At 45.7% G+C, this 115343-nt stretch carries 115 protein-coding genes, 1 riboswitch and 1 other annotated feature (2 of these 117 only partly in view); of the genes, 22 read left to right on the top strand and 93 right to left on the bottom strand.

Annotated features, from left to right (window positions below):
• The 6 genes from ACSFXN_RS07435 to ACSFXN_RS07460 all read right to left on the bottom strand — a co-directional run.
• On the bottom strand, positions 1 to 15 hold the 5' portion of the coding sequence (locus ACSFXN_RS07435; protein ID WP_437149536.1) for an NtaA/DmoA family FMN-dependent monooxygenase. It extends 1116 nt beyond the left edge of the window; 15 of the gene's 1131 nt are visible here — the first part of the coding sequence; it begins with the start codon at positions 13 to 15; its stop codon lies beyond the left edge, outside the window.
• Between the two features lie 119 nt (positions 16 to 134).
• Positions 135 to 635, bottom strand: a complete 501-nt coding sequence (locus tag ACSFXN_RS07440; RefSeq protein ID WP_437149537.1) for a flavin reductase family protein — start codon at positions 633 to 635, stop codon at positions 135 to 137.
• Between the two features lie 72 nt (positions 636 to 707).
• Positions 708 to 2018, bottom strand: a complete 1311-nt coding sequence (locus ACSFXN_RS07445; protein WP_437149538.1) for an NtaA/DmoA family FMN-dependent monooxygenase — start codon at positions 2016 to 2018, stop codon at positions 708 to 710.
• Positions 2019 to 2381: 363 nt separating this feature from the next.
• A complete protein-coding gene (locus ACSFXN_RS07450) occupies positions 2382 to 2807 on the bottom strand; it encodes a MarR family winged helix-turn-helix transcriptional regulator (RefSeq protein ID WP_437149539.1) in 426 nt (141 codons plus the stop codon).
• Between the two features lie 245 nt (positions 2808 to 3052).
• Positions 3053 to 4030 (bottom strand): zinc-binding dehydrogenase, encoded by a 978-nt coding sequence (locus ACSFXN_RS07455; protein WP_437149540.1) that lies wholly within the window; start codon positions 4028 to 4030, stop codon positions 3053 to 3055.
• Between the two features lie 841 nt (positions 4031 to 4871).
• Positions 4872 to 5456 carry a TetR/AcrR family transcriptional regulator gene (locus ACSFXN_RS07460; protein ID WP_437149541.1) on the bottom strand — a complete coding sequence of 195 codons (585 nt, stop codon included), beginning with the start codon at positions 5454 to 5456 and terminating at the stop codon, positions 4872 to 4874.
• 294 nt (positions 5457 to 5750) lie between these two features.
• On the opposite strand from ACSFXN_RS07460, the gene ACSFXN_RS07465 reads away from it, so the two are divergent.
• Positions 5751 to 6431, top strand: a complete 681-nt coding sequence (locus ACSFXN_RS07465) for an NAD(P)H-dependent oxidoreductase (RefSeq protein ID WP_437149542.1) — start codon at positions 5751 to 5753, stop codon at positions 6429 to 6431.
• Positions 6432 to 6671: 240 nt separating this feature from the next.
• Here the strand turns inward: ACSFXN_RS07465 and ACSFXN_RS07470 are convergent, their stop codons facing one another.
• The 5 genes from ACSFXN_RS07470 to ACSFXN_RS07490 form a co-directional block, all read right to left on the bottom strand.
• Positions 6672 to 7577 carry a DMT family transporter gene (locus ACSFXN_RS07470; RefSeq protein ID WP_437149543.1) on the bottom strand — a complete coding sequence of 302 codons (906 nt, stop codon included), beginning with the start codon at positions 7575 to 7577 and terminating at the stop codon, positions 6672 to 6674.
• Positions 7578 to 7656: 79 nt separating this feature from the next.
• Positions 7657 to 8367 carry an NAD(P)H-dependent oxidoreductase gene (locus ACSFXN_RS07475; protein WP_437149544.1) on the bottom strand — a complete coding sequence of 237 codons (711 nt, stop codon included), beginning with the start codon at positions 8365 to 8367 and terminating at the stop codon, positions 7657 to 7659.
• 48 nt (positions 8368 to 8415) lie between these two features.
• Entirely contained in the window at positions 8416 to 8973 is a 558-nt protein-coding gene (locus ACSFXN_RS07480; RefSeq protein WP_437149545.1) for a helix-turn-helix domain-containing protein, read from the bottom strand.
• Positions 8974 to 9999: 1026 nt separating this feature from the next.
• A complete protein-coding gene (locus ACSFXN_RS07485) occupies positions 10000 to 11508 on the bottom strand; it encodes a DUF1846 domain-containing protein (protein ID WP_437149546.1) in 1509 nt (502 codons plus the stop codon).
• A 196-nt stretch (positions 11509 to 11704) separates the two neighbouring features.
• Entirely contained in the window at positions 11705 to 12025 is a 321-nt protein-coding gene (locus ACSFXN_RS07490) for a hypothetical protein (protein WP_437149547.1), read from the bottom strand.
• Between the two features lie 779 nt (positions 12026 to 12804).
• On the opposite strand from ACSFXN_RS07490, the gene ACSFXN_RS07495 reads away from it, so the two are divergent.
• A complete protein-coding gene (locus ACSFXN_RS07495) occupies positions 12805 to 14562 on the top strand; it encodes a CocE/NonD family hydrolase (RefSeq protein WP_437149548.1) in 1758 nt (585 codons plus the stop codon).
• Between the two features lie 349 nt (positions 14563 to 14911).
• Here ACSFXN_RS07495 and ACSFXN_RS07500 read toward each other — a convergent pair whose 3' ends face one another.
• The 3 genes from ACSFXN_RS07500 to ACSFXN_RS07510 form a co-directional block, all read right to left on the bottom strand.
• A complete protein-coding gene (locus tag ACSFXN_RS07500; RefSeq protein WP_437149549.1) occupies positions 14912 to 15193 on the bottom strand; it encodes a hypothetical protein in 282 nt (93 codons plus the stop codon).
• Between the two features lie 513 nt (positions 15194 to 15706).
• On the bottom strand, positions 15707 to 16012 hold the full coding sequence (locus tag ACSFXN_RS07505; RefSeq protein WP_437149550.1) for a monooxygenase: 306 nt from the start codon (positions 16010 to 16012) through the stop codon (positions 15707 to 15709).
• Positions 16013 to 16028: 16 nt separating this feature from the next.
• Complete coding sequence (locus tag ACSFXN_RS07510) at positions 16029 to 16940, bottom strand: DsbA family protein (protein WP_300993368.1); 912 nt, start codon at positions 16938 to 16940, stop codon at positions 16029 to 16031.
• A gap of 196 nt (positions 16941 to 17136) precedes the next feature.
• Here ACSFXN_RS07510 and ACSFXN_RS07515 point away from each other — a divergent pair, with 196 nt between their 5' ends.
• Positions 17137 to 17727: a TetR/AcrR family transcriptional regulator gene (locus ACSFXN_RS07515; protein ID WP_437149551.1), complete on the top strand. Its 591-nt coding sequence runs from the start codon at positions 17137 to 17139 to the stop codon at positions 17725 to 17727.
• A 250-nt stretch (positions 17728 to 17977) separates the two neighbouring features.
• Here the strand turns inward: ACSFXN_RS07515 and dpaL are convergent, their stop codons facing one another.
• Together dpaL and ACSFXN_RS07525 are read right to left on the bottom strand one after the other, a co-directional pair.
• Positions 17978 to 19216, bottom strand: a complete 1239-nt coding sequence (gene dpaL, locus ACSFXN_RS07520) for a diaminopropionate ammonia-lyase (protein ID WP_437149552.1) — start codon at positions 19214 to 19216, stop codon at positions 17978 to 17980.
• 133 nt (positions 19217 to 19349) lie between these two features.
• The gene (locus ACSFXN_RS07525) at positions 19350 to 20057 is read right to left on the bottom strand and encodes an SDR family oxidoreductase (RefSeq protein WP_437149553.1); all 708 of its coding nucleotides are present in this window, start codon (positions 20055 to 20057) and stop codon (positions 19350 to 19352) included.
• A 480-nt stretch (positions 20058 to 20537) separates the two neighbouring features.
• Between ACSFXN_RS07525 and ACSFXN_RS07530 the strand changes: the two genes are divergently transcribed.
• Positions 20538 to 21197, top strand: a complete 660-nt coding sequence (locus ACSFXN_RS07530; RefSeq protein WP_437149554.1) for an O-methyltransferase — start codon at positions 20538 to 20540, stop codon at positions 21195 to 21197.
• Positions 21198 to 21363: 166 nt separating this feature from the next.
• On the opposite strand, the gene ACSFXN_RS07535 is transcribed toward ACSFXN_RS07530, so the two are convergent.
• Positions 21364 to 22071, bottom strand: a complete 708-nt coding sequence (locus ACSFXN_RS07535; RefSeq protein ID WP_437149555.1) for a class I SAM-dependent methyltransferase — start codon at positions 22069 to 22071, stop codon at positions 21364 to 21366.
• A gap of 159 nt (positions 22072 to 22230) precedes the next feature.
• Between ACSFXN_RS07535 and ACSFXN_RS07540 the strand changes: the two genes are divergently transcribed.
• Together ACSFXN_RS07540 and ACSFXN_RS07545 are read left to right on the top strand one after the other, a co-directional pair.
• Positions 22231 to 22548 (top strand): ArsR/SmtB family transcription factor, encoded by a 318-nt coding sequence (locus tag ACSFXN_RS07540; protein WP_437149556.1) that lies wholly within the window; start codon positions 22231 to 22233, stop codon positions 22546 to 22548.
• 59 nt (positions 22549 to 22607) lie between these two features.
• Positions 22608 to 23906 (top strand): NAD(P)-binding domain-containing protein, encoded by a 1299-nt coding sequence (locus ACSFXN_RS07545; RefSeq protein WP_437149557.1) that lies wholly within the window; start codon positions 22608 to 22610, stop codon positions 23904 to 23906.
• A gap of 119 nt (positions 23907 to 24025) precedes the next feature.
• Here ACSFXN_RS07545 and ACSFXN_RS07550 read toward each other — a convergent pair whose 3' ends face one another.
• The 5 genes from ACSFXN_RS07550 to ACSFXN_RS07570 all read right to left on the bottom strand — a co-directional run bounded on the left by ACSFXN_RS07550 (position 24026) and on the right by ACSFXN_RS07570 (position 30370).
• On the bottom strand, positions 24026 to 24289 hold the full coding sequence (locus ACSFXN_RS07550; protein ID WP_437149558.1) for a hypothetical protein: 264 nt from the start codon (positions 24287 to 24289) through the stop codon (positions 24026 to 24028).
• A gap of 103 nt (positions 24290 to 24392) precedes the next feature.
• Positions 24393 to 24944, bottom strand: a complete 552-nt coding sequence (locus tag ACSFXN_RS07555) for a hypothetical protein (RefSeq protein WP_437149559.1) — start codon at positions 24942 to 24944, stop codon at positions 24393 to 24395.
• A gap of 499 nt (positions 24945 to 25443) precedes the next feature.
• Positions 25444 to 27873, bottom strand: a complete 2430-nt coding sequence (parC, locus tag ACSFXN_RS07560) for a DNA topoisomerase IV subunit A (RefSeq protein ID WP_437149560.1) — start codon at positions 27871 to 27873, stop codon at positions 25444 to 25446.
• The gene (gene parE / locus ACSFXN_RS07565) at positions 27870 to 29840 is read right to left on the bottom strand and encodes a DNA topoisomerase IV subunit B (protein WP_437149561.1); all 1971 of its coding nucleotides are present in this window, start codon (positions 29838 to 29840) and stop codon (positions 27870 to 27872) included. The genes parC and parE overlap by 4 nt, the downstream gene beginning before the upstream one ends.
• Before the next feature lie 122 nt (positions 29841 to 29962).
• Entirely contained in the window at positions 29963 to 30370 is a 408-nt protein-coding gene (locus tag ACSFXN_RS07570; RefSeq protein WP_437149562.1) for a CoA-binding protein, read from the bottom strand.
• Between the two features lie 134 nt (positions 30371 to 30504).
• Between ACSFXN_RS07570 and plsY the strand changes: the two genes are divergently transcribed.
• From plsY to ACSFXN_RS07585, 3 genes are all read left to right on the top strand, one after another.
• Entirely contained in the window at positions 30505 to 31095 is a 591-nt protein-coding gene (gene plsY / locus ACSFXN_RS07575; protein ID WP_437149563.1) for a glycerol-3-phosphate 1-O-acyltransferase PlsY, read from the top strand.
• A 25-nt stretch (positions 31096 to 31120) separates the two neighbouring features.
• Positions 31121 to 31420 carry a HesB/YadR/YfhF family protein gene (locus ACSFXN_RS07580; RefSeq protein WP_437149564.1) on the top strand — a complete coding sequence of 100 codons (300 nt, stop codon included), beginning with the start codon at positions 31121 to 31123 and terminating at the stop codon, positions 31418 to 31420.
• Between the two features lie 228 nt (positions 31421 to 31648).
• Entirely contained in the window at positions 31649 to 32044 is a 396-nt protein-coding gene (locus tag ACSFXN_RS07585) for a hypothetical protein (protein ID WP_437149565.1), read from the top strand.
• 103 nt (positions 32045 to 32147) lie between these two features.
• Here ACSFXN_RS07585 and ACSFXN_RS07590 read toward each other — a convergent pair whose 3' ends face one another.
• From ACSFXN_RS07590 to ACSFXN_RS07605, 4 genes are all read right to left on the bottom strand, one after another.
• Entirely contained in the window at positions 32148 to 32444 is a 297-nt protein-coding gene (locus tag ACSFXN_RS07590) for a hypothetical protein (RefSeq protein WP_301856330.1), read from the bottom strand.
• The gene (locus ACSFXN_RS07595; protein WP_301856331.1) at positions 32428 to 32868 is read right to left on the bottom strand and encodes an acyl-CoA thioesterase; all 441 of its coding nucleotides are present in this window, start codon (positions 32866 to 32868) and stop codon (positions 32428 to 32430) included. Before ACSFXN_RS07595 ends, ACSFXN_RS07590 begins: the two co-directional genes overlap by 17 nt.
• Before the next feature lie 273 nt (positions 32869 to 33141).
• Positions 33142 to 35853, bottom strand: coding sequence for an aconitate hydratase AcnA (acnA, locus tag ACSFXN_RS07600; RefSeq protein ID WP_437149566.1), 2712 nt, complete (start codon positions 35851 to 35853; stop codon positions 33142 to 33144).
• 126 nt (positions 35854 to 35979) lie between these two features.
• A complete protein-coding gene (locus tag ACSFXN_RS07605; protein ID WP_437149567.1) occupies positions 35980 to 36486 on the bottom strand; it encodes a DinB family protein in 507 nt (168 codons plus the stop codon).
• Positions 36487 to 36711: 225 nt separating this feature from the next.
• Here ACSFXN_RS07605 and ACSFXN_RS07610 point away from each other — a divergent pair, with 225 nt between their 5' ends.
• From ACSFXN_RS07610 to ACSFXN_RS07620, 3 genes are all read left to right on the top strand, one after another.
• A complete protein-coding gene (locus ACSFXN_RS07610; protein ID WP_437149568.1) occupies positions 36712 to 37566 on the top strand; it encodes a site-specific integrase in 855 nt (284 codons plus the stop codon).
• Between the two features lie 291 nt (positions 37567 to 37857).
• Entirely contained in the window at positions 37858 to 38400 is a 543-nt protein-coding gene (locus tag ACSFXN_RS07615; RefSeq protein WP_437149569.1) for a cysteine hydrolase family protein, read from the top strand.
• Between the two features lie 89 nt (positions 38401 to 38489).
• Positions 38490 to 38756 (top strand): GlsB/YeaQ/YmgE family stress response membrane protein, encoded by a 267-nt coding sequence (locus ACSFXN_RS07620; protein WP_437149570.1) that lies wholly within the window; start codon positions 38490 to 38492, stop codon positions 38754 to 38756.
• Between the two features lie 38 nt (positions 38757 to 38794).
• On the opposite strand, the gene ACSFXN_RS07625 is transcribed toward ACSFXN_RS07620, so the two are convergent.
• Complete coding sequence (locus tag ACSFXN_RS07625; protein WP_437149571.1) at positions 38795 to 39442, bottom strand: lytic transglycosylase domain-containing protein; 648 nt, start codon at positions 39440 to 39442, stop codon at positions 38795 to 38797.
• Between the two features lie 160 nt (positions 39443 to 39602).
• Between ACSFXN_RS07625 and mscL the strand changes: the two genes are divergently transcribed.
• Positions 39603 to 39992 (top strand): large conductance mechanosensitive channel protein MscL, encoded by a 390-nt coding sequence (gene mscL / locus ACSFXN_RS07630; protein WP_437149572.1) that lies wholly within the window; start codon positions 39603 to 39605, stop codon positions 39990 to 39992.
• Positions 39993 to 40387: 395 nt separating this feature from the next.
• Here mscL and ACSFXN_RS07635 read toward each other — a convergent pair whose 3' ends face one another.
• The 4 genes from ACSFXN_RS07635 to ACSFXN_RS07650 all read right to left on the bottom strand — a co-directional run bounded on the left by ACSFXN_RS07635 (position 40388) and on the right by ACSFXN_RS07650 (position 41693).
• Positions 40388 to 40948: an SCO family protein gene (locus ACSFXN_RS07635; protein ID WP_437149573.1), complete on the bottom strand. Its 561-nt coding sequence runs from the start codon at positions 40946 to 40948 to the stop codon at positions 40388 to 40390.
• A 95-nt stretch (positions 40949 to 41043) separates the two neighbouring features.
• Entirely contained in the window at positions 41044 to 41172 is a 129-nt protein-coding gene (locus tag ACSFXN_RS07640) for a YvrJ family protein (RefSeq protein ID WP_300992801.1), read from the bottom strand.
• Positions 41173 to 41238: 66 nt separating this feature from the next.
• Entirely contained in the window at positions 41239 to 41454 is a 216-nt protein-coding gene (locus ACSFXN_RS07645) for a DUF2922 domain-containing protein (RefSeq protein ID WP_300992799.1), read from the bottom strand.
• A gap of 20 nt (positions 41455 to 41474) precedes the next feature.
• Positions 41475 to 41693 (bottom strand): DUF1659 domain-containing protein, encoded by a 219-nt coding sequence (locus ACSFXN_RS07650; protein ID WP_437149574.1) that lies wholly within the window; start codon positions 41691 to 41693, stop codon positions 41475 to 41477.
• Positions 41694 to 41814: 121 nt separating this feature from the next.
• Here ACSFXN_RS07650 and ACSFXN_RS07655 point away from each other — a divergent pair, with 121 nt between their 5' ends.
• Positions 41815 to 42249: a DUF2621 family protein gene (locus ACSFXN_RS07655; RefSeq protein ID WP_300993363.1), complete on the top strand. Its 435-nt coding sequence runs from the start codon at positions 41815 to 41817 to the stop codon at positions 42247 to 42249.
• A gap of 128 nt (positions 42250 to 42377) precedes the next feature.
• Here the strand turns inward: ACSFXN_RS07655 and ACSFXN_RS07660 are convergent, their stop codons facing one another.
• The 7 genes from ACSFXN_RS07660 to ACSFXN_RS07690 form a co-directional block, all read right to left on the bottom strand.
• The gene (locus ACSFXN_RS07660; RefSeq protein ID WP_300992795.1) at positions 42378 to 42887 is read right to left on the bottom strand and encodes a CcdC family protein; all 510 of its coding nucleotides are present in this window, start codon (positions 42885 to 42887) and stop codon (positions 42378 to 42380) included.
• 120 nt (positions 42888 to 43007) lie between these two features.
• Entirely contained in the window at positions 43008 to 43718 is a 711-nt protein-coding gene (locus ACSFXN_RS07665) for a cytochrome c biogenesis CcdA family protein (protein WP_300992794.1), read from the bottom strand.
• Between the two features lie 540 nt (positions 43719 to 44258).
• Positions 44259 to 45539 carry a DinB/UmuC family translesion DNA polymerase gene (locus ACSFXN_RS07670; protein WP_437149575.1) on the bottom strand — a complete coding sequence of 427 codons (1281 nt, stop codon included), beginning with the start codon at positions 45537 to 45539 and terminating at the stop codon, positions 44259 to 44261.
• A gap of 479 nt (positions 45540 to 46018) precedes the next feature.
• The gene (gene argH / locus ACSFXN_RS07675) at positions 46019 to 47392 is read right to left on the bottom strand and encodes an argininosuccinate lyase (protein ID WP_437149576.1); all 1374 of its coding nucleotides are present in this window, start codon (positions 47390 to 47392) and stop codon (positions 46019 to 46021) included.
• A complete protein-coding gene (locus ACSFXN_RS07680) occupies positions 47389 to 48624 on the bottom strand; it encodes an argininosuccinate synthase (RefSeq protein ID WP_437149908.1) in 1236 nt (411 codons plus the stop codon). Before ACSFXN_RS07680 ends, argH begins: the two co-directional genes overlap by 4 nt.
• 126 nt (positions 48625 to 48750) lie before the next feature.
• A complete protein-coding gene (locus ACSFXN_RS07685; protein ID WP_437149577.1) occupies positions 48751 to 49323 on the bottom strand; it encodes a DUF3221 domain-containing protein in 573 nt (190 codons plus the stop codon).
• 117 nt (positions 49324 to 49440) lie between these two features.
• On the bottom strand, positions 49441 to 50388 hold the full coding sequence (locus tag ACSFXN_RS07690) for an MBL fold metallo-hydrolase (RefSeq protein WP_437149578.1): 948 nt from the start codon (positions 50386 to 50388) through the stop codon (positions 49441 to 49443).
• Positions 50389 to 50509: 121 nt separating this feature from the next.
• Positions 50510 to 50717: a binding site (T-box leader), on the top strand.
• Positions 50718 to 50887: 170 nt separating this feature from the next.
• Here ACSFXN_RS07690 and proC point away from each other — a divergent pair.
• Both proC and namA read left to right on the top strand, forming a co-directional pair.
• Positions 50888 to 52024 carry a pyrroline-5-carboxylate reductase gene (gene proC, locus ACSFXN_RS07695; protein ID WP_437149579.1) on the top strand — a complete coding sequence of 379 codons (1137 nt, stop codon included), beginning with the start codon at positions 50888 to 50890 and terminating at the stop codon, positions 52022 to 52024.
• Between the two features lie 54 nt (positions 52025 to 52078).
• Positions 52079 to 53095, top strand: a complete 1017-nt coding sequence (namA, locus tag ACSFXN_RS07700) for an NADPH dehydrogenase NamA (RefSeq protein ID WP_437149580.1) — start codon at positions 52079 to 52081, stop codon at positions 53093 to 53095.
• Between the two features lie 723 nt (positions 53096 to 53818).
• Here namA and rnz read toward each other — a convergent pair.
• The 5 genes from rnz to mce form a co-directional block, all read right to left on the bottom strand.
• The gene (gene rnz / locus ACSFXN_RS07705; RefSeq protein WP_437149581.1) at positions 53819 to 54778 is read right to left on the bottom strand and encodes a ribonuclease Z; all 960 of its coding nucleotides are present in this window, start codon (positions 54776 to 54778) and stop codon (positions 53819 to 53821) included.
• A gap of 7 nt (positions 54779 to 54785) precedes the next feature.
• On the bottom strand, positions 54786 to 56027 hold the full coding sequence (locus ACSFXN_RS07710; RefSeq protein ID WP_437149582.1) for a DNA polymerase IV: 1242 nt from the start codon (positions 56025 to 56027) through the stop codon (positions 54786 to 54788).
• A 348-nt stretch (positions 56028 to 56375) separates the two neighbouring features.
• Positions 56376 to 57491 (bottom strand): M20/M25/M40 family metallo-hydrolase, encoded by a 1116-nt coding sequence (locus tag ACSFXN_RS07715; RefSeq protein ID WP_437149909.1) that lies wholly within the window; start codon positions 57489 to 57491, stop codon positions 56376 to 56378.
• A gap of 15 nt (positions 57492 to 57506) precedes the next feature.
• Positions 57507 to 59048 (bottom strand): acyl-CoA carboxylase subunit beta, encoded by a 1542-nt coding sequence (locus ACSFXN_RS07720; RefSeq protein ID WP_437149583.1) that lies wholly within the window; start codon positions 59046 to 59048, stop codon positions 57507 to 57509.
• A 15-nt stretch (positions 59049 to 59063) separates the two neighbouring features.
• Positions 59064 to 59462 (bottom strand): methylmalonyl-CoA epimerase, encoded by a 399-nt coding sequence (gene mce, locus ACSFXN_RS07725; protein WP_300992771.1) that lies wholly within the window; start codon positions 59460 to 59462, stop codon positions 59064 to 59066.
• A 167-nt stretch (positions 59463 to 59629) separates the two neighbouring features.
• Between mce and prli42 the strand changes: the two genes are divergently transcribed.
• Positions 59630 to 59725 (top strand): stressosome-associated protein Prli42, encoded by a 96-nt coding sequence (gene prli42 / locus ACSFXN_RS07730; protein ID WP_437149584.1) that lies wholly within the window; start codon positions 59630 to 59632, stop codon positions 59723 to 59725.
• 34 nt (positions 59726 to 59759) lie between these two features.
• On the opposite strand, the gene ACSFXN_RS07735 is transcribed toward prli42, so the two are convergent.
• The 13 genes from ACSFXN_RS07735 to ACSFXN_RS07795 form a co-directional block, all read right to left on the bottom strand.
• Positions 59760 to 60746 carry an aromatic acid exporter family protein gene (locus tag ACSFXN_RS07735; RefSeq protein WP_437149585.1) on the bottom strand — a complete coding sequence of 329 codons (987 nt, stop codon included), beginning with the start codon at positions 60744 to 60746 and terminating at the stop codon, positions 59760 to 59762.
• 56 nt (positions 60747 to 60802) lie between these two features.
• The gene (locus ACSFXN_RS07740) at positions 60803 to 61243 is read right to left on the bottom strand and encodes a BrxA/BrxB family bacilliredoxin (RefSeq protein WP_437149586.1); all 441 of its coding nucleotides are present in this window, start codon (positions 61241 to 61243) and stop codon (positions 60803 to 60805) included.
• A 188-nt stretch (positions 61244 to 61431) separates the two neighbouring features.
• Positions 61432 to 62499: a methylmalonyl Co-A mutase-associated GTPase MeaB gene (meaB, locus tag ACSFXN_RS07745; protein WP_437149587.1), complete on the bottom strand. Its 1068-nt coding sequence runs from the start codon at positions 62497 to 62499 to the stop codon at positions 61432 to 61434.
• Entirely contained in the window at positions 62499 to 64646 is a 2148-nt protein-coding gene (scpA, locus tag ACSFXN_RS07750) for a methylmalonyl-CoA mutase (protein ID WP_437149588.1), read from the bottom strand. Before scpA ends, meaB begins: the two co-directional genes overlap by 1 nt.
• 1 nt (position 64647) lies before the next feature.
• On the bottom strand, positions 64648 to 66342 hold the full coding sequence (locus ACSFXN_RS07755; RefSeq protein ID WP_437149589.1) for a methylmalonyl-CoA mutase family protein: 1695 nt from the start codon (positions 66340 to 66342) through the stop codon (positions 64648 to 64650).
• 99 nt (positions 66343 to 66441) lie between these two features.
• Complete coding sequence (locus tag ACSFXN_RS07760; protein WP_437149590.1) at positions 66442 to 67788, bottom strand: dihydrolipoamide acetyltransferase family protein; 1347 nt, start codon at positions 67786 to 67788, stop codon at positions 66442 to 66444.
• Positions 67789 to 68359: 571 nt separating this feature from the next.
• Entirely contained in the window at positions 68360 to 69343 is a 984-nt protein-coding gene (locus tag ACSFXN_RS07765) for an alpha-ketoacid dehydrogenase subunit beta (protein ID WP_300992756.1), read from the bottom strand.
• Positions 69343 to 70344 carry a thiamine pyrophosphate-dependent dehydrogenase E1 component subunit alpha gene (locus tag ACSFXN_RS07770; RefSeq protein ID WP_301856350.1) on the bottom strand — a complete coding sequence of 334 codons (1002 nt, stop codon included), beginning with the start codon at positions 70342 to 70344 and terminating at the stop codon, positions 69343 to 69345. The genes ACSFXN_RS07765 and ACSFXN_RS07770 overlap by 1 nt, the downstream gene beginning before the upstream one ends.
• A gap of 13 nt (positions 70345 to 70357) precedes the next feature.
• Complete coding sequence (lpdA, locus tag ACSFXN_RS07775) at positions 70358 to 71785, bottom strand: dihydrolipoyl dehydrogenase (RefSeq protein ID WP_437149591.1); 1428 nt, start codon at positions 71783 to 71785, stop codon at positions 70358 to 70360.
• A 22-nt stretch (positions 71786 to 71807) separates the two neighbouring features.
• Complete coding sequence (buk, locus tag ACSFXN_RS07780; RefSeq protein ID WP_437149592.1) at positions 71808 to 72896, bottom strand: butyrate kinase; 1089 nt, start codon at positions 72894 to 72896, stop codon at positions 71808 to 71810.
• 548 nt (positions 72897 to 73444) lie between these two features.
• Positions 73445 to 74548, bottom strand: a complete 1104-nt coding sequence (locus ACSFXN_RS07785) for a Leu/Phe/Val dehydrogenase (protein ID WP_300992748.1) — start codon at positions 74546 to 74548, stop codon at positions 73445 to 73447.
• A 19-nt stretch (positions 74549 to 74567) separates the two neighbouring features.
• On the bottom strand, positions 74568 to 75476 hold the full coding sequence (gene yqiS / locus ACSFXN_RS07790) for a phosphate butyryltransferase (RefSeq protein WP_437149593.1): 909 nt from the start codon (positions 75474 to 75476) through the stop codon (positions 74568 to 74570).
• Between the two features lie 132 nt (positions 75477 to 75608).
• On the bottom strand, positions 75609 to 77654 hold the full coding sequence (locus ACSFXN_RS07795; RefSeq protein WP_437149594.1) for a sigma 54-interacting transcriptional regulator: 2046 nt from the start codon (positions 77652 to 77654) through the stop codon (positions 75609 to 75611).
• A 124-nt stretch (positions 77655 to 77778) separates the two neighbouring features.
• Here ACSFXN_RS07795 and ACSFXN_RS07800 point away from each other — a divergent pair, with 124 nt between their 5' ends.
• Entirely contained in the window at positions 77779 to 78012 is a 234-nt protein-coding gene (locus ACSFXN_RS07800; RefSeq protein WP_300992743.1) for a DUF2627 domain-containing protein, read from the top strand.
• 33 nt (positions 78013 to 78045) lie between these two features.
• Here the strand turns inward: ACSFXN_RS07800 and ACSFXN_RS07805 are convergent, their stop codons facing one another.
• From ACSFXN_RS07805 to ACSFXN_RS07900, 20 genes are all read right to left on the bottom strand, one after another.
• A complete protein-coding gene (locus tag ACSFXN_RS07805) occupies positions 78046 to 78780 on the bottom strand; it encodes a glycerophosphodiester phosphodiesterase (RefSeq protein WP_437149595.1) in 735 nt (244 codons plus the stop codon).
• 111 nt (positions 78781 to 78891) lie between these two features.
• The gene (locus ACSFXN_RS07810) at positions 78892 to 79359 is read right to left on the bottom strand and encodes a cupredoxin domain-containing protein (protein WP_437149596.1); all 468 of its coding nucleotides are present in this window, start codon (positions 79357 to 79359) and stop codon (positions 78892 to 78894) included.
• 140 nt (positions 79360 to 79499) lie between these two features.
• Positions 79500 to 80258, bottom strand: a complete 759-nt coding sequence (gene spo0A, locus ACSFXN_RS07815; protein ID WP_437149597.1) for a sporulation transcription factor Spo0A — start codon at positions 80256 to 80258, stop codon at positions 79500 to 79502.
• Positions 80259 to 80293: 35 nt separating this feature from the next.
• Complete coding sequence (gene recN, locus ACSFXN_RS07820; protein ID WP_437149598.1) at positions 80294 to 81991, bottom strand: DNA repair protein RecN; 1698 nt, start codon at positions 81989 to 81991, stop codon at positions 80294 to 80296.
• A gap of 16 nt (positions 81992 to 82007) precedes the next feature.
• Complete coding sequence (ahrC, locus tag ACSFXN_RS07825) at positions 82008 to 82457, bottom strand: transcriptional regulator AhrC/ArgR (RefSeq protein WP_036809248.1); 450 nt, start codon at positions 82455 to 82457, stop codon at positions 82008 to 82010.
• A gap of 207 nt (positions 82458 to 82664) precedes the next feature.
• Positions 82665 to 83486 (bottom strand): TlyA family RNA methyltransferase, encoded by an 822-nt coding sequence (locus ACSFXN_RS07830; protein WP_437149910.1) that lies wholly within the window; start codon positions 83484 to 83486, stop codon positions 82665 to 82667.
• Positions 83486 to 85387, bottom strand: coding sequence for a 1-deoxy-D-xylulose-5-phosphate synthase (gene dxs, locus ACSFXN_RS07835; protein ID WP_437149599.1), 1902 nt, complete (start codon positions 85385 to 85387; stop codon positions 83486 to 83488). Before dxs ends, ACSFXN_RS07830 begins: the two co-directional genes overlap by 1 nt.
• Positions 85388 to 85478: 91 nt before the next feature.
• Entirely contained in the window at positions 85479 to 86357 is an 879-nt protein-coding gene (locus ACSFXN_RS07840) for a polyprenyl synthetase family protein (RefSeq protein ID WP_437149600.1), read from the bottom strand.
• Positions 86354 to 86590: an exodeoxyribonuclease VII small subunit gene (gene xseB / locus ACSFXN_RS07845; protein ID WP_300992730.1), complete on the bottom strand. Its 237-nt coding sequence runs from the start codon at positions 86588 to 86590 to the stop codon at positions 86354 to 86356. The genes ACSFXN_RS07840 and xseB overlap by 4 nt, the downstream gene beginning before the upstream one ends.
• 1 nt (position 86591) lies before the next feature.
• Complete coding sequence (xseA, locus tag ACSFXN_RS07850) at positions 86592 to 87944, bottom strand: exodeoxyribonuclease VII large subunit (RefSeq protein ID WP_437149911.1); 1353 nt, start codon at positions 87942 to 87944, stop codon at positions 86592 to 86594.
• Between the two features lie 70 nt (positions 87945 to 88014).
• A complete protein-coding gene (gene folD / locus ACSFXN_RS07855; protein WP_437149601.1) occupies positions 88015 to 88890 on the bottom strand; it encodes a bifunctional methylenetetrahydrofolate dehydrogenase/methenyltetrahydrofolate cyclohydrolase FolD in 876 nt (291 codons plus the stop codon).
• Positions 88891 to 88905: 15 nt separating this feature from the next.
• A complete protein-coding gene (gene nusB, locus ACSFXN_RS07860) occupies positions 88906 to 89295 on the bottom strand; it encodes a transcription antitermination factor NusB (protein WP_437149602.1) in 390 nt (129 codons plus the stop codon).
• A gap of 199 nt (positions 89296 to 89494) precedes the next feature.
• The gene (locus tag ACSFXN_RS07865; protein WP_300992721.1) at positions 89495 to 89893 is read right to left on the bottom strand and encodes an Asp23/Gls24 family envelope stress response protein; all 399 of its coding nucleotides are present in this window, start codon (positions 89891 to 89893) and stop codon (positions 89495 to 89497) included.
• 15 nt (positions 89894 to 89908) lie between these two features.
• On the bottom strand, positions 89909 to 91258 hold the full coding sequence (gene accC / locus ACSFXN_RS07870) for an acetyl-CoA carboxylase biotin carboxylase subunit (RefSeq protein WP_437149603.1): 1350 nt from the start codon (positions 91256 to 91258) through the stop codon (positions 89909 to 89911).
• A 13-nt stretch (positions 91259 to 91271) separates the two neighbouring features.
• On the bottom strand, positions 91272 to 91766 hold the full coding sequence (gene accB, locus ACSFXN_RS07875; RefSeq protein ID WP_437149604.1) for an acetyl-CoA carboxylase biotin carboxyl carrier protein: 495 nt from the start codon (positions 91764 to 91766) through the stop codon (positions 91272 to 91274).
• A gap of 246 nt (positions 91767 to 92012) precedes the next feature.
• Entirely contained in the window at positions 92013 to 92573 is a 561-nt protein-coding gene (gene efp / locus ACSFXN_RS07880) for an elongation factor P (protein ID WP_437149605.1), read from the bottom strand.
• Positions 92574 to 92590: 17 nt separating this feature from the next.
• Complete coding sequence (locus ACSFXN_RS07885) at positions 92591 to 93658, bottom strand: M24 family metallopeptidase (RefSeq protein ID WP_437149606.1); 1068 nt, start codon at positions 93656 to 93658, stop codon at positions 92591 to 92593.
• Positions 93655 to 94095, bottom strand: a complete 441-nt coding sequence (aroQ, locus tag ACSFXN_RS07890; protein ID WP_437149607.1) for a type II 3-dehydroquinate dehydratase — start codon at positions 94093 to 94095, stop codon at positions 93655 to 93657. Before aroQ ends, ACSFXN_RS07885 begins: the two co-directional genes overlap by 4 nt.
• Before the next feature lie 403 nt (positions 94096 to 94498).
• A complete protein-coding gene (locus ACSFXN_RS07895) occupies positions 94499 to 97060 on the bottom strand; it encodes a vitamin B12-dependent ribonucleotide reductase (RefSeq protein WP_437149608.1) in 2562 nt (853 codons plus the stop codon).
• Positions 97061 to 97247: 187 nt separating this feature from the next.
• The gene (locus tag ACSFXN_RS07900; RefSeq protein ID WP_437149912.1) at positions 97248 to 98027 is read right to left on the bottom strand and encodes a lipoate--protein ligase family protein; all 780 of its coding nucleotides are present in this window, start codon (positions 98025 to 98027) and stop codon (positions 97248 to 97250) included.
• Between the two features lie 159 nt (positions 98028 to 98186).
• Between ACSFXN_RS07900 and ACSFXN_RS07905 the strand changes: the two genes are divergently transcribed.
• On the top strand, positions 98187 to 98570 hold the full coding sequence (locus ACSFXN_RS07905) for a rhodanese-like domain-containing protein (protein ID WP_300992707.1): 384 nt from the start codon (positions 98187 to 98189) through the stop codon (positions 98568 to 98570).
• A 79-nt stretch (positions 98571 to 98649) separates the two neighbouring features.
• Positions 98650 to 99921 carry an AAA family ATPase gene (locus ACSFXN_RS07910; RefSeq protein WP_437149609.1) on the top strand — a complete coding sequence of 424 codons (1272 nt, stop codon included), beginning with the start codon at positions 98650 to 98652 and terminating at the stop codon, positions 99919 to 99921.
• Positions 99922 to 99989: 68 nt separating this feature from the next.
• On the opposite strand, the gene gcvPB is transcribed toward ACSFXN_RS07910, so the two are convergent.
• The 10 genes from gcvPB to comGA form a co-directional block, all read right to left on the bottom strand.
• Positions 99990 to 101453, bottom strand: coding sequence for an aminomethyl-transferring glycine dehydrogenase subunit GcvPB (gene gcvPB, locus ACSFXN_RS07915; protein ID WP_437149610.1), 1464 nt, complete (start codon positions 101451 to 101453; stop codon positions 99990 to 99992).
• Positions 101446 to 102813, bottom strand: a complete 1368-nt coding sequence (gene gcvPA / locus ACSFXN_RS07920; RefSeq protein WP_437149611.1) for an aminomethyl-transferring glycine dehydrogenase subunit GcvPA — start codon at positions 102811 to 102813, stop codon at positions 101446 to 101448. Before gcvPA ends, gcvPB begins: the two co-directional genes overlap by 8 nt.
• 27 nt (positions 102814 to 102840) lie before the next feature.
• Positions 102841 to 103953 (bottom strand): glycine cleavage system aminomethyltransferase GcvT, encoded by a 1113-nt coding sequence (gcvT, locus tag ACSFXN_RS07925; protein WP_437149612.1) that lies wholly within the window; start codon positions 103951 to 103953, stop codon positions 102841 to 102843.
• Between the two features lie 143 nt (positions 103954 to 104096).
• A riboswitch (glycine riboswitch) is annotated at positions 104097 to 104189 on the bottom strand.
• Between the two features lie 138 nt (positions 104190 to 104327).
• Positions 104328 to 104843, bottom strand: a complete 516-nt coding sequence (locus tag ACSFXN_RS07930) for a shikimate kinase (RefSeq protein ID WP_437149613.1) — start codon at positions 104841 to 104843, stop codon at positions 104328 to 104330.
• A 206-nt stretch (positions 104844 to 105049) separates the two neighbouring features.
• Entirely contained in the window at positions 105050 to 105487 is a 438-nt protein-coding gene (gene comGF, locus ACSFXN_RS07935) for a competence type IV pilus minor pilin ComGF (protein WP_437149614.1), read from the bottom strand.
• Positions 105475 to 105804 (bottom strand): hypothetical protein, encoded by a 330-nt coding sequence (locus ACSFXN_RS07940; RefSeq protein ID WP_437149615.1) that lies wholly within the window; start codon positions 105802 to 105804, stop codon positions 105475 to 105477. The genes comGF and ACSFXN_RS07940 overlap by 13 nt, the downstream gene beginning before the upstream one ends.
• A complete protein-coding gene (gene comGD / locus ACSFXN_RS07945; RefSeq protein WP_437149913.1) occupies positions 105764 to 106204 on the bottom strand; it encodes a competence type IV pilus minor pilin ComGD in 441 nt (146 codons plus the stop codon). The genes ACSFXN_RS07940 and comGD overlap by 41 nt, the downstream gene beginning before the upstream one ends.
• Entirely contained in the window at positions 106189 to 106503 is a 315-nt protein-coding gene (gene comGC, locus ACSFXN_RS07950; protein ID WP_300992690.1) for a competence type IV pilus major pilin ComGC, read from the bottom strand. The genes comGD and comGC overlap by 16 nt, the downstream gene beginning before the upstream one ends.
• Positions 106504 to 106514: 11 nt before the next feature.
• Positions 106515 to 107558, bottom strand: coding sequence for a competence type IV pilus assembly protein ComGB (gene comGB / locus ACSFXN_RS07955; protein WP_437149616.1), 1044 nt, complete (start codon positions 107556 to 107558; stop codon positions 106515 to 106517).
• Positions 107512 to 108555, bottom strand: coding sequence for a competence type IV pilus ATPase ComGA (gene comGA / locus ACSFXN_RS07960; RefSeq protein ID WP_437149617.1), 1044 nt, complete (start codon positions 108553 to 108555; stop codon positions 107512 to 107514). The genes comGB and comGA overlap by 47 nt, the downstream gene beginning before the upstream one ends.
• Positions 108556 to 108858: 303 nt before the next feature.
• On the opposite strand from comGA, the gene ACSFXN_RS07965 reads away from it, so the two are divergent.
• Positions 108859 to 109101, top strand: coding sequence for a DUF2626 domain-containing protein (locus ACSFXN_RS07965; protein ID WP_300992684.1), 243 nt, complete (start codon positions 108859 to 108861; stop codon positions 109099 to 109101).
• A 569-nt stretch (positions 109102 to 109670) separates the two neighbouring features.
• Here the strand turns inward: ACSFXN_RS07965 and ACSFXN_RS07970 are convergent.
• On the bottom strand, positions 109671 to 110309 hold the full coding sequence (locus ACSFXN_RS07970) for an MBL fold metallo-hydrolase (RefSeq protein WP_437149618.1): 639 nt from the start codon (positions 110307 to 110309) through the stop codon (positions 109671 to 109673).
• 140 nt (positions 110310 to 110449) lie between these two features.
• On the opposite strand from ACSFXN_RS07970, the gene ACSFXN_RS07975 reads away from it, so the two are divergent.
• Positions 110450 to 110629, top strand: a complete 180-nt coding sequence (locus ACSFXN_RS07975; protein WP_300992679.1) for a DUF2759 domain-containing protein — start codon at positions 110450 to 110452, stop codon at positions 110627 to 110629.
• Between the two features lie 225 nt (positions 110630 to 110854).
• Here ACSFXN_RS07975 and ACSFXN_RS07980 read toward each other — a convergent pair whose 3' ends face one another.
• The 6 genes from ACSFXN_RS07980 to pstB form a co-directional block, all read right to left on the bottom strand.
• Positions 110855 to 112807, bottom strand: coding sequence for an LTA synthase family protein (locus ACSFXN_RS07980; RefSeq protein ID WP_437149619.1), 1953 nt, complete (start codon positions 112805 to 112807; stop codon positions 110855 to 110857).
• A 163-nt stretch (positions 112808 to 112970) separates the two neighbouring features.
• A complete protein-coding gene (locus ACSFXN_RS07985) occupies positions 112971 to 113156 on the bottom strand; it encodes a YqgQ family protein (protein WP_300992673.1) in 186 nt (61 codons plus the stop codon).
• Positions 113153 to 113728, bottom strand: coding sequence for a 5-formyltetrahydrofolate cyclo-ligase (locus ACSFXN_RS07990; RefSeq protein WP_437149620.1), 576 nt, complete (start codon positions 113726 to 113728; stop codon positions 113153 to 113155). The genes ACSFXN_RS07985 and ACSFXN_RS07990 overlap by 4 nt, the downstream gene beginning before the upstream one ends.
• Before the next feature lie 465 nt (positions 113729 to 114193).
• Positions 114194 to 114343 carry a 50S ribosomal protein L33 gene (rpmG, locus tag ACSFXN_RS07995; RefSeq protein ID WP_036809376.1) on the bottom strand — a complete coding sequence of 50 codons (150 nt, stop codon included), beginning with the start codon at positions 114341 to 114343 and terminating at the stop codon, positions 114194 to 114196.
• Between the two features lie 163 nt (positions 114344 to 114506).
• Positions 114507 to 115166 (bottom strand): phosphate signaling complex protein PhoU, encoded by a 660-nt coding sequence (phoU, locus tag ACSFXN_RS08000; protein WP_437149621.1) that lies wholly within the window; start codon positions 115164 to 115166, stop codon positions 114507 to 114509.
• 17 nt (positions 115167 to 115183) lie between these two features.
• Positions 115184 to 115343 carry the final stretch of a phosphate ABC transporter ATP-binding protein PstB gene (pstB, locus tag ACSFXN_RS08005; protein ID WP_437149622.1) on the bottom strand. It continues 656 nt past the right edge of the window, so 160 of the gene's 816 nt are visible here — the last part of the coding sequence; its start codon lies beyond the right edge, outside the window — the gene reads right to left on this strand; its stop codon occupies positions 115184 to 115186.

Genomic DNA, 115343 nt, shown 5'->3' on the forward strand with positions numbered 1-115343 from the left:
TTTTCTATTATTCATTTAGTTAACCCTCTTTTATAGTTGGAATGTTTTATAACTGTTATTCTTTCGTTCAAACCCTGTTAACAAATTGAGGAATCCTAGACTCAATTTTCATTTATAACACCTCTGTTGTTAGGTCACACACGCTCATAAAACGCTGATGGAATCGACCCGATATGCCTGCGATGATAGAGTAAGGGATCCTTTTTATCCGTACGTATATTTGTAACGGCTCCGATTAAGATGGTATGATCCCCTGCTTCCACCGTTTGAAATGTTTCACATTCCAAGACAGCGAAAGCACCTTCAAGAACAGGCAGCTGATTATCCGAGAAACCCCATTTAATCTGGCTAAAACGGTCTGCATCTTTGCTTGAAAACAGCTTAACTAACTCCTGCTGATCATCTGCCAATAGATGGACGATGAACTTTCCGCTTTTTGTAAACGCATCAATTGATGAAGCTTTATGATCAATGGACCAAAGAATCATAAGTGGATCCAGCGATACAGAGGCAAATGAATTCACCGTTATTCCGACTGGTTCCCCTTCACGATTGGTCGTCGTGACCACAGTAACACCTGTGGGATAATTCCCCATTGCTTCTTTGAACAACCGTTGATTATCTTCCTTCAACATAACAAATTCTCCTTTTTCTACGCCAATTACTTTTTCTACATAAATCCGTTTTAGTTAACTTATCTGCTTCTGTTACAGGGGTCCGTATTGGTAGGGAACACCCATATGCTCCCGCAGCGTAGCCCCTTCATAATCTTCATGATACAGCCCGCGTTCCTGTAAAATCGGAACCACCAAATTAACAAAATCCTCGACCCCATCAGCTGCTATATCTGGTACCACAGAGAACCCATCAACTGCCTCTGCCAGAAACCATTCTTCCATAAAGTCTGCCACCTGCGTTGGCGTGCCCGCAACGACAGGATGATAATTGATCACTCCGTGGGCCAGGATATCCCGAATAGAAAGTCCTTTTAAAGCCAACTCCAAGGCCCGGGGAGAACGTGGATCCTGAGGACTAGGATAAGCTCGTTTCAGCATCTCCGTTGGAATCGGCTGGTTGATATCCATCGCATCCACCGATAAGGCCAATCCAATCATAGCCCCTAGATAGCGAACTCGATCCGGAATCTCGTCAGGAGAAAGATCCATTAACTGTCTTCGCCGGTCAAGTGCTTCTTCTTCGGTTGAGCCTAATGAAAAAATAAAACCTGCAATCAGCTTAATGTCGTCAGGATTTCTCCCGAAACGAACAGCGCTTTGTCGAATGGCTTGTCTTTGTTCGCGGGCAGATTCGATATCATAAGGATTGGCATAGACACCAGAAGCATAACTCCCTGCCAGCTCCAGCCCTTCATACCCGCCTCCAGCCTGGAAGATCACCGGCTGTCCTTGTTCAGAAGGCGGGATCGCCAATGGTCCGCGTGAACCAAGATACTGCCCTTGAAGATTGATCGGCTGAATTTTGTCCATGTCGGCAAACTGTCCACCTTCTACATCCAATGTCCAGGCATCTTCTTCCCAGCTTCCCCACAACGCTTGAACAATTTGGATGGATTCATGCGCCATGGCATACCGATCCTTGCGGCTTAAAGGCTTCGCGCCGAAATTCATTATCGCAGCCGGATTGGAGGTCGTCACTGCGTTCCAGCCGACCCGTCCGTGGCTGATGACGTCCAACGCCTTGAACTGGCGCGCCAAGTTATAAGGATAATTGAACGTCGTGGACAAGGTCGCGACAAGACCGATCCGTTCCGTTTCCGTGGCAACAGCCATCAGCGCTAACATGGGATCCATAGTGAACGTTGGGCTCTGCCGAGTCAGATCATCACTTAATACCGGAGTATCCGCTATAAAAATCATCTGAAATTTTCCTTTTTCAGCCATTTTAGCCATCTCGACATAACTATCTGTGTTCGTGAAGGTTGCCGGATCAGTTCCAGGCATCCGCCAAGCGCTGGATTCAACTCCGTATCCCGTAACCATCATTAGTGCAAGTTGCATTTTCTTTTCTGTTTTCATTTTTCCCATCCTATCTTCTTTTAATAATTGGATGAATCTAGTTTCTGTTTAGCTACTGAACCTGCTGGTGATTTTTAGCCGCACACCCGTGTCCCATGATCTTTGATGTGATGAAAGGGCCGATCTTTTCTCCGGATATGGAAGGCCAAGATTTCCTCGAAAAGCATCAGATTCATACTCTTTTCGGACTATTCCTTTCTCCTGCAGAATAGGAATGGCCAAGTCACTAAGGAATTATAGAAACGAATAATTTCCCTTTATTCGCAAACTGATTTTAATTAGCTTACTAAGCATATAGTCGTGAACCGTTTTAATTAGCTTACTAATTATATAGCAGGAGAGTATTTAAAATAGATTACTCTCCATTTGCTTCATGATGCGTCTTAACAGCATGCGCTCTTCCGGTAAAATTGAATGGAGTAATTTTTCTTGTTGCCGTCTCCATTTGATTTTAACCGGTTTTTCCAACTCTTTTCCCTTATCGGTTAGGAAAATCCGCATCACCCTGGCATCTTTCTGATCACGTTTCCGGTAAATGAATCCGTTTTGCTCCAGTGATTTAACCATATTTGTCACCGTGGGGGGTTCACAATTTAAATGCTCAACTAACTGCATTTGTGTCACCCCATCGCCTGACCATAAGCGAAAAAGTAAATTATCTTGACCTACGTAAAGGTTAAGTTCTCTTAGACTCTCGCTGTAGTCACGACGCATTCGAGATGAAATTTTATCCAACAGCTCACGAATTTCACAATCAACCTTCTCTTCCATATGGCATCCCCTCAAAAAGTTTTAATGTACTTAGCTGGCTAAATATATCATGATGAAATTCAAGTGTCCATTTATTACTCTGCTCTTACGGCACACAAATTCCACTGCAGCCTAACTATGACATTGAATCAACATATGATTTATACAACATGCTCAGTAATAAAAAAGGGTTCTAAAGACGCGAATAGAGCATCTTTAGAGCCCTTCAGTTAACGTGTAAATATTCTATTTACGAAAAGTGATGATTAGGTTCCTCGTACAACAACTAATCCTGGTTGTGGGTCACGAAGAGAGGCCAGGGCATTCACAGCACCATCAAAATCATGGACAGTAGTGCGGAGGGGAGATATTTTCCCTTCTTCCAGCAAGTTATTTAAAACCGCAATACTATCCGTACGCTCTTTTCTTGTACGAACTGAGTGGAGTCCCCCGGTTACAGAATACCCCTTCCATAAGATATGCCCTGGATCCGGGACTCCCCATGTTCCGCTAGCAAAACCAATCAACACCACTCGTCCGCCTATAGTAATACTGTTGACAGCGTTGGCATAGGCATCCCCACCAACCGTATCATAAATGACGTTTACTCCTTGACCATCGGTAAATTCAGCAATGGCTTCTTCGAATGCCTGTTCTTTGGGATTAAAGGTATAGTCAGCTCCTTGGTTGCGGCAGAACTCCTCATTTTCCTTATTTCGCGCTGTGGCAATTACAGTTGCTCCAAGTGCTTTGCCTAATTGTATGGCCGCTGCACCTGTTCGGCCGGATCCCCCTAATACAAGTAACGTTTCACCTGCTTTTAGTGCTGCACGGTCAACCAGACCGACATAAGCAAGATGGAATGAGCCTAAAAAGCCAGCAGCTTTATCATCTGGAAGCATAGCCGGCGCCAGTACTGCGCTGTCCGCTGGACTTAGGCAATATTCTGCCAATCCCCCCAAACCAATATCGAAACGTGTGTTTCCCATGACGCGATCTCCTTCTTTAAACGGATATCCGGGGCCGGCTTTATCAACAATCCCTACCATCTCTTGACCAAACGAGATGGGGAGTAAGTTTGAAACCAAATAAGTTCCTTCTAACATCATTTTTTCGGGGAGGGCCACTACAGTAGCCAGAACTTTTATTCTGGCTTCATTTTCTTGCGGCTCTGGCAAGGGAAGTTCTATTTTTTTCACAACATCTTCAGCTTTTCCTAATTGAGGCGCTTTCCAACTAAACACATATATCTCTCCCTAGTTACTTCATATTTTAATAACCCTTTTGACAAGTGTACAGCTTACCATCATTAGGAGTTCAAATCATGTTTCACGATTGGGTGCGTTAATTAAAGGAGAAAGGACCTAATACATTTCATATGATTATCTATTTATGGTTCTAAAAAATCTGGTTCTCAAACAACTCCATAAAAGAGCGACCACTAGTGATCGCTCTTCTACTTTGTTATTCATTTAAATCTCAACATCCAAGTTTGAATGACATTATTTACTGTTTCAGGATATATTTTAGCCACACGTCTTATAAACCACTTCGCAGCATCTTCTACTGACTTTTCCAGAATTTAAACGGCCTGCAAGTTCTTCTCTGGGTCTTTCAATTTCCTCAGTTCGAGTTACTCCAAAATAAATGTGTTCAATGTTAGGAACGCCCTTTTTGCAGGTGTACGGACCTAGCATGGCATCTAGTTAAGCACCTTCTTGTTCTTTTACTAGCTTCTGATGATATGTTAACTTGGTGTGTATGGCCCATACAAGCTCGTTCAGCGAATAATGTTGTTTGACAGAAGCGTTTCCCCATTACGGAGGAACGTCTTTTTTTACTAAGAGGCTAAAGGATGATTATTGCTTTTATGATTGAAAAAAATTGTACTTAATTCAAATATTTTTAATGAATGAACTTAAATATAAAGGGGAATAGTTTGCCAATCCATCTAAAACTTCGATTCCTTAGTGTCCAGGAAATTGAACTTTCAGGTTGAAATTTGCTTCTCGTACAAAACACGGTTTGGCGGCTGGCCCCCTAAATAAGATAAATGGATATGGTGAAAAAATACATGGTCAATAATCACCCTTTAAGATTATTTAGTTCCGTCACGATAAAGGGTAAGGCTTTTTTTATATATTGCTCTGCTGAAAGAGAACTATTATGTTGCCAATCTATAGATGCTCCGTAAATTCCCCAACTCAACACAGCGGCACCAATTTTTGAGGCTTCTGAATCCAGCTTGGACTGCTGCTTTACAAGGAGAGAGTAAACTAATTCTTCCAGTTCTTTTTTTACTTTTTGTTCAATGATTGAATAAAAGGATTCATAACTCCTTCTGCATTGTGAACTTAATTCTTCGCTTCTTTCTGTATGGAACTTAGTTAATGTCAGAAAAACCTTTACAATGGTCTCTTCATTCAACCTATCGTATTGACTCAAGCTTTTAATAATCCTTTCTTCTATATCTTCTGTGATGGCCGCATCCATCACGTCGTACTTATCTTGAAAATGAGAATAAAAAGTGGCGCGATTAACGGTTGCTTCCTCCGCAATATCATTTATTGTAATGTCTTTGAACTCCTTCTTTTTAATTATTTTCATAAAAGCATCCATTAACAATTTTCTGGTCCGTGTAATGCGTGGATCTACTTTCAACGCTTCCATATTTCTCGCTCCCTTTCCTATACATAGACAACAATTTAACGTGTTTGTTGTTTAAGCGATAAAACACCAAACCTGACGATTGATACTAAATGAACTTTCCTATAGTATCAAGTGTACAACATCTGTTGTTTAAGCGAAAGATGTTATATTTTACGTTTTTACTGTTTGACAACTGGATGAATAGGTCAAGCGCTTCAAAAATAAGAAAAACAGCATCGCACTATTTTTTCTTATTAATGGAAAGGCCAGTAAAGGCTAGCTTGCCTAAATACAACTAAGAGGAAGTGTTTGAACATGACACAAACAGCAGTAAAAGGACAAGAAATTCTGGATGCGTTTCATTTTAGACGTGCGATAAAAACCTTTGATCCAACAAAAAAAATCCCAGAGGAAGACTTTGATGTCATCTTAGAAGCAGCCCGACTTTCACCAAGCTCAGGTGGCTATGAGCCTTGGAAATTCCTCATTATTCAAAATCCGGAATTCAGAGAAAAGCTAAAAGAAATTTCTCCTGGCGCACAAGGCACTCTTCCCACTGCAAGCCATTTCGTGATCATTCTGGCAAGAACCATCAAGGATACAAAGTACGACTCAGAATATCTAAAAAACCAATGGCTTAACGTTGTAGGATACCCTGCTGAAATGTATGATCAAATTAAAGACGCGTATAAAGACTTCCAGGAAAATCAACAAAATACACTAGTAAATGAGCGGACCATGTTGGATTGGGCTGGAAAGTCAACCTATATTCCCTTTGCCAATATGATGACTGTAGCAGCGTTACTCGGAATTGACTCTTGCCCAATCGAAGGGTTTTATCGTGATAAGGTACAACAGCTTCTTGAGGAAGAAAACTTACTGGAGGATGGTCATTTGGCTGTATCGACTATGGTTGCGTTTGGCTACCGAGCAGATGAGCCTCAATTCCCTCGAGGAAGAAAAGACATGAAGGATCTTGTGCAGTGGATTAAGTAACGATTTCAGACGGGAAAAAGTTTTAAACATAACAGCTGTCATTTTTTAATGCGCATTCGGACTGTTGTACAGCTTGAAGCTTCTTATCTGTTTGGGTCCAAACTGGATGATCCTTGGACATTCATTAAGAACTGTAGGTATCATTCTATAGTTCTTTTCTTATGGACTGAGGGCATTAACCATTTCCGTGAACGCCATGATATGTAAACTAATTTATATTAGTAATTGACGAGCTTTATATCATTGCGATAAATTCCGTCCACTGTTTCGCCTATCACTCGTTCGCTTTGATTGACTGCGCTTCTTTTGGCTGCTCGATAAGACAACACTGAGTAAAATAAGAGCTGCCCCGATATAGCCTTTGCCGTGTAATATTTCTTGTGCAAATACATAACCAAATAAAGCTGCGAAAACCGGCTCTAACGAAAACATCAGTCCTGTACGTGTCGGTGACGTGTATTTTTGGGCGATGATTTGAAGGATAAATCCGATGGCACTGCAAAAAACGCTTAAGGCAAGAATCGCAAGCCAGCTAGTTGTGGTACTGGGCCAAGCAGGCACTTCGAAAATAAGTGAAAAGAGGAATCCATATAAGCCGGTGAAGCCTAGCTGGGCAATCCCTAAATTTAACGGATTCACCTTCTTGGCTGCCGAACTTACCACTACAATATGCACAGCATAGAAAAGCGCAGCCCCCATACAGAATAAGTCGCCCCTATTAAACACCAAAGGCAGTTGAATCGTCAGAAAGCCGATTCCTGTAATGGCAAGAATCACACTCAACACGACTTTCCATTCGACTTTTTTTCGCAATACGAAAGCAGTAATCAGCGGAACAAATACCACGGTCAAGCTGACCAAAAAACCTGCGTTGGAAGTGGTGGTCGTGTTCAATCCAAACGTAATTAACACAAAAACAATAAATAAAATAAACCCTAGAATTGCCGCATACTTTAAGGTGAGTCGATCAATTTTCCTGAACCGCCGAAAAAAGAGGCCCGCCGCCAGAACAAATGCCAATCCGAATCGAAGCGCTATTACATTGAATTCCCCAAGTGAATCAATTCCTATTTTCATAAACAAATAAGACGATCCCCATCCGATTGTCACCAGTAACATCAGTAAATCTGCCTGGAAAGGCTTCATGCGTCTCCTCCTTCACTGTGCCTTCTTCTAATCTATAAAAATAAAGTATACTTTTATCGCTAAAGTGAAGAGCGATTGCTTATTGATATTCTTTCTTCAATTGATGATTCTCATCGTAATGGGCTTTTGGGTGATAAGAAATGATGGGTTGTTCAACTAGAGTATGAAGCCGCTTTTTGTACGCCTCCAAATACATTTTCCGTTCATCTGCGTCATGTGACGGTGTCCATGAGATGAATGGTTCGACTGGCTGCATGCCCGAAAAGTAGAGCATGCCATGATTGATATGGTAGAGGATTTTTTCATGAATATCGCCATCCATCCCGTTTGGCATGTACGCACCTTTGGGCGTTCCAGTCGTCACAGAAAGCATGGCTTTCCTGCCTTTTAAGCCTCCCGAATCGTACCTGTTTTCTCTGGTGTAGATAAAGCCAGAAGCATACACCCGGTCAAACCATCCTTTTAAGATGGCTGGCATGGAGTACCACCAAATGGGAAACTGAAAAATAACAAAATCTGCCCACAATAGTTTTTCTTGTTCATCTTCAATATCGCGTGAAAAACTTTTGGTATTGACCGCATGTTTCTGTTCAACGGCATACTTTAAAAAGTTTTCGTCCTGCCGCTGCTGAAAATCACAGCTGTCTGCGACCGCCTTGAAATTCATGTCATATAAATCCGATACTATTACGCGATGACCCAAGTTAGTTAATTCTGAAACTGCCAAGTCCTTTAACGCTCCATTGAACGATTGCGGTTCAGGATGGGCATACACAATCAGTACGTTCATCTTTTCATCTCCTCACGTATAAATCACTTATGTTTAGCCCGCGTCTTTTCAGACTTCATTTTCAGGATAGAACATCAGCATAAAAAAGCCGATCGGTTCCGCTGTTTCATTTTTATAGCTGTGCGGAACGGTACCGGAAAATTGAAGCGCATCCCCTGCTTTTAATGTATAACGCTGACCTTGAAGATCCATGGTCAATTCTCCATTTTTCATGATGATGTATTCCTCCCCCAAATGGGTTTTGGCCTGATGGAAACAGCCTGGCTCCAGTTCCGTCATGTAGATTTCGAATTTCTTATCCGGATGAAAAGGGAAAAAAGGATAAACCCGATAATTGCCTTCATTGTCCATGATGGGCTCAATATCAGCCAGACTAATTTGGTTGACTTGAGGTTCACTTTCCGTCATGAAGGAAGTGAAGGAAACTTGAAGGCCGTTTGCGATTTTCCATAAAGTCGCCACCGTCGGATTGGATTTCCCTTTCTCAATTTGGGCCAGCATGGCTTTACTGACCCCTGTTGCTTCAGAAACCTGATCGAGTGTAAGGTTCCTTCGTTTCCGTAGATTGGCCAAGTTTTTCGAAATAATCCCTTGAATATTTTCCATTGCTTGCCTCCTGTTAACTTTATTGACAAACAATATAACATACATTTAAACGTTTTAACAGACGAAGGGTTTTGATTAATCCTTAGATGGCATTTCTCTAATCAGTATGTTGAGTGTTCGTAGAAAAAACCGTTCGTAAACGTTGCAAATCATTTTACGAACGTTCGCCGGGTTGCAGGGACGTTGACGGATCCCTCGATCACTCATACTTCCAGCCAACCTTTCTCTCTCCCATTCCGCATGTCCAAGACTTCTTGTAGATTAATTTACTAAAGCAGCCACGGGACTGGTCCCACGGCTGCTTTGTTATGGCTGTAGTTTTAGTCGGATTAAAATTTCTTCCAATAAAGACTCATACATCTCCACTGGTTTCGCCCCTTCTTTACGGGTGTTGGTGATGACCGTTTCAAACAGTAGATTTTTCACAGGCGCACTTGCAGATTCCAGAATAGCTGTTTCGGTTAGTCCTTCCGTATCCCGGAGAGAAGCGACCATCCCCAAAGTTTGCAGCGAGTTCTGCAGGAAAAGCGAGAGCGTCTGGGAAAGTGATGGAATTGAGTATCTTTTTCAGCAGCAATTTGAAGTTTTTAAAGGAGACATAACATTTCTTGTAAAAATAACGATTATACTTACAAAAAAGGAACTCACAGAATGTTAATTTACACCACTCAACGATAAAATATCACTCCTGATTTTATTCTTTGAAGTTAATTCTTTTAATATCTAATACGGTAGGGAAAGTATACTCAGCACAATAATATAAAGTACATTACTTACCTGACAAAATAGGGAACGCAGCTCCTTCCTCAAAGTTAAGGAATTTGGAAGCCATTCCCGTGCTTAACCACCAGCATGCTAAAACTTGTCCTTGATAGATTCCAACAGATATTCCGGCAATTAATCCATTAATCAAAAAGGAGTAGTCTTCTCATTAGTTGACTACTCCTTTTTGGTAAACTCTATAAACGAAAAAACATCTGCCTTAGGCTTCCATGTAAGAAGAAAAAGGCAGGCGTTTTTCAAAACTTAATTGTAATACAGGTTCTCAGTCGGATATACCGGATCATTGGTGATGTCGATTCCAAGCTTCTTAAAGGTCTGTTCGTTTTCCCTATTCAATATAACCGTGGAATGCGCTTGTGTATCTCTTAAATTTGGCAGTTGCTTATAAGCCAGCTCAGAAGTAGGGTTGGTGACCGCACTGATTGCCAGAGCAATCAGCACTTCATTGGCGCTTAATGTTGGGACTCGGCTGTTCAAATCATCGGTTTTCAACTGTTGAATCGTCTGCAGAATCATCGGTGACAACAAATCAATTTCATCGGCAATATTGGTCAATTTCTTCAAGCCATTCAGAATCGAGGCTGCCGAAGCATCCATCAAAGTTGTCGTTCGACCGGTGATCATCTCACCATTTGGCAGTTCTATCGCAATTACGGCTTGTAAATTCGTGCTGCCAATTTGCTCTTGGATTGCTTTCGCATAATTACGGGCTGGCAATACAGGTGCTCGATCCTCTTTCTTTAAGTCAGTCTCTTCCAGAATCACTTGCATGTGGCGTACACTATCTTCATCAGCAAGCCCTTTTTTATAGTCGTTCTCTACGACGAAACTGCGCCGAATGATTTCCTGCTTTGCGGCTTCCTGCACGACCATATCGTCGGTGATGCCCGATTTCAGACGATTAACACCCATATCAGTCGGTGAGCTGTAAACAGACTCTTTACCGGTAATCCTTTCAATAATCCGTTTGATGACAGGAAACGTCTCAATATCACGATTGTAATTGATCGCTACTTCCCCGTATGCTTCATAATGATAATTGTCAATCATATTTACGTCTTTCAAATCGACGGTAGCCGCTTCATAAGCGATGTTTACCGGGTGCTTTAACGGCAAGTTCCAAACCGGAAAAGTTTCAAACTTGGCATAGCCGACTTTATTCCCCAGTTTATTCTCATGGTACATTTGGTTAAGGCAGGTGGCAAGCTTTCCACTGGCCGGACCGGGTGCCGTTACTACCACAATTGGCTTTGTCGTTTTAATATAAGGATTCGTCGCAAATCCCTCTTCCCCAAGGACCGCGTCCACATTTGTAGGGTAACCTTTGATTTCACTGTGGGTACAGACGCTAATTCCGCTTCTCTCAAGCTTTGTCATAAATACTTTGGCTGTTGGTTGTCCTTGATAACGAGTGATCAAGACACTGTTGACAGAAATGCCATATGCCCGATATTCATCGATTAAGCGCAAGACATCTTGGTCATAAGTGATGCCGTAATCTTCACGGACTTTGTTCCGTTCGATGTCTCCAGCGTACACACAGATGATGATTTCCGCATTTTCTTTCAGCGTATGCAATAGTTTGATTTTGGCATCTTCATCAAATCCAGGCAAGACACGCTTAGCGTGTTTGTCGCCTATCAATTTTCCGCCAAATTCCAAATAAAGTTTATCATACTGCTGTACCCGATCTAGGATGTAGGCAGATTGTTCTTGTAAATATTTCTCCAAATCAAATCCAATTTTCTTCATTTATTTTCCGTCCCGCCTTCTATACTTCAAGCTTTCTCTTAAAGCGATAGATAAAAACGCCTTAAAAGAAAAGACTAACTAAAATGCATCTTTTATCATTATAAAGCTTTGAAAAAAAAAGACAAAGGAAACCTGGCCCAATCATTTCAATGATTGGGTTATTCTAATAAATGCAGTGGCCATATCGTGAATGCATTCAACCAAAATCATTCAGCCATCCGAATCCGCCATGTTTAACTTTATAATCTGGATTCATTAAAGATAATTTCAATTCCCAATGCTCCAACCTATCAATCATTTCTTCCATTCCTATCTTCAGATCTTCTTTACTATCTGAATTGTTAGGAGGAGCGTTCATTTCATTTGGAAGCCTGATTTTAATTGGCGGGAATCCACCGTCTTTGAATAACTGCACACCAGCTGGAGTTTTACCCAAAAACTGTCCTTCAGTTGATACAGCACAAATTTCCACACGATCAAGATACTCTTGCGCCACTAGAATAATATGGTCATACATCTGCCTCGTGGACCACACATCTTCTTTCGAGTTATGCCGAAACTATTCCGGAGAGTATTTGCTAAACTTATTAAAACTAAATATTCAAAATTTAATATTTTGATGATTGTATCACAGTTAATGAGGAGTCTTCATTAGATCTTATTGCATTAGCATAAAGCGTTCGCAAAAGCACACGTATATAGACAAAAGAGAAAAAGCAGTGCCGATCAGCACTGCTCTCCCCCTTTTTATATTTTGCTATTAGAATTACTGCTACTTCTGATAAGCCGTCATATGTAAACTTCTCTGTATGTTATTCACTTTATTTACGCAACCTTTTCCATTTATCCCGGTTTAACATTCATATAGCTATGAATGTAATTTTGTGTGTGTAACAAAAATAACGGATCAATTTTATCACTTCAGAGAAGGCAAAGTCTAAAACTAAAATAGAGGATTTAGTTTTCTGAATAGTCATAAAATGAAATTGACATAAACTTTTGCGAAGGGTATTCTGTTCATAAATAGATTTTATCTGATTTTTCAGTCTAATGGAACCGGTTTTTTAGTTATAGTTAGTAAAATCTCTAGATTGAAAGATAGTATTTACAAATAAAAGGAGGGATGTAAATAAGATTAAATATAGAAACATGCAACAATTTAACAGGCCCTTGTTTCACTCTTTATTGATCTGAGCCGGATTAGAATTGGTAACTTCAAATGTCATTAGAATAGTTGAATTTTCGGGTAATCTTTTTCACGTACTGGTTCATTTGAAAAATAGAGGGGGATTTTATATGAGGTATATTTATGAAACAGATATTAAGGTGCCAATGAGGGATGGTATCAAGTTGGCCACCAACATTTGGCGGCCTGAAGGTGATAAACCTGCTCCAACTTTACTGGTTCGAAATCCGTATGGAATGAATAATCTTCCATCAGACGGTACAATTCCTAATCTATTGGAACTTTTGGAAGCCGGATACGCAATTGTATATCAAGATTGCCGGGGTTCATTCAATTCTGAAGGTGATTATGTAGACATGGCCAATGAACCAGAAGATGGTGTAGACACGCTGGATTGGCTTTCGAACCAACCGTGGTGCGACGGTAATATCGGTACTTATGGACCGTCTTATTTAGGCTTTGTGCAATGGGCTAGTGTGACTAACGGAGGGAATAACCTTAAAGCAATAGCACCGTCTGTGACTAGTTCTGATTATTATAAAGCTCCTTGGTACTCGGATGGGGGTGCATTTTCCCTTCATACTTCATTCTTTTGGATAACGTCAATGGGACTTAGCGGCGCGATGCGTAAGTTAACTACTTTGAAGGATCCGAATCTTATAAGTGAAATCTATGGAGACCTTCAAGAGCTAACCGATATAATGGATGATCCCACGCCACATCTATCCAAGATGCCTCTTAATGAGCAAGAACAATTGAAAAAACATTCACCTTTGTGGTCAGAATGGCTTGAACATCCATCTCATGACGAATACTGGACAGGTATGGCTACGATAGACAAGATTGAAGAAGTGAAAGTACCTGCTCTAAACATTGGTGGCTGGTACGATATTTTAGTGAATGCCACGCTTGCAAGTTATACGGCAATGAAACAGAGAGATGGTAGTGAGGCTGCTCGTAAAGAACAGCTTCTTATTATTGGCCCTTGGGATCATGGATCGTATCAGGGAATTTATCCTGATAGACAGTTTGGTATTGCAGCAAGCATTCAAGCTGTAGACACTACAACCTTGCATCGTAAATTCTTTGATCGTTGGTTACGAGGAGAAAAGGAAGCTTTGGAAGGAATGGCTCCAGTCCGGATTTTCGTGATGGGCATCGATCAATGGAGAGATGAACAAGATTGGCCGTTACCGGACACTCAATATACTGATTATTTTCTTGCCAGCTCTGGACAGGCGAATACTTCAGAAGGAGACGGTATACTGAGGAGTGATTCTCCACAAGCTGAACAAAAGGATACGTATACTTATGACCCGCTCGACCCGGTCCCAACGCTCGGTGGTCGGACGCTGATGCCGGTTCAAGCAAATTCCACAGGGCCAGTTGACCAAAGTCCACTCAAAGCACGCGAGGATGTGCTTTTCTATTCTACTCCGGTTCTGGAAAAATCGATCGAAGTTACTGGGCATGTATCGCTTAATCTTTATGCATCATCTTCAGCACTAGATACTGACTTTACGGGTAAACTTGTAGATGTTTTTCCAGACGGACGATCAATCATTCTTACGGAAGGTATTCTGCGTGCTCGTTATCGAAAATCCCTGTCTGAACCAGAATTGCTAGAACCAGATGAAATTTATGAGCTGACATTGGATTTAGGAGCAACTTCTAATGTATTTCTTCCAGGTCACCGTATTATGCTCGAAGTCTCTAGCAGCAACTTTCCAAGATATGATCGAAACACAAATACTGGTGATGTTATAGCGATGGATATGGAAGATCAGATGGTGACAGCCGTTAACTCTATTTATCATGGAAGTTCTCACCCTAGTCGACTTGTTCTTCCTATTATCAATCGCAATTAGCTATTAGGGGGTTAGAAGTGGAAGGGCAGAGAGTCCAATATAGGGAGAAGTTCTTCTCTTGTATAAGTTTTATTGTTTCACATTCCAAGAAAGTTGGATAAAAGAAAATAACCCACTAATTTTGATTAGAATAATCGGCATTGAAAGGAAGACTAAGGGCTGGAAATTCAGCTGTTGGCCTTCCTTTTTTATAAATTCCACTATTCCTTTCAACGCGTTTGCAAAAGTACAATTTTACAGTCAAAAGGGAGAAAAGAAGTGCGTGAATCACCCTCCTTTCTCCCTCTGGATTTTAGTAGCTTCCGATAACAGTATGATATGTAAACTAGTTAACCATGAAATATAGAGTCTATATTAAAAAATACAATAAGACGGACCCGAGAAAATTAGGCAAAGCTATCAGTAAGACAGTATTTGATAAGTTGAGTGTTTCATCTAATTTTATAATAGCCAAATTTCCGATAGCAGGAGCATTAGAGCTAATGAAACCTGTTTTCAAAAAGCCCCCGATTAAGATGCCTGCGAGTCCTATTATTCCAGTCACATTCATAGCAAGTTCGATATTATTTTGCATAACGAAAAAAATTACTATAAAAATGAAAATTAATAACACCAAAGATAATCTTTTCATAATATCCTCCTCTTCTTATAATTTCTACAAATGTTCTTATATTCCGAGAAAATTTACTGACCAATAGTTCTGTTTTATGATCTAGCTTATAAAATTTTTTAAAAGCAGGAATTTTGTCTAATAGATTTCACAATAACTCTCGTTATTAATATACCAAATAAATACATTTGGTTCCGCTTATCTTTTTAAGTATTCTGATATTTATTTAAACTTATTAACTTTATTGAATTGAATTACTCCTTCTCAAGCGTTCGTAAAAGTACACCTTAACGAACACGCCAAAACCATATAAAAGCCCAAAATAAAAACGTTCGTAAAGGTCCTAAAACACTTTACGAACGTTCGCTATTTCACTTGTACTTTTACGAACAAATGAGTTCTTAAATTCCGCCGCTTTCTCTTTTTGCTTACTGGCAATCCTGCTTTCATGTAACTTCTGTCAGTACATAGATTTCAGTTTATATCATCCGTGTTTCTTATTGCTTATTTACAAAAGATATTTTACATTCGCTATTATTTCACTGGACCGCTATTGATCTCAGTAAGTGACGAGTTCACCGCAAAGATTTTGGCGTTTACATCCGTTATGCCAAAACCGGAGAGTCTCTTCGTATGCATTTCCACGTATTTTTCCGCCGCTTCTTTTGTTTCGAAAAGGTAGATTCCTCCGGCTTCCTTTGTTTCGGGGCTTTCTGTCCAGATTTTCCAGATGAAGCCTTCTTCTTCGTTGATGCTTTTCGCTAAATCGGAAAACCCAACTGCCATTTCATCTCCGGAAGGTCCATCCATTTTGAAATCCACTTGTGCGATAAAGGCCATGTTCTTTTCCTCCTCGTTATTTGACCGTTGTAAAATAAGATTCTCCCAGGATTTCCTTCGCTTCATAGCGGCCTGGTGAAAGTTCTTTTTCAATAAAAGCATTGATGCCGGTTGGGTCCACATCGTACATGACTTCAATTTCTTTGGAAAACAGCAGTTCTTCTTTTTCAAGCAAGCGCGAAAGCGACGGCTGCTGCTTGGCTTGCAGTTCTTCCTGGTTCAGGACCTGTTTCAAGCCATCGACATAAGATTCAAAAGGACGGCCTCCGACAAGTTTCACGCCTTTGTTTTCTTCGTTGACCATGATAATCGTCGGGAAACCTCTGGCACCTATGCTTCTCGCCAGGCTGAAATCTTCATTTAATAATTGTTGGCCGCGTGGCTGCTCCGCTTCCGCTATAATGGCTTCTCCGTCAAGCCCCATCTTGTTGACGATGTCAATCATGACCGCTTGATCTGAAATGTTTTGATTGAAAGCGAAAAGGGCTTCTCGTGCACGGCGCAGGTACTCGTTGGCTTTTGCCTCATCATGTTTTTCCTGGATCACTTTGAACACGCGGGAAGGCGGATACGATGACTGGACGGGGTTATCAATCATCAAAGACCCGTCAATCGGCATTCTTGAGTGTTCCCCGACTTCTCTCCAATGGCCCGCAACGTCGGCTGGCTTGTAGATTCCATTTGCCGGGTCAATCGGTCCGTCATGCCATTTTTCCAGCAATCCGCCCATTACCGTTTGGAACTTGAAATGGTCGCCGTATTGCTCGGTGAAACGGCGAAGCACCGGTTCGATGGCCCAGCAATGCGAACAGATCGGATCCGTTACATAATACAAGGTAATCGATTTTTTTGGCTGATTCAAATCAATGATCTCCATTTCTTCTTCTCCAGCCACTCCGCATACACCTGTTTCTAAATCACACATCATGTTGTTATTGTTTTTCAATTCTTTTCCCTCATTTCTATTTTTTTAAATAAAGATCGTATTTTCTAAGAGGCTCTGTTTTATTTGCCTTACAAATCCATCTTAAGCCATAATGGATTTAACCCATACCAATAGATAGGCAGATTTGTCGCTTATGCAACACATATGAGAAACTGTATGAAAAGTAGGTGAAGAAAACATGACGCAATCAAAAACAGATCCACGGGTTTTGCGCACGCGCAGAGTCATCATGGATTCGTTCATTGACCTCTCAGGAGAAAGGGAATTCAAAGACATCACCGTAAAGGATATTACCTCCAAGGCGATGATTAACCGTGCGACTTTCTATTATCATTTTGAAGATATCTACGATTTACTGGAGAAGGCTTTATTGGAAGTATGGTCCGTCAATTTGGGTGCTGAGTATTACCAGAACAACGCCTTGAATACAGAAGCACTGGTCCACGTTTTCAAAGCCATCACCAATTTCCAATTGTCCTTATCCACCCGCTGCCATAGAGGCTACGAAGATACGATTGCCCGGATCATCCGGGAGCAGCTGGAAAATATTTTCTATAAGATGCTGGTGAAACAGCGGCCGACTGAAGACGAGCAAGCGCTTAAAGTGGCGGCGGTGATGTTGAGCTGGGGAATTTACGGCGCTTCGGTGGAATGGAAAAGAAATTCAAAGAACGTTGCGCCGGAAGAATTCATCAAATCCGCGATTCCTTTTATCCTGTCCGGCATCGATGCCCGACTCACGAATGAACAGCTGGGTGTTGAGAATTAATTAGTAGCCACTTCATAGATCTGCATTTCTTCTAACCGTCTAATGGGTATCATCCTGAAAACCAGACTAAATAAAACACTTTTCGCTGTGAATCAGGCATGGTAATGCCAAGATGTCAGCGAAAGGTGTTTTTCATTGGGCGAAAAGACCAGTTATCCGATTTGCGCTTGTAATAACCACAATCAAACTGTTCTAAAATGATGAAGGAAAACTTCTAATGGAAGGATACGATTATTTATTCGTCCGACTACTACACAGTCGGATAGGCACCGTCCCAGACCACTTTCCTATAATGGCCCGGATCCGTGTCACCTTCTGTGCTGATGATCAGAACTTTAGAATCCTGGTTTAAATTCAATTCTTTTTTCATTCTACTAAGGTTTTCATTTTCAGCCAGTTGACTAAGCAATCCCATCCCGACTGCGCCGGATTCGCCTGAGATAATGCGAGGGTCAGAGCTTATTGGGTTTGCGAGAATCCGCATGCCCCGTGCTGCCACATAATCAGGACACGAAACAAAGATCTCCGCAAAATCTTTTAAAATGCCCCATGAAGCTATACTGGGTTCACCGCAAGCCAATCCGGCCATGATTGTATCCAAAGCTCCGGTCACTGCATGCGGTTTTCCATCTCCAATCCTTATCGATTTGTATAAGCAAGCTGCTTTTTCCGGTTCGATAATCACTGTAACCGGCCGTTCATCGCCATACTTTTCCACCAGGCAGCCGAGCATGCTGCCGGCGAAAGAACCGACGCCTGCTTGCAAAAACACATGCGTCGGCCGGTCAACGCCGGTTTCAGCCATCTGTTCCAACGCTTCATCCATGATTGTTCCATACCCTTGCATGATCCAAATCGGAATTTCCTCATAGCCATCCCAAGCCGTGTCCTGCACCAACACCCAGCCATTTTCTTCAGCCATCCGGTTGGCCAGCTTAACGGTGTCGTCATAATTCAACTCGGTTATGAAGGCTTCCGCGCCTTCTTTCCGTATATTGTCCAATCTTATTGGCGAAGATCCTTTCGGCATGCAGACAACTGATTTTTGCCCGAGCTGGCTTGCGGCCCAAGCGATGCCTCTTCCGTGATTGCCATCAGTCGCTGTTACAAAAGTGAGGGCTCCAAGCCGCTCCTTCACTTCGTGGCTTCTTAGTTTTTGAAAAGATACTTCTGAAATATCGGCGTTCAATTTTTCTGCCAGGTATTTGCCAAGCGCATAGGAACCGCCCAGCACTTTAAAAGCGTTAAGGCCAAAACGGTGAGATTCATCTTTTACCCAGATGTTGCGGACCTTTAAATGCTTGGACAAGCCGGTCAAACTGTGAAGGGGCGTTACTTTATACTCGGGAAAGCTCTTATGGAAATTCCTGGCCTGTTCAACGGCCTTCCTGTTCATAAAGCCTGCACTCGCATTTTCATCGTTAGATTTTCGCCTGCTTTTATTCGCTAGATATTGAATCTCCCCTTCATTATCTGTAGCATTCATCATTTTTCTCCTCCTATTTTATTGGAGATTTCTGCCGTCCATCTGATGGTTACTTGCTAGACCGCAGCCTACGCCAAGCACTGCATGGGCTCCAGCTGGCAAGCAGCCCTTTTAAAATATGCCACCTACTTGTTGGTTACCAATCGATTTGTCTGCCATTTCGAAAGAACCCCCCATTGGGACCATCCGAGCCGATCGTCGCTAGCCAATGGATGGACGCGGCTGCCTGCTTTGGGGTTCTCGGAGCCGAAGGTCCACCCATATCTGTACTTACCCATCCTGGACAGGCTGCATTTACCTTGATGTCTCCTTTGATTTCTGCAGCGGCCAATTGCGTCAACCCGTTTAAAGCAAGTTTGGAGAGTTTGTAGGCGCCTACTCCCGGAACAGCCATTTCTCGCAGTTCTCCATAGCCCGAAGAAATATTGATGATTCTCCCATAGCCCTGCTTTTCCATCAGCGGAAGAAAAGAATGCATCACATAGTATGCCCCGAAAAAGTTCGTCGCCATCGTTTTTTCCAGAATGCCAGGGTCCATGGTCAACAACTTTTCATGCTCATCCAAATACACGCCCGCATTGTTGATTAATACATCCAATCTGCCATATTGCTCATTTATCGCATTCGCCGCTTGGCGTATGCTTTCCTTGTCTTCGACATCCATTACCGCGAATGAAACATCCAGTTTTGACTCCTGAAGTATTTGAGCGGCTTTCTGGCCTTTTTCAGCATCCCGGCTGGTCAAAATGACTTTGAAGCCGTTCACCGCCAATTGTTTCACCAGCTCATAGCCGATTCCCCGATTCGCGCCTGTGACAAGAGCGACTTGTTTACTGTGTGACATTTGCTCTCTCCTCCCGCTGTTTATTCCGTGGGTTTCTTATCTACTGTTCCGGAGCTGCCAACATCCGATTGATTGTTTTTTCTTTATTCCTCCAAACAAGCTTTTATAAACCCAGGAATACCTTAGGTTAGATGGGCGGCCACATTTATAAACTATTTTAAAACCACCATCCCGTAAACAGAAAAAGACCACAAAAAATGAGGCGAGAGAAACAAACTTCAACCCGCCTTCTTCTCTATCCGCTCAATTGTTAGAACCAGCTGTTGCATCACCATAATTTTTGGAGCTGAGCCAGTGCTGTTTTATTATCAGAAAAATTAATATATAGTTGATGACATAGTAGCTGTATCGGATTTGTTTTGCAGCAGCTCTTTCTTTTATCCTCATACTGCTTGATTTATGATAGGAGGCAAAAAAACAGACAGCCGTTCAGCTACTTTCCGTTTTGGAGTGGTTAAGTCTAAAAATCAGGAGGCCTATATGAAAGAAGAAATTTGGAACGATGTAGATGATTATTTCGCTGAGAAGCTCCACAACACAGACCCTGTGATGGAAGCGGTGCACCAAAACAACTTTGACGCCGGCTTGCCGGGAATCGATGTGTCACCGAATCAAGGCAAGTTTTTGAAACTGATGGTAAAACTGGCTAACGCCAAAAATGTCCTGGAAATCGGTACACTTGGCGGCTATAGCAGCATCTGGATGGGACGCGCACTTCCTGATGACGGACGCCTGGTGACGCTTGAATACAAAAATGCCCATGCTATTGTGGCGCGAGAAAATATCGAAAACGCCGGATTGTCCGGTAAAATCGAAGTGATTGAAGGTGCGGCTATCGACACTTTGCCGATGCTCAAATCAAAAGGCTGGACGCATTTCGATTTGATTTTCATCGATGCCGACAAACCGAGCTATCCTCATTACTTTAAATGGGCTTTGGAGTATTCCCGGCCTGGCACAGTCATCATTGCCGATAATGTCGTCCGCGGCGGCCGCGTTCTGGATCCGGAAGATCCAAACGGCAAAGCGATGCGCGACTTCATGGACTTGATGTCTGATGACACGCTGATTGACGGCACGGTTATGCAGACGGTCGGCAGCAAAGGTTATGACGGATTTGCGATCGGAATTGTGAAATAAGCTGGTATTTAAGGCGTTCACTAAGAGATGTTGCCTCTTGGTGAACGCCTTTTTAATTTAAACCAGGCAAAAAAGTGAAATACTGTCCGTTGATCCTCAAATACTGTCCGGTAACCACTAAATACTGTCCGCTATCCAAGAAATACTGTCCGGAGGCCTTCTCACATCATTTCACAGCTGCTTGGATGATCAAGAAATTCGGTTTCTTCATTAGCCGTCCGTAACTTTCAGGGGCCCGTTCTTTGAATTTTAGCGTCGGCTTCGGTTCGATGATTTCCTGGATTGCAAAGTGTTCCAGTGTTTGATTCAGAACATAGTTAAGCGGCCGGCGGTAAAAGAGAACTTCATAAGACTTCCCCGATTTCTCCCAGTGATCGGTGAGCAGTTCGGTTGAAAAATAATCGGCTTCCGCCAGCAATTCGATATCCGTAAACGGATGATGGACCGAAAACAGCAGCCGGCCTCCCGGCTTCAGGATCCGTTTGAATTCCTGAAACGTTTTGCTCCAGTCCTCCAGGTAATGAAGCGTCAACGAACTGACCACCCAATCTAAAGAACCGTCTTCAAACGGCAAAGCCGCTGCCAGGTCTGCGCATAACACGTCCGCCTTGGCCCCCATCCGTTTCTTGGCCGCATGGACCATTTCCGGGCTCAGATCAATAGCGGTGACTTTCGCGCCGCGTTTTACCAATTGCTCGGTATACCAGCCGGCAGCGCAGCCGGCATCCAAAACGCTGAAGCCCTTCATATCCATTGGCAATTGCGCCATCATTGCCGGCCGCTCGTATTCGCTGTTGTATAGACCCGTTTGGTCCGCTTCATTGGCATAATAACCGGCCAGCTGGTTATACACTTCTCTGACTTTGTCTTTCATATTCCGCCTCCTGGGTTTTGAATGGTTTCTTCTTACCTTATCCTTTCTTTTCCGGTGATTCAATGTGTTGGTTCAATTTTCTGAAAACGATTGCTTTTTTATTTTTACTGGTATATGATTAAATCAAATAAATTTGATTAATAGAAAGCAGGGATAGGTATGGGTTCTGGCATTGAACAGATCGCTTCCACTCAGGACTTTGATCTCTACGCACAGAAATTCAAGGCATTGGCGGATCCGAAACGGCTGGAGCTGCTCAATCTGATTTGCCGGAGAGGTTCTGTCTGCGTCTGTGACTTGGTCGAAGAAATGGACATCCCGCAATCAAAACTTTCCTACCACTTGAAGATTTTGCTGAATGCGGAACTGCTGCATAAGGAAACCCGCGGAACGTGGAGTTATTACTCTTTGAACAGCCAGGAAATGGACCGGCTCTTGTCAAACGAAATTTGCCGCGTCATCCATCCATCTTGTTAACCGGGATGGCTTTTCTTTAAGGTAATAAATCAAATAAATTTGATGAAGGAGTGAGTGTTATGGAAACCACACAATTACCAGTCGCTATTATCGGCGGAGGTCCGGTTGGGCTGGCCGCTGCTGCCCAGTTGGTGAAACGGGGGCAATCGTTTCTATTGCTTGAATCAGGAGCGCAGCTCGGCACCAACTTCCTGGATTACGGCCATGTCCGCTTGTTTTCGGCTTGGCAATACAATATCGATGAAACGGCAAAAGAATTGTTGGAAAAACATGGCGTTCCGATACCTGATCCCGACCGGTTGCCTTATGGGCGGGATATTGCAGAGCAGTACTTGCAGCCGCTTGGCCAATTGCCGGAGCTCAAGCCGTTTATCCACTTGAACTGCCAAGTGCTCCACATCAGCCGCAAAGGCCTCGATAAAGTCAAAACGGAAGGACGCGACGAGCGCCCATTTGAACTGGTGGTACAGGAAGACGGCACGCGCCGCACTATCCAAGCGAGAGCAGTGATCGATGCGACCGGCACTTGGCAGCAGCCGAATCCGCTCGTTTCAGGCGGCATGCCTGAAATCGCCAACCCGCATATCCATTACGGCATTCCGGATATTCTCGGTGCCGACCGCCAGCGTTTTGAACACAAACGCATTGCCGTTGTGGGAAGCGGGCATTCGGCTTTAAATTCTATTCTCGACTTGGTGGCGCTTAAAAACGATGCTCCAGCTACCGCGATTTCCTGGATTCTCCGCCGCCCAAATGCTGCAAGTGCACTCGGCGGTGGAAGCGACGACCAGCTGCCGGAACGCGGAGCGCTTGGCAGCCGCGTGGGCAGCGTCATGGCAAGCGGAGCCATCAATACCCGGACGGCTACAACAATCGCTTCTTTGGAGTCGAATGAGGACGGCACCATCACGTTGATCACCAATCAAAACGGCAGCTTCGTGGAACTCGGCCCATTTGATGAAATCATTGCGAACACTGGCTCCAAACCGGATTTCTCTTTCCTTCGTGAAATCCGCTACAGTTTCGATCCGGCACTTGAAAGCGTGCCGGCTCTTGCTGCGCTGATCGACCCGAATGTCCATAGCTGCGGAACCGTCCGGCCGCACGGCGAACAGGAACTGCGTCAGCCGGAAAAAGATTTCTACATCGTCGGCGTGAAAAGCTATGGCCGCGCTCCGACATTCTTGATGGCGACCGGCTACGAACAAGTCCGCTCGGTTGCCGCGCATTTAAGCGGCGATACGGAAGCCGCAAAACGGGTGGAATTGAAGCTGCCGGAGACCGGCGTCTGCTCAAGCCGCCCGATTCCGGTGCAGGTTCTTACGCCTGTCGGGTCCGAGTCAGCGTGTTGCGGCTGAGTTGAAGTTTATCAGGCGCCTCAATTTCCTAATTCGACAAAACATAAAAAAACGCGATTCCATTTGGAAAAGCGTTTTTTGTTTATTCATCTGAATGTCATGGCATGCTCCCCATATTATTACCCCAGTGAAACGATCAGCAACGGAAGAAAAATCAATAAGCCGGCTACGAGCCAGACACTTATTTGTGGATCAAGCCGCTTATCCAGAAATTCGAACCGTCCCTCGATAGCTTTATTCAATGAACTGACAGCAGCCGAGATCAGCATGAAAAGAAGAAATGCCAGCCATCTATTGGATTCCAGCATCGGGTCGATCACACGAAAATATACACCAAAGGCAATCAAAACCATTAAAAAGCCGAGCAATGTCGATCTTCTCATGCCACACCCTCCCTTTCACCGTTCAAACCTTTTGATAAAGCTAACTAGCTGTTGCCTGGTAATACGGCAAGATGTGATGAAAGTTTCAAAAACAGTTAACTCTTTATACGTTTTTCCAGACAGCCTTATATTTCTTTTGATATTTGCTGTCTTCTTCCAGCCCGATCAAGTCCAGCGCGATTTGCTTGATTTTCATTTCCTTCGTTTCATCAAACAACTTTCTCAGGCCTTGAATAATATCAAAGCGGATCAGCGTATGGTTTTTTTCGGCTGTGCAATTTTTAAAGCGGTCAGCCAAATGGTCCACAACCAGCCCCTGCTGTTCATCCCCGGCTAACCCCACTCGCCAAACGGCTTGCAGCGTATGCCTCGCTGTGACGAACTTAGAATCTTTCGTCACTTCCCACAGCGCCGGAAAGTCTTCCAATATCCTGTTCTCCGGATCACTGATGGCTAATTGCGAAAGAAATTGGGCCGCCCGTGATCTTGTATGATTGTTTGGATCAGTCAGGCCTTTCAATAATCCGTCCCAAATTTCATAGGACCAGTCGACTTCTTTTTCGGTAATCGCCATTATGCTGGTGTATGATTCGTATTGAATTTCCTTATCAGGCGATTCCAATCCATCAAAATATCGTTGAATTTGTTCTTCCATTTTATCCGCTCCTATCGGTTGTTGAACATAGTCCTTGCTGGGTTGACTGCAGTTTGTTGCCGTCAATCGCAACTTGTTGAATCCATTATAACAAAAGGCTAAACTCCTCTTTAGTTTACATAATAAAAATATTTATTACATAAGTGAATACTTATGTAATGTCAAAAGCTCCTGTGGCGGATTTTTTAATGGAGTGAAATTTAGTTTACATAATTTATTTATTTATCTCATAAGCAGATACTTATGTCTTTTTAGTATACGCTGGAATCAAAAAACCCCTCCCTTTCAGAAAGCGCATTGTACAGCGGCAAATCCCGAAGTGTGGCATAGCTTCCCTCTTTCAACTCCAGCAGTTCCAGCGGCCTCTCCCGCTTCTTGCAAGAGCGTTCTAAAACGGCTGTTCAATTTTCACCCAATAAAAAAGACTGCAGACCGCTCGATTTTTTCGAGTTTGTCTGCAGTCCGGGTTCCTCCTTTTCAGGAGACGCCTTCGTCTTTATTATTCTTTTTTCTCTAATCGGTAAACGGTGACCGGTGTGCCATCCGTTCCTTCATCGAGAACGAATGATCCGTTCGAATAACGGTCAACCGGTTTCAGGGTGTTGACAGCTAGCGTCAACCGAACGCCTTTTGCCGTTTCAATCAGTATTTCTTCTTCTCTGCCTGTCGTACTGACAACCGCCACTACACGGTGAGGATTTGCTTTTAATTCGCGCAGCATCACAACGCCGCGTTTTGCCCGGCTGCCTGTTTCGAATTCCTGCAGCTTCATTTTCTTGGCGGCTCCGCGCTGCGTCACCAAAATCAGATCCTGCTTTTCTTCCAAATCAATCATGATGGCCGAGACGGCAAAGTCCCCGTCTTTCAAATTCACGCCTTTAACGCCCGCTGTACGCAAACCGGTAATCGGCACTTCTTCCATCGGGAAGCGCACTGCGTGTGCTTGGTTGGTGGCAATGAACAATTCGGTTTCTTTGGTCACGAGCCCTGCAAAAATCAGCGAATCGCCATTTTTCAAATTCATGGTCTTGATGGTCTTCGAGTAGCGCTGTATATGATAATCCTTCAAGGCGGACCGTTTCACCAGACCGTGTTTGGAAACTGTCAAAATGCTGGCATCCGCATCGAAATTCTCAAATGGATAAACGGCCAAAATCGACTCGTTCGGTTCCAGCTGCACGATGCTCGACAAATGCTGGCCCAGGTCTTTCCATTTGATGTCCGGCAATTCGTTAACGGGCTGATACACGAAGTTCCCGTTCGTCGTGAACATCAGAATCGTGTTCTGGGTATTCAAGTTTCCTTCAAACAGCAAATGATCCGTATCTTTCATCGCAAAGTCCTGGCCATTTGATGCTGCATGCGACCGCGTGCTGGTGCGTTTCACATAACCTTCTTTAGTAACCGTGACTACGACTTCCTCGCTCGGAATCATGACTTCACGGGTAATGGTGATTTCCTGGATTTTTTCCTCGATGGCAGAACGGCGCGGCTCGGCAAATTGTTTGCGTACGGCAGCCAGCTCTTTCTTGATGACATTTTTCAGTTTGGTGGCACTGGTTAAAATGCCGGTCAATTCGTCGATCAATTTTTTCAAGGTCGCCGCTTCATTTCTCAAATCGGTGATGTCGGTATTCGTCAATCGATATAATTGCAAAGAAACAATCGCTTCTGCTTGTGCTTCCGAAAAAGCGAAAGCGGTGATCAAGTTGTTTTTCGCATCCCGTTTGTCTTTAGACGCCCGGATGGTTTTGATCACTTCATCGAGGATCGACAGAGCTTTCATCAAGCCATCCACAATGTGCATGCGGTCATTGGCTTTTTGCAAATCATACTCCGACCGCTTCGTGATGATTTCCTTGCGGTGGGTGATGTAGGCATCGAGCAGAGATGGCAGCGTCATCATGGTTGGACGGCGTTTGTAGATCGCGACCATATTAAAGTTATAGCTCACTTGAAGATCCGTGTTTTTGAATAAATAATTTAAAATGCCGTTGGCGTCCACATCTTTTTTCAGTTCAATGACAATGCGCAGACCGGTTCTGTCTGATTCATCGCGCACTTCCGAGATGCCTTCCAATTTGCGGTCAAAACGGTGGTCGTCGATTTTCTTGATCATCGTCGCTTTATTGACTTCAAACGGAATTTCCGTGATGACGATTTGCTCTTTTCCGCCTTTGAGCGGCTCCACTGCAGCTTTGGAGCGGACCACAATTTTCCCTTTGCCGGTTTCGTAGGCTTTTTTGATGCCGTCGACGCCTTGGATGATGCCGCCCGTCGGAAAATCCGGACCTTTGATGACCGTCATCAATTCGTCCACTGTCGCTTCCGGCTTATCCATGCGCATCAGTACCGCGTCGAGCACTTCATGCAAAGCGTGCGGCGGAATATCCGTCGCATAACCGGCAGAAATCCCGGTAGAGCCGTTGACCAATAAATTCGGGAATCCCGCTGGCAGTACCGTCGGCTCCATATCGGAATCGTCAAAGTTTGGAATGAATTCCACTGTCCGTTTGTCGATGTCGCGCAGCAATTCTCCGGAAATCGCGGACAAGCGCGCTTCCGTATATCGCATTGCAGCCGGCGAGTCACCGTCCATCGATCCGTTATTGCCGTGCATTTCCACCAGCATATGGCGGATTTTCCAGTCCTGGCTCAACCGCACCATCGCTTCATAGACGGAACTGTCCCCGTGCGGGTGATAGTTGCCGATAACGTTACCGACGGTTTTGGCCGATTTCCGGAACGCTTTGTCGTTCGTATTGCCTTCTTTATACATTGCGTACAAAATCCGGCGCTGAACGGGCTTCAGCCCGTCGCGCGCGTCCGGAAGGGCCCGGTCCTGGATGATGTACTTACTGTAACGCCCAAACCGATCGCCGATGACTTCTTCTAAGGGCAGATCTTGAAAACGTTCGGTTTGTGTCATACAACTTCCTCCTCAGCATGAATCAAATCATTGTCTAAAATATTGCCGTCTTCTTCCATTCCGAAGTCGACGTTGTTTTCAATCCATTTGCGGCGCGGTTCCACTTTATCGCCCATCAATGTCGTGATTCGGCGTTCAGCGCGGGCGCCGTCTTCTATCGTCACGCGGATCAACGTGCGGGTTTCCGGATTCATGGTCGTTTCCCATAGCTGATCGGCGTTCATTTCCCCGAGTCCTTTATAGCGCTGCAAAATATAGCCTTTGCCGACTTTTTTCGTCGATGCTTCCAGGTCTGCTTCGGTCCAGGCATAGTCGATGACTTCTTTCTTGCCAACGCCTTTTGACACTTTATACAGCGGCGGAAGGGCGATAAACACTTTGCCGCCTTCGATCAGCGGTTTCATGTAACGGTAAAAGAACGTCAGCAGCAGCACTTGAATATGCGCGCCGTCCGTATCAGCATCGGTCATGATGATGATTTTGTTATAGGCAATGTCGTCAATGGAAAAATCAGACGAGACGCCGCCGCCGATTGCGTGGATGATTGTCGAGATTTCCTCATTTTTCATGATGTCTTCCAGCTTCGCTTTTTCGGTATTGACGACTTTCCCGCGGAGCGGCAAAATCGCCTGGAATGTCCGGTCGCGGCCTTGCTTCGCCGAACCGCCGGCTGAGTCTCCCTCGACCAGGTACAATTCGTTTTTCGAAGCGTTCCGGGACTGTGCGGGCGTCAATTTGCCGGACAACAAGACGTCGGATTTTTTGCGTTTCTTGCCATTCCGTGCATCTTCCCGGGCTTTCCGGGCGGCCAAGCGTGCCTGGGACGCGCGGATCGCTTTGCGGACAAGCGATGCGCTGAGGTCCGCATTTTCTTCCATAAAGTACATCAATTGCTGGGAAACGATCGAATCGACGATGCTTCTCGCTTCACTGGTGCCCAGCTTGCTTTTCGTCTGGCCTTCAAACTGCAACAGCCCTTCCGGAATCCGGACCGAGATGATCGCAGCCAATCCTTCGCGGATATCAGAGCCTTCCAGGTTTTTGTCTTTGTCTTTCAATAAATTGATTTTTCGTGCGTAATCGTTGAAGACGCGCGTCATGGCAGCTTTTGCGCCGGTTTCATGCGTCCCGCCGTCACGGGTGCGGACGTTATTGACGAACGACAAAATCGTCTCGGAATAGCCGTCATTGAATTGGAACGCGAATTCCACTTCCATTTCGTCTTGCTGGCCTTCGATATAGGCCACCGGATGCAAGACATCTTTTTCTTCGTTCAAATAAGCGGCAAACGCTTCAATGCCCGTTTCAAAAAAGAACGTTTCTTCCGTATCGGTCCGTTTGTCGATCAATTCGATTTTCAAGCCTTTTAACAGGAATGCGGACTCCCGCAACCGTTCGCTGAGCGTCTCGTAATTGTATTTGGTGGTCGAGAAAATCGTCTCATCCGGCAGGAACTGGATGATGGTGCCGCTTTCTTTTGTCGAGCCGATTTCTTCCAGTGTCGTAACCGGCTTGCCGCCATTTTCAAAGCGCTGGCGGTACTTTTTGCCGTCGCGGAAAATGGTCACTTCCAGGAATTTCGACAAGGCGTTGACCACAGAAGCGCCGACTCCGTGAAGCCCGCCGCTGGTCTTGTAGCCGCCTTGGCCGAACTTGCCGCCGGCATGAAGCACCGTCAAGATGACTTCAGGCGTCGGTTTGCCGCTGCGGTGCATTCCTGTAGGCATGCCGCGGCCGTAATCCCGCACGCTTATGCTGTTGTTTTCATGGATTGTGACCGTAATCCGGTCCCCGAATCCGGCGAGCGCTTCATCGACGGAGTTATCGACAATTTCATACACCAAGTGGTGAAGCCCTCTGGTATCTGTTGAGCCAATATACATACCCGGGCGTTTTCTAACGGCATCTAGGCCTTCGAGTACTTGGATCGCTTCTTCGTTGTATGCCGTGCTTTTTGTTTTAGCCATTAAGTTCCCTCCAACAAACATCTGTTCGTACTTTCTTCTTCTTTTAATCGTATCGGTAACGGGCCAATCTGTCAATAATCATAGAAAAAGAGCGCTGGGCGCCCTTTATACCGCAATCGGTCTTATTTGAGGATGGCGTGTTCCACTTTGATGCAGCGGTCCATGATGACCGTGTATCCTGCTTCGCTCAAGTCCTTAAACACATTTTCATCCACGACATTCAATTGCGTCCAGAATACCGGACAATCGAGTTGAATGAATTCTTTCGCCAGTTCCGGCAGAAATTCGCTGCGTCTGAAGACATTGACGATATCGACGGGATGCGGGATGTCAGTCAGTGATGCATAGCTCTTCTCGCCTAATACTTCATCAGCTGCAGGGTTTACGGGGATAATGCGGTAGCCGGCTTTTTGCATGGCTTCAGATACCATATAGGAAGTCCGGTTCGGATTGGGGCTTAACCCCACGACTGCGATTGTTTTTGCAGAATCAAGGATTTTTTTAATTTCTTCACGGCTTGGATTGTTCACGGGAATCACCTGTCCTTTTTATTCTATCATACATGATTTCCTTTCGGATGGTGAACAAACAGACACATATTGTCCAAAGAACTCGCTTCGTGTTAAACTGATAACATAAATAGAATGGTTCAAAGGAGTTCAAAATGGATACATTTCTTCCAGTACTTTTAGCTTATTTGCTTGGCTCAATTCCTTCCGCTTTGTGGATCGGGAAAATCTTTTACAAAACGGACATCCGGACAAAAGGAAGCGGCAACCTGGGCGCCACCAACACGTTCCGGACATTGGGCGCCAAAGCCGGAATCGTCGTAACCGTACTGGATATATTGAAAGGAACAGCCGCGACATTGATTCCGCTTTATATGGAGACCAATATCCATCCCTTGGTTTTCGGTGTCATTGCCGTAGTCGGCCACATGTTCCCGGTTTTCGCGAAATTCAAAGGCGGCAAAGCGGTGGCCACGTCCGGCGGCATTCTGCTCGGTTATCAATGGCCCCTCTTTCTAGTGGCGGTGGCGGTGCTTCTCATCACGTTGAAAATCACCAAGATGGTGTCGCTTTCTTCCATCATTTTAGCAGTGGTCGCTGTTATTTATACCACAATATATGCCATTTATACAGGAGATTATCTGTTCCTGGCGGTCATTGTCATTTTGGCGACATTCATCATTTACCGCCACCGCGCCAACATTTCGCGGATCAAAGCAGGCACGGAACCAAAAATCAAATGGTAATGTTCAAAGAAAGGGCGTGCATGGAGTGAAGATCAAAATCAGTCAAGATGCATTCAAGTGGTTTCAAGAAGAAATGGAAGTCACTGCTGGAGAAGCGGTCCGTTTTTACGTTCGCTACGGCGGCTCAAGCCAGCTTCAGCCGGGGTTCTCTCTCGGCGTCACGAAAGACGAGCCAGCAGAAGCGGCAGCCGCAGTTGAACAAGATGAAGTCACTTATTATGTCGAGCAAAGTGATGCCTGGTTTTTTGATGGCCACGATTTGCATGTCACGGTGAACGATGATTTGCAGGAACTGGATTATTCCTACGAGAAAGAAAGTGCCTGAAAACCTGGCAGCTTCATACCAAGATCGGCCTGCACTGCTTCGGCAGTGTTTTTTTGTCCAGTCAATGCCTCAATCCATTAAAGAGTGCCAGGAAAACGCGGATACTTACCGGGAGAAGCTTGCACGGCCCCTGTCAGCCAAGCTTGGCTTTATCACCGTTCCGCCCGTTAATGACAGCTACATGAATAGGCGAAACTCATAAACTTTTTTTGAAAGAAGGTAGTCTGTATGCGGATTCCTCAAAAAGAATTCACGGATGAATTGAAAAGGCAGATTGAATACACCGAAACGGAGTTGCAGCTTTATCTCGAAAAATGGCTTCTCCGCTACCAGCCGGCCTTCTTGCAGAACTATATGGTGCTCGACGGCGGAGTTGACAAAGAAGGCACCGATCCCTTTCAGCCGGATTACCGTTCTTCTCTTGTCATCAGCATCAGTGATGAAAACGAAGAGTTGATCGATTTGCAAACCATCCCGATCTGGACGTGTGAACGCTATTTTTTCGGTTTTCCAGTTGCCCAAAACTTCCCGCTCAGCCAAGGCATAGGAGAGCTGCTGGATGAATCATTGGAAGACATCCAAGCGGAATTGCAGGAGTATATTGAGAATTTCCTTGAATCGTGAGGCAATTGATTGCCGGCACATCTTTCCTTATCCAGCTTCACAGAAAAAACTGCCGGCAAGAATGAATCCGCCGGCAGTTTTTTTATTGAAAGGGTCTTTATGGTCACTGGAAGCGGTTCAATTGCTCCATCATGCCTTCAGCAGATAAAATCCGGCGCTGATGGTCGCCAAACAGGTCAAAATGAGGATAGTCGCCGCGCAAGTCCATCCACTCGGCCTTCAATCCGTACTGCTTCCCCCACTGCTCCAACTTTTCCAAATCGCTGCAGCCCACTTTCGTGACCGTCGAACAGCCTGGAAAGCGGTCGTCAATCCAGTAATGCGTGAGAAACGCGATATTTCCGGCTTCCACATTCTGCTTCCAGCGGTTTAGCTCTTCCCGCTTAATTCCGAATGCCATCTGGAGCCTGCTTTTTGATTTCTTCGTACTTATTATGCCATTCCGGGTAGATTTTCTGCAGCGAAACCGGGCGGAACGACTCTTTTTTGACCACGACGTGTTCAGAAGTTGCCGTCGCAGCGATCGTCCCATCTTCATGGAGGATTTCATAGCCATAGGTGGTGCGGAGACGGCCATGGTCTTCCACCCAGGTGCGGACGGTCGCTTTCTGGCCATAGCGGAGCGCCGCTTTGTACTGGATTGAAATATCGGTCACAGGTGACAGATATCCTTCACTTTCCATTCCGGCGTAGGTAAACCCCAGATCTTCGATTAATTTGGTGCGGCCGATTTCCAGCCAGATAATGTAATTAGCGTGGTACACCACGCCCATTTGGTCTGTTTCCGCATAGCGGATCTCAATTTCTTTGTCGCTTATGTGCATTTTCTCTTTCACCTCTACTGTCAGTATACAGAAATTCTATGTATAAATAAAAAATAAGGCTGCCCAGAGGCAGCCTTATTTAAGTGTAAGGGATTGGTGATTTGTTCAGACCGAACATGCTGATTCAAGGCACGTTTGGTCTTGTTGCTGTTGTTGTCTAGCTGCAGCGCCCAGCCTCTCGAGTCGCTTCGGTCTTGCCGATAATGGCATAGAACGCCATTACCTTCAAGCCCTCCAGCGCTTGTCGAGGCTTTATGAGCGCTTTCGCTTTTCTTATGCTTCTACTAATTTCTTTCTTAGTACCATTTGCAGGATACCACCATGGCGGTAGTAGTCCACTTCCACTTCAGAGTCAAAACGCACAAGCGCATTGAATTCTGTTACTTTTCCGTCTTCAGCAGTGGCTGTAACTGTCAGAACGTCACGTGGTTTCACGTCGTCTGTCAAGTTCACGGAAATGGTTTCGCGTCCAGTAAGGCCCAGTGAGTCGGCGTTTTGTCCGTTAACGAATTGCAACGGAAGAACACCCATCATCACAAGGTTCGAACGGTGGATACGCTCATAGCTTTCAGCGATAACTGTCTTGATGCCAAGCAGGAATGTACCTTTGGCAGCCCAGTCACGTGAAGAGCCCATGCCGTAGTCTTTACCCGCAAGAACCACAAGGCCGGTTCCGCGGTCTTGATACTTCATGGCCGCATCGTAGATCGGCAGGATTTCACCAGTCGGCCAGTAAGTTGTGAAACCGCCTGTTGTGCCTGGTGCCACTTGGTTACGGATACGGATGTTCGCGAACGTTCCGCGCATCATCACTTCATGGTTGCCTCGGCGAGATCCGTAAGAGTTGAAGTTACGAGGCTCTACGCCTTTTTCGCGCAAGTATTTCCCTGCTGGAGTATCTTTGCCGATGGCGCCAGCTGGTGAAATGTGGTCAGTTGTGATTGAGTCTGCGAATTTCGCGACGACACGCAAGTTATCCAAAGTTTGAATTGGTTGCGGCTCTACGGATAAACCTTGGAAGAATGGCGGGTTCTGAATATACGTCGATTCTTCATCGAACGCATATAAGGAATCGTCATTTGTTTCAATCGCATTCCATGTTTGGTTTTCGTCAAACACGCGTGCATATTCTTTGCGGAACAATTCAGGCGTCACTGTGCTCTTCACAACTTCGTTGACTTCTTCAGTTGTTGGCCAGATATCGCTTAAGTAGACATTATTGCCTTCTTTGTCTTGTCCGATCGGATCGTTTTGCAGGTCGATATCAACCGTTCCTGCTAGTGCATAAGCAACAACCAACGGCGGTGAAGCCAAGTAGTTGGCTTTTACAAGCGGGTGGATACGCCCTTCAAAGTTACGGTTACCGGAAAGTACAGAAGTCACCAATAAATCGTTGTCTAAAATCGCATCTTCGATTTCAGGAAGCATTGGGCCTGAGTTACCGATACATGTTGTACAGCCGTAGCCAACCAAGTTGAAACGGATTTGCTCCAAGTATTCAAGAAGTCCGCTCTGCTGCAGGTAGCCAGTAACAACTTTCGAACCTGGTGCCAAAGAAGTTTTAACGTAAGCTGGTGGCATTAGACCTTTTTCAGCCGCTTTTTTCGCAACAAGGCCAGCTCCAAGCATAACGTATGGGTTGGAAGTATTTGTACATGAAGTGATCGCTGCGATGCCGATTGCACCGGTCTTCATGACAGCAGTTGAACCGTCTTTAAAGTTGACAGTCGCTGTTTTGTTGATTTCTTCTTCACTTAGCGCGAAACCGTGTGGGCCTTCAGGCGCCGTAACCGCTTTGTTGAATTCTGTTTTCATTTCAGACAACGGAATCAAATCCTGCGGACGCTTTGGACCGGACAAGTTTGGTTCGATTGTAGAAAGGTCAAGTTCAATTGTGTCTGTGTAAATAGGATCTTTATCAGCATCAAAGAACATGTCGTTCGCTTGCAAATAAGCTTTTACGATTTCGATGTGGTCGTCTTCACGGCCAGTCAGGCGAAGGTAATCCAACGCTTCTTCGTCAACCGGGAAGAATCCGCAAGTCGCGCCGTATTCAGGTGCCATGTTGGCGATCGTTGAACGGTCTGCAAGCGGCAATGTTGTAACGCCCGCTCCGTAGAATTCAACAAATTTGCCGACAACGCCTTTTTGGCGGAGCACTTGAGTGATTTTAAGTGCCAAGTCAGTTGCAGTAGCACCGTTTGGCAATGCATTTGTCAATCTTACGCCGATAACTTCTGGAATCGGGAAGAATGAAGGCTGTCCAAGCATGCCCGCTTCCGCTTCGATGCCGCCGACGCCCCATCCAAGCACACCAAGACCGTTGATCATCGTCGTATGAGAATCCGTACCGACAAGTGTATCCGGGTAAGCTTCGAATGTGCCATCTTCATTTGCGATTGCATGGACAACGCTTGCCAAGTACTCAAGGTTGACTTGGTGCACAATTCCCGTTTCCGGTGGAACTGCACGGTAGTTGTCGTATGCTTTTTGTGCCCAGTTTAGGAACTGGTAGCGCTCAGCGTTGCGCTCGAATTCAAGTTTCGTGTTGATTTTCAGAGATTCGTTTGAACCGTAGCTGTCTACTTGGACCGAGTGGTCAACAACCAGGTCAACTGGCACATCCGGATTGATCTTATTTGGATCTCCGCCAAGTTCAGACATTGCTGAACGAAGGGATGCCAAGTCAACGACTACCGGTACACCCGTGAAATCCTGAAGGATAACGCGTGACGGTTTGAATGGAACTTCCGCATCTTTGTTGGCATTTTTGCCCCATTTTGCTAATTCTTCAACGTGTTCGTCTTTGATGACGTATCCGTCGTGCTGACGCAATACGGATTCCAATAGTACTTTAATCGAGTAAGGAAGTCGTGATACTTTCGCGATTCCTGCTTCTTCTAATGCTGCTAAACGATAATAGTTATACGTTTTGCCGTTTAGCTCAAAAGAAGTACGGCTGTTGTGCAAACTGCTTTTTGCCATGATCATGTTCCTCCTTTAAATCTTCTGAAAAGGCTGAGTTAGCGTCTTTTCTCCTCTTCCATCATACCCAAAATAGAAGCATAAGTAAATTACATTAAAATTATGGATTGTAATAAGTTTTTTGAATCACTCAACTTTTGCAGTTTCCAGTTTTTCCAATGTCCTTTTTAGCTGTTTCAAATGCCTTTTTTCGTGAAGGCCGATAAATGGAAACCATTGAATCAGAGGCACTTTGCCAAAAACGGGATGGGGCATCGATTTTCCTTCTAATGCTTCTGCTGCCGCTCCGTCATAAACTTTGTGAAGCAAAGCCCGTGAAGCTTCCAGCCGCTTCTTCATGTCTTCAAGTGGAATAAATTCAGCAGAGGGCACGACATAATGCGGCGCCTCCACTTTCACCACACGGCTGACGGTCAATTGAATCGGCTTCTTGACTGCCTTTTCATATTTTCCGCTGGCCAATTGTTTGGCAAGACTTCTGGCAATCATGGTTTCCATCAGCTGGAGATGATCGAGGATCTGCATCGGTGACCACTCATCTGCAGAGGGCTTCCTATTGAGCGTTTCATCATTCACCCCTTCCACGGCTTTCAGTACAGCGTTTCTGATTTTTGCATTTTCGTCTTTGAACATAGCTATCCCCCATTTTTACGGCCTTCTATAGTATGGCATACCCTTAAACTATTCAAATAAAGCTTTCTTGGCTAGTAATTTTTTGATCGAAGGACGAGCGGGTCTTTTTGGACTCAATCCCGCATCCTTACAGCATTTCTGTTGGTTAAAATAAGAGAAGATACGTTCTATTTTCCTTGATTAATGGTATAATTAAGGATAAATATGGAGGAGGGGAACTGCTTTATGCCTTATGGTTATGAAAAGTATCGATTAAAAAATGGCATCAGCCCGAATACGGTTGTCCATGAAGTGCAATTGATCCGTTCACTCTTCGCATTCTTGCGGAAAACGTATAAAAAACAAGTGGAACCCCATGAAATCCGGCCCATCGACATCCAGAAATTCCTGCAGGAGGAGTATGCGACGGGCATTAAAGACAGCACATTAAACCGTAAATTGATCTACATTCGCCAATGGTTTGATTATATGTGGCGGATCGGCAAGATTCCGGTCGATTTTATGCCGAAGTTCAAATTCAACCAAAAACTCGATTTGACTCCGTCGGACATCCATGTGGACTATGAAGATCTGCTGGCTAAAAAAATGTCGGTCCTGGAATCCGATCAATTGTCGTTGAATGCAAAAATTCTTTTTCTGTTGTATATGCGCGGACTCAGGCTGCGGGATATGGCAGCCATTGAAGTGGAAGATTTCGCGGATCACGGAGAGGTGCTGGAACTGACCGTCGAAAAGAAAGATGGCTATGCCGTCCATATCGAATTTACGGGGAAAGAAATTCAAGTGATGCTTGAAGGCATTGAACGGGCGGTTTTCCGCAATACCCCTTACCTGCTTTCTTCAAAAGTGAAAGATGAATACACGATGTTCAAAATGGGGTCGCTTTCTGATTACACCGATTCGTTATCGGCTTTTCTTGGCACGCCGATCCGCTCGGGAGACCTCCGTTTCGCTTATGTTCATCATCTGTATGCAGTGGAACATAAAAACGTAGAAGAGATTCAGCAGATCATGGGCGTTTCGCTCGATTCCGCTTCCCGTATGCTGAAAGATTCCTTGACGCGCCTAAAGCGCCATTAATTTTGCCCATTAAAATAACCTGCTCCCTGTTTTACTCAGGAGCAGGTTATTTTAAATGATGGATCACATGAACACTTCAAAGTCGAGTGCGAAATTAAATAGGATGACTGTATGAAGAATGACAAACCACATTGCCTGACGATTCAACTTTTTTGTGTTTTCGAATACCATATCCATCATCTCCTTTTGAAGATTATACTGAATATTGTTTCTATTCGCAATACACATTAAAGCTTTTTTTCAGAATTTTTTTATGGTTAGATAAAAAGGAAAAGACAAGGAGGATGAATCATGAAAAAGGCATTATTGGTAGTGGATTACACCGTGGATTTTGTGGCAGACGATGGCGCGTTGACGTGCGGAGAGCCCGGACAGGCCATTGAAGAAAAAATCTGTTCATTGACCGAAGAATTTGTTCAAAACAAAGAATTCGTGGTGATGCCGGTCGACTTGCATGAACTGGAAAACAGCTTTCATCCGGAAGCGCAACTGTTCCCTCCCCATAATATCAGAGGCACGGCGGGAAGAAATTTATACGGCCGTTTGGCAGCTGTCTATAGCGCCAATGAAGACAGCATCGTCTGGATGGATAAGACCCGTTACAGTGCGTTTGCCGGCACCAATCTGGAGATTCTGCTGCGTGAACGGGACATAGAAGAAGTGCATATTGCCGGGGTGTGCACGGATATTTGCGTGCTTCACACAGCGGTCGATGCCTACAACAAAGGCTTTAAAGTTGTCGTCTACCAAGACGCTGTCGCAAGCTTCGACCCAGCTGGCCATGACTGGGCATTGCGCCATTTCAAAAACACCTTGGGAGCCACTGTAAAATAATTTTTTTCAACTTCATGTTTCAAAAGTCATGATTAAGGCTATATCTTAAGTGTAGCACTTATTCATAACGAAAAAGGAGTTGGACAAAAATGAGTTTCATTTTATTCTTGATTATGGGTGGTATCATCGGCTGGCTTGCAGGTCTAATTCTTGGTAAAGACATTCCTGGCGGCATTATCGGTAACATTATCGCAGGTATCGTTGGCGCATGGCTAGGTAGCTTGCTGCTTGGCGACTGGGGTCCATCAATTTGGGGCGTATACTTAATCCCAGCATTGATCGGTGCTTTAGTACTAGTGTTTATTTTAAGCCTTATTCTTGGATCTATGCGTAAAGGCAGAACAAGAAGAACTTAATAAAATATTAAAACCGGATCCTTAGGGATCCGGTTTTTTTATTGTCCTTGAAACTGCTCTTCATAAAGATGGTAATAATGCAAAATGTCTTCCACGTATTTATCGCTGTGGTTATACTGAAAAATCGCTCTTTCGAGATCTCCGTCTGCTGCCCCGTTCTTTGACAAATAATTGGCGGCGCTATACAAGGCATCGGAGAGATTAAAGGGATCTGCGACGCCGTCGCCATTTCCGTCCACTCCGTATCCGCCGTATTTGGCAATGACTTCCGGGTCTGTTTTCTCGCTTTCTGGAATTTGTCCCTGTCCTTTTCCTGAGCAGGTCGGATGGGTCCAGCCGACAAACGTGCAAGGCATAAATTGAAGATGCCCTTCTGCCCCTACCGGCGACAGCAACGGATCCATCGTCGAAAACTTCGTTTCAATGCGGTGATGTGCTGCAAGCAAGGTCCACGGGATGCCGTACTCACTTGCGGCTTCCTGGTAAAGCGGAATATTTTCTTCCGGCAATTCAATTTCAAATAATTGTTGCGGCGTTTCTTTTAACGTATTCACTACTGTAATGGGGTTGAACAAATAAAACACCACGATGAAAAGCGTGGTCAGCACTACTGCAGCGGGAAACAATACAATCAAAAACCATATTTTCAAACGGTTGAGCCGTTTGCTTTTGTTCTTTTTCTTCATTTTTCCCACACCTAATCGCTCATTTCCCCTAGTTTACCATATCTTTTTGTAGATTTCTGTATACTGCTAAGAAGGAAACGGCTATAATTTACTTTTTCACGTGAGTGGGCATTTGATTTTGCCTTGCTTTTTGTAGACGTAAATAAAGGAGTTGGCGATTATGTGGGAAGATTTTAAGAAATTTGCTTTAAAGGGGAATGTGTTGGACTTGGCCATTGCAGTGGTGATCGGGACAGCATTCGGGAAAATTGTCACTTCCCTTGTGGAAGACATCATCATGCCGGCTGTCGGAATTTTGCTGGGCGGTTTCAGTGTGGAGGATTGGACCTATAGTTTCCAAGGGGCGGAATTGCGGTATGGTGTGTTCGCCCAATCAGTCATCGACTTTTTCATCATCGCTTTTTCTATCTTTTTAGTGATTCGCGTGTTTACGAAAGTAAAACGCAATAAAGATGTGCCAGCTGAAGAAGAGCTTCCGGTTTTGGATAAAAAAGAAGAGTTGCTTGTCGAAATCCGTGATTTGTTGGCAAAAGAAAAAACCGGTCAATGACCGGTTTTTTAGCATGTTGAGAAACTCTCGATAGCCTTCTTCATTTCGCTACAGGTGGGACGCTTTCCGCGGACATGGCTTCAGCCGCTTCCTTCGCTTTGCTCAGTCCAGGGTCTTCAGCTCATGTTATTTCCGCAGGAGTCGCCCACCTTCCGCTACATTCAGTTTCCTTTTAACTCCTTTAGAGACTCTCTAAAAGTGTGACTGTTTGAGTAAGCTCTCTTTTATTGCTTCCTGCTCTCCAGATATGGAGCCAAAAAGCGGAGACGCCTGCGGGAAAGCGAGACAGCCGAGACCCTGCAGGAGCGCAGCGACGAAGCGGCTTGGCGCTCGCCCGCGGCAAGCGCAGCTGGTTGGCGGAATATCGATTAAGTAGGATGACACCAATACAAGTTTTATTTTTCTATTAATGCCTTCAGATCTTTGGTGATTTCTTCTACTGGCACATCGGTAAAACCATCGTAGTTATTGGCGATGGCACCTTCTGAATCCATCAAATAAAACGAAGTTCCATGAATCACTTGATTGCTGTTCGGATCGTCTTTGACTAAAGTTTTGAAATTGTCTACGGCAAAATCCGAAATTTCCTGCTCGCTGTATCCAGTCAGCAAATGCCATTTCGATTCATCCGGAACTGAAAAGTTCTTGAGATACTGTTCCATTTTCTCTGGTGTGTCTTCTTTCGGATCAACGCTGAAAGCGATGATTTTGTAATCCTCGATGCCTTGCTTCACCAATTCTTCCTGGATGCCCGCCATATTGAACGTCATCGGTGGACATACAGTTTCGCAATTCGTAAAGACAAACGTGGCGAGCCAAGGTGTGCCTTTTAAGCTTTCAAGAGAAACGGTCTCTCCTCTATGATCAGTGTATGAAAAGTCGTCGATTTGTTCGCTGCCGCAAGCTGAAAGAAGTAAAATCAGTCCCATGAAGAAGGCGGCTTTCATGTATCTCATGCTGTATTCCTCCATTCGTCCATAACATCAATCTTAGCGAAAGCTTGTCACCAATACAACTGTTGTCCACCCCGCTTTGTCACAAATCTGTGAAGTCAGGAAATCTTTAATGTGATCAATGCATCGTGTATGGCCACAAGCTTTGCTTCCACCCGGTGCATCAAGTAAAATGACACAAAGATCGGAAAGCCCACTTCCTGGATCAAGCGCATCCACTCATCCATTTTTTCCACCTCGCTTCTATTTAAAAAGGCCCTCCTGCTTAAGGAGAGCCCATTTGCCGTATTTCTTTACACTTGGTAATCCACTACATTGCGCTCCACAATGCGCGCGGCTTTCGCTGTGGCAAATGCTGATCCTTCCACTTCAAAGATATTGTGCGTGATGATGGTCTGCATGCCCGTCTGCAATTCCAGCGGTGTGAGGTTTTCGCGCGGTTCTTCAACCGACAAGGTCACTTCTTTTCCCGCCGTCGTTTCAAAGACCAGTTCCAATGTTTTTGCCATTCCTTATTCCTCCTTTTTCATTATGCGTAGATGTTCAACCCGGATTGCTTTTCAAGGAACAATAATTCCTTGGTCCCAAAATCCGATAAAACGATTGCCACCGCGTAGATGCCGTCTGCTGCGGCCGTTTCCCTTACATTGTGATACGCTTTTACTTTTTTCTTCGTCTTGCCTTTGTCATCCAGTCCGTTGTTGAACGTGCACCGGATGTTCGCGTTCTTGAATTCGCTTGCTGCCATGTTGCTCACCTCCTTTCATTCGCTATATAGACACAAATGAAAAAAGAAGATACTTTTTTAATGAACTTTTACGAAAATCCTTCTATAATAGATGAAGGTAAGAATAAACGAGGTGAACAAAGTGGCACTTGAAGGCTGGTTTTTATGGTTTATCCTGTTTTGGGTCGTAGTCTTAGTTGGCTTGTTTGCAATAGGCGGCTTTTTCATGTTCCGGAAATTTCTCAAGTCGATGCCAAAAAAAGACGGATTGTCTGATTTGAACTGGGAAGAATACTATGTAGATAAAACCATCCATTTATGGGGAACAGAAGAAAAAGCGATGCTGAATGAATTGGTGCAGCCGGTTCCGGATTTGTTCCGTCCCGTAGCCAAGCAAAAAATCGCCGGGAAAATTGGCCAGATTTTGTTGGAAGAAAAAGCGAAGAAGATGAAGCTTGAACACATCATTCGAGGGTATATCGAGGCAACTCCAAAACGTGACCATAAATTTCTGCGCAAAAAACTGGCGGAAATGCAGATTGACGTCAATCCTTACGAGCAATATTTCGAGAAATAAAAAAGCGCAGTCCTTGAGGGGAATCTGCGCTCCAGACTGCAGGCATCCTCGGCAACACCGCGGTGCCTGCAGTTTTTTCTTTTGAATAAGCTAAGGTTGATAAGAACGCAAATTAAAAGCGCAGTTCCTTAATGAGGAACTGCGCTTTCTATTTTTTCTTGAAGCTTTTTGTATTGCAGGAACATCGCCAAGCGCCACGGAACAATCATTCCGAAGGCAAGGATCCAGAACATGCCGCCCAGTTCGCCGATGTCAATCGTTGAACTCAAAACGACTTTTCCAATCAGGCGGATCAGCAATAACCCAAGCAGGATAAAGACAAATGCTTTCGATTGCTTCAAGTAGATGTCCCCATCCCGGATTTCGAATTTTGATGTCCAGATCAGTACCGTCGAAAATAACATGCCGACTGCTAAAGCTTCCAGAATTTGCATGGGTGCGACACGGAAAAACGGAAAAACGAACATCAAAGCACCGGTAGACATAAACAAAGGCGGCAAAATGATTTTTTTCGCTGAGGCTGGTTTTTTAGCGGATTTGGTCCGTACCACCATAGCCATAATCCCCATACCGAGCGCTCCGACAGTTGTTACCGAAAGCATTAGCCAAGAAGGAATCGTCTCCAATATTTCAAACATATTTTTTCACCTCAAAGCGCTTTATTTTCCGGCCTCTTTCTTCTATTATTGCATTTTCATTTTCATGGTTCAACTAACGCTCGGGAGGATAGACCTCCACTGAGTGAAATTTTCCCTCAATCAAAACCCTTGGAAATCGCCGAACAACGGGCTCAGGATTTGGATAATATACGTCATCCCGTCAAAGAACAGCAAGATTCCCACAGCTATCATAACATAGCCGCCGACCGTCATGATCTTCTGGCTGTTTCTGCGAAGCCAGCCGGTTTGGGCCACGAAGAATGACAAGACAAAGAATGGAATGGCAAAACCGAGAATATAAGCCACCATATACCAGATGCCGGATCCCGGGTTTGTGGCTGCCAGCGCATAAATGGCGGCTGTGATTGGACCCGTACACGGTGTCCACCCCGCCGCAAAAGCAATCCCGATGACAAATGTCCCAAGAAAGCCGGAAGGCCGGTTTTTAAACGAAAGTTTTCGGTCCTGCATCAAGAACTTCGGTGTAAATACTCCGATAATCATCAACCCGAACAGGACGATAAAAATCGCACCCAATTGACGAATCAAATCATCATAACGGATAAACCATTCATAAAAGAATGAAGTGCTGAAACCGAGAGCAATAAAGATGGTTGAGAATCCTAATAAGAAAAATAATGTATGGTACATGCCTCTTCGGCGCATGACCTTTTTATCATTTTTGAGTTCATCAATCGACATTCCAGTAATGTACGATAAAAAAGCCGGGTACAGCGGCAATGTACAAGGCGAAATAAAACTCAGAAATCCCGCACCAAACGCGAGAAACAAATTTATATCAGCGGCCACAATTGTCACCCTTTCACTATGCTCTACCTATCTTACCAAATTTATTCTCACATAACCGCCCCTTTGCCTGTGACATCTTTGTGGACAATGTAAAAATAGAATTTCTCGTTTAGCACCGATGACTGCCTGGCCTTTCAACGGCCTTGGCGTTTTTGCTCCCTTCTTTTTTTCTGCATTTTTTCTCTTTGCTGGTTCTTTCTTGTTGCTTGTTTTGAATTTTCACAGAATTACCTTATGTAGTTTTCTACATATATTATTGAAATACACTTTTTATTAAATTATTTTTGAAAGAATAGAGTCCGATTTAATCTCCTGTTTTTTGCTTTCTTATTTCCTGTCTTTTTTTTGTTTTTGATTTTTCCGGATTTCACCTTATGTAGTTTTTTACATGTATTGCCTTGAAAGGCACTTTGTTTAAAAGGAATCGCCTCCCCTCCAAGCCTGCTTGAATTGCCCCTTCTGTTTCCATATCAGTTGCAAAAGCGGCGAGTTGCCGCTGAGAGCTAGGTTTTCAATTGGGCTTTTATGGTTCACGGGCCATCAGTCTTCCGGTTCCTCAATGCTGCCATCCGCTTTATGGCCGCCGATTAAATTCGCCCGTTCCAGCGCCGTGCCGGCTTCTGTATAGGAAACGGCGCGCAGTACCGCAGTCGGACCATATTTTGCCCGCAACTGGTCCATCGCTTCCCCTAATTTCCGGTTCTGCCATTTCCGCTGTTCAAACAAACTCAATTGCATCGATGTTTCATCTTCCAGCTTCGTCAGCGTGATGGCAAGCCTTCTGGCCGGCCGCCCATCATAGAACTCCGACAGCAGCGCTTTGCACACGGCATAGATTTTCAATGTATCGTTTGTCGCTTCATCGATGGTCCGCGAGCGATGAAACCCTCCGCCGAACGCTTTTTTGCTGTAGCCGACCGACAGCGAAACCGTGCGCCCCGCTTTTCCAGCTGTGCGTGCACGCCTGGCGACATCTTCCGTCATTTCCAGCAGTACCGCCGAAATATCCTTGGTCGTCGTGTAATCCCGGTAAAGGATCTGCCCTTTGCCGTAACTGACTTGCCCTTCCACAAGCGGCGCACCGAGTTCCGACAAATCGATGCCCCAAGCATGGTGGTAAAGCTGATTGCCGAGAATGCCGAAACTTTCTTCCAGCTGCACAAGTTCGCAATGCGCCAAGTCGCCGACTGAAAAAATCCCCATGCCGTTCAAAGTGGCCTCCAGCCGTGAACCGATGCCCCACATTTTGCTGAGCGGCGTGACCGGCCATAATTTCTTCGGCACATCTTCATATGTCCATTTTGCAAACCCTGCCTTCTTCGCTTCCAAATCGAGTGCCAGTTTTGCCAGCAGCATATTCGGACCCATGCCGATGGCGGAAGGCAGGCAAAATTGCCGGATGATGTCGTCTTGAATGCGCCCAATAAGTTCTTCGGGTGCCCCCCATAATTTCCCGGTGCCGCTCAAGTCGACAAAACTTTCATCGACGCTATAGACATGGATGGCTTCAGCCGGTACGTATTCCTTCAACAATCGCGTAATTTCCATCGATACTTTCAGAAAGAAGCCCATTTTCGGTTCAATTTTCTGGATCCGTGGATCATCTGGAATCTCAAACAGCCGGGTGCCAGTCCTGACCCCGAAATCCTTTTTCAGCACCGGTGATGCCGCCAGCACTACGCTGCCGCGCCGCTCCTGATTGCCGATGACGGCAATGCAAGCCGTCAGCGGATCGAGGCCAAGGTCGATTGCAGCACAACTGGCATAGAAACTGCGCATGTCAAGGCAGATGATAGGCCGTGCTTCCAATTCCTCATACATGACTTTCCACCTCCTTTTTTCTTCTTTTATAAGCATATACGAACACTCGTTCTTAATCAATAACCGTTTTCTGTTGCCATTAAACCATTGCCAAATATTTCGGCGGTTGCCCTGCTAGGTGAAAAGAAAGTATTCTGGCTGGAAAGGAAAGTATTTGTGCTCGGAAGGAAAGTATTTGCATCCGCAAGGAAAGTATTTCGGTGGAAACCAGGCTTAACTATCAACTCAGCTTAAAATTCAGCATAAAAAAACTGATTTCCTCATAGCCAGGCAGGAAATCAGCTTTATCCAAAAAATCGGCAATTGAAATGAAGGAAACCTTAGCTCTATCAGAAAAGATTTCTTAGGCTTAGGCATCTGCCTTTTGCCAAGCACAAAAATTGCCATAGTAAAAGCCGATTTTCCTTTGGGGAGAGGAAAATCGGCTTTCAGCGGCCAGATGCGGGTACCAAGCGCAACTGGCTTATATGATTGGACTTTTACCCGATGAGTTGCTTGGCAAGTCCCAGTTGATGCTGTACTTGATCAAATCCAGTGCCCCCGAGCGAGTTTCTGCGCATTACCGCAGTTTTCGGCTTCAAGGTCTCGTAGATGTCTTCGCCAATCAAGGGACTGGCATCCTGCAAATCGGACAGCGGCAAGTCTTTCAAGAAATAACCGCGCTGGATGCAAGTGAACACCAGTTTTCCGGTCACGTCATGCGCTTCACGGAATGGCATGCCTTTTGCTGCCAAGTAATCGGCGAGTTCTGTAGCATTCGAAAAGTCCGAATGCACAGCTTTTTCCATAGAATCAGTGCGGACTGTCATCGTACGGACCATGCCTTCAAAAATCGGCAAGGATCCCATCAATGTATGAACTGTATCAAACATGCCTTCTTTGTCTTCTTGCATATCTTTATTGTAGGCAAGCGGCAGACCTTTCAGCGTGGTGAGCAATCCGAAAAGGTTGCCATAGACGCGGCCGGTCTTGCCGCGGATCAATTCGGCCATATCCGGGTTTTTCTTTTGCGGCATAATACTCGAGCCGGTTGAGAATGCATCGTCGAGTTCGATAAAGCGGAATTCTTCACTTGACCAAAGAATGATTTCTTCAGCAAAACGTGACATATGCATCATCAGCATTGAAGCGTTGCTAAGAAATTCAACGATAAAGTCGCGGTCACTGACGGCGTCCAGGCTGTTTTGGTAAACGCCGGAAAAGCCGAGGAAGCTGGCGGACAACTCACGGTCAATCGGGAAAGTCGTTCCGGACATCGCCCCGGCACCAAGCGGCGACAAGTCGATGCGTTTCAGCGATTCCGACAACCGTTCTTTATCACGCTCAAGCATCCAGAAATACGTCAATAAATGATGGCCGAATGAAATCGGCTGTGCGCGCTGCAAATGGGTATAGCCTGGCACCACGGTTTCTATATGGGCTTCCGCCTGTTCGACAATGGCCGACTGGAACGCAGTGACTGCTTCTATTATTTCTTTGACCCGGTTTTTTAAATAAAGATGCATATCGGTTGCCACTTGGTCATTGCGGCTTCTCGCTGTATGGAGTTTGCCGCCGACCGGGCCGATTTCATCGATTAAATGCTTTTCCAAGTTTAAGTGGATGTCTTCGTTCGAAACGCTGAATTCCAAATCGCCGGCTTGCGCTTTTTCTTTCAGCGTTTGGAGCCCCGATAAGATAAGAGCTGTGTCTTCTTCTGAAAGAATCTGGCAAGCTCCCAGCATTTTGACATGTGCTGTGCTGCCTTCCAGATCTTCCAGGACCAGTTTCTGGTCGAAAGAAATGGAAGCTCCAAACTCATCGACCCACTGTTCGGCCGATTTCTGAAAACGGCCGCCCCACAGTTTGGTCATGATTGAACGCCTACTTTCACGTTTTCAGGAACAACGACTTCTTTTTTGTTGACCATTGAGTTGACGACTGTTGGAAGGCCCCATAACTCGATAAAGCCGACAGCCGATGCATGGTTGAAAGTGTCATCTGTAGAATAAGTCGCCAATTGCTCGTTATATAGAGAGTTTGGTGATTTACGCCCTTCGATGATGGCATGCCCTTTGAACAATTTAACGCGCACTGTGCCGTTGACATAAACTTGCGTTTCTTTCAGGAACGCTTGCAATGCTACACGAAGCGGCGAGAACCAAAGGCCTTCATAAATCAATTCCGTCAATTTCTTTTCAATGACCGGTTTGAAATGCGCCATTTCCTTAACAAGTGTAATGTCTTCCAGCTCTTTGTGAGCTGCAATTAACGTCATGGCAGCTGGAGCTTCATAGATTTCACGGGATTTGATGCCGACCAAACGATTTTCCACGTGGTCGATTCTTCCGACGCCGTGTTTTCCGGCAATTTCATTCAATTCCAAAATCAATTTGGCAAATGTATAAGATACGCCGTTTAATTGCGTCGGGACGCCATTCACAAATTCGATTTCAACGATATCCGGAGTATTTGGTGTATTCTCTAAAGGCGTCGTAATGTCGTAAGCTTCTTCCGGCGGCGCTGCCCATGGATCTTCCAGAACGCCACATTCGTTGGCGCGGCCCCAAAGGTTTTGGTCGATAGAGAACGGGCTGTCCAGATTAACCGGAATCGGAACATTGTTTTCTTTTGCATAAGCAATTTCTTCATCACGCGACCAAGCCCATGCACGGACCGGCGCTACGACTTCAAGGTCAGGGTTCAATGATTTAATCGAAACTTCAAAACGCACTTGGTCGTTGCCTTTTCCTGTACAGCCGTGAGCAACCGCTGTAGAACCTGTTTCTTCAGCAATCTCAACCAGTTTTTTGGAAATAAGCGGACGGGACAATGCCGATACAAGCGGATATTTGCCTTCATATAATGTATGTGCTTGAAGCGATACTAATGCGTATTCATTGGCAAACTCTTCTCTTGCGTCGATCATGTAGCTTTCCACCGCTCCAACTTGAAGCGCTTTTTGTTTAATGAAGTCTAAATCTTTTCCTTCTCCGATATCCAGGCATACAGCGACGACGTCGTAGCCTTGTCCTTTCAGCCACGGAATGGCCACCGATGTATCTAATCCACCTGAGTATGCAAGAACGATTTTTTTATTCAATATGAAAACCTCCAATGTATTTTTATGCAGTTATGTGCTGTCAATATACACATAATAACACGGGATATTTATAAGTGCAAGTGAATTAATTTACAAATTTACAAAAAGAAAAAGCAGCAGCCGCTGCTTTCACTCTCCACCTACTGTATATTCATGTGTATCTAAATTGACACGCACTTCAGTCATTTCCCCATCAATCATGTTATTGAATAAAAATCCGATTTCATTGTCCCGGACAATCGGCTGGCCAAGAATGACCAAACTCGACAATTGCTCGCCTTCGATGTAAGCAAGAAGCGCTTCGGATTGCTCAGCTGATTCTTTGTCATTTAAAATCGACACGGTTTGCGCGTCGGCTTCCATCGGGAAAGTTTCTTTTACCGGCCCTGTATAATCCACGCTGACTTTCATGCCGGTACGGATATCCCCAACCGCGCCGTCTGAGGTATCAGTGCCGTTTTTAAAGGACACTTTGGCATCTTTTGGAATTGTGAAATAAATATTGTTAACGAGGATCTGGTTCGCTGTCACTTGCGTGATGAACCCTTCTTCCGACAGTTCTTGCTGTTCTCCGGCTGCTGCGTCTTGCTCTTCAACTGCTGCATCCTGCTTTTTCGGTTCTTCCACAGGCTCAGCTGCTTGATCATTGGAACACGCTGCTAAAAACAGCAGGCTTGCCATCAATAGACTCAATTTCTTCAAAATAACCCATTCCTTTTCGGTTTAATCATCGTGGCGCCATTCATTTTTTTGAAAAGTCCAACAGGTTTATTTTAACCGCTGGCTGCCTTCGGTGCAATAAAAAACCGGCTGCCGCCATTAAGCTTTTAAGTAATGGAAAACACCTTCGCCGTCCATGCGTTCCGTAATCAATCCGTCTTCCAGCAAGTAATCGATTTGGCCGATTGTTTCTGACAAGGTCAGCCCCAGCTCTTTTTCATAGGCATACGGAAACAATTCTTTCGTCAAGCTGTATACGGTCTTCTCTTTATTTTCCAGCATATCCAGCACTTTCAATGCACGCTGATGCTGCTTTTCAAGCCTTACAGCAACCAGTTCATGAACATTCCGAACTTCTTCCCCGTGGCCGCTATAGACGACTCCAATCGGCATTTTCAATAACCGCTCAAGTGATGCATTATATTGAAGCAATGATTTCGGCCGGCCGTCTTCCCGGTGGAGCGGCGGCTCGATCAAAGGATTCGAGGACACTTTTGCGATGACATGATCTCCTCCGATCATTTCCCCGCTTTCCGGATTCCAATAAGATAAATGGCTTTGGGCATGGCCAAGTGTTTCGAGCGCGTGCCAGCCTGGATGCCCCGGCAATGCGTCGCCTTCATTGATTGCCATATCGAGAGGCCGGTTGCCCATCAGGTTCAATGGCCGTTTCATTTTTTTGACCCAGAACCACAGTTCTTCCGGCACACCTTCTTCTTTCAGGCGGTCCAGATAAAAGGCATCATGGTAGTCAAGGAATGCCTGGTCGCGCCGCAGCCATAAGTCGTTGTACGGATGTCCGAACAATTTAGCATTGTCAAAACCATCCACCCAGCCGGCATGATCCGGATGGTGATGCGTCAGCACTACTTGCTCCACATCTTTCGGCTCCACATTCGCAGCCTTTAAACCGGCTTTTAGCGCCAGCCAGGCTTCCGGTGTTTTTGGTCCGGCATCAATCAATGTCAGCATATCGCCTTTAAGTAAGTATGAATTAACGTCGCCGACTGCAAAAGGCGTCGGAATAATAATTTTATGTAAACTCATTTTCCCATCTCCCTTAGAAACTGAATAGCTATTCATATATCATACCGATAAAAGCTGATTTCGTCACGCGGCAAAGACCATTTGACAAACAATTGGAACTACCTCTATAATTCAGATACATATACGAGCGAAGAAAAAGACCAGTACAGAAGGTGATGGTGCCAAGAGAGTGCGCTCCAGCTGAAACGCGCATCCCCTCTCCCTTCTCGAACCTGCTTTTGAGCTGCCTGTGAAAACAAGGCCGTCTATCCGCGTTAAGGATCTCGAGAAGTGCCGCCAGTCGGCAAATTTAGGTGGTACCGCGGAAACCAAGCGTTTTCGTCCTTGCAAAAGCAGGGACGAATGCGCTTTTTTTGTGGAAAAGCGAAAGCGGCCGTTAAGATTCGACCGGCATAAGACGATCCGGCGAAGCGGCGTGTTTTCAGCCGCACAGTCTCGAAAAGTGGAAGTGCCTGCCCAGCTCTGACAGGCATAAGACAGACCAGCGAAGTGGCGCTTTTTGCCACACAGCTGGGTTGGCTTATGTCCCGAAGAGCTAGGCACTGAACTAGACACCGGAGTGGCTTATGACCCGAGAATCTGGCCGCTGCAGCTGGACAATGAAAAGCGCAGCGCCTATATAGCCCCGACAAGCGCTGGAGGGGTTTTTGGGAATGGCGGTCTTTGCCATTATCGGGAAGTCCGAAGCGACCTCGAGGGGCTGGGCGCCGGAGCTGGACAATGTGAAAAGCGGAAGCGGCCGCTCAGCTCCGACAGGTCTACCTCTTCGAAAAACTCGGCGCTGGTATCCAAAACCAAGTTAGTTTACATAGAAGAAAAGGAAGTGGAAAGCATGAATATCGTATGTATCGGAGCAGGTTCCATGGCAGAATCCATGATCCATGGCTGGATCAATAAACACATATTGAAACCAAGCGATATTTCCGTGATGAATAAATCCGATATCGATCGCCTGGAGTTTTTGCGTGATGAGTACGGAGTCAAGATTGTCCAGAAAGAAAAGACAGATTTAAAAAACGCTGATTTCGCTTTGCTCGCCATGAAACCGAAAGATGTGAAAGCTGCACTTTGCGGAATTCAAGACGACTTGTCTCCAGACACGGTCATTTTATCGGTCGTGGCGGGGGTCCCTATCCGTACCATCCAGAAATACGTCGGCAATCTGCCTATTGCCCGCGCGATGCCGAACACATCCGCTAAAATCGGTAAATCGGCAACGGGCGTAGCATGGAGCGACCAAGTGACGCTTGAGCAGCAATATGAGTTAAGAGATTTGCTGTCGTCAATTGGCGGCGTTACTGTCGTAGAAGAGCCGCAGCTGGATGCAGTCACTGCTGTCGCAGGCAGCGGGCCGGCTTTCATCTACTATTTCGCAGAAGCGATGACCGAAGCAGGTGTGGCCAACGGATTGTCGCTTGAGGATTCGAAAAAACTGGTCCGCCAGACGTTTTCCGGAGCCTCTGAAATGCTGCAGCATGCCGAATTCGCCGAACTGCGAAAAAAAGTGACAAGCCCGAACGGCACAACTGCAGCCGGTATTGCTTCATTGGAAGAAAACAATTTTAAAGAAATTATCGGGGAATGCATTAACCAAGCAGCCAGCCGTTCGCAAGCCCTTGGAAGAGAATTTGAATAAGACCTTCTGATATAATAAGCTACAAATCGCGAAGATTCGGGAGGGAACTTGTTTATGGCTAAATTGTTTGAACCCATTACCTTCAAAAATACAACATTCAAAAACCGCATCGTCATGGCACCTATGTGCATGTACCAAAGCGATCAAGAAGACGGAAAAGTGACCGACTGGCACCGTGTGCACTATCCGACACGCGCGGTCGGCCAAGTGGGCCTGATTATTGTGGAAGCGACGGCTGTACAGCCCCAAGGCCGCATTTCCACGAGAGATTTAGGGATTTGGGAAGACGGCCATATCGAAGGCCTCGCTGAAATTGTCCGGATGATAAAACAGCACAGCGCCAAAACTGGCATCCAGCTGGCACATGCCGGCCGTAAAGCGAATTTGGAAGTGCCGATCCAGGCCCCCAGTGCCATTGCCTTTAATGAAAAATACCAGACACCCCAGGCGATGACGCTTGAAGAAATCGAAGAAACGGTACAGGCATTTAAAGACGGCGCAATGCGTGCGAAAAAAGCCGGTTTTGACTTGATTGAATTGCATGCTGCCCATGGCTATTTAATCAACCAATTCCTATCCCCCTTGACCAATAAACGCAGTGATGACTACGGCGGCTCTTCAGAAAACCGTTATCGCATCCTGCGCCGAGTCATTGATGCCGTCAATGAAGTATGGGATGGGCCGTTGTTTGTCCGCATTTCAGCCAAAGACTATGCAGAAGGCGGCATGACGCCGGACCAATACGTGGAAATGGCGCAATGGATGAAACAGCAAGGCGTAGATTTAATTGATGTCAGCTCCGGAGCTGTGGTTCCGGCAACGATTCCCTCATATCCGGGCTATCAGGTGCCGTTTTCAGAAACCATCAAACATGGAACACCCATCGCAACAGGCGCTGTCGGTTTAATCACACACGCACTCCATGCGGAAGAAATTTTACAAAATGAACGGGCAGATATGATTTTCTTAGCCCGTGAATTGCTGCGCGACCCTTACTGGGCCTATACGGCAGCGAAAGAGCTGGGCGTTGGCATTGAAGCACCCGTGCCATATGAGCGCGGCTGGATATAAGGCAGTTGCAAAATGCTCGAAATTTAGTATACTGAAAGTAACGTAAAAAAACCGAATGCCGGAGCATTCGGCCAGCTGCGTGCCGCACCAAGGGCGGTTGGCTGGAATTCTTGGCTTTGAAAACAACCGTCATTCCTCTACCACAAGGGACGGTTGTTTTCTTTGTTTATAGCCAAGTTCCCGCCTGCAACTGTACTATTATAGTACCATAAACAGAACGTGCGTTCTATTAATTATATATTTTCTTTTATTTTCCTTTTTTCTTTTAGAAAAGTTTAATACATGATGCGTAATCCGGGTACAGCAGGAATGGAAAACGGCTTGCCCTCTTTAGATGTTTGAAAATCTTTTCAAATTTAGTATACTGAAATTAACGCAAAAAAAAACCGAATGCCGAAGCACTCGGCCAGCTGCATGCCGCGCGTGAGCGGTTGGCTGGAAAACTAGGCTTTGAAAATAACCGTCATTCCTCTACCACAAGGGACGGTTATTTTTTTTCGTTCATGGCCAAAATCATGTAAACGACCAAAGTCACTGCACTGATCGTTACCCCGATGCTCGTGAAGACGAGAGCAAAGGATTCTGAAAGAGTCATGTCACCACCCCCTTTCTGCGGGAATGGCCAAACCGTCCTCATGCAGCTGTATCTTTATTTTATCATAAAAAGAACATATGTTCTATTATTTCCTCAATAAACTTGAAAAATACAAAAAAAGCCATCGCTTAGCGACGGCTTTCTATTTTCTTCCTTACTTCTTGGTTATGCTGATGCCATTCGTATTCTGCGAAATCCCGTGCGATAAAAACATTCGGGTGTATGCCGCGGACCTGCTCAGTCAGTATTTTGTCATCATCCGGCAGGAACCTCGAGCTGATATGATTGGCGATCAACGCTTTCGCTCCAGCGAGGCTGGCCGTTTTGGCAGCATCGTAAATGGTGGAGTGGCCATAACCTCTTGCCATCTTTTTCGTCTCCGCATCAAATGTCGCTTCGTGCACCACAATATCTGCATCTCGGCTTAACTCAATGGCCGCTTTGCAGAAACGGGTATCGCCGAGAATGGAGACAACAAATCCGGGATGTGCAGGTTCTGTCACATCGATGCTTTTGACGATTTGCCCATTTTCCAGAACCACGTCCTCTCCTGCTTTCAGCTTTGCAAGCAACGGGCCTTTAGGGACTCCGTATTCCGTAGCTTTTTCGATATTCAATTTTGGCTGCAGCGGTTTTTGGGCAATCCGGAATCCATATGAAGGGATGACGTGGTCAAGAAGCGCCGCTTTCACCACCATCGTTTCATCTTCAAAAATAATGCCATCCAGTTCTTCATGAAAAATGATCTTATATGTCAAATGCGTCCGGCTGAGGCGCAGGAACGTTTCTACAAGTTCCTTAATGCCTGTCGGACCGTATATGTCAAGCGGTTCTTCTCCACCTTGAAAGGAACGCGAGCCCAGCAGACCCGGCAAGCCGAAAATATGGTCTCCATGTAAATGGGTAATAAAGACTTTTTCAATTTTACGCGGTTTTAAAGTCGTATGTAACATTTGATGCTGTGTCGCTTCCCCGCAGTCAAACAGCCAAAAAGTTCCGCGTTCCTCAAGCAATTTTAGAGCGAGAGAACTGGAATTCCGGTGCTTTGACGGCATACCCGCTCCTGTTCCGAGAAATAATAGCTGCATAAACTCCCTACTTTCTGTCGTGATCATGGTCATCCAAAAAATCTTTGCTGAAACTGGTTTCTGATTCAGAAGTCGTTTTTTGGGAGCGCGTCCCCCGAATGATGACGCTTTTGCCGAATTTCGTTTCAAGTTTGGACATCAGATTCAGAATTGGTTCTTCTTTAGCGTGCTCCTGGAAATTAAAGATGGACAGCTGTTCCGTCATCTCGCCTTTCTTAGCCACATTCGATACCGTTACGCCGACAAGGCGGAGAGGCTCTCCATTCCAATGCTTTGTGAACAATTGCCATGCATTTCGGAAGATGTCGTCGCGTTTCCATACGGTGTTTCTCAGCGTAATGCTGCGGGTGCGGTTTTGCCACTCCGAGCTTCGGGTCTGAATGCTGACAGTAGGACCCGCCAGCTCTTTCGCTTCGAGCCGGTTGGCCACTTTTTCACTCAGTTTCCGGAAAATCGCCTTTAAGTTTTCTTCATCGGTTTCATCCACCGGCAATGTTGTCGAAGTCCCGACGCTTTTCGTATCGTAAATCGAATCGGGATCCACGATCCGGTCATCAATGCCGTTTGCCCGGTTCTGAAGGCGCAAGCCATTCTTGCCCATCTTTTCTTTGATGAGGCCGGTATTGGCTGCCGCTAAATCTCCGATCGTGGCAATCGACAGACGCTTTAGTTTTTCTGCAGTGCTTTCTCCGATGCCATGCATTTCGATAACCGGCAGCGGCCAGAGCTTTTCCTGGATGTCGCGCTTCCGCAAAATCGTGATGCCCATCGGCTTTTTCATATCGGAGGCTGTTTTTGCCAAAAATTTATTCGGTGCAATGCCAAGTGAACAAGGCAGATCAAGTTCTGATTTCATGCGCTGCTGGATTTCTTCCGCCAGCTCCAGCGCATGCCGATCTTTAGCCAGTTCCGTCACATCAACGTAGCCTTCATCGATCGATACCGGTTCCACAAGGTCCGTATAAGAACGCAGAATGTCGAACATCGCTTTTGAGGCAGCCCGGTAGCGCTCGAAATTCGGCGGCAAAAGAATCAATTCCGGATATTTCCGTTTGGCTTCATGCACTTGCATCGTCGTATAAATGCCATGTGCCCGCGCCTCATAAGAACAAGTCACAATAATGCCGCGCCGCTCTTTCGGATTGCCGGCAATTGCGATCGCTTTGCCTTTCAAAGTCGGGTCATGCGACTGCTCCACCGAAGCATAAAAACTATTCATATCAATGTGGAAAATCACTCGGCCTGCCATCTGGATCGCTTCACTTTCTTTTTCTTTCAGTTTACCATACGAAAAGCGTGGCTGCCTCCCAGGAACATGCTGGATATGTGGTGCTGCTCTTCTCTTTTTCTTACAAAACCGGCTTGTTCTTCCGCAATTTTTGAAATACGACCAGCAACGCTGAAAATACGACCAGTTGTTGCAGAAATACGACTCACAAGAGACAAAATATGACCAGCAAAAGAGAAAATACGATTCCGGCCGAAAAATCCGAATAGAAACCGGCCGAAATCTTCCTCATTTTTATTGCCTTTAAACAGAAAAAAACTGCAGGCACTATCGGAAAAACCGACTATGCCTGCAGTCTTTTCTTTTATATTAAACAGCTGACTCTTTCACAATTTCAACCAGCATTTCGGTCAATTTCTCCAATTCCTCGATTGGCATGCGTTCTTTTTTCGTGTGGATATCTTCATAGCCGACACTTAAATTGACGGTCGGAATGCCAAAGCCATTGAAGATATTGGCGTCGCTTCCGCCTCCGCTTGTTAAGACAGGCGCAACAAGGCCGATATTGGCTGCCGCTTGCTTGGCAATTTTCACAACTTTTTCATTTTCATTGAAATGGAAACCTGGATACATCAGCTTCACTTCAGTTACGGCATTGCCGCCCATGCGTTCCGCGACTTCTTCAAATACCGTTTCCATATGCGCTGTTTGAGAAGCCAATTTATCTTCCTGGATAGACCGGGCTTCCGATAAGATGTGGACTTCGTCGCACACAATATTGGTCGCCTGGCCCCCTTCAAAACGGCCGATATTGGCTGTCGTTTCTTTATCAATGCGTCCCAGCGACATTTTCGCAATGGCTTTGGCCGCAATCGTGATCGCTGAAACGCCTTTTTCAGGAGCTACTCCGGCATGGGCTGTCTTGCCATAAATCGTCGTCCATAACTTCGCCTGGTAAGGAGCAGTCGTGACGATTCCGCCCACTTTGCCATCGCTGTCTACGGCATAGCCGTATTCCGCGAACAATAAAGAAGCATCCAGTTCTTTAGCTCCAGCTAAGCCGCTTTCTTCTCCGGCTGTAATCACCAATTGGATATCGCCATGCTCAATTTCCTGTTCCTGAACCGAACGGACCATCTCGAACAAAGCGGCAATTCCCGCCTTGTCGTCCGCCCCCAAGATGGTAGTGCCGTCTGAATACACATAGCCGTCCCGGATTTCGGGCTTAACGCCTTTTCCAGGGGTTACCGTGTCCATGTGCACAGTAAAATAAATCGGTGAAGCTGCAATTGCGGCTCCCCGCAATGTGGCAATCAAGTTATTGGCACCATGGCCGTTACGGAAAGAGGAATTGTCTTCTCTCACATAAAAGCCGAGGTCTTCCAATTTCTGTTTCAGCACTTCGGCAATTTTCGCTTCGTTTTTCGTTTCTGAATCGATTTGCACCAATTCAAGAAACTCATTCAATAATCGGTCTTTCTTCATCATTCGTACCTCTCTTTATAAAGGCATATTGCCATGTTTTTTAGCTGGGCGCGTCTCTTTTTTATGGCGCATCATTTCCAAGGCCTGAATCAGTTTAATGCGTGTTTCCCGCGGATCGATAACGTCATCCACCATTCCGCGTGCCGCTGCCACATAAGGGTTGGCGAATTTCTCGCGATATTCCTCAATTTTTGCCGCCCGCGTTTCTTCCGGGTTGTCACTTGCGTCAATTTCACGCGCAAAGATGATATTAGCTGCTCCTTGTGGACCCATAACGGCGATTTCAGCATTTGGCCATGAAAACACCAGATCTGCGCCAATCGATTTGGAATTGAGCGCCACATAGGCACCGCCGTATGCTTTGCGCAATATCACTGTCATTTTCGGCACCGTCGCTTCTGAATAAGCATACAGGATTTTTGCGCCATGCCGGATGATTCCGCCATGTTCTTGTTTGATGCCAGGGAAAAAGCCGGTGACATCTTCAAAGGTGATTAATGGGATGTTAAAGGAATCGCAGAAACGGATAAAGCGGGCTGCTTTATCGGAAGAGTCGATATCGAGTCCGCCAGCCATCACTTTTGGCTGGTTGCAGACAAGGCCGACCGTTTCACCTTTGATGCGCGCCAAGCCAATGACAATATTGCGGGCAAATTCCGGCTGGACTTCCATGAAACTGCCATCATCGACCACTTGATTGACAACAGCCCGGACATCGTACGGGCGAATCGCTTCGTACGGCACGACGTCTGCCAAGTCCGGACGGTAATCGTCTGCTGCATCCGCTTCAAGGCGTGGCGGCATTTCCTGGTTGTTCTGTGGCAGATAACTGATCAATTTTCGCACCATCTGCAGCACTTCTTGTTCGGAATCCGAGCGGAAATGCGCATTTCCGCTGATTGCTGTATGTACTTTCGAGCCGCCAAGGTCTTCAGAAGAAATCTTCTCTCCTGTCACTGTTTCAATGACTTTCGGTCCGGTGATGAACATCTGGCTTGTTTTATCGACCATGAACACAAAATCGGTAATGGCCGGTGAATAAACGGCGCCTCCTGCTGATGGCCCCATGATCACGGAAATCTGCGGAATCACGCCTGAATATATGGAGTTCCGGTAGAAAATATGGCCATAGCCATCAAGCGACAAAACGCCTTCCTGGATGCGGGCGCCGCCTGAATCGTTCAAGCCGATAAAAGGCGCCCCGTTCTTTGCTGCCAAATCCATGACATTGGCGATTTTTTTGGCATGCATTTCACCCAGCGCCCCGCCAAAAACAGTGAAATCCTGTGAAAACAGATAAATCGGACGGCCACCCACTTTTCCGTACCCTGTGACTACCCCTTCACCAGGTCCGTTTGCCATTCCAAAATCCGTCGTCCGGTGTTCCACGAAAGAGCTCAGTTCCACAAAAGAACCTTCGTCCACTAACAGCTCGATGCGTTCGCGGGCAGTCAGTTTGCCTTTTTCATGCTGTTTTCTGATGCGTTCTTCCCCGCCGCCGAGTTCAATTTCGCGTCTGCGGTCATATAACTCATTGATTCTTTCGTAAATATCCATTTCTCCACTCCTCAATCATTGCTTTTCGCAAAGCTCGTATAATACCCCATTTGAAGATTTAGGATGCAAAAAGGCAACCATTGCGCCGCCAGCTCCCGGATTTGCATGCTCGCTCAATAATTTGACACCGTTTTCACGCAGTTCGGCCATGCGCTGTTCAATATCCTCCACGCCAAAAGCGATGTGGTGAATGCCTTCTCCGCGTTTTTCGATAAACTTGGCCACTGCACTTGTGTCATCCAACGGTTCAAGCAATTCCAATTTGATGTTGCCGGCATCAATAAATGCTACCCGCACTTTCTGGGACTCTACGTCTTCAATTTTCAGCAACGGGCAGCCAAGTGTATCGGTGTAATAAGGCAGTACCTCATTCAAATTCCGGACTGCAATTCCAATATGGTCGACTTTTTTCATTCTTTTCACTTCCTTTTATAAGTTCTCTTTTATTGTACCCATTAGACTGTAAAAACTCTAGTTCTACTTGAATATTTGGAAAACGATGGGACACGGGACTTCAAATTCCCTTCTGTTTATGTTATTATCTCATTATGTCCAATTGAAAATAAAGGAGTCGTATATCCATGAGTAATAGTGCATTCCGTAAAGTTGTCGTTTATGCCATGGTCGGCATCATGCTTTTGTCCAGTTTAATGATGGGACTCAGCTTCGTTATCTAATAAAAAGAATAAAACATAGAAAAGACAGCGGAAATCAATTGATTTCCGCTGTCTTTTTGTTGGTGAATCCTTTATAGGAAGACTTGATCTCCAAATAATCTTCCATTTCCTGAATGACTTGATAAAGTGCTGCCATGGCCAAAAACTTTTCATGGGTATTCGGCAAGGGCATCGTGGCAAAGTCGTCTTTGACCGCTTGCAATTTGCTGATGTAACGGTATGCCGTATTGCCCGAATGGACATGGAGCGCCAAATCTTCCAGAAAATCCGCCACTAAATGGGAATGGCCGACAATTACGGGTAGCGCCGTAATTTGAGGCAGAATGCGTTCGATGATTTCCAGCTGCTGCTCTCTCATATCGAAATAATGGTAATACTTGTTTTCAAGCCGGGTGACATGGTTTTCAACGTCCTGATACGCCAGCGCCTTCGCTTTTTTCAGCAGTTCGGCGCTTTCGGTCAATTCTTTCCCCGTCCAAGCTGAATCGCCTTGCCGCAGAAAGATTACAATTTCCTGGAAAATAGACGAATACAGCGATTCAATTTCGTAGCGGTACGCGTTCAATTTCCGTTCGATGCTCGGCATATACATATTGACCGCTAATGCAGTACCGAAGCCGACAGCCATCAACGACAATTCATTCAGAAAAAGATCCAGCGTCAAGTTTTTGGAGTCATAGATATGCAGCAAAATGACCGAACTGGACACAAATCCGTCTGAAAATCTTAAAGAAACCAGGACCGGAATGAAAAGCAAGATCATGATGCCAATAACGGCCGGGTGATAGGCTATGCCTTCAAGAAACACAAAGGCATAGCCGATCCCGATCAAACTGGCAACCAACCGGGAGAATGCGGCGCGGATCGATTTCTTTTTTGTCGGCTGAATGCATAAAATCGTCAAGATGCCGGCCGAGACATAATAATCCAATTGAAAAAATTGCGCCAAAGAAATTGCAATTGCCACACCTGCTGCTGTTTTCATTGTCCGGTAGCCGATTGAAAATCTTTTCAGTTTCATATTCTGCTCCTTTTTTTACAACATAAAAAAATGCCCCTTTTTGAGGGGCATTCAGCTTAAATCTCTTTGCAATGCTCTTCAAACAATTCCTGGATATGCGTAATTACAGACATCGGGTCATGGCCTTCGATTTCGTGTCTGCCAATTTCATCAACCATTTTCCCGTCTTTCAAAAGAACGAATGACGGAGAAGAAGGAAGATGGTCTTCACCAAAAATTTCGCGTGCTTGCGCAGTCGCTTCTTTGTCCTGCCCTGCGAATACAGTCAAAAAACGGTCCGGGCGTTTGTCGTAATGGACAGAATGCAATGCTGCCGGACGGGCGATGCCGCCTGCACAACCGCAAACCGAGTTGACCATAACCAGGCTGGTGCCGGGCTGGGCAAAAACTTCAGTGACTTCTTCAGGTGTTTTGAGTTCAGTATATCCTGCATCAACCATTTCCTTGCGGGCTTGGTTTGCGATATCATTCATAAGAAAATTAAAATCCATTGCCATTTCTACCACTCCTTATCGATTCCTTCATTTGTCCCACTTTAACGGTCAGTAAGATTCCCTCTTCTTCAAGCGGGAAGCCACTGTCCGTAAAAGTCCGGTTGGTTCAGCTAACAACTATCGGGGCATTATCCCCAATGGTTGTAGTTTCTCTTTATCATATCAGGAGTTGAAAAGACTTGCAAAAAAGCTTACTCGAATAAATCCGAAATCGCCTGCGATACAGTCAAGTCGTCCTGCAGTACTTTCTGTTCCAGCATCTTCACTTTTTCCCGACGGGCCTGGTCATCAAAAAAGCGGCTCAGCAATTCATCGGTGATCATCGAACGGAACCAGTCTTTGGTTTGGTTCTGGCGGCGGATTTTCCAATAGCCGCTTTTCTTGACGGTGTCTTCAAAGTCCTTCACCATTGCCCAGATTTCCGAAATGCCCGTATGTTCAAGCGATGAAGCAGGCAATGCTTGTGTTTTCCAGCCTTCTGTGGCTTGCTGAAGAAAATGCAGGATCTGCTTGTATTCCCGCACCGTCTTTTTGGCCAAATCGGTGTTATGGATGTCCGCTTTATGGACGACAATGGCATCCGCCAGTTCCAGTATCCCTTTTTTCATGCCTTGCAGTTCATCTCCGGCTCCTGTAAGAACAAGCAGCAAGAACAGGTCGACCATGCCGCGCACCAATGTTTCACTTTGGCCGACTCCGACCGTTTCCACAAGGATGACGTCGTAGCCCGCCGCTTCACAAAGCAGCATCGTTTCACGTGTTTTCTTGTGGACGCCGCCAAGCGTACCCGCAGTCGGCGACGGCCGGATAAAGGCTTTCGGATTGCGGGCCAGGCTTTCCATGCGGGTTTTGTCGCCCAGGATGCTGCCGCCTGTGATCGATGAACTTGGATCGATTGCCAGCACGGCCACCCGGTGGCCAAGATCCGTGAGCATTTCACCGAAAGTCTCGATAAACGTGCTTTTCCCAGCGCCCGGAACTCCGGTAATGCCAATCCGGATGGAGTTCCCGGTAAAAGGAAGCAAACGGTTCAACAGTTCCTGCCCATGCTGTTTATGGTCCGGGTTCGAACTTTCAAGTAACGTAATCGCTTTTCCTAAATGCAGACGCGAACCACTCCGGACCCCTTCAGCTAATTCTTCATAGTCAAAAGCTTTAGTCTGCGGTTTTCTGAATTTTTTCCTCGGCGCCGCTTGCATACCGTCATGGGCTGCTTTCACGCCTTCCATCACCCGACGTGATTCCATTTCGCGGTCCATCAGTCAGCCACTTCCTCATATCCGAGGCGTGCATATATCTCTTCGATGACTTTTTGCGCCGCTACCGGGATGACGGTTCCCGGGCCAAAAATAGCGCTGGCTCCGTTATTTCTCAGGAATTCATAATCCTGTGCCGGTATCACGCCGCCGACGACGATCAATATGTCTTCCCGCCCGATTTTCTTCAGCTCTGCCCATAGGTCCGGCACGAGCGTCATATGTCCGGCTGCCAATGAGCTGACACCGATGACATGAACATCATTTTCCACCGCTTGCTGCGCTGTCTCGGCAGGCGTCTGGAACAAAGGACCGATATCCACATCAAAGCCCAGGTCGGCGAACGCCGTCGCAATGACTTTGGCTCCGCGGTCATGGCCGTCCTGCCCCATTTTCGCAATCAGGATGCGCGGTCGGCGCCCTTCATTTTCAATAAAATCTTCCGTCATTTCTTTTACAATTTCAATTTCCTGCTGATTTGAGAAATTGGCGCTGTAGATTCCACTTACGGAACGGATCACCGCTTTATGCCGGCCGGAAGCTTCTTCAATCGCATCGGAAATTTCACCAAGCGTCGCCCGGAAGCGCGCTGCCTCAACGGCACATTCCAGAATGTTGTCATCGCCGGTTTTCGCGGCAGCCGTCAGTTTCGCGAGTGCTTGCTGCACTTTGTCATTGTCGCGAGACGCTTTCATGCGTTCGATGCGCTCAATTTGTGTTTTGCGGACCAAGGTATTGTCGATATTCAAAATGTCAATCGGATCTTCTTCATCAAGGCGGTACCGGTTGACGCCGATAATGACTTCTTCGTTCGAATCGATTTGCGCTTGTTTTTTAGCCGCAGCTTCTTCAATGCGCATTTTAGGAAGGCCTGTCTCGATTGCTTTCGCCATGCCGCCGAGCTCTTCCACTTCTTCAATCAATTGCCATGCTTTCTCCGTCAATTCGCTGGTCAGCGATTCCACATAATACGAGCCGCCCCATGGATCAATGACTTTGGTCATTCCCGTTTCTTCCTGCAGGAACAATTGCGTATTGCGGGCAATCCGCGCCGAAAAATCAGTTGGCAAGGCAATCGCTTCATCCAATGCGTTGGTATGAAGCGATTGCGTATGGCCCATTGCAGCCGCATTTGCTTCGATTAAAGTGCGTGTGACGTTATTAAATGGATCTTGTTCAGTCAAGCTCCAGCCGGACGTCTGCGAATGCGTGCGGAGAGCCAAGGATTTATCGTTTTTCGGATCAAATGATTTCATCATTTTCGCCCAGATTTCCCGCGCAGCCCGCATTTTCGCGATTTCCATAAAGTAATTCATGCCGATGCCCCAGAAAAACGACAGCCGCGGTGCAAAGGAATCGATATCAATGCCAGCTGCAAGGCCTGTACGGACATATTCCAGTCCATCCGCCAACGTATAAGCGAGTTCAATATCAGCTGTAGCTCCCGCTTCTTGGATATGGTAACCCGATATGGAAATCGAGTTGAATTTCGGCATTTTTGTCGACGTGAATTTGAAAATATCCGCAATGATCTGCATCGACATCGCCGGCGGATAGATATACGTATTTCTCACCATATATTCTTTTAAGATGTCGTTTTGAATCGTGCCTGCCAATTGCTCCGGCGAAACGCCTTGTTCTTCTGCCGCCACGATAAAGAACGCCATGATTGGTACGACCGCGCCGTTCATCGTCATGGAAACCGACATTTGGTCAAGCGGGATGCCATTAAAAAGAATCTTCATGTCCTCGACGCTGTCAATCGCCACTCCCGCTTTTCCGACATCTCCTGTGACACGCGGATGATCGGAATCATATCCCCGGTGGGTAGCCAAGTCAAAAGCGACCGACAAGCCTTTTTGGCCCATTGCCAGGTTCCGGCGGTAAAATGCATTGCTTTCTTCCGCTGTAGAGAAACCGGCATATTGGCGGACCGTCCATGGGCGCGATACGTACATCGTCGGATACGGGCCACGGATATTCGGAGCGAAACCTGGATAACTTTCCTGCTCGGATGCAATATCTTGTTCCGAATAAGCCGGCTTTACCGCAATGCCTTCATTTGTTTCGAAAACCTCTTCGTGGATTGCACCGTTCTGCTTGATCTTCAATTGCTCTAAATCCACTTTCGTGAAATCAGGCTTGCCCATATCAGATGGCCTCCTTTCCAAGACTCAGAATTTTCTCGAGTTTTGAGATGATGTGCTTTCCGGCAAAAATGGCATCTGCCACACCGTTTGGTGCCCACCGGTTCATTTCGTCTTTACTGTATCTGCCAGCAACATCTATTACGGCTGTGGTCTTCAATTCCAGGATCACTTCATCCAGTTTTTCTTTCGGCCCGCATAATACGGCATAATCAATCGCATGGTCAGCCAAGTATTGGTTAACGTCTTGTGCAGACGTTAAAGCCGGGCTAAGCAAAGGCTCGATGCCGCCAACCGCCAAAAAGCCTTGGACAAAATCCGATTGGCTTTTCACCGTTTTCAACGGCCCCAGATGTAATACCGCTGTTTTCAATGTCTTTATTTTGCTTTGGGCTCTTAACTTTTCAAAAGGAGCGGCCAAACGTTTAGCCGTCATGTAGACGAGGTGGCTGTCATCCACTTTGCCTTCTTTTATAGACTCTTGTGGATTAGCGTAAATATTGGTGCCAATCAAAGAATGCTCGCGTGTCGCGACTTTTTCTTTCCGTTCTACCCATTTCGCTTGAATGTCATCCGCCAGCCAGCCGGATTTAATAACTTCCGAATAGCCTCCAGCTTCTTCAATCTCCAAAAAGTAACTCCATGCGGCATCCACAAATTCTTTTGTTAAAGTTTCGATAAAATAAGAACCTGCTGCAGCATCAAGTACGTGTGATACATGCGTTTCTTCTTTAATCACCAATTGGACATTGCGGGCAATCCGGCTGCTTTGTTCATCCGGAACGGTTAAAAAATCATGGGGATGCACCGTATGGGCGTTGGTTCCGCCAAGCACTGCTGAAAAAGTGGCGTTGCCTGCCCGCAGTAAATTGACGTAAGGGTCTAATTTCGAATAAGATCGAACCGAAGTTTCAGTGAAAACAGGAAGGATGGGCGCCGTTTCACCGTAGGCTGAACAAAAAGCGTTCCAAAGCACGCGGAATGCACGAAGTTTTGCGATTTCCTGGAAGAACTGTGTATCCACTGCAAAACGGACCCAAATATCAGCCGCTTTTGTTTGGAATTCATGCTTGCTGAATGTTTCAGCTAAAATACTTAATGCCACTCCAAGCTCATGGACAATGGTGCCGCCCGCATTGTGGACCGGAATCGTATCGACCAATTGAGTCCGGACGTTTTGGGGTGCAGCTGCTGGAGCTTCCGAGTAAATGACGCCTTGGACATGCGCAAGCTGTTCTTCTTCAATAAAGTCAAAAACCCGAAGAATGCCATTGTCATCAGAACTCAACCGGAAATATAAAGGATAGTGGACAATCAATTCCGCCAGGCTTTTCAACTCTTCATCGGACCAAGACAAATTCTGATTGCTGGTATAGACAACCATTTCATTGCCGCGCTTTAAATCTTTTTTCATGGCGGCCAAGTAGCCGGCTGCTGTTTCAGCATGGGTTTCTTGCGCCACAAACCATCCTGGAAGCCTTTTGCCATTTTGGACGGCTATGGTCTGCGAACGGACAAATGAGTCTAACCGCTCTAGCATTTCTTTCGTATACAGGGGTTCTAGTGTAAGTCCTTCAATTGTAGGCGTTTTGAGCGTTTTTTCGAATGGCTTGCCTTTTAAAGTTTTTTCAGCCGCTTCCCGCCAATCTTCGTATGTACGTTCGGAAAAATTTGTCTGTTTCATCGATTCGATTGTCAAACTATTCCCTCCTCAAAGGATATCTCTCTTCATTTTACCCGAGTAGCCACAGACATTAAAGCAAAAAAAGCTTGAAGTCCAAAGACTTCAAGCTTTTGATCAGTAAACAGACGTATTGTCTTTGTTCATGTTCTCAAGAATCGCTTTGACGCGACCAAGGAATTGGCCACAGACAAGTCCATCGAGCACACGGTGGTCGAGCGATAAGCACAAGTTGACCATATCGCGTGCTGCAATCATGCCGTTGCCCATAATCACTGGGCGCTTGACGATCGACTCGACTTGCAGGATGGCCGCTTGCGGATGGTTGATGATGCCCATCGACTGGATAGAGCCGAACGACCCTGTGTTGTTGACAGTGAACGTTCCGCCTTGCATATCAGCAGAACCCAATTTGCCGTTGCGCGCTTTCAATGCCAGATCGTTGATGTCTCTGCCAATGCCTTTAACCGACTTCTCATCCGAGTTCCGGATGACCGGAACGAATAACGCATTGTCGGAAGCGACCGCAATGGAAATGTTGATATCTTTTTTCTGGATGATTTTGTCTCCCGCCCACATCGAGTTCATCATCGGGAATTCTTTCAAGGCTTGGGAAACAGCTTTCACGAAGAACGCGAAATACGTGATATTGAATCCTTCTTTTTTCTTGAACTCGCCTTTAATGGAATCGCGGTACGAAACCAGATCCGTCACGTCCACTTCAATCATCATCCAGGCGTGCGGTGCTTCATGCTTGCTCTTCAGCATATTAGCCGCAATTGCCCGGCGCACGCCGGTAACCGGAATTTCGATATCTCCCGGTGCACTTTCAATCGGTGCCGATTTCGCTGCCGGTTGTACTGGCTGAGACGGTTGCGCTTGAACTTGAGTTTGAGGTGCTGCCGGTGTCTGCTGTGGCGCCGCCGCTTTTGCATCTTCCGCTTTCGGGATGTTGCCGCCTTCAATTAAAGCCAGCAAATCTTTGCGGGTGATGCGGCCTTCATTGCCCGTGCCTTGGACTTGAGTCAAGTCGATGTCATTGTCTTGCGCAAGACGCAAAACGGCCGGTGAATAACGGGCTTTTGAACCTTCCGGGCGAACAGGCTGCGAAGAACCTTTTTCACCTTTCAGTCCTTTGGTCACTTCCGTATCTTCTGCCGGCATGATGTTTTCTTTTCCAGCTTCTGTCGGTTCGTTGTCTTCAGCCGGAGCCGAATCGCCGCCTTCAGTTTCAATGGTGCAGACGATTTCCCCCACAGCCAATGTATCGCCTTCTGCAGCAATCAGTTCCTTGATCGTTCCTGTAAATGAAGATGGAACTTCAGCCGTCACTTTGTCCGTATTGACTTCTGCCAACGGATCATATTTATTGACGTGGTCACCGGGCTGAACCAGCCATTTTTCAATGGTTCCTTCAGTTACACTTTCACCTAGCTGAGGCATTTTAATATTTTCAATAGCCAAAGGGATTCCTCCTTAACTGCTTTTACTTACGTTTGAGACTCTTGGATTAATGGTGTGCGTTCTTTCCTGTATAGATGGAACTAATATATTCCAGCTTTCGATATTCCGCAAAACAGTACGCTTGCCGCGGGCAAGACATTAGCCGAAGACTGCAAGGCTAAGTCTTTGCGACGAAGTGCGCAGCACTGCAGGAGCAGTACGGTTTTCTCCGCTGTTTGCTCCATATCTAAGTGAACAACCAATAAAAAGCTATCTTAATGATTTTCTCTTTTCTAGAAAGCTCCCCCAACGAAGGCGCGTCCACGGGCTAGGGGGAGCAATAAGACGGATGGCCTTCTCGGCTCATTGGCGACGAGCTTGCGCAGGAGCACAAGTTTTTGCCTTGCCCAAAGCGCTCGAAGCGATATTAAAAGAATATTTTTGCTATACAGGCGCCCCGCTTTTCACATTGTCCAGCTGCAGCGACCAGGTTCTCGGGTCATAAGCTAACCCAGCTGTGCGGCAAAAAGCGCCACTTCGCTGGTCTGTCTTATGCCTGTCGAACCTTAACGGTCACTTCCGCTTTTCTAGATTAAAATTCCGCCAAATCGCGCATGGCTTTTTCGACTTTGTCCGGATTGATCATGAAGTATTTTTCCATGGTCGGCGCATAGGCCATTGCCGGAACGTCCGGGCCAGCCAGGCGGCGGATCGGAGCATCTAAGTCAAACAGGCAGTTTTCAGCGATGATTGCCGCTACTTCCCCTATGATGCTTCCTTCTTTATTGTCCTCGGTAACCAGAAGAACTTTGCCGGTTTTTTTGGCCGCTTCTATGATTCCTTCTTTATCTAATGGATAGATGGTGCGAAGATCCAGGATATGGGCCGAGATGCCGTCTTCTGCCAGGCGTTCTGCCGCTTGAAGAGCGAAATGCACAGCAAGGCCGTATGTGATAACGGTGATGTCGTCTCCTTCGCGTTTCACGTCTGCTTTGCCGATTTCGATCGTGTAATCTTCTTCCGGCACTTCTCCTTTGATCAAGCGGTAAGCGCGTTTATGTTCGAAAAACATTACCGGATCTTCATCGCGGATGGCCGCTTTCAAAAGCCCTTTTGCGTCATATGGAGTTGACGGGATGACGATTTTAAGACCCGGCTGGTTAGCGAAGACCGCTTCCACGGATTGCGAATGGTACAAGGCACCATGGACGCCGCCGCCAAACGGAGCGCGGAATACGATTGGGCAAGACCAGTCGTTGTTCGACCGGTAACGGATGCGCGAAGCTTCCGAAATGATCTGGTTGACTGCCGGCATGATAAAATCGGCAAACTGGAATTCAGCAATCGGGCGAAGCCCGTACATCGCGGCCCCGATGCCGACACCTGCGATTGCAGATTCTGCAAGTGGTGTATCAATCACGCGGTCTTCACCAAATTGATCGTAAAGGCCTTGCGTCGCTTTAAACACGCCGCCTTTTTTCCCGACATCTTCACCGAGAACAAAAACGTTTTCGTCACGCTCCATTTCTTCTTTCATTGCAAGCGTGATGGCATCAATATAATTCATAACTGCCATTATTCGTTTCCTCCTTCAGCATAGACGTATTTCAGTGCATGTTCAGGTTCTGCATAAGCTGCATTTTCTGCATAATCTGTCGCTTCATTGACAATTGCCATGATGCGGTCATTGATTTCTTTTTCCAATTGATCGTCCATGATATTGTGTTCTTTCAAATAAGCGCCGAATGTCAGAATCGGATCTTTTTCTTTTTGGGCAGCCAGTTCATCCGCTGAGCGGTACTGGCGGTGGTCGTCGTCGGATGAGTGAGCCGTCATTCGTTCGGAAACTGTTTCAATCAAGCTCGGGCCTTCTCCGCGGCGTGCGCGGTCTGCCGCTTCTTTCACATGTTTGTAGACTTCAATCGGGTCGTTGCCGTCAATCGTCACACCCGGCATGCCGTAGCTTGCGGCACGGTCCGAAACGTTTTTGCTCGCTACTTGGCGTTCAAAAGGAACAGAAATTGCGTATTTATTGTTTTCCACCATCGTGATGACCGGCAGCTTATGGACGCCAGCGAAATTCAGGCCTTCGTGGAAATCACCTTGGTTGGACGAACCTTCGCCAAGTGTGTTGAAGGTAATAAAGTCTTGTTTTTTCATTTTTCCGGCAAGCGCTACGCCGACTGCATGAGGCAATTGAGTCGTTACCGGAGAAGAACCGGTCAAGATGCGGTTTTTCTTCTGGCCAAAATGTCCAGGCATCTGACGGCCGCCGGAGTTCGGATCTTCCGCTTTGGCAAAAGCCGACAGCATTAAATCTTTCGGCGTCATGCCGAAGTGTAGGACCACACCAAGGTCACGGTAATAAGGTGCAATATAATCTTTTGTATTATCGAGTGCAAAGGCAGCTCCGACTTGAGCTGCTTCTTGTCCTTGACAAGAAATGACAAACGGAATTTTTCCAGAACGGTTTAATAGCCACATGCGTTCATCGACGCGGCGGGCCGTTAACATCGTTTCATACATTTTCAGTAAATCATCATTGGATAAACCAACTTCTTCGTGTTTTGCAGCCATTGAAATTCCTCCTTTAACTATGAATCGCTTTGCCGTCAACCGCCAACGCCGCTTCGCCCATCACTTCTGAAAGTGTCGGGTGCGGATGGATCGTATCGGCGATTTCCCACGGAGTAGCGTCTAAAACCATGGCAAGCCCCGCTTCTGAAATCATATCAGTCACGTGCGGGCCAATCATATGGACTCCGAGAATATCATTTGTTTCTGTATCAGCGACAATTTTCACAAAGCCGTCAGATTCTCCGTAAACAAGTGCTTTGCCGATTGCTTTGAAAGAGAACTTGCCGACTTTGACGTCGAAGCCTTTGTCTTTTGCCTGCTGTTCGGTGATGCCGACGCTTGCCGCTTCCGGACTGGAATAAATGCAGCGCGACACCAAGTCATAATTTATGGCGTGCGGATTATTGCCTTTGATATGCTCAACGGCTGTAATTCCTTCATGGGAAGCGACGTGCGCCAATTGCAGCCCGCCGATCACATCGCCAATCGCATAAATATGGGATTCTTTCGTCTGGAATGAATTTTTCACTTGAATAAATCCTTTATCGACAATGATGTCCGTATTTTCCAAGCCGATGTTTTCAATATTAGCCTGGCGCCCAACCGAAACCAGCATTTTCTCAGCGCTGAAAGTTTCAGTGCCTTCTTTGAGTTCCGCCTGGATGGTCACGCCATTGTCGCCAGTTTCGAGTGTGTCCGACAAAACTTTTGCGCTTACGGCGAATTTAATGCCTTTTTTCGTCAGCAATTTCTGCATTTCTTTTGAAACGTCTTTGTCTTCAGTCGGAATGATGCGATCTGCATATTCAATCACGGTCACATCTACCCCGAAATCATTGAGCATGGATGCCCATTCAATTCCGATGACGCCACCGCCGACAATTAAAATCGACTTTGGAAGTTCTTCCATTTGTAGCGCTTCGTCTGAACTCATGACCAAATTGCCGTCAATTGTCAAACCTGGCAACGTTCGCGGACGTGAACCTGTAGCGATAATGACGTTATGCGGAATCAGCATTTCGTTTTCTTCCCCGTTGGTCATTTCCACAGATACCGTTCCGGCATTTGGCGAAAAAATGGAAGGGCCAAGAATGCGGCCGATTCCGTCATAAACATCAATCTTGCCTTTTTTCATCAACCCTTGGACACCAGCGTGCAATTGATCCACAATGCTTTGTTTCCGCTGCTGCACACGTGAGAAATCCAAAGAAACTTCTCCTGTATTGACTCCGAAATCAGCTGCATGATTTTTAGTGGTTGAGTATACTTCCGCGCTGCGCAGCAATGCTTTGCTTGGAATGCAGCCTTTGTGGAGACAAGTGCCTCCGAGTTTGCCTTTTTCGACGATAGCTGTTTTTAAACCGAGTTGAGCAGAACGGATTGCGGCCACATAGCCGCCCGTTCCGCCTCCGATAATGACTACATCATAATTTTGTGCCATAAATGAAGACGACCTCCTTTAATCATTTCCCTGCTGAATAGGTCTTCGCTTGCTCTTCTTTATTCAATACCCGGACGGCTCCTTCTGCCAAAGCCTGCAGCTCGTTTTCCCCTGGCATAACGGCCACATCCGCAATCCAGTTGACGCGGTCTGTGATCGCTTTGACAAAGTCTTTGCCGTAAGCTAAGCCGCCAGTCAAAATGATGGCATCGACTTTTCCTTTTAATACGGTACTGGCCGAACCAATTTCACGTGCCACTTGATAAGCCATTGCATCATAAATGCTTTCAGCTTCCAAATCGCCTTTTTGGATCCGCTTTTCCACTTTAACCGCATCGTTTGTTCCTAAATACCCGACCAATCCGCCTTGCCCCACGAGCATCTTCATAATTTCATGGCGATAATATTGCCCCGAAAAACATAATTCAACCAAATCTCCGGCTGGTACAGTGCCGGCCCGTTCAGGACTGAATGGCCCGTCTCCATGCAGGCCATTATTGACCTCCACCACTCGGCCATTCAAATGCACACCTACTGTAATACCGCCACCCATATGCGTCACAATCAAGCGCATGTCTTCATACGTCCGCCCCAATTCTTTGGCATACCGGCGCGCTACAGCTTTTTGGTTCAATGCATGGAAAATCGATTTGCGTTCAATCAGCGAAAAACCGGAAATTCGGGCGATCGGATCAAGTTCATCCACTACAACGGGATCGACGATAAACGACGGAATGTTCAAGGCTTCTGCAATTTCGTAAGCAAGTATGCCGCCTAAATTAGAAGCATGCTGCCCTAAAATCCCTTTTCTTAAATCCTCGAGCATCGCCTGGTCCACAGCATATGTACCGCCTTCAATCGGACGCAGCAGCCCGCCTCTTCCACATACGGCAGAAAGATTTGAAACATTCATGCCTTCTTCATCCAGCGCCTCCAGAATCGTCTGTTTGCGGAAGCTGTATTGGTCGATGATGGAAGAAAATCCGGCTAACGATTCCGATGAATGGCGGATGGTCTTTTCCATAATCAGGATATCGTTGTCAAAAACGCCAATTTTAGTCGAAGTTGAACCTGGGTTGATGACCAAAATGCGATGCAGCTGTTCTTGCACAGCGATCCCTCCGTTCTTTCTAAAGTCCATTTAAGGTTTTCTATAGTGCCTATTTTATTTACGTTTGCGCTTGTAGAGGCTTTACGGGCGCTTGCGCTTTTCAGTGTCCAGCTGCAGCGCCTAGTCCCTCGGGGTCTTAAGTCAGCGCACCTGTACGGCAAAAACACGCCGTTTCGGTGATCTGCCTTAAGCCTGTCGGGACTGGACAGGCGCTTCCGCTTTTCTCATTGTCCAGCTGCAGCGACCAGATTCTCGGGTCATAAGCCACTCCAGCTGTGCGGCTGAAAACATGCCGCTTCGCCGGATCGTCTTATGTCTGTCGAATCTTAACGGCCGCTTCCGCTTTTCTCATTGTCCAGCTTCTGCGCCCAGCCCCTCGAGGTCGCTTCGGACTTCCCGATAATGGCAAAGTACGCCATTCCCGGAAACCCCTCCAGCGCTTGTCGGGGCTTTACGGGCGCACCAGCTTTTCTTACTAGCGGCAAAAAGCGCCGCTTCGCCTCTTTGTCTGTTGACTGTCGAAGCTAACCGGCTCTTTCCATATTTCTTTAGAATCTTCTGCTTAAGATATTGTGCTCGTTGCGCATGAACTGGCTGCGTGATTTGCTTACGCGTTCAATGCGTTCTTCAGCCATGCGGTCTGCTGCCTGGTAGCTAGGAATGCCGTCCCGCTTGGAAATTGCGAAGATTTTCGAAATGCTGTCATAGATTGTTTCAACGCGTTTCATCGCGCGTTCGTTATTGTAGCCGTACAATTCATCTGCCACGTTGATAACGCCGCCTGAGTTAATGACAAAATCCGGCGCATAGACGATGCCGCGAGCTTCAAGTTCATCACCATGGCGTTCTTCTTTTAATTGGTTGTTTGCTGAACCGGCTACCGCTTTTACTTTCAATTGTGGAATCGTGTCATCGTTGATGATGGCACCCATCGCACATGGAGCAAAAATATCGGCTTCTTGTGAATAAATCTCATTCGGTTCAACAGCTGTCGCTCCGAAGTCATTTACTGCGCGCTGTACTGCTTCTTGGTTAATATCAGAGACGATCAATTTAGCGCCTTCTTCGTGAAGGTGTTTGCATAATGTATAAGCCACGTTTCCTACGCCTTGGACAGCAATTGTTTTTCCTTCAAGTGAATCGTCGCCGAACGCTTCTAGTGCAGCGGCTTTCATGCCGATGTATACGCCGTAAGCTGTTACAGGAGAAGGGTTGCCTGAAGAACCGAACGCTGGGGAGATGCCTGTGACAAAGTCAGTTTCTTCATGGATCAAGTCCATATCGGCAACAGTCGTCCCTACATCTTCCGCTGTGATATAACGGCCGTTCAAGCCCTGGATAAAGCGGCCGAATGCACGGAACATTTCTTCGTTTTTGTCTTTTAGCGGATCACCGATAATAACAGTCTTGCCGCCGCCAAGGTTAAGCCCAGCTGCTGCGTTTTTATAAGTCATTCCGCGGCCAAGGCGGATTGCATCTTCGATTGCTTCTTCTTCCGTCGCATAATTCCACATGCGAGTACCGCCAAGTGCCGGTCCAAGAGTTGTGTCGTGAATGCAAATAATTGCTTTAAGCCCTGAAGTTTTATCTTGGCAAAATACCAATTGCTCATAATCGTGCTGTTCCATTTTTTCAAAAATACCCATTGTCATTTCCTCCTAGTATGTTCCGTTAAATGTTGGACGAGCGAAGTGCGAGTGCCAGTGAATTCAATTTGCTTTCAGCGCTGTCTGCACGGGATGTCAATACAATCGGCGCTTTTGCACCGGCTATGATGCCTCCCACTTTCGCTTTTGAAAAATACACTAATGATTTGTACAGGATGTTGCCAGCTTCGATATTGGGCACCAGCAAAATATCCGCCTTGCCTGCGGTTTCGCCCGTAATGCCTTTATGCTTTGCAGCAGTCGGGGAAATGGCATTGTCGAGCGCAAGCGGCCCATCGATGATGCAATCGGTAATTTGGCCGCGCTTGTTCATCGCCGTTAAAGCAGCGGCGTCCAGCGTCGCTTGCATTGCTGGATTTATGACTTCAACTGCGGCCAGTGGTGCCACAATGGGCAATTGGACGCCAGTAGAGCGGGCGATTTGAACGGCATTTTGTATAATTTGTGCTTTTTGCTGCAAATCAGGATCGATGTTCATCCCGGCATCCGTAATGAAAATCAGGCGGTCAAAGCCTTCAATTTCAAAAGCTGCCACGTGGGATAATACATTGCCGGTCCGCAAGCCAAAATCTGGATTTAACACCGCTTTTAATAGTACGGCTGTCGGTATATGGCCTTTCATCAAAACACTGGAGTCGTTCATATAAACCGATTTGACCGCTTCTTTGGCTGCCTGGGCAGCCCCTTTGACATGAAAGATTAATAATTTCGGATGATTAATGAGATTCGGAAAGCTTGTGCTGATCATTTGTTTCAGCTTCGCTTCATCGTCATATAGCCTGAAACTGGCCAAATTCCGCTCGATTGCCAAACTGACGGCTTCAAGCACTTCTAAATCGGCTGCGGCAGCTACAGCAACGGCATTGTCTGCTTCAATAGAAATTTCATCCATTAGTTCAGCTAAAGTGGCCATTATTGTCACCCCATTCCCTTTTAATTAAAACAGATAAACCCGCAATATATAAGGCTTGTAAGCGCTTTATTGATGTTTCCGGCCGAAATACTTTGCAAATTCTTGCAAAACCCTGCAAGAATTTGCAAAACCCTATGAAAGGCCATACTTTTCTAATTTGTAATAAAGCGTCCGGAGTGAAATTTCTAGTTGTTTTGCGGTTTTGGATTTATTGCCTTTAAATTGTGTCAGTGCATGGTGAAGAATCTTGCGCTCAATTGTATCCAGCTGCTCCTGCAGCGGCACTGATGACTCAAAAGTGACTTCCTGCTTGGCTTCTGCCGCTTTGATCATATTTAACGGAATATGTTCTTCGGTCAGGACTTTATCATTCATTTGCATGAAAATCATTGCCCGGCTCAAGACATTTTCAAGTTCCCGGACATTGCCGGGCCAATCGTAGACCCGCAATAATTGCAAGGCTTTGTCGGTCACCGTTTCTATATTCCGGCCGTATTCCTGATTCAATTTCAATAATAAGCGGTCGACGATTCTTGGAATGTCCTGCTTTCGCTTGCGTAGCGGCGGGATAAGAATCGGCATCCGGTTCAGCCGGTAATACAAATCTTCCCGGAAGCTCCCTTCAAGCAATGCTTTTTCCATATTGGCATTGGTGGAAGCAATAACACGCACATTGATGGGTATCGGAGTCGATCCGCCGATCCGCAGGGTTTCATGTTCTTGAAGGACACGCAGCAGTTTGCTTTGGATCATCGGAGACAGCTCGCCGATTTCATCCAGGAAAATGCTTCCGTTGTTCGCTTCTTCAAACAAACCCCTTTTTTCACCGCTTTTGATGCCTGGCAATGCCCCTTCTTCGTAGCCGAACAGCTCGCTGTCGAGCAATTCCTCAGTCAGCGCGGCACAGTTCACCCGCACGAATTTATTGTATTTCCGAACGCTGGCGCTATGGATGGCATGGGCAAAAAGTTCTTTCCCTGTCCCTGATTCCCCGCGCAGCAAAACCGTCACGAGCGTCTGAGCGGCCAGTTTCGCCTGTTGCAGGCTGAGCTGCATTTCCGAGCTCAAGCCGATAATGTCATCAAAAGTATATTTCGATTCCAAGGTCCGGATAATGCTCCGGGCACGGTCCAATTCTTTCATCAATGAACGGATTTCCGTGGTGTCATGGATGACTCCGACACTGCCTTTTAATTTATTGTCGACAATGATCGGCGCAACATTGACGATGACTTCACGGCTTGCCGGCCCTACTTTCAAGTTTACGCCCCGGTAGGGCTTGCGCGTTTGAAGAGCCTTCAAGTGCATGCTTTCCCCTTCGGAAATATCCGCTGAAGCCGGCATGCCAATGACGTCTTCCATTTGAAGGCCGGTAATCCGTGTGTAAGCGGGATTCACCAAAAGCCCGTTGCCCTTTTCATCAACCACCGAAATGGCATCGTCGCTCGATTGGATAATCGCCTGTAGCATGGTCTGCACTTCTTTCAAATCGGTGATTTGCTCGGCAAGCGATACCACTTCCGTGATGTCTTTAAAAACGGCAAATGCGCCGATCGTTTCACCGTGCTCATCAACCATCGGAAAACGGGACGTAACTATTTTCGAGCCATTCGGCAAAATCAATTCCTGATTCAATTCCGTTCTGCCGGTTTCATAAATGCGCGGCAATTCACTGGCAGTGATATATTCATGGATCGGCCTGCCGATGGTCGTCTCCGCTTCAACTTCCAGCATCCGGGCGGCGCTTTTATTGATGAAGTTGATATGCCCTTTCTGGTTGATGCCAACCATGCCTTCTTCCACCGAATTAAAAATGATGTTCTGCTTATGGCTTTCTTCCCTCAACAAAGAAATGAAATGTTGTTTCTCCGTCATTAATCTGACCAGGACATTAGCGATGCTGCCTGGGATAATGACGGTTTTTTTCGGAAAATGAATCGGGAGCTCCTGCTGCACTCTTTCGCTGCCTGACACATTGACCACCATATCCACTTTGTCTTTATTAAATTCTTTGAAGTCCGGAGAAACCGGGATGCCAAACTTTTTTGCTTTCTGAACCGCCGGAGCCTCCAAATTAATATCCGCAACCCCATAGACGTTCAAGTATTCGGATTCCATCAGCATTTGCAGAATAACGGAACCGCCGGCTCCGCCGCCTATAATCAGTACATTTTGCAATTCGCTTCATACCTTTCGAAAATTATGTGCAAATTTTTGCAGTTGTCTTCACTAGCGTACCTGAGGATAAGATTCTTGACAACTATAAATGAATTAGAAACAATAGAGATGAAGGAGTGGAAGCATGGGACGTTTAATCGCATTTATCATTTTGCTGATCCCTGGTATCATGGCTGCGTACGGCATTAAATTGATGCGCGATACCTTATTCAATAAATTATTGGAGCCTTATCCGGCTTTATGGATTCAATTCACTTTAGGGACCATTTTCGTGGTGTTAGGCATCGGATTTTTCGCTGGATTCCTGTTGAACCGGGACCGCAAAAAAGGAACGGTTTCAAAGCGATTCCAAAAATAAAGAGAAGTTTAATCGCGGCATAAAAAATTGCGTCTACCTGTCAGAAGGTAGACGCAATTTTTTTGTGATCCGCTCTGGATAATCGGTGATGATTCCTTTTAATTCAGGGGCTATTTTTTTCATAGCGGCTTCCGAACCGATAATGTTATAAATCCGGATATTTTTTTTCATCTCTTGAAGCGCTTCAAGAAATGACAAGGAATACAATCGCCGATGAAGATGGATGCTGTCAATCCATTTCATTTTCCGGATGGCTTCCAGCGGAATGCTTTTTTTGATAATCAACGCCATTTCCCTGGTCGGCATAAGCTGCTTCATTTCTTTCAGCAAATGGGGATTAAAAGAAGATACATGGAAATTTTCTAACCCTTCCAGCATGGAAGCTAAAATTTTGGGTCCTTCCGGATGTGCGCTGAATGAATTTTTCATTTCAATATTCAAAGGCACCTGTTTTTCTTTTGCCCATTGAAATACTTCGTAAGCCAGCGGGATTTGAGCATCTGAAAAACGCCGCGACCATCGTTTCCCGATCTTCAACTCTTTCAGTTCTTCATATAAAATGTTTTCGATTTTATACTTTTTGCCACCGAGCCGCTTTAAATTGTCATCATGAAAAACCACCACGACACCATCTTTGGTGATTTGCACATCCAATTCAATGCCCACATTAAATTCGCAGGCTTTGTAAAAAGCATTCCACGTATTTTCAAGGGCATACTTAGAAGCTCCCCGGTGAGCGTATACTGTCACTTCCTGCAATTTTCTCATCTTCTTTCCTTTATAAAGATGCAGTTCAGTTGTCATAATTCAGTGAAACCCAAATTTTTTATAAAATAAAAAAAGCCAGGCAGCAATACACCCGGCCCTCTATTCAATTGATTAGTCAAAAAACACATTATGCTCGACCGTATCCTCGTTTGTCCAAGTTACGACAGTCCCAGGAGCCACGGTTAGCTCAGCTTCGCCAAAAGCAAAATCCGCCATTTCCACTGCTGCTTCTCCGCTAATCGATGCGCCTTCTTCCACTACCACTTTCATGGTCATATTCGGATGCGGTTCACAATGAATCGGGAACTCCCCGACTTCATTAAAGACAAAACTGGTCGTTTCGCCTTTAGCCAATAGTGGAGAAGCTTCTCCGCTTGCCGCTTCCGGTGGTTCAGCTGGATCAACGGAAGAAGATTCCGGTTCATCTTCTGCCGCTTTTCCGTCTGCATCATGATCACCTTTGTCCATTTCATGATCCGCTACATCGGTTGTTTCTTCTGCAGGCTGTGCTTCTTCTTGTCCACATGCTCCCAAAAACAATATGCCTCCCACAACAAGTGCGCTCCATCTTTTGTACATGTAAATCTCATCCCTTCTTGTTTTTATCAATACGAAGAAACAACAGGGTAATTTACATTAAAATGCCGGGCTGCATGCAACTGGTGAATGGGTGATAGCAGCTGTTTGTCAGTTGCATGGCAAGGATTCTTTACTGTTTATTATAATTTAGATTCGATTCGAATGCTATCGGCAACCATCGCGATAAACTGAGAATTGGTCGGTTTCGATGCCAAATGCTCTTCGCTGTAGCCGAAAAGTTTGGAAATGTGCTGGATTTCATTGCGGTTCCAGACCACTTCAATGGCATGGCGAATCGAACGCTCGACTCGAGCCGGCGTGGAATCGAGATTTTTGGCGATGCCAGGATACAGCTCTTTCGTGACTTTGTTTAATATATCCGGATTTTTCAGCACCAACGAAACGGCTTCTTTTAAATAAGTATAGCCTTTGATATGCGGTGGAACCCCTATTTCTTTAATAAGACTGGTAATTAGTTCATCGAGTGCAGCTTCTTCGTTTTTCGGTTTCTTGCCGTCTTTTCGGTTTTGCATTATATGATTGATCTGGACAGCCAGCCGCGCGGTTTCAAAAGGTTTCATAATGAAATACGAAGCGCCGTACTGGGCCGCCTGGCTCATAATTGATTCCTGTCCGAAAGCGGAAAGCATAATGACGTCTATTCCGCGTAAATTCTCATCTTCTTTAATGGCATCCAAAACGGCAATGCCATCTAAATAAGGCATGATGATATCGAGGACGAGTACATCCACTTGATGTTGTTTCAGCATCTCGATACATGTTTTGCCATTATAAGCGACAGCGACAATTTCCATATTCGATTGGCCGCTTAAATAATCACTCATGAGCCTGACCAATTCGCGATTATCGTCTGCGATTGCAATTTTTATCTTATCCATCAACTTTCTCCCCCTGTTGACCGCTTGTTGCAAATTTACCTCATCGTCAGTTTTCTGTCGCGTGCCAGCGTCAGCAATTCTTCGGCATGTTGCAATGTCAATTCTGTAATTTCTGCTCCAGACAGCATTCTGCTCATTTCTTCTGTACGTTCAGTGCCATCCAGTTCATGGACGGTCGTTATGGTGCGCTGATTTTCCACATTCTTTTCGATGAATAAATGCTGGTCTGCCATGGCCGCAACTTGCGGCAAATGGGAAATGCACAGCACTTGCGAATGGACGGAAATAGCGGCGATTTTTTCCGCAATCGCCTGGGCCACCCGGCCGCTGACGCCCGTATCCACTTCGTCGAATATAATGGAAGTAATGCCTTGGTGTTTTGAAAAAATCGTTTTTAACGCCAGCATCATTCTGGAAAGCTCTCCGCCTGATGCCACTTTTGTCAGTGGTTTCAGCGGTTCTCCAAGGTTGGTTGAAATATAAAAAGCAATTGCATCGCGGCCATTCCGGTCGAAGCGCCCATTTGGCAATGCACTGAAATTCACTTCGAAAGACGCTTTCCCCATATGCAGCGCCTGCAACTGTTCCATAATGGCTTCGCCTAAATCCTTCGCGGCTTTCTTTCTTAACAGCGTCAATTCTTCCGCTTCCACGCGAAGGTCTTCCGTAAGTTCCTTGAGTTTCGCTTGGTCAAGCTGCAAACGCTGATCCCGATTAATCAAGCGGTCGAGCTCGTCCACTTGCGTTTCATGATAAAGCAAAATGTCTTCGACAGAAGCCCCGTATTTTCTTTTTAACGATTGAAGAAGCGCCAGACGCTGCTCGATTTCGTTCAGCCTTGCCGGATCGAATTCCATATCATCTATTATACGCTTGATTTCGCCAGAAACATCCTGAATCTGATAAAAAGCCCCGGAAAGTATTTCGGAGTGGCTGCTGAATTCCTCATCCACCGAAGCCGCATGCTCTAATTCTGACATCGCAGAACCCAGCCAGTCGAGGCCTTTCGACTCTCCTTGAATCGCTTCATGCGCGGCGGACACCGACTCATAGATTTTATTAAAATTCTGAAGTTTTTTGCGTTCTTGCAGCAGCTCTTCTTCTTCTCCCGCCACCAGATCAGCAGCTTCAATTTCCCGCAGCTGAAACGTCAAAAGGTCAATCCGCTGGGCAATCTGCTGCTCGTTTTCATTATATGAGGCAAATTCACGCTTCAGTTTCATGTACTTATCATAGGTATGAAGATAGCTTTCTTTCGCTTTGGCAATCGACTTTCCAGCAAATTGGTCCAGCAAATACACATGCTGTTTTTCATCCATCAATTCCTGTGTTTCGTGTTGGCCGTGAATATCGATCAAAGCAGCGCCGACTTCGCGCAGGATCGAAATCGTCACCAGTTTCCCATTGATGCGGCAGACATTTTTCCCCTTGTCGTTCAGTTCCCGGCGCAGCAAAATATCACCGTCACTGGCGTCAATACCGAATTCCTCTAGTTTTCGAAACACCGGATGCTGCATAGTTTCCAAGGAGAAAAGCCCTTCAATTTCCGCTCTTTTAGCGCCGTGGCGTATAAATTCTTGGCTCCCACGTCCTCCGGCCAATAAATGCACCGCATCTATGATAATGGATTTCCCGGCACCCGTTTCCCCGGTCAACACGGTCAATCCTTCTGTAAAACTGACTGAGAGTGCATCAATAATGGCAAAATTGCGTATATCCAATTCCCGAAGCATACCCATCCACCTCTTTTTATAGCATTTCGATCAATCGTTGTTTCAATACTTCCCGCTGTTCTGTGTCACGGCAAATGATTAAGCAGGTATCGTCCCCGCAAATCGTTCCAAGGATTTCTTCCCAGTCCAAATGGTCGATCAAAGAACCGATGGCGTGGGCATTTCCCGGCAATGTCTTCATAATTAAAAAGTGGCTGGCTCCGTCAATGCTGACGAATGCATCGGTCAAGGCCCGGTGCAGCTTTTGCATCGGATTGAAGCGCTGATCAGCCGGTAAACTGTATTTATAACGTCCATCCTGCAAAGGCACTTTCACCAAATGCAATTCTTTTATATCACGCGACACAGTAGCTTGTGTAACTTCGTAGCCGGCAGATTTCAATAAATCCACGAGTTCATCTTGTGTTTCAATTTCCCGGTTGGAAATCAAATCACGAATTTTTATATGGCGTTGACCTTTGTTCACTTTTAGTCCTCCTAGAATGAATAATTATTCTATATATTTAATATCGTACCTTTAAATAGGACTAAAAACAAGCGATGAAAGCGGGCACACCCATCCAGTCCTGCAAGCAACGTAAACCTTGCAGCTATTGGAAACCTTGAAGCAGGCTAATGTCCTAAACGCGCCGGTCAAGGCCGAAAAAGAAAACACATTCCTTGTGGAATGTGTTTATAATTTTTCATGTGCCGTTTTCACTGTTTCTGCTATCTGCTCTGCCGAAAGAGGCATGATTTCTTCGCTTTCATGGGCAGATTGCAAATGAAATAAAAACTCGATATTGCCTTCTCCTCCGGTAATGGGGGAAAAAGACATATTTTTCAAATGGAAGCCGGCATCAACAGCGAAGCCTCCGACTTTGGCAAGCACTTCCCGATGGATTTTCGGGTCTCTGACGATGCCTTTTTTCCCTACGGACTCCCGCCCTGCTTCAAACTGCGGTTTTACTAAAGCAATCACATCGCCGCCAGGCATTAAAATCTGTTTTAAGACCGGCAGGATGATGCGAAGCGAAATAAAACTGACGTCAATCGTGGCAAATTCAGGCAGTCCTTCTGTAAAATCTTCCGGTTTGGAATGCCGGAAGTTTGTGCGTTCCATAACGGTGACGCGCTCATCTTGCCGGATTTTCCAAGCCAGCTGATTGTACCCAACGTCAAGTGCATAACAATGTTTTGCGCCGTTTTGAAGTGCACAATCCGTAAATCCTCCGGTTGAAGAACCGATATCGAGCATTAGCTTGCCTTCGACTGACAAGTCAAATTCCGCCAATGCTTTTTCCAGCTTCAATCCACCGCGGCTTACATACTTCAAGTCGTTGCCTTTCATTTGAAGCGGAGCATCTTCTAGGATCTTTTCGCCTGGCCGATCCATGCGCACTTCATTGGAGTAGATGATGCCTGCCATAATAGCCCGTTTTGCTTTTTCGCGTGTTTCACAAATTCCGCGCTCTACTAACAGGATATCTACCCGTTCTTTTTTCGGTTTGTTCATCATACAGTCGTTTCCGCTTTAGTAGCCGGTTTCACACGCTTTTTCACCACACGCACCACTTCATCGCTATTCAAATGGATTTCATCCATAAGTTCGGCAACGTCGCCATGCTCGATAAACTGATCCGGGATTCCTAACCGGTCGATCACAGCGCCGCGGTATTGGTTTTCTTCAGCAAATTCCAATACACTGCTGCCGAAACCGCCTTGCAGAACCGCTTCTTCAATGGTGACAATTGGAATATTGCGTTCAAAGATTTGATGAAGCATATTAACATCCATCGGTTTAATGAATCGGGCATTGACCACTTCGGCATGGATCCCTTCTTCAAGCAGCTGTTCCGCAGCATGAAGGGCCATCGGAATGGTCGTTCCGAATGTCAAAATCACCGCATCCGTTCCTTTTTGGAGCACTTCCCACGAGCCGATCGGCAAAGCTTTCAGTTCTTCATCCATCGGTACGCCTAACCCGTTTCCTCGCGGGTAGCGAAGTGCAATCGGACCGCCGTTGTAATCAATCGCCGTCTTGACCATATGCTGGCCTTCGTTTTCATCTTTAGGCATCATAATGACCATATTCGGCAAATTCCGGAGAAACGCGATATCAAACACACCTTGATGGGTTTCGCCATCCGCTCCGACAAGGCCTGCCCGGTCAATGCCGATAAAGACATTCAGATTCTGGCGGCAAATATCATGGACCACTTGGTCATAGGCCCGCTGAAGGAAAGTCGAGTAAATCGCTAAAAATGGTTTCATGTCCTGAGTGGCAAGCCCGGCTGCCATCGTAGCGGCATGCTGCTCCGCAATCCCGACATCGTAGAATCGGTCTGGGAATTCTGAAGCGAACCCGACCAATTTTGAACCAACCGGCATTGCCGGCGTGATTGCGACGATGCGTTCATCGGTCCGCGCAAGTTTCCGTACGGTCTCAGCGACCAATCCGCTCCAGGAAGGTGCGGTGTTAGACGATTTAACCAAATCGCCTGTCTCCATTTTATAAGGGCCGGTTCCGTGCCAAGTGCCGACTGTGTCGTTTTCAGCAGGCAAAAAGCCTTTTCCTTTTTTCGTGATGACATGCAGCAAGACCGGACCTTCGGTTTTTTTGGCATAACGAAGATTGTCTTCCAATTCCTCTAAATCATGTCCGTCGATCGGGCCGAGATAAGTGAATCCGAGTTCTTCAAAGAACATGCCGGAAACCACCAAGTATTTGAGGCTGTCTTTCAAGCGTTCGGCGGTGGAGGCTAAGCGCCCACCGACTGCCGGAATTTTCTTCAGCAAATACTCCAGATCGTCTTTCACTTTATTGTATTTGCCGGCTGTACGCATTCTGCCAAGCATGCTATGCATGGCCCCGACGTTTGGAGCAATCGACATTTCGTTATCATTTAGAATGACGATCATATTGGTTTTTTCATGGCCGATGTGGTTAAGGGCTTCAAAAGCCATTCCGCCCGTCAGCGCGCCGTCACCGATAATCGGAATTACGTGGTTGTCTGCTTTTTTGATGTCGCGTGCAGCTGCCATCCCCATTGCCGCGGACAATGAAGTTGAACTATGCCCGGTTTCCCAAACATCGTGGTCGCTTTCATTGCGTTTCGGGAAACCGCATAAACCTTTGAACTGGCGCAGCGTATCAAACTGGCTGGCACGGCCCGTCAAAATTTTATGCACATAAGACTGGTGTCCCACATCCCAGATGAATTTATCGGCAGGACTGTCAAAGACCTTGTGCAAAGCAAGTGTCAATTCAACAACACCAAGGTTCGGTCCAATATGGCCGCCTGTCCGAGAGAGGTTTTCTATTAAAAATTGCCGGATATCTTCACTTAATCGAACGAGCTGTTTATTGTCCAGCTCTTTTAAGAAAGATGGACTAGTAATCGTATGCAGATCCATTCCATCACACACCTTTTTTAAATTTTTCCATAAAATAGCCTGTTTCCATTATAGCAATCTCTCTCCAATGTACAAATTCGAGAGACGAAATTCAGCTTTTTCTTTTCACGATCAACGCCGTCAATTCTTTCAAAAGCGGTTTTTCGCCTTCGAGCAGTTTGATGGCATCGAGTGCTTCTGCCGCATGATAATCCAATTTTTCTTTTGCTTTTGGCAACGTCAACAAGCTGGGATACGTGCTTTTCTCGCTTGTTTCGTCTTTTCCTGCTGTTTTCCCCAGCTCCTCGGATGTTCCTGTGACATCGAGAATATCGTCTTGAATCTGGAACGCGAGGCCAAGATGTTCCCCGAATTTGCTGAGTGCCAGCATTTCTTTAGGCGTCGCTTTCCCTAAAATTGCTCCCGCCAGAATGCTGTAAGTCAATAAGGCGCCCGTTTTCAAACGGTGGACTTGTTCCAGTTCTTCCAGTGATAATCTCTTCTCTTCACCTTCAATGTCCAGCACTTGACCGCCGACCATGCCTTCTGCGCCAGACGCCACACTCATCAAGTCAATAAGGCGGACTTTGTCATCGCTTGATACATGCTGCAGCCTTGCCACGATGCCGAAGCTATAAGTCAATAGCGCATCTCCTGCCAGAATGGCCACTGCTTCGCCGAAAACTTTATGGTTCGTTGGCATACCGCGCCGCAAATCGTCATTGTCCATGCTCGGCAAATCATCATGGATCAGTGAATACGTATGGATCATTTCAATCGCTGCAGCCACTTTTAATGCTTCCGGATGGTCGCCGTCCAGTTCATGAAGAACGGCCAGCATTAAAATAGGACGGATTCTTTTTCCGCCTGCTTGAAGGGAATAATCCATCGATTCTTTTAATGAAACCGGAATAGCCAGGGACTGGATCAAATCGGATAACTCTTTTTGGATTAATGGTTCATAATGTGCTTGGAATTGGGTTAAGTTCATTTCGCTGTACCATCCGTTTCTATGTCCACTGACACTTCTTTTCCATCTTTCATCATCGTCACCAATTGTTTTTCCGCATTTTGCAGTTTGTCATGGCAGACTTTCGAAAGTTCCATTCCTTTTTGATATAAAGTCAGCGCTTCTTCGAGCGGCACATCACCTTGCTCTAATTGACGCACGATCTCTTCCAGTTGTTCCATCGCTTGATTGAACATGATCTCTTTTTCAGCCATTTCAATTGTCTCCTTTGTTTGTTAAAATGCGTTCCGTTACGGTTGCTGACAAACGCCCATCTTTCATCGCAATCGTCAGCTTTTCGCCTTCTTCAATTTGTGCCACACTTTTTACAACTTGGCTGTCTTTATATGCAATTGTATAGCCGCGGTCCATGATTTTCAACGGGCTTAAGGCATCGAGTGTCCGCATCGCTGATGATAATTGCTGGGACCGGTTTTTCAAGGACTGGCTAATCAGGTCATCGAGGCGCTTTTGCAGATGCTCAAGTTCAACTGAAGATTGTTTGATTGAATTAATCGGACTCCGGCTGGCCAGTTGCTTTTCCATATTGGCATGCCGTTCTCTGGAGCGTCTGTAATTCTGTATCACTTCGCGCTGCAAAGAATCCGTGGCCCGTTCGACCCGTTCGATAAATGGCCGGTAAAGCCGCTCAGGATAAGCAAACGGCATAGAAGACGTTACTCGGTTTAAAGCTGTCTTGTCTTTAATAATCGTATTTGAAGCCATGCGGTACATGGCTGTCCGGTAACTCAGCAAACGTTCCAGCAATTCCGCCTTGCTCGGTACAGCGAGTTCCGCTGCCGCCGTCGGTGTTGCTGCCCGCAAATCCGCTACAAAATCAGCGATGGTCGTATCGGTTTCATGGCCAACGGCAGAAATGACCGGAATACGCGACTGGAAAATCGCCCGTGCGACCGCTTCTTCGTTGAAAGCCCATAAATCTTCGATCGAGCCGCCTCCGCGTCCGACAATCATGACATCATAATCAGACTTGTTGGCGGCTTGGATTGACTGAACAATCGATTGGACCGCCTGCGCCCCTTGCACAAGCGTCGGGTAAATAACGATTTTCGCCAGAGGATAACGGCGATGGAGTGTAATGCAAATATCGCGTACAGCCGCTCCCGTTGGCGCTGTCACCACGGCGATTTTACGCGGAAAACGAGGAAAAGGCTTTTTATGGACAGCATTAAACAGGCCTTCTGCCGCCAGCTTTTCTTTCAGCTGTTCAAAAGCCAGGTAATAGTCGCCGATGCCGTCAGCCTGCATCGACTGGGCATAAAGCTGGTATTGGCCGGATGCTTCGTAAACGGTGACGTCACCGCGGATCAGCACGGTCATTCCGCTTTCCGGTTTGAATTTCACAGTCCGCGCATTAGCCGAGAACATCACAGCCGGCAACCGGGCCGAGTTGTCTTTCAATGTGAAATAAATATGGCCGCTCGTATGGATCTTGACATTCGACAATTCCCCTTTGACGTAGACATCCCGCAAATGTGGATCAGCATCGAATTTCTTTTTTATGTATTTGGTTAACGCTTTAACGGATAAATACGGGTCGGTAGCCAACATTTCAACCCCAATCTTGAAAATTAAAAAGCTGTCTTTCTTTCGAAAAACAGCCTCTTTTCTACTTATTTTACATGGTTTCTATGTTTTTGTCTTTCAACAACCCATTTTCAGCCGACTGGACGGTATTCTCCATCAGCATGGCAATCGTCATGGGCCCAACGCCTCCGGGCACCGGTGTCAGGAAAGAAGCCGTTTCCTGGACATCCGCAAAATCCACATCACCGCATAATTTGCCGTTTTCGTCACGGTTCATGCCGACATCTATCACTACAGCTCCCGGCTTAACAAAGCTGTGGTCAATTAATTTGGCTTTGCCGATTGCTGAAACCAAAATATCCGCTTGTCTTGTAAAAGAGGCCAAGTCGGCTGTTTTGGAATGGCAATACGTGACGGTTGCATCTTGCTGCAGCATCAATTGGCCAATCGGTTTGCCCACAATATTGCTGCGTCCGATGACCACTGTATGTTTGCCAGCTGGGTTGATGCCATAATACTCAAGCAATTTCATGATGCCATGAGGCGTACAAGGCAAAAAGGCTTCTTTGCCGATCACCATATTGCCGACGGAAACCGGATGGAAGCCATCCACGTCTTTCGTCGGATCGATTGCTTGGATCACTTTAAACTCGTCGATTTGTTTTGGCAAAGGCAGCTGCACCAAAATGCCGTGGATATTCGGGTCTTTGTTCAAATCATCAATGACGGAAAGCAGTTCTGCTTCCTCCAGCGTATCCGGAAATTGATGCAAATCCGAACGCATTCCCAGAGATTCACATGTTTTTTTCTTGTTTTTGACATATGTATGGGAAGCCGAATCTTCACCGACCAACACAACGGCCAACCCCGGAACGATTCCATGTTCTTTCAGTTTTTCCACTCGCATCTTTACTTGCTCTTTAATATTAAGGCTTACTGCTTTTCCATCAATAGTTTTCGCAGTCATTAAAATTCCTCCAATTTAGTTTGCTAGTTCGTCGGTGAATTTAGACAATACGCCGTTCACAAATCGGCTTGACTTGTCATCTCCAAAAGTTTTGCTGAGTTCAATCGCTTCGTTCATAATAACGCTGGCGGGTGCGTCTTCGATAAAGGCCAGTTCAAATACAGCCATACGCAGAATCGTCCGTTCCACTTTCGGCAAACGTTCAAGTGACCAGTTTTCCAGATGCCCTTTCAACTTTTCATCAATTGCCGCCAAATTGGCATGAGTTCCTTCTACCAGCAATTCATAGAAATTATCCCGCTCTAGCCCCATTACATGTTCACTGGCTTCTGTAATGGTCAGCTCCGTTCCATCAACCTGAAATAAGGTCTGGAGCGCCTTTTCGCGTGCTTCATGTCGTTTCATATAATATCCGGTCTCCTTTTCGTACTAATTATCACTCATTATACAGGTAATACACGCGAACTTCCATGTTTGAAATGTTTAGATAATTTATGCAACCGAAGTGGTTCTTACTCTTTTCGGATTTGCTCGAGCTATTTTAAGCCGAAAAGAAAAAGCCGCCTGTTAAGCCGAAAAGGCTTAACAGGCGGCTTCTCTATTCTTACTCTTCTGAATGCTGAGTTTCAAAATGAATCCCTGTAATATGGACATTTACTTCCTGTGTTTGAAGAGAAGTCATATTTTCCAGTGTTTGCCGTACCTGTTCTTGGACTTTCAAGGCTGTTTGCGGAATAGAGACGCCATAATCCATCACACAATAAACGTCAATCATCAATCCTTCTTCTGAAAGATCGGTTTTGACGCCTTTGCCATGAACCGTTTTTCCAAGGCGTTCTGCAACGCCGGAAGCAAAATTCCCCCGCATGCTGGCAACTCCTTCAATATCGGTTGCAGCGATGCTTGCAATAATCTCCAGAACTTCAGGTGCCACTTCAATATTGCCTAAATTCTGCTTGCCGCTTGGTTTCATTTGTACATAGGGTGCTGTTTTTTCTGCCATGGTGCCATTACCCCCTTAGGATTCTAAAACATCGTACTTTTCAAGGAATTTCGTATTAAAATCCCCTGCTTTAAATACTTCATGATCCATCAATTTCAAATGGAACGGAATGGTTGTATGGACACCTTCCACAACAAACTCATCTAAGGCACGTTTCATCTTAGCTATCGCTTGTTCACGCGTATCCGCAAAAGTGATCAATTTCGCTACCATGGAATCATAGTATGGAGGAATGCTGTACCCTGGATACATTGCCGAATCGACACGTACTCCCATTCCGCCCGGCGGCAAATACATCGTCACTTTACCGGCAGAAGGCATGAAATTTTTGGCAGGGTTTTCCGCATTGATGCGGCATTCAATCGACCAGCCTTTAAACGTAACGTCTTCTTGCTTATGGGCCAGAATTTCACCTGAAGCGACCTTCAATTGCTGTTGAATCAAATCGATTCCTGTAATCATTTCCGTTACAGGATGTTCAACTTGGATCCGTGTATTCATTTCCATAAAGTAAAATTTCTGGTTTACAGCATCAAAAATGAATTCGACTGTCCCAGCGCCGCGATACGCCACTGCCAAAGCCGCTTTTACAGCTGCCTCTCCCATTTCTGCACGAAGTTCTGGCGAAAGGGCTGGAGATGGCGCTTCTTCCACTAATTTCTGCATCCGGCGTTGAATGGTGCAATCACGTTCGCCCAAATGGATGGCATTGCCGTGCGAATCAGCCAGAACCTGAATTTCAATGTGGCGGAAATCTTCAATGAATTTCTCAATATAAACACCGGGATTGCCAAAAGCTGCCGCAGCTTCTTTCTGGGTCATCCGCAGGCCGGTAATGAGATCATCACGGTCGCGGGCAACGCGGATGCCTTTTCCGCCGCCGCCGGCTGTTGCTTTGATGATAACTGGAAAACCGATATCTTCCGCGATTTCAAGGCCTTCTTTTTCGCTTCCGACAATTCCAGTGGATCCTGGAACCACAGGGACACCTGCTTGGCGCATGGTTTCACGGGCTACATCCTTAGTGCCCATCTTGGAAATCGCATCCGAAGTCGGACCGATAAACATGATATCGCAAGCTTCGCAGAGTTCCGCAAAACTTGCATTTTCAGCTAAGAAACCATATCCCGGATGGATGCCATCACAGTTCGTCAGTTTGGCCACTGAAATGATATTGGAGAAATTCAAATAGCTGTCTTTAGAAAGTTTCGGCCCGATGCAATAGGCTTCGTCAGCCAATTCAACATGAAGCGCTTCTTTATCCGCTTCGGAATAAACAGCCACGGTTTCGATATCCATTTCTTTGCAGGCGCGGATAATACGGACTGCTATTTCACCACGGTTTGCAATTAATACTTTTTTCATCGGTTTCCCCTCCTCAGTTAGTTTTTACGAGGAATAGAGGCTGACCATATTCGACAAGCTGGCCATCTTTAACGAGAATCTCAGCAATTTCCCCATCCACTTCCGCTTCGATTTCATTGAACAACTTCATCGCTTCGACGATGCAGACCACTTGATCGGCAGAAACTTTTGATCCTGGCTGAACGTATGCCGCTTCATCGGGAGATGGCGATTGGTAGAATGTGCCAACCATCGGTGACAGGATCTTATGTAGATTTTCGTCTTGGACAGCAGGAATTTCAGGAGTTTCTTCTGAAATCAGTTCTTCCGCTTTTGCGGCCGGTGCTGGCGCTGGAGCGGGTACTGGCTGTGCGGCCGGTGCCGGTTGTGCTGGAGCTTCAACTGCTGTGTTTGTTGATACACTGTTTTTCTTCAATTTCACTTTAACACCATCAGCTTCATAGCTAAATTCGTCAATCGATGAGTTATCCACCAGTTTAATAATTTCTCGGATTTCTTGGATTTTCAATTCGCTCTACTCCCCTTTATGTATATCGTAGTCATTACTTCATTTTAGACTTTTTCAAATCAATTTGAAATAGCCAGTTGACATTTAAAAAAATAGGCCTCTGTGAAAGAGGCCGCTTTCTTTAGCACGCTTTGGCTGTTTTGATGCTTCAGCCTGACAAGCGAGTGGTCAACTAACCGTTCGAATCCAATTTCTGGAACTTCCTGGCAGCCGGGATGAAACCCTCTGCTTGAGCGGCCGTTCTTTTTATTGTGCCCGTGAAACGTATGAAGAATCTGTCGTGTTGATGATCAGCTTATCGCCTTCATTGATGAAAAATGGAACCTGCACAGTCAAGCCAGTTGATAGCGTAGCCGGTTTTGAACCGCCGCTGGCAGTATCGCCTTTGATGCCCGGGTCAGTTGCAGTAACCTCAAGCACTACAGTATTCGGCAATTCTACTCCCAATACTTCTCCCTGGTATTGAATCACTTGAACTTCCATGTTTTCTTGAAGGAATTTCAATTCGTATTCAATGCTTTTCTCCGAGAGTTCGATTTGGTCATAAGTTTCTGTATCCATAAACGCATGTGTATCGCCGTTTGCATACAAATACTGCATTTTGCGGTTGTCAATTTGTGCTTTCGCCACTTTCTCGCCAGCGCGGAACGTTTTTTCGTTGACGTTTCCTGAACGCAGATTGCGAAGTTTCGTACGGACGAATGCAGCGCCTTTGCCCGGCTTTACGTGCTGGAATTCCATGACGCGCCAAATATCGCCATCCACTTCAATTGTTACACCTGTTTTAAAATCGTTTACTGAAATCATATTAGTTCCTCCGTTTGTTATAAAATGCGAAGCTCTTTTGTGGAGTGAGTTAAACGTTCATTTCCTGACTCAGTTATCAGTATATCATCTTCAATGCGTACTCCGCCAATTCCCGGAAGATATATCCCTGGCTCCACTGTAACGGCCATCCCCGCCTCAAGAACGGTCGGCGATTTAAATGATAACCCAGGAGCTTCATGCACTTCAAGTCCGATGCCGTGGCCTGTAGAATGTCCAAATGCTTCCCCGTAGCCTTTCGACTTAATGTAATCGCGGGCAATGGCATCCGCTTCAATGCCGGTCATGCCCGGCCCGATTTTTTCAACGGCCATCACTTGGGCATCCAAAACAATCTGGTAAATTTCCTTCAGCTTGCTGGAAGGTTCACCCACTGCTACAGTACGGGTGATATCTGAAATATAGCCGTTGTACAAAGCCCCGTAATCGAGCGTGATGAAATCCCCATTTCCGATTTTTTTGTCCGTCGCCACACCGTGCGGCAAAGCTGAACGCAAGCCCGATGCGACAATCGTATCAAACGAAGAAGAAGTCGCTCCTTGTTTTCTCATGAAGAATTCCAGCTCATTGGAAATCTCCAGTTCTGTCTGGCCTGCCTTGATGAATTTGCAAATATGTTCATAGGCATCATCGGCAATTTTAGCTGCTGCTTTTAAGATGCTGACTTCTTCCGGAGTCTTAATCATCCGGATTTTTTCAATCAAGCCGCTGATCGGTTTTAAGTCAGCTTCGATTTTCGCTTGGTATTCGAGGAATGATGCATAAGTTACGTAGTCTTTTTCAAAAGCCAGTGATTTCACCGCAAGATTCTTTGCAATTTCTGCAGCTTCTTCCAGCAAATTCGTTTTTGCCTGGACGACTTCGAATTCCTTCACTTGGCTTCCCGCTTGCTCGGTATAGCGGAAATCGGTAATGAAGTAAGCTTTGTTCTGCGTCACAAGCGCCAACCCGGCAGTGCCAGTAAATTCGGTTAAGTAGCGCAGATTATACTGGCTTGTAATCAGCAAAGCCTCGAGTTGCTGCTGTTCCATTTCGGTGCGCAATTTTTGAAGTTTCAATGGGGTCATCCTCTCGCTTGTTTGAATAGCAGTGCATGCAATGCCAATTTATAGACGTCTTGGCCAAAACCCGTTATTTGTCCGGCTGCTACCGGAGCGATATGGGAGTGATGGCGGAATTCTTCTCGCTTATAAACATTCGAGATATGTACTTCAATAACAGGAATCTGAATCGAAGCGATGGCATCCCTGATAGCTACGCTTGTATGAGTAAATGCTCCGGCATTTAAAACAATGCCTTCTGTGCCGTCATCAGCAGCAAGATGAATCCAGTCGATCAATTCACCTTCATGGTTAGACTGCATGCACATCAAATTGATGCCGTTGCCCTGGGAAAATTCCATCAAGTCCGCTTCCAATTCATCCAGTGTAAAAGTACCGTATGCTTCTTTTTCACGCTTTCCGAGGCGATTTAAGTTTGGTCCATTCAAGCACAATATCTTCATTGCCCCACTCCTCTCCATCACAGTCTTCACTATTTTATCATACGGCAAAAATCGGGCAACCATTAAAAGAAAAACTGGAAATTCTTCAATTGATTTGCTGTTTTATCTGTTAATCCCTTTTCTTTTTAATTGATCCGGTTTTTCTCTGTCTTTTTCATTTCTTATTTTGGGTTTTGATTTTTTCAAATTACCCTTATGTAGTATTTTACATGTATTATCTTTTTGCTGTCTCACCATTTTTTTGATTGGCAAAACGGGTTCCGAATTGGTAAAGGCTTGTTTTAGTGCTCTCTCCGTATTTTTCCTTCTGTAGTTTTCTACATTTATTGCCTTCTTTCTTCATGAAATTATGGAACGGCAAAAAAAAACGCGGCGGCCGGAGCCGTCGCGTTTCTGGTTCTTCTTATAGTCCGCATTTTAATTGAGCGTTGCAATTGGTGCATGTATTGCAGCCGCCCATTTCTTCAACGGTCCCTTTTCGGCAGACCGGGCAAGTGTCGCCCACTTCTGATCCGATTGTTACATTGGTTGAACGCAAATCCTGGATCGTATCAATAAGGACGATTGGGCGTTTTCCTTTAACTTCTTCTTTGTGGTCTTCTTCTTCGAAAGTGTTTTCTTCCGCTTTCAGCGTCAGCACTTGCGAATCACGGCTGCCGTCGACATAAACCGTGCCGCCTTTTGCTCCGCCTTTGTACAAGCGCTCGTACACGCCTTCTACTTGTTCGACCGTATAGCCGCGCGGCGCGTTGACCGTTTTGGAAATTGAAGAGTCAATCCAGCGCTGAATGATGCATTGCACATCTGCATGAGCTTCCGGAGCTAAGTCCATCGAAGTCACAAATGCTTTTGGCAGGTTTTCTTCATCTGCCTCCGGGTTGCTTTTCAGATACTCGCGCACGATGTCGGCTTTAACTTCGATAAATTTGCCAAGACGGCCGCTGCGATAGTAGGTGAATGAATAATATGGCTCAAGGCCGGTTGAAACGCCAACCATTGTTCCAGTAGATCCTGTCGGCGCTACTGTCAGCAAGTGAGAATTCCGGATGCCGTTTTCCAGGATGCCTTCGCGCACTTCTTCCGGCATGCCTTGCATAAAGCCGGTTTCGGTAAAGGCTTTACGGAGAGCCGCTGTTTCTTCATCGGTATTTCCAACAAGGAACGGGAAGCTTCCGCGTTCCACTGCTAAATCCGTTGATTGCTCGTATGCGGCAATCGCGATCGTTTTGAAGATTTCATCGACCAGCTCATTGCCTTCCGGCGAACCGTATTCTTTGTCGCAATAGATGAGAAGATCAGCAAGGCCCATGACTCCGAGGCCGACACGCCGTTCTCCAAGAGCTTGGACGCGGTTTTCTTCAAGGAAGTAAGGAGTCGCGTCAATAACGTTATCCTGCATCCGGACACCGACGCGCACCGTTTCTTTTAAGGCTTGGAAATCGACTTGTTTCGTCACCGGGTCTGCAAATCTCGCCAAGTTGACTGCCGCCAAGTTACAGACAGAATAAGGAGCAAGCGGCTGCTCACCGCAAGGGTTGGTCGCAACAACTTTTTGTCCATACGCTGTGGCATTGGTTTTCTCATTGGCGTTGTCAATGAAGAAAATGCCGGGTTCAGCGGAATAAGTGGCGCAGACATTGATCAAGTTCCACAATTCACGGGCTTTCATTGTCCGGTACGTACGCACTTTATGGCCCATTTTTTCCCATTCGCGCACATCGCCGATTTGATGCCATTGTTCGTTGTAGATCGCCATCTCTTCTTTTGAGTAGGATTCCACGGCCGGGAAGCGCAATTCGAAATCAGCGTCTTGTTCCACAGCTTGCATGAAATCGTCCGTCAACGTGACCGAGATATTGGCGCCAGTCAGGAACTCTTCATTATGGACAGAATAAGTTCCGCCGTCGCGCAGCTTTGTTTCCGCGTCGCGCATGATTTTTTCGTTAAAGCCGCCCATTCCAGGAATTGCGCGGTAGTTCAGGATGCCTTGATACATCGCTTCTTCCTGTTCTGTCAGCGGTTTGAATTTCAATTTATTGTGCGCCAGTTTTTTGATCGTTTCATCTTGTGAGTTTTCGATCAAATAACGCAGGATGCGCGGGTTCTGCATCTTGGAAATGATGAATTCCGCAATATCCGGATGCCAGTCGGCAAGCATGATCATTTGTGCGCCGCGGCGTGATCCGCCTTGTTCCACCAGATGCGTCAGTTTTGCGATGTCATCAAGCCAGGATACCGACCCCGAGGATTTGCCGTTGACTCCCCGTGCCAGCGTATTGCGCGGGCGGAGAGTTGAACCGTTTGTTCCGACCCCTCCGCCTCTTGACATGATTTCCATCACTTGTTTGCGGTGATCCGAAATTCCTTCGCGTGAATCCGCGACAAACGGCATGACATAACAGTTGAAATACGTTACATCTGTATCTGCTCCCGCTCCGTACAAAACACGGCCTGCTGGAATGAATTTCAAACCGACAAGCTGTTCGTAGAATTTTTCGAACCAGTGCTGGCGTTTCTCCGGCGTCGTTTCCACCGATGCCAGACCGGTTGCATTGCGTTTTGCGATTTGTTCGTAATAAACTTCAAGCGGTTTTTCAATAACATCTAAAGTACGGGTGACGATTCCGCTTTCTTGTTCGCTTTCCTTGTCGATGGCACTGCGATAATCTTCTTCAATCCAGATTTTCGCTGTGTTTGCCTCTTTATCGATTGAAACGATAAATCCAAGGCCGCGAGCCGGGAACTTCGGATCTTCTTTAACGGTTAAAACGACGAAATCGCCGGCTTTAAGCGTCTTTTTTTCCGTATCTTTAAAAGAATACCGGTCAATCATTACGAGACGGGATACCCCTTTATGCGTAATTTTCATATCAGGAGTAATCGCATGAACTTGCGGGAATGCCTGAATGTCTTTGTTTAAAGAATTTGGATCAAGCGTGTATTGAGTTTGTGTGACAGAAACCATTTGACAATTCCTCCTTTGTGTTATATGGAGTTAAACACTATATATAGTATTACTACAATTCCCATGATACTAGATATTGAAACTTTTTTAAATAACAAAATTTTGCTCAGAATTTTTTTCCAATTGGAAAACCGATAGAATCAAGCTTTTCAATGGACCCGGTTTTGAAAATGAGCCAAAAGGCTCCTTAAGTCCGAAAATTCCAATCATCATTGCCGTACTTTTTTTCTTCAACGGCTTTAATGTAATCCAGCTGCTCTTCGTTCAATATGTATGGCTTCAAACTGATGCCTAAAGCATCCTGAAACCCTGTCTTAAAAGCTTCGATGCATTCTTCAACCGAGACGGGCTGTGCCCTCAAGGAATTGATCGCTACCGCTTTCCCAGGAATTTTCTCGCGCATGATTTCTTTTATTTCAGGCTTCCGGTACTTGAAAACGGACAGCAGTTTTTCGATATCCAAATCCAGAAGGATGGCGCCGTGCTGAAGGATGACGCCTTTTTGGCGCGTTTGCGCACTGCCGGCCACTTTCTTCCCTTCAACGACCATTTCGTACCAGCTTGGAGAGTCAAAACAAACAGCGCTTTTCGGCTGTTTCAAATCCGCTCTCTTCTCCGCGGTATCCGGCACTGAAAAATATGCATCAAGGCCCAGATTATGAAATCCTTTCAATAAGCCTTCACTCAGCACACGATAGGCTTGCGTAACCGTCTCCGGCATATCCGGGTAATCCTCGCTGACGATGATGCTGTATGTCAGTTCATGCTCATGCAGCACTCCCCTGCCGCCGGTTGGACGCCGGACAAATCCGAGTCCGAGCTCTTCGACTTTCTCCATATCGATTTCTTTTTCCACTTTTTGAAAATAGCCGATCGACAAAGTGGCCGGATTCCAGCCATAGAACCGGATTACCGGTGGGATAAGGCCTTCGCTATGCCAATCCAGTAACGCTTCATCCATTGCCATGTTGAATGATGGGCTGTTGCGCCCTGAATTTATAAAGTACCATTCCGTAATTTTCACAAGATCGCCCCCTAAATCCATTAAATAGTGTAACATTGCCATTGAACAAACGTCACTCCTTCTTTTATAATAAAGAGAGAATAGAAAGGGGCAAGAAGAACATTGGATTATCTGTATATCATCATAGGCGTACTGCTAGTCGTCATCATATTCGGTTTGATTTCTTATTTCCGGATTAAAAAAGCTGTCACAAATCTTACACAAGAACAATTTATCGAAGGCTATCGCAAAGCTCAGCTTATCGATGTCCGTGAGCCAAAAGAATTTGCCGGCGGCCACATTTTAGGGGCACGCAATATACCTCAATCTCAATTGCGCCAGCGCTACAAAGAAATCCGTTCCGACAAGCCGGTTTATTTATATGACCAAAACGGCGCACGCAGCGGCCGTGTTGCATTGTTTTTGAAGAAAAAAGGCTATACCCAGCTGTATCAGCTGCAAGGCGGGTTCAAACAATGGACCGGCAAAATTAAATCAAAAGGATAATTTATAAAAGTCTTTCCAAACAGGAAAGACTTTTTTTCTACCTAATGCCAATTCCATTAAATGAAACGAGGGGAACTACATGAAACCGACAATTTTATTTCCGCACCATCATTCAATCCGTGAAACTTTGCCGCATTATGCCGACGTCGCTGCTGTCTCGGCTCGCATTTTTACTAAGCTTGACGAGCGGTCACCGGGTTCATGGATGCATATCGACATAACGGAAACCATCACCCAACTTTATACATACTTGCTTGATATGATGGAAAATGGCCAGCTGGCATATGAAACACTGTCGTTCATTTACGAAGCGCGTCCGATGGGCAAAATCGGCAATACATCGGACGATCTGCATAGCGGAAACTTAAAGATCCAAGAGACATTTGAGAATCGGCTGATTTATTTTCCAAAGCACGAAGTGGCGCTGACCCAATTGCCTTTTTACACCACTTCCGACAATAGCTGGCCTGAGTTTCAATGCTTTGCAAAATCCATTGAAGGTGCATTCCAATTTCTCGAAGATACGAATGAAATGCTGCGCCAGACGCTGATGAACAATATCACATTCCTGGTGGACGCTGAAGAAGGCGTGAAACGCCGCAATTACGGTGAGATGGCAATCGTCTCCCGGCAAGACGTCATGCTCGAAGAAGGCGTGAAGCAAGACATATTCCGTTCCATTGATGAGTTTTTCAGAGAAGGCGGCCAGTTTTTCAAAGACTATGGCGTTCCTTTTAAACGGGGCATCCTGCTTTACGGCTCACCGGGCAACGGCAAAACAACATTGGTCAAGTCCATCACGGGCTCCACTGAAGCTCCAGTTGTTTACTGGCAGATTACAGAACACACAAATAGCTATACGGTCCAGGAAGTGTTCGGCATCGTCTCCCGGCTGGCCCCGGCAATCCTGGTCATCGAAGATATCGATTCGATGCCGGAGTTCATGCGCTCTGTTTTCCTCAATACGCTCGACGGTACACAATCGCGCGAAGGCTTGTTTATCATCGGAACGACGAATTACCCTGAACGGATCGATCCGGCATTGATCAACCGTGCAGGGCGTTTTGACCGGGCTTACGAAATTCCTTCCCCGGATAAAAAACTGCGCAAGCAATATTTGCGGAAACTGGACGTCAAATCCATTTTTACTGAAGAAGAAATTGACGATATGGCGAAATTGACCAAAGGCTTGTCTATTTCGCAGCTTAACGAGCTTTATATGTCATCTGCACTCAACTGGCATTATGAAGGTAATTCCGAATACGAGAAACGCATCCGTGAGCTTCAGAAGCAAAATAAACGGACTGAGCAGAACAACTGGGAAGAATCCGATTCGCCCATCGGATTTTAACTTTATTGTGAAATTAGAAAAAAGCCCGTTTGAAAGGTTGCACACCTTCAAACGGGCTTTTCTTTGTTCTATTCAGCTTTCGTGTAGCGGAGCACTGGCTTACGGGCTGCCTGCGCTTCATCAAGCCGTTTGATAACCGTCGTATGCGGTGCATTTTGGACGATTTCCGGATTGTCTTCCACTTCTTTAGCGATTTGGATCATCGCGTCGATAAATGAATCCAACGTTTCTTTTGATTCGGTTTCTGTCGGTTCGATCATCATGCCTTCTTCCACATTTAACGGGAAGTAGATCGTTGGCGGATGGTAGCCAAAGTCAAGCAGGCGTTTTGCCATATCCAAAGTACGCACACCCAGTTTCTTCTGACGGCGGCCGCTTAATACGAATTCGTGTTTGCAATGGCGGTCATACGGCAAATCGAAATGAGGTGCCAGTCTGCGCATCATGTAATTGGCGTTTAATACCGCGTATTCTGTTACCGCTTTTAAGCCGTCCGGCCCCATTGAGCGGATATACGTATAAGCGCGGACGTTGATGCCAAAGTTGCCGTAGAACGGCTTCACGCGTCCGATAGAGTCTGGGCGGTTGTAGTCGAATGTCAAACCTTCTGCTGTTTTCACCAAAACCGGTTTCGGCAAGTAAGGAATCAAATCCTTTTTCACACCTACAGGGCCTGAACCTGGGCCGCCGCCCCCGTGTGGGCCAGTGAATGTCTTGTGCAAGTTTAAATGCACCACGTCAAAGCCCATGTCTCCAGGGCGTGCTTTTGACATAACTGCGTTCAAGTTGGCACCATCATAATACAATTTGCCGCCTACTTCATGGATAATGGCAGCCATTTCAAGAATCTGTTCTTCAAATAAGCCAAGCGTATTCGGGTTGGTCAGCATCAATGCAGCTGTATCTTCTCCAACTACGCGCTTTAAATCTTCAAGGTCCACTAAGCCGTGTTCGTTCGATTTTACTGTCACCGTCTCAAAGCCGGCAACTGTAGCAGATGCAGGGTTCGTGCCGTGTGCAGAATCGGGAACGATGACTTTTGTGCGGTTTAAGTCGCCTCTTGACTCATGGTAAGCACGGATCATCATCAAGCCTGTCCACTCGCCTTGCGCACCAGCAGCTGGTTGAAGTGTCACTTCATCCATGCCCGTGATTTCTTTCAAATGTTCCTGCAAATCGAATAGCAGTTCCATTGCGCCTTGGACGGTGGATTCGTCCTGCAGCGGGTGGATATTCGCAAACCCAGGGAAACGGGCAACTGATTCGTTGATTTTCGGATTGTATTTCATCGTGCAAGAGCCAAGCGGATAAAATCCGGAATCGACGCCGTGGTTGCGCTTTGATAAAGCCGTGTAATGACGCATGATGTCCAGTTCCGATACTTCAGGCAGCTCAGCTGCTTTTTCACGGATCAAACCTTGCGGCAAGACATCATTCAAATCGATTTCCGGAACATCAAGATCCGGCAGGCTATAGCCGATGCGGCCTTCTTTCGTCATTTCAAAAATGAGCGGTTGATTATCTTTATGCATGAGTAGCCCCCATTTCCTGCACTGATGCAGCAACTTCCTGCACGAATGCATCGATTTCTTCTTTTGTGCGCTGCTCAGTTACAGCAACAAGCATATGTCCTTCTAACTCTTCGTAGCTGCGGCCAAGATCATAGCCGCCGATAATTCCTTTTTCCAGCAAACCATCATTAACTTCTTTGACCGGAGCTTTTGTTTTCACGACGATTTCGTTGAAATGAGCACCTTCAAATGCAATATCAAATCCTGCTTTTTTCAGTTGCTGTTTCATGTAATAAGTTTTAGTGATGTTCTGTACAGCAATATGTTTTGTGCCGACTTTTCCGAGCGCTGTCATGGCAACAGATGCCGCTAATGCGTTCAACGCTTGGTTCGAACAAATATTAGAAGTCGCTTTATCGCGGCGGATATGCTGTTCACGCGCTTGCAATGTCAACACAAAGCCACGGCGTCCGTCTTCATCAACCGTTTCCCCGACCAAACGGCCTGGAACTTTTCTCATCAATTTTTTAGTGACAGCAAAATACCCGCAATGAGGCCCACCGAAAGCTTCTGCAATTCCGAATGGCTGCGCATCGCCTACAGTGATGTCGGCCCCAAGTTCACCAGGAGAAGTCAATGCACCCAGTGCCAAAGGATTGGCAGATACCGCAAACAGCGCACCTGCTCCGTGGATAACCGATTCGAAAGAAGCCAAGTCTTCAACTTGCCCAAAGAAGTTCGGATATTGGATCATAACAGCCGCTACATCATCATTGATCATGTTTTTCAATGCTTCAAGATCTGTATGGCCATCTTTCAATGGGATTTCTTCCACTTCAATCGATTGCCCTAATGCATAGCTGCGGACAACATCGCGTGACTCCGGATGAACCGCACGTGACACCAGGATTTTTTTGCGGCGAGTATGAGCCGCAGCAAGCATTCCAGCTTCTGCCAATGCCGTTCCGCCGTCATACATCGAAGAGTTGGCAAGATCCATTCCAGTCAATTCACTGATCATCGTCTGGAATTCAAAAATCGCCTGCAATTCACCTTGGGAAATTTCCGGCTGATAAGGTGTATAAGCCGTATAAAACTCAGAACGCGAAATTACATGGTCAACAATAATCGGCTTGTAATGATCGTAAACTCCTGCTCCCAAAAACGAAGCATAACGGTTTGAATCAGCATTTTTCGCTGCTAATTGCGCCAATTCTTTTATCAATGAAGATTCGGATTTGGCCGCTTTGATATTGTATTCGCCTTTAAAACGGACTTTCTCAGGAATGTCTGCAAATAATTCATCAATCGATTCGATGCCGATTACGTCCAGCATGTCTTTTTCGTCTTGAGACGTCATGGGTAAATAGCGATGTTTCATAGAATGCGGTCCCCTTTTCAAATAAGATTATTTAGTGCGTTTATAAAACGGCGTTTCAACTGTCTTCGCTTTCAGGCGTTTATTGCGGATTTCAATTTCGACTTCTGTTCCGAGTTCAGCAAATTCAGTTGAGACCAGAACCAATCCGATATTTTTCTTAAGCGTCGGTGACTGTGTGCCTGAAGTAACTTCCCCGATCAGTTTGCCATCCGCATAAACCGGATAGCCGTGGCGTGGAATGCCTTTGTCAATCATTTCAATGCCGATAAGCTTGCGGGGCACTCCATTTTCTTTTTGGGCAGCCAATGCTTCTTTCCCGGTAAAGTCGGACTCTTTTTTCAGTTTTACAACGAAATTCAATCCGGCTTCAAGCGGCGTTATATCTTCAGACAATTCTTGCCCGTATAACGCCAAACATGCTTCAAAACGCAACGTATCACGTGCTCCGAGACCGCATGGCAAAACGCCGTCTTTTTCGCCTTCAGATAAAATTTGATCCCAAAGAGCGACTGTTGCTTCCGGATTTGCATAAATTTCAAAACCGTCTTCTCCTGTATAGCCGGTCCGTGAAACGATTACTGGATATCCGCCAACTGAAACATCCGTTTTAAAGCGGAAAGCTTTGATCTCAGAAAGGTCTTCTTCAGTCAAACGCTGCAATACCGTTTCTGCCAGAGGTCCTTGAAGAGCTAATAAACCGAAATTGTCGGATTGGTTGTCAAGTTGGACATCACCGAATGCGGCATCTTGCATCCATTGAAAATCTTTTTCGATATTAGAGGCGTTAACAACCAGCATATACTGGTCATCGCTGATTTTATAGACCAGCAAGTCATCCACAACACCGCCATTTTCATAGCACATCGCTGAGTATTGCGCTTGGCCGTCTTTAATTTTGGAAACGTCATTAGTCACCAGATGCTGCAAAAACTCCAGGCTTCCAGAACCCGTCACCATGATTTCGCCCATATGGGAAACATCAAATAGGCCAGCTTTTGTCCGAACTGCTTCGTGTTCTCCTTTAATGCTTGAAAATTGCACCGGAAGTTCCCATCCACCGAAGTCGATTGTCTTCCCGCCATACTTCGAGTATGCCTCAAAAAGAGGTGTACGCTGTAATTGCCCTGTCACTTCACTCATTCATTTTCCTCCTCCAATAATCAAATTCCATAAAAAAAAGGACAGAGATTCCCCTTGAAAGGGAAATCTCTGTCCTGGAACCTGAAAGTTTACCTTTACGGCTTTCCTCTTTGGTAGCTGCACAGCAGCGTTCTCCAGAGATGCGTCCTGCACGAGTCTTTTTGCCTGAGAGATTCATAACATTTCGTTACTTGCTCCTTCGGCGACGCTTTCGCGTTCTCTCCCCGTACAATCATCCGCCCAAATCGAATCATTTGGTCCAAACCGTTATACAGAATAGTATAACTTTGTCTATATCCTAACATTGTTAGGAGGCAAGCGCAATCAATTTTGTTTTGTGTTTAAAGAAACGAACGTTTTATCTTAAATCACATTTATCGTTCGCCTTTTAACCGATTCACTTGGAAAGCGGCGTATTGTGTAATTTGCCGCAATGTACGAAATTCCGTACGGATTGTAATATGGGCAGCAGCTTTATAGTGGCGGTAGCGCGATTTGAACAAAGCCTCAATTTCTTCTCTTGTCGAATTTCTGACAATCGGCCGATTTGCATCTTTGTGGATCCGGCGCCAAATTTCCTTGAAAGGAGCATCCAAAAACAGCACTAGCCCTGTTTCACGCATGATTTTGCGGTTCACTTCACGCAAAGGCACACCGCCGCCTGTAGAAATGATGCAATTATCATGGCTGTGATTTTTCAAAAACTGAGTTTCCAGGTCTCGAAAATACGCTTCCCCGCATTGCTCAAAAATTTCCGGTATTGTTTTACCGGTCTGCCGGACTATTTCCTTATCCATATCATAAAAGGGCAGTTTTAATAAAAAACTGAGCCTTCTGCCTACCGCACTTTTGCCGCAGCCCATAAATCCGACTAAATATATTCTTTTCATCTTACCACCCAATACTCCCCTACTGCTCAGGCATTTTATTTTGCTCAATTACCATTAGTAGTTGTATCGTAGCATGTCTATGCATATTTTCCAATCCATCGTATGTTTTGTATTGGATCGAATAGACAGTCAATCCATGGGAAAGCAAGAGCAGCGCGGACAAAAAAAAGACGGCGGAACAGGGATACAACGCGCCTTTATTGGACTTAAGGAGGAGTAACCACATACTCCGCCTCCTCTACAATGCCATTTGTGAATTCTGCGCGGACAGACAGCTTCGTCCCCACTAACTCAAAACGGCATTTTTTTAAATTGGTCAGCATAATTTCATGGCCTTGCCTGAATTTCTGTTTTCGCACGTAGTATTCAAACGATTCAATATCATATTCCACGCTTTGTTGAAGAATGCGGATCCCTCCTCCATTATTAATGATTTGAACCGAATCACTGCCTGCAAGATAAGCCTGTAAATCAACGCTGAACAATTGCCATTCCAGAAGTTTGGGGTTTGTTTCTTTTGCAAATGTCAGCATAAAACTGAAAAACAGCACAATAAGCGGCAAAAAAATCATCAGCAGCATTAGTTCGAATAGCGAATTCAAAAATGCGAAACCTTTCTCATCGGGCTTTTTTATTCGATGCATATCGTTTCACTTGTCTGTTTGTAATTTTGATAGCTGACACAAAGCTCATCTCTCATTTCCCAGCTGTAAGTCACGCCATTCACGCGCCGTTCCCCCTGTAAAATATTAAGCGAGTGGATTTCCTTGGCGCCTTCATGCAGCGTTTCATAAGCAATCAGCCGCTCTTTCTTCAAATGGATGGATTGCTGCAATTGCTGCATCACCGGCAGCAAGGTACCGAACAGCATAAATAACATAAATAGGCTCAGCATCGTTTCTGCCCAGGAAAATCCTTGTTCATTCAGAGAAAACCACCCTTCCTTTTCCCAGATGGACAATCATCGACTTGTCTCCTGTACTTGTTGAAAAGTAAATGGTGCCTGCACTTGATACAGAACCGTTGGCCGTAAAATACACGCCATTGATATTGCTCGTTTTTTTGACTTTTACAGATAACGGAATTTTACGGGGAGGCAGCCCCTTCTTGAGATTCCAAATCACTTCATAAGCATGGTCAGCCTCGCGGAAAACGACCATGACAGGAGCTTGGGTTCGGTAGCTTTCACTTTGGGCGAAATAAATATCGCGGAGCAGCAAATCGAAAAAACGGTCTTCTTCCTTATCAGCTTCAAATGTCCGGTAAGAAGGGATGGCAATGCCGACAACCGTCATTAGCACTGCCAGCACCAGCAGCATTTCAATTAATGTAAAGCCTGTTTCCTTTAAGAGGCTTTTGATGTGACAACTCCGTCAACCGAAATCTCCACCGTGTCGCCGTTCGGGCAAGTGGTTTCATTTGCTTTTAGATACCCGCCTGTCACCAGATTTGCTATGGTCGGAACCGACTTCTCATCCATGCGGTATGACTCCACTTGGCCCTGGACCATATGCACAAACGCTTTGCAGCCTTTTTCATCAACAGAAGAAGTTTGTTTCGTAACGTTCGGGATCGCGATGGCAATCAATACCGTGATGATGAGCATGACAATCAGCATTTCGATTAAAGTAAATCCTTTTTGGCTTTTTAAAATACGCATAGTTTTCCTCCTCAGATTGTGTGGACTAAATTGTACATAGGCAATAAAATCGCCAAGTAGGCACCGACGATGCAAATGGCGATCATGACAAAAAAGGATGGCTGGATGATGCGAAGCAGCCTGGCAGTCTGTTGTTCCATACGCTCCATCAGCACTTCGCTGTAAAGGATCAACTCTTTGCCCAGATAGCCCGTCATTTCGCCATGCTGGACAAATGACGCCATATCATCTGCGAAAAACGGATGGTACGACAAAGCCGCAGACAGCGGATTGCCTGTCACCACTTCTTCATGGCAGGATCTTGCCATAAATTGAATGATGGAATGATAAGTTTGATGCTGCAGTAAATGAAGAGACTCTTGCAGCGAAATGCCGCTGTGCAAAAGCGTACCAAGTTCCCTCGCCAGTAAATGGGACCAATACAGCTTCATAAATTTACGGAGCACCGGAAAATTCAGCAGCCAGCTGATTTGCCGGCGCACTTCCTGCCTTTTCAGCAATGTCCAGAAAGCAGCCGAAAAAGCACCGATAGCAGCGAATATCCCGATAAATACATCGGGCAAATTCAATAAATAGGCGGGAACGCCTCCTGATTTTTCACCGGTTTGGAGCGAATCCATCAATTCCATTAAATTCGGCACATAAGACGTGCGGAAAAATAAAAACAGAGCTGATGTGAAAAGCAACAGTGAAACAGGATAAATTAAGATATTCTTCAGCTTTTTCTGGACTTGTTCGGTGCGTGCAAAGCTTTTTGCGATGCTTTCGATGGATTCTGCCAGCCGCCCATGGTGTTCTGCAATTTCAACCGGAAACAGCACCGGATCTTTAAAGCCCAGAAACTTCAGAATTTCAGCGGCATTGCCTCCACTTTTCAGTATGGAAGTAATGCCCGACAAAGCTTCGTCCAATTTGCTGGTATGCATCGGCAGCAGCAGCGTCAAGGCAGTCGGCAGCAAATAACCTTCCTTCATCAAGACAGCCAGCCGGGTAAGGAAATGTTCACGGTCACGAATGGGGATCCGCGTTGACTTCATACGAAGATTCAATGGCACCGATTTTCACTCCTTCGCGTATTTGCCCGCCAAACGATAAATGTTCCGGCAATGAATAGCTCTTATGCTCTTTGGCTGATTGCAAGGCATCCTCCAGACGTTCGCCGTACAGGATTTCATAAAGTGCCCGGTAAGCCGTCTCCGGCTTTTCCAAATCGGGATAAACCGGGATGATGCGCTGGGCAGAAACAGCAATCAAGGTCTGAGCCATGTCTTCAAAAGAAATGCCTAAATCCCGCAGACGGTGAAGACATCCTACAGAATGCCTCGCATGGATCGTTGAGAATACAAGATGCCCTGTTAATGCTGCACGCACCGCTATTTGGGCTGTATCCGCGTCGCGGATTTCCCCGATCATAATAATGTCAGGATCATGGCGAAGAATCGCTTTTAAACCTGCCGCATAGCTGAGGCCAGCTTTTTCGTTGACCTGGATTTGCAGAATCGACTGGTTTTTCCGCTCAACCGGGTCTTCTAATGTAATGATGTTGCGATTCAATTTTTCGCTGCAATGCTTCAAGAGTGAATACAACGTCGTCGATTTCCCGCAGCCGGTCGGACCTGTCAGCAATATCAGTCCTTGAGGCGCTTCAGCCAATTTCTCCAACAGCCGGGCAGAATCCCTGAAGGCAGCTAATTGATGGATCGACTCCGCAACTTCATCTGCCATAACACGGATAACGATGCTTTCTTTGGTCAAAACAGAAGGAAGTGTTGATATTCTAAAATAATAAGGGTGGTCTTGAATTGGAAGATGAAAGGAACCAGTTTGGGGTTTTCGTTTCTCGCTCATGTCTAATAGGGAAAGATATTTGAAATAGGCAATCATGCGATCACCAAGATCAAGGGGGATTTTTGTCACTTGCCGCAGCGATTGGAACGAGCGGTAAGAAACCGTGTAGCAGGAAGGTTCGGGTTTGATATGGATATCTGTAGTGCCATTTTCCACTGCGTCCTGCAGCAGGCTGGCACATCGGCGTTCAATTATTTCTTGCATAGCCACCTCCTGTTTTGGATTGAACAAAGCCGCCTCTTTGTTCCCCCATAGTATAACCAGCTGTTTTTAGAATTGGAATACTTTCCCTCAAAATAATTATTTGACCCCCGGTTTTTCGGGTAAATCTCATTTTTGAATCGGCTTTCTTAGAACACCTTGTAGGACAATGAAATATTTGTTAAGCTTGAAGGAACAATACACGTGTTTGTCACAAAGATGGACCAACTCGTAGTTTACACAATCGCTTAATCTCCTATATAATAAACAGGAGATTATTGTTTTGTGGCAAAGGAGGGATTACCCATGGACAAGATGTTTAAATTAATGGGATGGTGGACTGGGATTTTTGCAGTTCTTTTTTATGTAGGCGATATGGTAGAAGTAGCATTGCTAATGGTTGCTAATACCGGATTTTTTGTACTTCTTGGATTCTTAAATATTTCTGAACGCATGTACATGTACATTTTTGGTGCGTACTTGACAGTATTTTTCGTCGGCTTTACTTATTACACTACGTTCATCCATATTCCTGGTGCTGGACATTAATCAACAACTTTGCAGAACAAAAAAAGGCGGCCGCTATGGCCGCCTTTTTCTAAGCTGTCGAGAAATTCTCATGTTCTTCTGTCATTGCGCTCTAGGGCGGACGCTTTCCGCGGGGTGCGGCCTGAGCCTCCTCGCTCGCTGACGCTCCCTGCGGGGTCTCAGGACTCGCCCTATTCCCGCAGGAGTCGCCGCCTTTCGCTGCATTCCACTTCGTTTTGTCACCTTTTGTAATTCTCTCAAAACAGTGATTGTTTGAGAAAGCTCTCTATATGTTTGTTCCTGTTCTCCAGATATGGAGCCAAACAGCGGAGACGCCTGCGGGAAAGCGAGACAGCCGAGACCCTGCAGGAGCGAAGCGACGAAGCGGCTTGGCGCTCGCCCGCGGCAAGCGCAGCTGGTTGGCGGAATATCGGTAAAATGATCAAAACTACAACGCTTTTCAACTTTCTCAATAAGCTGAAAAAAGGCGGCCGCTATGGCCGCCTTTTTCAATTGCTTTATAAAGTTGAAAATCGCATCAATTTTATCTTTATCCGATTTCCCGGCAACAATTAGAAATTTTCACTTGCTTAAAATCCGTTTAAAAAAGGATTGCGGTCCATTTCATCTTCAGGCGTCGTTTCCGGTCCGTGCCCGGGATAAAGGATCATATGCCCCGGCAATGTCAGTAGAGAATCCCGAATCGATTGCAGCAGCTTTTTCTCAGAGCCGTCGATCAAATCGGTGCGTCCGATGCTGCCACGGAATAACGTGTCCCCTACAATCGCAAATCCTTCCTCCCCGAAAGAATACGCCACGCTTCCCGGAGAATGCCCCGGTGTATGGAAAACGTCCATTTTAAAAGAACTTATTTCCAGCATCTTTTCTTGATCGAGCAGCACATCCGCATCTTTCATCCGGTAATCCGGCACCATGCCGTACTTTCCGGAACCATTCAAATTCGGCTTGCCAAGCCAGTCTTTTTCCAATCGATGCAAATACACCGGAATCGGATAAGCCGCCCTCAAATCATCAATGGCGCCGATATGGTCAAAATGGGCATGCGTCAACAAAATCGCAATTGGCTTTAATTCTTTTTTGTTCAGGAAATCGATGATTTTTTTGCTTTCTTCTCCTGGATCGAAAATCAGGCATTCTTTTTGGCTGTTTGAAATGATATAGCAATTGGTCTGGACAGGACCCAATTCCATTTGATTAATTTTCAGCATTCTGTTCACCTCCCTTAAATTATATCATTTCAACTGTTCAACGGAATGACATTTTTAGCGCTCGACAAACATAGACAAATTCTTTACAATAAAAGAGAACGCAACGGCACTGGCTGTTAATGGTGAAGGGAGTGTCATAGATGAACTTACTTATGGTTATTTTTGGGCTGATTGCTATTTTAGCAGCAGTAGGCACTGTGCAAACCTTGAAAAACAAACAATTTTTAGGATTGATCTTTAATTTTGGTACGTTTTTGATTTTCGGTGCTTTCACAGTAGCGACTATCATTACACAAGGTTATCCGCCAAGCCTACACTAATTCCTAAAAAAGCTGGTGCATTCGTGCACCAGCTTTTTTATATGAAGGGCGCCTTCTGCTTATTGAGCCTATTCCCCACCTGCACGCCTTTTGCCGCGGCGGCGCTGCAGAGAATGACTCATGTCAATACAGCGCCCAAAGCATCTAAAACTAGGTGTAATGAAAGAATCTTCCGTACAAATCGCGAAAACAAAAAGGGTTCCGGAATTTTACCGGAACCCTTTTTTAGTTCTGAATTTCTAATTCAAGTTCTTGTTGCTGCTGACGCTCTTTTTCGAGTTTTTCCAGTTCTTCTTCAGAAAGAATCAACTGGCCATTGTTCTCATCGTAGAACCTTAAAAGGTCGCCATTGATGATCGACTCGGAATACTCAAGTTCAGTCAATGCTGGCTCGATATAAGGCTCGCAGCTAGCCATATCCGTTTCGATGCCGGTTTCAATGTCATAGCAGACATTGCCGGCAAAAACATGCTGATCGGTAATAAAACGGCCATCACGGAACACGACGAATTCTTCATGTTCTTCAGAGAACAAGTCGCCGCCGAACTGAATATCTTTTTCGGTTTCCAAGCCCATCAAATGCATGATTGTCGGGCGGATATCAATTTGCCCACCGATTTCTTTATTTATATGGCCTTCGCCGTATCCAGGGATATGGACGAAGAATGGAACTTTCTGCAATTGCGCAGATTCAAAAGGCGTAATTTCTTTTCCAAGATACTGTGCCATGGCTTCATTATGGTTTTCAGAGATGCCGTAATGGTCGCCGTACATCACAATAATGGAATTTTCATACAGTCCTTTTTCTTTTAACTCGTCAAACATAACTTCAATAGACTCATCCAAATAACGCGCCGTCTGGAAATAGCGGTTCAGCGTGCCTGAACTGGAATTGAATTCTTCAATCATCTTATCTTCTTCATCCAAATAGAATGGATGGTGGTTAGTCAATGTAAGAAGGCGGGTATAAAATGGCTGCGGCATTTCCGTCATCTGCTCCACGGATTGTTCCATGAACGGAATATCTTTCATGCCCCAGTTGACAGCGTCTCCTTCACTGATTGTATAGCTCTCCACATCAAGGAATTGATCAATATTCAAGGATTCATACATCATATCGCGGTTCCAAAAGCTCTTCGTATTGGCATGCTGGACGGCCGTGTGGTAGCCGCTATTGCCCAGACTTTCCGCCATCGAGTTGAACGTATTTCCGCTATGGGTAAAGAAAACGGCTCCACCGCTCAGCGGATAAAGAGAATTTTCAAGGATAAATTCTGAATCGGATGTTTTGCCAAGTCCCGTCTGGTGGTAGAAATTCGGAAAATAAATCGTATCTTCATCTTTTGTCAGTTCACTTAAGAAAGGTGTAATAGGTTTGCCATTCATTTCACCGTTGATTGTAAACGACTGCAATGATTCTAGCGTAACGACAATCAAATTCCGGCCTTCTGCTGCCCCGAACATTTCATCGGACGGTTCCGGCTGGTTGGCGCGGATGTAGTTGTTTACTTCAACCAATTCCGAGCCGTTTGCCAGAGTACGCTGGGCTTGGGATTTCGATTGGATGTATATGTCGTATAAATGGTAATTGTACATGCCGATGTTCTTGACCAGCATTTCACGGTCAAAGCTTCGCGTCAAAAGCTGAGGGCGTTCTGCTTCAGAAAGGCCCAAGTTAAAGAACAGCACCGCTGCTGAAATGATGAAATAAGCTTTTCTCTGCACAGCTACACTCAATTCTGATGAAGGCATAACACGAACAAATTTAATAGCAAGCAAAATCAGGATGACATCAGTAAAATAGACGATATCTGTCAGGAATATGCTTTCAGAAGCACTGGAACCCAAATCTCCAAAATTGTCTGTCTGGAACAAGATCGGCAATGTAATGAAGTCACTAAAGAATCGATAAAATGCTACATTGGAGTAAAGTATGATAGAAGAAATAATTGCTACTGCCACAATATAACGGTTTTTTGCTTTTTCACTTTTAAAGAACAATGAAATACCATAGGCGAACAACAGCATGCTTAACGGGTTTATAAATAAGATAAACTCTTGCAATGCATTATCAATTGTTATGGAAAAACTAGTTTTGTAAGTGATATAAGTTTTTAGCCAAGTAGCTATGATGGCGATTGCAAGGATAGAATGTTTTGGCCATTCTTTTTTCAACATCCTTTACATCCTCCTTTTTCGAAATCATAATTTACCATATCGTAAATTACCCTTTATGTCCACTACACAAAGTTGTAACAATTTTATTGTTTACTCAACATAAAGTGTACCCATTATTAGACGCATGAAACTTTTCCAGGTTCCTTTTTACTATTTTTTTTGATTATTGGCTTTTCTTTTGGCGCAGAATCAGCATGGCCGTTGAGAATTCCTTTGCACTGATAAACTGGAGCCGGTAAAGTTCCCGGATTTCTTCTTCCATCAGTTCAAGATCTGCTTTAGGGTCTCCCGTATAAATAATGGTGCCATAGCGCTTAAGCAGCTGCATTACATCATATAATGTCTTCATCCGCTCACCTTTCCCGCCACTACCAATCGGCTTTCTGTATATATGGCATCCACTGGAATGTCATGAGGTTCTACAGGAACAGATTCTGCAAGCTGCAGATCAAAAGCCAATGATCTGGTCGTTCCTCCATAATCCACTAAATAGCGGTCATAATAACCGCCTCCGAAACCGATGCGGTAGCCTGATTTCGAAAACACCACGCCCGGCACAATCAGCAAATCAATTTCTTCCGGCTTCACGTACTGGGTCTCTTCCACTTTCGGCTCTTTCAAATGCATATAAACAACTTCCAATTGGCCAAAATCCGTTATGACGTGAAAGTCCATTTGACGGCTTTTCCGCAGGCATTTCGGAACAGCCACTTGTTTCCCGGCTTTCCAGCACTCTCTGATCAATTCGTGAGTATCCACTTCCGGAAATGCAGAAACTGTCACTCCGATTGTTTTTGCTTGAATGAAAGCGGGATCTTCCATTAATCTGCCTGCAATAATCCGGGAATTTTCCTGATGCTCTTCATAATCCATTTTATTCATTTCATCTAAAACATATTTTCGCTGAATTGATTTATCCATCTATTGTTCTCCTCTCATCTGCTGTAATGCTTTTTATACAACTGTCTAAAGGAATGAAATCTCTTTTAATTCTATAGAACGTTTTGCATTTTTCAGGAGCATACAAGTTGAACTAAAGTATAATCCTTTTGCATGCCGCTTTGGGTAAGTGAAGACACGTATTTCTGCATTGCATCTGTATCGCCAGCTTCGTGACATAAAAGTGCGTTGCAGTTTTTAAAGTTATTATATGTATTTCGAAGACGTAAGTTAAGGTATTGGAGCTACTTGGCATAATAGCAGCCAAATAAATAATTATCAGGGGTTCGGGTTTTGAATCGATGGGTTATGTATTAGATCAGGACTTGCCCGCCAGGCATCCAGAAAACTGAAAGCTGTACAAGTACCGCTTTATGTGAAAACAAAAAATTTATCAAACCATAAAGAAAAAAGCCAAAACCCATAAAGGTTTTGGCAATCAATGAATTACTTTGTTTCACGGTGTAGAGTCATTTTCTTTTCACGTGAGCAATATTTTTTCATTTCAAGACGCTCAGGGTTGTTGCGCTTATTTTTAACAGTGCTGTAGTTACGTTCGCTACATTCTGTACAAGCTAAAGTGATGTTAACACGCATCGGTATCCCTCCTAATTCTTTCAAAGATCATTTGTAAATAAGCGGTTGATCTATACGACTTAATTATTATAGCACATTCTGCTGTAAAGTCTACTGCTTCTATCCAACTTTTCTTGGGCTGGAACAAAAAATTTCCGGCGCCGTTTGGCCGCCGGAAACAGGGTTACTTGTTCAAATCAAAATGCTGTCCGCGCACCAGGTAAAATAATTGTTCTGCGATATTGGTGGCGTGGTCAGCGGAGCGTTCCATATAGCGGGAAATAAATGCAAGCTGTGTGATCTGGCTGAGTTTTTCAGGATGATCTACACTTGCCTTCATTAATTTTGTAATGACTTCCCCGTATAAATGATCCACTTGATCATCCAGTTCAGCAACTTCTTTTGCTTTGACTACATCTTCTTCTACAAAAGCTTCAATGACTTGCAGCAGCATCGCCGTAGACAAATCATGCATTTGCTTGATCTGTTGGATATGCGGCAGCAATTCCGCATCGCCTATCCGAATGGTTTCTTTTGCGATATTGACCGCGTAGTCGCCTACCCGTTCCATATCGGTTGCCACTTTGATAGAGACGATCAATCTTCTTAAATCTGTAGCGACCGGTGACTGCTTAGCAATCGTCAAAATGACATGGTCATTGAGGTCTTCTTCCAGATCGTTAATCTTTTGATCATCTGCAATCACTTCGTTCGCTGCCTTAATATCGTGATTCATCAAGGACTCTATCGATTTTGTTAAGGCCGTGACTGCCATCGTGCTGAGCAAAATCAGTTGTTCTTCGACATTATGCAATTCAGAATCGAATCTTTCGCGTACAGACATATAAAACCCTCACTTTCTTAGCCAAAGCGGCCAGAGATATAGTCTTCCGTGCGTTTATCTGCTGGATTAGAGAAAATAGCATCAGTTTTATCGTATTCAATGACTTCGCCATTTAAAAAGAATGCTGTTTTATCTGAGATACGTGCTGCCTGCTGCATATTGTGGGTAACGATAATG

The organism is Planococcus sp. 1R117A, assembly GCF_051417975.1.
In the GTDB taxonomy this organism is placed as follows: Bacteria; Bacillota; Bacilli; order Bacillales_A; family Planococcaceae; genus Planococcus; species Planococcus shenhongbingii.

Bases quoted from the DNA above. Each gene is read 5' to 3' on its own strand.
- ACSFXN_RS07440 (WP_437149537.1), bottom strand. From the start codon at position 635: ATGTTGAAGGAAGATAATCAACGGTTGTTCAAAGAAGCAATGGGGAAT.
- ACSFXN_RS07445 (WP_437149538.1), bottom strand. From the start codon at position 2,018: ATGCAACTTGCACTAATGATGGTTACGGGATACGGAGTTGAATCCAGC.
- ACSFXN_RS07450 (WP_437149539.1), bottom strand. From the start codon at position 2,807: ATGGAAGAGAAGGTTGATTGTGAAATTCGTGAGCTGTTGGATAAAATT.
- ACSFXN_RS07460 (WP_437149541.1), bottom strand. From the start codon at position 5,456: ATGGAAGCGTTGAAAGTAGATCCACGCATTACACGGACCAGAAAATTG.
- ACSFXN_RS07465 (WP_437149542.1), top strand. From the start codon at position 5,751: ATGACACAAACAGCAGTAAAAGGACAAGAAATTCTGGATGCGTTTCAT.
- ACSFXN_RS07470 (WP_437149543.1), bottom strand. From the start codon at position 7,577: ATGAAGCCTTTCCAGGCAGATTTACTGATGTTACTGGTGACAATCGGA.
- ACSFXN_RS07475 (WP_437149544.1), bottom strand. From the start codon at position 8,367: ATGAACGTACTGATTGTGTATGCCCATCCTGAACCGCAATCGTTCAAT.
- ACSFXN_RS07480 (WP_437149545.1), bottom strand. From the start codon at position 8,973: ATGGAAAATATTCAAGGGATTATTTCGAAAAACTTGGCCAATCTACGG.
- ACSFXN_RS07485 (WP_437149546.1), bottom strand. From the start codon at position 11,508: ATGAAGAAAATTGGATTTGATTTGGAGAAATATTTACAAGAACAATCT.
- ACSFXN_RS07490 (WP_437149547.1), bottom strand. From the start codon at position 12,025: ATGTATGACCATATTATTCTAGTGGCGCAAGAGTATCTTGATCGTGTG.
- ACSFXN_RS07495 (WP_437149548.1), top strand. From the start codon at position 12,805: ATGAGGTATATTTATGAAACAGATATTAAGGTGCCAATGAGGGATGGT.
- ACSFXN_RS07500 (WP_437149549.1), bottom strand. From the start codon at position 15,193: ATGAAAAGATTATCTTTGGTGTTATTAATTTTCATTTTTATAGTAATT.
- ACSFXN_RS07505 (WP_437149550.1), bottom strand. From the start codon at position 16,012: ATGGCCTTTATCGCACAAGTGGATTTCAAAATGGATGGACCTTCCGGA.
- ACSFXN_RS07510 (WP_300993368.1), bottom strand. From the start codon at position 16,940: ATGATGTGTGATTTAGAAACAGGTGTATGCGGAGTGGCTGGAGAAGAA.
- ACSFXN_RS07515 (WP_437149551.1), top strand. From the start codon at position 17,137: ATGACGCAATCAAAAACAGATCCACGGGTTTTGCGCACGCGCAGAGTC.
- dpaL (WP_437149552.1), bottom strand. From the start codon at position 19,216: ATGATGAATGCTACAGATAATGAAGGGGAGATTCAATATCTAGCGAAT.
- ACSFXN_RS07525 (WP_437149553.1), bottom strand. From the start codon at position 20,057: ATGTCACACAGTAAACAAGTCGCTCTTGTCACAGGCGCGAATCGGGGA.
- ACSFXN_RS07530 (WP_437149554.1), top strand. From the start codon at position 20,538: ATGAAAGAAGAAATTTGGAACGATGTAGATGATTATTTCGCTGAGAAG.
- ACSFXN_RS07535 (WP_437149555.1), bottom strand. From the start codon at position 22,071: ATGAAAGACAAAGTCAGAGAAGTGTATAACCAGCTGGCCGGTTATTAT.
- ACSFXN_RS07540 (WP_437149556.1), top strand. From the start codon at position 22,231: ATGGGTTCTGGCATTGAACAGATCGCTTCCACTCAGGACTTTGATCTC.
- ACSFXN_RS07545 (WP_437149557.1), top strand. From the start codon at position 22,608: ATGGAAACCACACAATTACCAGTCGCTATTATCGGCGGAGGTCCGGTT.
- ACSFXN_RS07550 (WP_437149558.1), bottom strand. From the start codon at position 24,289: ATGAGAAGATCGACATTGCTCGGCTTTTTAATGGTTTTGATTGCCTTT.
- ACSFXN_RS07555 (WP_437149559.1), bottom strand. From the start codon at position 24,944: ATGGAAGAACAAATTCAACGATATTTTGATGGATTGGAATCGCCTGAT.
- parC (WP_437149560.1), bottom strand. From the start codon at position 27,873: ATGACACAAACCGAACGTTTTCAAGATCTGCCCTTAGAAGAAGTCATC.
- parE (WP_437149561.1), bottom strand. From the start codon at position 29,840: ATGGCTAAAACAAAAAGCACGGCATACAACGAAGAAGCGATCCAAGTA.
- plsY (WP_437149563.1), top strand. From the start codon at position 30,505: ATGGATACATTTCTTCCAGTACTTTTAGCTTATTTGCTTGGCTCAATT.
- ACSFXN_RS07585 (WP_437149565.1), top strand. From the start codon at position 31,649: ATGCGGATTCCTCAAAAAGAATTCACGGATGAATTGAAAAGGCAGATT.
- ACSFXN_RS07590 (WP_301856330.1), bottom strand. From the start codon at position 32,444: ATGGCATTCGGAATTAAGCGGGAAGAGCTAAACCGCTGGAAGCAGAAT.
- ACSFXN_RS07595 (WP_301856331.1), bottom strand. From the start codon at position 32,868: ATGCACATAAGCGACAAAGAAATTGAGATCCGCTATGCGGAAACAGAC.
- acnA (WP_437149566.1), bottom strand. From the start codon at position 35,853: ATGGCAAAAAGCAGTTTGCACAACAGCCGTACTTCTTTTGAGCTAAAC.
- ACSFXN_RS07605 (WP_437149567.1), bottom strand. From the start codon at position 36,486: ATGTTCAAAGACGAAAATGCAAAAATCAGAAACGCTGTACTGAAAGCC.
- ACSFXN_RS07610 (WP_437149568.1), top strand. From the start codon at position 36,712: ATGCCTTATGGTTATGAAAAGTATCGATTAAAAAATGGCATCAGCCCG.
- ACSFXN_RS07615 (WP_437149569.1), top strand. From the start codon at position 37,858: ATGAAAAAGGCATTATTGGTAGTGGATTACACCGTGGATTTTGTGGCA.
- ACSFXN_RS07620 (WP_437149570.1), top strand. From the start codon at position 38,490: ATGAGTTTCATTTTATTCTTGATTATGGGTGGTATCATCGGCTGGCTT.
- ACSFXN_RS07625 (WP_437149571.1), bottom strand. From the start codon at position 39,442: ATGAAGAAAAAGAACAAAAGCAAACGGCTCAACCGTTTGAAAATATGG.
- mscL (WP_437149572.1), top strand. From the start codon at position 39,603: ATGTGGGAAGATTTTAAGAAATTTGCTTTAAAGGGGAATGTGTTGGAC.
- ACSFXN_RS07635 (WP_437149573.1), bottom strand. From the start codon at position 40,948: ATGAGATACATGAAAGCCGCCTTCTTCATGGGACTGATTTTACTTCTT.
- ACSFXN_RS07640 (WP_300992801.1), bottom strand. From the start codon at position 41,172: ATGGATGAGTGGATGCGCTTGATCCAGGAAGTGGGCTTTCCGATCTTT.
- ACSFXN_RS07645 (WP_300992799.1), bottom strand. From the start codon at position 41,454: ATGGCAAAAACATTGGAACTGGTCTTTGAAACGACGGCGGGAAAAGAA.
- ACSFXN_RS07650 (WP_437149574.1), bottom strand. From the start codon at position 41,693: ATGGCAGCAAGCGAATTCAAGAACGCGAACATCCGGTGCACGTTCAAC.
- ACSFXN_RS07660 (WP_300992795.1), bottom strand. From the start codon at position 42,887: ATGTTTGAAATATTGGAGACGATTCCTTCTTGGCTAATGCTTTCGGTA.
- ACSFXN_RS07670 (WP_437149575.1), bottom strand. From the start codon at position 45,539: ATGTATGAGGAATTGGAAGCACGGCCTATCATCTGCCTTGACATGCGC.
- argH (WP_437149576.1), bottom strand. From the start codon at position 47,392: ATGACCAAACTGTGGGGCGGCCGTTTTCAGAAATCGGCCGAACAGTGG.
- ACSFXN_RS07690 (WP_437149578.1), bottom strand. From the start codon at position 50,388: ATGAGTTTACATAAAATTATTATTCCGACGCCTTTTGCAGTCGGCGAC.
- namA (WP_437149580.1), top strand. From the start codon at position 52,079: ATGGCTAAATTGTTTGAACCCATTACCTTCAAAAATACAACATTCAAA.
- rnz (WP_437149581.1), bottom strand. From the start codon at position 54,778: ATGCAGCTATTATTTCTCGGAACAGGAGCGGGTATGCCGTCAAAGCAC.
- ACSFXN_RS07710 (WP_437149582.1), bottom strand. From the start codon at position 56,027: ATGGCAGGCCGAGTGATTTTCCACATTGATATGAATAGTTTTTATGCT.
- ACSFXN_RS07715 (WP_437149909.1), bottom strand. From the start codon at position 57,491: ATGAAGAAAGACCGATTATTGAATGAGTTTCTTGAATTGGTGCAAATC.
- ACSFXN_RS07720 (WP_437149583.1), bottom strand. From the start codon at position 59,048: ATGGATATTTACGAAAGAATCAATGAGTTATATGACCGCAGACGCGAA.
- mce (WP_300992771.1), bottom strand. From the start codon at position 59,462: ATGAAAAAAGTCGACCATATTGGAATTGCAGTCCGGAATTTGAATGAG.
- prli42 (WP_437149584.1), top strand. From the start codon at position 59,630: ATGAGTAATAGTGCATTCCGTAAAGTTGTCGTTTATGCCATGGTCGGC.
- ACSFXN_RS07735 (WP_437149585.1), bottom strand. From the start codon at position 60,746: ATGAAACTGAAAAGATTTTCAATCGGCTACCGGACAATGAAAACAGCA.
- ACSFXN_RS07740 (WP_437149586.1), bottom strand. From the start codon at position 61,243: ATGGCAATGGATTTTAATTTTCTTATGAATGATATCGCAAACCAAGCC.
- meaB (WP_437149587.1), bottom strand. From the start codon at position 62,499: ATGGACCGCGAAATGGAATCACGTCGGGTGATGGAAGGCGTGAAAGCA.
- scpA (WP_437149588.1), bottom strand. From the start codon at position 64,646: ATGGGCAAGCCTGATTTCACGAAAGTGGATTTAGAGCAATTGAAGATC.
- ACSFXN_RS07765 (WP_300992756.1), bottom strand. From the start codon at position 69,343: ATGGCAGTTATGAATTATATTGATGCCATCACGCTTGCAATGAAAGAA.
- ACSFXN_RS07770 (WP_301856350.1), bottom strand. From the start codon at position 70,344: ATGGCTGCAAAACACGAAGAAGTTGGTTTATCCAATGATGATTTACTG.
- lpdA (WP_437149591.1), bottom strand. From the start codon at position 71,785: ATGGCACAAAATTATGATGTAGTCATTATCGGAGGCGGAACGGGCGGC.
- ACSFXN_RS07785 (WP_300992748.1), bottom strand. From the start codon at position 74,548: ATGACAATGGGTATTTTTGAAAAAATGGAACAGCACGATTATGAGCAA.
- yqiS (WP_437149593.1), bottom strand. From the start codon at position 75,476: ATGGCCACTTTAGCTGAACTAATGGATGAAATTTCTATTGAAGCAGAC.
- ACSFXN_RS07800 (WP_300992743.1), top strand. From the start codon at position 77,779: ATGGGACGTTTAATCGCATTTATCATTTTGCTGATCCCTGGTATCATG.
- ACSFXN_RS07805 (WP_437149595.1), bottom strand. From the start codon at position 78,780: ATGAGAAAATTGCAGGAAGTGACAGTATACGCTCACCGGGGAGCTTCT.
- ACSFXN_RS07810 (WP_437149596.1), bottom strand. From the start codon at position 79,359: ATGTACAAAAGATGGAGCGCACTTGTTGTGGGAGGCATATTGTTTTTG.
- spo0A (WP_437149597.1), bottom strand. From the start codon at position 80,258: ATGGATAAGATAAAAATTGCAATCGCAGACGATAATCGCGAATTGGTC.
- recN (WP_437149598.1), bottom strand. From the start codon at position 81,991: ATGCTTCGGGAATTGGATATACGCAATTTTGCCATTATTGATGCACTC.
- ACSFXN_RS07830 (WP_437149910.1), bottom strand. From the start codon at position 83,486: ATGAACAAACCGAAAAAAGAACGGGTAGATATCCTGTTAGTAGAGCGC.
- dxs (WP_437149599.1), bottom strand. From the start codon at position 85,387: ATGGATCTGCATACGATTACTAGTCCATCTTTCTTAAAAGAGCTGGAC.
- ACSFXN_RS07840 (WP_437149600.1), bottom strand. From the start codon at position 86,357: ATGAACTTAACCCAATTCCAAGCACATTATGAACCATTAATCCAAAAA.
- xseB (WP_300992730.1), bottom strand. From the start codon at position 86,590: ATGGCTGAAAAAGAGATCATGTTCAATCAAGCGATGGAACAACTGGAA.
- folD (WP_437149601.1), bottom strand. From the start codon at position 88,890: ATGACTGCGAAAACTATTGATGGAAAAGCAGTAAGCCTTAATATTAAA.
- nusB (WP_437149602.1), bottom strand. From the start codon at position 89,295: ATGAAACGACATGAAGCACGCGAAAAGGCGCTCCAGACCTTATTTCAG.
- ACSFXN_RS07865 (WP_300992721.1), bottom strand. From the start codon at position 89,893: ATGGCAGAAAAAACAGCACCCTATGTACAAATGAAACCAAGCGGCAAG.
- accC (WP_437149603.1), bottom strand. From the start codon at position 91,258: ATGAAAAAAGTATTAATTGCAAACCGTGGTGAAATAGCAGTCCGTATT.
- efp (WP_437149605.1), bottom strand. From the start codon at position 92,573: ATGATTTCAGTAAACGATTTTAAAACAGGTGTAACAATTGAAGTGGAT.
- ACSFXN_RS07885 (WP_437149606.1), bottom strand. From the start codon at position 93,658: ATGACCCCATTGAAACTTCAAAAATTGCGCACCGAAATGGAACAGCAG.
- aroQ (WP_437149607.1), bottom strand. From the start codon at position 94,095: ATGAAGATATTGTGCTTGAATGGACCAAACTTAAATCGCCTCGGAAAG.
- ACSFXN_RS07895 (WP_437149608.1), bottom strand. From the start codon at position 97,060: ATGGTTTCTGTCACACAAACTCAATACACGCTTGATCCAAATTCTTTA.
- ACSFXN_RS07900 (WP_437149912.1), bottom strand. From the start codon at position 98,027: ATGGCAATGGATGAAGCGTTACTGGATTGGCATAGCGAAGGCCTTATC.
- ACSFXN_RS07910 (WP_437149609.1), top strand. From the start codon at position 98,650: ATGAAACCGACAATTTTATTTCCGCACCATCATTCAATCCGTGAAACT.
- gcvPB (WP_437149610.1), bottom strand. From the start codon at position 101,453: ATGCATAAAGATAATCAACCGCTCATTTTTGAAATGACGAAAGAAGGC.
- gcvPA (WP_437149611.1), bottom strand. From the start codon at position 102,813: ATGAAACATCGCTATTTACCCATGACGTCTCAAGACGAAAAAGACATG.
- gcvT (WP_437149612.1), bottom strand. From the start codon at position 103,953: ATGAGTGAAGTGACAGGGCAATTACAGCGTACACCTCTTTTTGAGGCA.
- ACSFXN_RS07930 (WP_437149613.1), bottom strand. From the start codon at position 104,843: ATGAAAAGAATATATTTAGTCGGATTTATGGGCTGCGGCAAAAGTGCG.
- comGF (WP_437149614.1), bottom strand. From the start codon at position 105,487: ATGCATCGAATAAAAAAGCCCGATGAGAAAGGTTTCGCATTTTTGAAT.
- comGC (WP_300992690.1), bottom strand. From the start codon at position 106,503: ATGCGTATTTTAAAAAGCCAAAAAGGATTTACTTTAATCGAAATGCTG.
- comGA (WP_437149617.1), bottom strand. From the start codon at position 108,555: ATGCAAGAAATAATTGAACGCCGATGTGCCAGCCTGCTGCAGGACGCA.
- ACSFXN_RS07965 (WP_300992684.1), top strand. From the start codon at position 108,859: ATGGACAAGATGTTTAAATTAATGGGATGGTGGACTGGGATTTTTGCA.
- ACSFXN_RS07970 (WP_437149618.1), bottom strand. From the start codon at position 110,309: ATGCTGAAAATTAATCAAATGGAATTGGGTCCTGTCCAGACCAATTGC.
- ACSFXN_RS07975 (WP_300992679.1), top strand. From the start codon at position 110,450: ATGAACTTACTTATGGTTATTTTTGGGCTGATTGCTATTTTAGCAGCA.
- ACSFXN_RS07980 (WP_437149619.1), bottom strand. From the start codon at position 112,807: ATGTTGAAAAAAGAATGGCCAAAACATTCTATCCTTGCAATCGCCATC.
- ACSFXN_RS07985 (WP_300992673.1), bottom strand. From the start codon at position 113,156: ATGAAGACATTATATGATGTAATGCAGCTGCTTAAGCGCTATGGCACC.
- ACSFXN_RS07990 (WP_437149620.1), bottom strand. From the start codon at position 113,728: ATGGATAAATCAATTCAGCGAAAATATGTTTTAGATGAAATGAATAAA.
- rpmG (WP_036809376.1), bottom strand. From the start codon at position 114,343: ATGCGTGTTAACATCACTTTAGCTTGTACAGAATGTAGCGAACGTAAC.
- phoU (WP_437149621.1), bottom strand. From the start codon at position 115,166: ATGTCTGTACGCGAAAGATTCGATTCTGAATTGCATAATGTCGAAGAA.